The 115,343-nt window shown below is 69.8% G+C and carries 91 protein-coding genes, 2 tRNA genes and 1 pseudogene; 38 read left to right on the top strand and 56 right to left on the bottom strand.

The features are described from left to right. The 9 genes from ACWEKM_RS05840 to crcB (ACWEKM_RS05880) all read right to left on the bottom strand — a co-directional run. Positions 1-3,443: Rne/Rng family ribonuclease (locus ACWEKM_RS05840; RefSeq protein ID WP_451619913.1), on the bottom strand; the 3,443-nt coding region annotated here is incomplete at its 3' end. Between the two features lie 262 nt (positions 3,444-3,705). Then, on the bottom strand, positions 3,706-4,506 hold the full coding sequence (locus tag ACWEKM_RS05845; RefSeq protein WP_451619914.1) for a TIGR03936 family radical SAM-associated protein: 801 nt from the start codon (positions 4,504-4,506) through the stop codon (positions 3,706-3,708). Positions 4,507-4,554: 48 nt separating this feature from the next. Beyond that, positions 4,555-5,670 (bottom strand): hypothetical protein, encoded by a 1,116-nt coding sequence (locus ACWEKM_RS05850; RefSeq protein ID WP_451619915.1) that lies wholly within the window; start codon positions 5,668-5,670, stop codon positions 4,555-4,557. 116 nt (positions 5,671-5,786) lie between these two features. Continuing rightward, positions 5,787-6,503 (bottom strand): DUF2637 domain-containing protein, encoded by a 717-nt coding sequence (locus tag ACWEKM_RS05855; protein WP_451619916.1) that lies wholly within the window; start codon positions 6,501-6,503, stop codon positions 5,787-5,789. Between the two features lie 24 nt (positions 6,504-6,527). Further along, the gene (locus ACWEKM_RS05860; RefSeq protein WP_451619917.1) at positions 6,528-6,707 is read right to left on the bottom strand and encodes a hypothetical protein; all 180 of its coding nucleotides are present in this window, start codon (positions 6,705-6,707) and stop codon (positions 6,528-6,530) included. Between the two features lie 226 nt (positions 6,708-6,933). Next, a complete protein-coding gene (locus tag ACWEKM_RS05865; protein ID WP_451619918.1) occupies positions 6,934-7,488 on the bottom strand; it encodes a hypothetical protein in 555 nt (184 codons plus the stop codon). A 216-nt stretch (positions 7,489-7,704) separates the two neighbouring features. Next, on the bottom strand, positions 7,705-8,127 hold the full coding sequence (locus ACWEKM_RS05870; protein ID WP_451619999.1) for a hypothetical protein: 423 nt from the start codon (positions 8,125-8,127) through the stop codon (positions 7,705-7,707). A gap of 288 nt (positions 8,128-8,415) precedes the next feature. Next, on the bottom strand, positions 8,416-8,790 hold the full coding sequence (crcB, locus tag ACWEKM_RS05875; RefSeq protein WP_451619919.1) for a fluoride efflux transporter CrcB: 375 nt from the start codon (positions 8,788-8,790) through the stop codon (positions 8,416-8,418). After that, positions 8,787-9,242, bottom strand: a complete 456-nt coding sequence (crcB, locus tag ACWEKM_RS05880) for a fluoride efflux transporter CrcB (RefSeq protein WP_451619920.1) — start codon at positions 9,240-9,242, stop codon at positions 8,787-8,789. The genes crcB (ACWEKM_RS05875) and crcB (ACWEKM_RS05880) overlap by 4 nt, the downstream gene beginning before the upstream one ends. Positions 9,243-9,438: 196 nt before the next feature. Between crcB (ACWEKM_RS05880) and ACWEKM_RS05885 the strand changes: the two genes are divergently transcribed. The 3 genes from ACWEKM_RS05885 to fmdA all read left to right on the top strand — a co-directional run bounded on the left by ACWEKM_RS05885 (position 9,439) and on the right by fmdA (position 11,703). Further along, positions 9,439-9,717, top strand: a complete 279-nt coding sequence (locus tag ACWEKM_RS05885; RefSeq protein ID WP_451619921.1) for an FmdB family zinc ribbon protein — start codon at positions 9,439-9,441, stop codon at positions 9,715-9,717. 68 nt (positions 9,718-9,785) lie between these two features. Further along, entirely contained in the window at positions 9,786-10,424 is a 639-nt protein-coding gene (locus ACWEKM_RS05890) for an AmiS/UreI family transporter (protein ID WP_451619922.1), read from the top strand. 28 nt (positions 10,425-10,452) lie between these two features. Further along, positions 10,453-11,703, top strand: a complete 1,251-nt coding sequence (fmdA, locus tag ACWEKM_RS05895) for a formamidase (protein ID WP_451619923.1) — start codon at positions 10,453-10,455, stop codon at positions 11,701-11,703. Between the two features lie 94 nt (positions 11,704-11,797). Here the strand turns inward: fmdA and ACWEKM_RS05900 are convergent, their stop codons facing one another. Both ACWEKM_RS05900 and ACWEKM_RS05905 read right to left on the bottom strand, forming a co-directional pair. Continuing rightward, positions 11,798-11,995: a DUF397 domain-containing protein gene (locus ACWEKM_RS05900; RefSeq protein ID WP_451619924.1), complete on the bottom strand. Its 198-nt coding sequence runs from the start codon at positions 11,993-11,995 to the stop codon at positions 11,798-11,800. Next, positions 11,992-12,864, bottom strand: a complete 873-nt coding sequence (locus tag ACWEKM_RS05905; protein WP_451619925.1) for a helix-turn-helix domain-containing protein — start codon at positions 12,862-12,864, stop codon at positions 11,992-11,994. Before ACWEKM_RS05905 ends, ACWEKM_RS05900 begins: the two co-directional genes overlap by 4 nt. Before the next feature lie 147 nt (positions 12,865-13,011). Here ACWEKM_RS05905 and ACWEKM_RS05910 point away from each other — a divergent pair, with 147 nt between their 5' ends. After that, the gene (locus tag ACWEKM_RS05910) at positions 13,012-13,482 is read left to right on the top strand and encodes an ATP-binding protein (RefSeq protein WP_451619926.1); all 471 of its coding nucleotides are present in this window, start codon (positions 13,012-13,014) and stop codon (positions 13,480-13,482) included. Positions 13,483-13,762: 280 nt separating this feature from the next. On the opposite strand, the gene ACWEKM_RS05915 is transcribed toward ACWEKM_RS05910, so the two are convergent. Together ACWEKM_RS05915 and ACWEKM_RS05920 are read right to left on the bottom strand one after the other, a co-directional pair. After that, positions 13,763-14,356, bottom strand: coding sequence for a DUF4291 domain-containing protein (locus tag ACWEKM_RS05915; protein WP_451619927.1), 594 nt, complete (start codon positions 14,354-14,356; stop codon positions 13,763-13,765). A 261-nt stretch (positions 14,357-14,617) separates the two neighbouring features. Next, positions 14,618-16,678: a restriction endonuclease gene (locus ACWEKM_RS05920; RefSeq protein ID WP_451619928.1), complete on the bottom strand. Its 2,061-nt coding sequence runs from the start codon at positions 16,676-16,678 to the stop codon at positions 14,618-14,620. A 618-nt stretch (positions 16,679-17,296) separates the two neighbouring features. On the opposite strand from ACWEKM_RS05920, the gene ACWEKM_RS05925 reads away from it, so the two are divergent. Then, on the top strand, positions 17,297-18,940 hold the full coding sequence (locus ACWEKM_RS05925; protein ID WP_451619929.1) for a recombinase family protein: 1,644 nt from the start codon (positions 17,297-17,299) through the stop codon (positions 18,938-18,940). Here ACWEKM_RS05925 and ACWEKM_RS05930 read toward each other — a convergent pair. Then, a complete protein-coding gene (locus tag ACWEKM_RS05930; RefSeq protein WP_451620000.1) occupies positions 18,876-20,078 on the bottom strand; it encodes a replication initiator in 1,203 nt (400 codons plus the stop codon). The genes ACWEKM_RS05925 and ACWEKM_RS05930 overlap by 65 nt on opposite strands. A gap of 41 nt (positions 20,079-20,119) precedes the next feature. Here ACWEKM_RS05930 and ACWEKM_RS05935 point away from each other — a divergent pair. Then, positions 20,120-20,707 (top strand): annotated as a pseudogene (locus ACWEKM_RS05935) (UTRA domain-containing protein); the annotation flags it as partial. A 406-nt stretch (positions 20,708-21,113) separates the two neighbouring features. Here ACWEKM_RS05935 and ACWEKM_RS05940 read toward each other — a convergent pair. Together ACWEKM_RS05940 and ACWEKM_RS05945 are read right to left on the bottom strand one after the other, a co-directional pair. After that, positions 21,114-21,410: a hypothetical protein gene (locus ACWEKM_RS05940; protein WP_451619930.1), complete on the bottom strand. Its 297-nt coding sequence runs from the start codon at positions 21,408-21,410 to the stop codon at positions 21,114-21,116. A gap of 311 nt (positions 21,411-21,721) precedes the next feature. Beyond that, positions 21,722-22,285 (bottom strand): ATP-binding protein, encoded by a 564-nt coding sequence (locus ACWEKM_RS05945; RefSeq protein WP_451619931.1) that lies wholly within the window; start codon positions 22,283-22,285, stop codon positions 21,722-21,724. A 267-nt stretch (positions 22,286-22,552) separates the two neighbouring features. On the opposite strand from ACWEKM_RS05945, the gene ACWEKM_RS05950 reads away from it, so the two are divergent. Together ACWEKM_RS05950 and ACWEKM_RS05955 are read left to right on the top strand one after the other, a co-directional pair. After that, positions 22,553-23,527, top strand: a complete 975-nt coding sequence (locus tag ACWEKM_RS05950) for a hypothetical protein (RefSeq protein ID WP_451619932.1) — start codon at positions 22,553-22,555, stop codon at positions 23,525-23,527. Between the two features lie 25 nt (positions 23,528-23,552). Further along, on the top strand, positions 23,553-23,906 hold the full coding sequence (locus tag ACWEKM_RS05955; protein WP_451619933.1) for a hypothetical protein: 354 nt from the start codon (positions 23,553-23,555) through the stop codon (positions 23,904-23,906). Positions 23,907-24,077: 171 nt separating this feature from the next. Here ACWEKM_RS05955 and ACWEKM_RS05960 read toward each other — a convergent pair whose 3' ends face one another. From ACWEKM_RS05960 to ACWEKM_RS06015, 12 genes are all read right to left on the bottom strand, one after another. Next, complete coding sequence (locus ACWEKM_RS05960; RefSeq protein ID WP_451619934.1) at positions 24,078-27,962, bottom strand: NACHT domain-containing protein; 3,885 nt, start codon at positions 27,960-27,962, stop codon at positions 24,078-24,080. A 724-nt stretch (positions 27,963-28,686) separates the two neighbouring features. After that, entirely contained in the window at positions 28,687-30,657 is a 1,971-nt protein-coding gene (locus tag ACWEKM_RS05965; protein ID WP_451619935.1) for a TIGR03960 family B12-binding radical SAM protein, read from the bottom strand. A 148-nt stretch (positions 30,658-30,805) separates the two neighbouring features. Further along, a complete protein-coding gene (locus ACWEKM_RS05970; RefSeq protein WP_451619936.1) occupies positions 30,806-32,320 on the bottom strand; it encodes a CYTH and CHAD domain-containing protein in 1,515 nt (504 codons plus the stop codon). A gap of 123 nt (positions 32,321-32,443) precedes the next feature. Then, complete coding sequence (gene rodA, locus ACWEKM_RS05975) at positions 32,444-33,643, bottom strand: rod shape-determining protein RodA (RefSeq protein ID WP_451619937.1); 1,200 nt, start codon at positions 33,641-33,643, stop codon at positions 32,444-32,446. Next, positions 33,640-35,886 carry a penicillin-binding protein 2 gene (mrdA, locus tag ACWEKM_RS05980; RefSeq protein WP_451619938.1) on the bottom strand — a complete coding sequence of 749 codons (2,247 nt, stop codon included), beginning with the start codon at positions 35,884-35,886 and terminating at the stop codon, positions 33,640-33,642. Before mrdA ends, rodA begins: the two co-directional genes overlap by 4 nt. Before the next feature lie 204 nt (positions 35,887-36,090). Next, positions 36,091-36,768: a rod shape-determining protein MreD gene (gene mreD, locus ACWEKM_RS05985; RefSeq protein ID WP_451619939.1), complete on the bottom strand. Its 678-nt coding sequence runs from the start codon at positions 36,766-36,768 to the stop codon at positions 36,091-36,093. A 14-nt stretch (positions 36,769-36,782) separates the two neighbouring features. Continuing rightward, entirely contained in the window at positions 36,783-37,820 is a 1,038-nt protein-coding gene (gene mreC / locus ACWEKM_RS05990) for a rod shape-determining protein MreC (RefSeq protein ID WP_451619940.1), read from the bottom strand. A 163-nt stretch (positions 37,821-37,983) separates the two neighbouring features. Beyond that, positions 37,984-39,003 (bottom strand): rod shape-determining protein, encoded by a 1,020-nt coding sequence (locus ACWEKM_RS05995; protein ID WP_004001297.1) that lies wholly within the window; start codon positions 39,001-39,003, stop codon positions 37,984-37,986. A gap of 578 nt (positions 39,004-39,581) precedes the next feature. Beyond that, the gene (gene ndk / locus ACWEKM_RS06000) at positions 39,582-39,995 is read right to left on the bottom strand and encodes a nucleoside-diphosphate kinase (protein WP_451619941.1); all 414 of its coding nucleotides are present in this window, start codon (positions 39,993-39,995) and stop codon (positions 39,582-39,584) included. Between the two features lie 69 nt (positions 39,996-40,064). Continuing rightward, positions 40,065-40,430 carry a DUF4233 domain-containing protein gene (locus ACWEKM_RS06005; RefSeq protein ID WP_451619942.1) on the bottom strand — a complete coding sequence of 122 codons (366 nt, stop codon included), beginning with the start codon at positions 40,428-40,430 and terminating at the stop codon, positions 40,065-40,067. Between the two features lie 7 nt (positions 40,431-40,437). After that, positions 40,438-41,961: a bifunctional tetrahydrofolate synthase/dihydrofolate synthase gene (gene folC, locus ACWEKM_RS06010; protein ID WP_451619943.1), complete on the bottom strand. Its 1,524-nt coding sequence runs from the start codon at positions 41,959-41,961 to the stop codon at positions 40,438-40,440. Positions 41,962-42,480: 519 nt separating this feature from the next. Next, the gene (locus ACWEKM_RS06015) at positions 42,481-45,132 is read right to left on the bottom strand and encodes a valine--tRNA ligase (protein WP_451619944.1); all 2,652 of its coding nucleotides are present in this window, start codon (positions 45,130-45,132) and stop codon (positions 42,481-42,483) included. A gap of 137 nt (positions 45,133-45,269) precedes the next feature. Here ACWEKM_RS06015 and ACWEKM_RS06020 point away from each other — a divergent pair, with 137 nt between their 5' ends. Continuing rightward, positions 45,270-46,286: a hypothetical protein gene (locus ACWEKM_RS06020; RefSeq protein ID WP_451619945.1), complete on the top strand. Its 1,017-nt coding sequence runs from the start codon at positions 45,270-45,272 to the stop codon at positions 46,284-46,286. Positions 46,287-46,391: 105 nt separating this feature from the next. Here ACWEKM_RS06020 and clpX read toward each other — a convergent pair whose 3' ends face one another. From clpX to ACWEKM_RS06045, 5 genes are all read right to left on the bottom strand, one after another. Further along, positions 46,392-47,678 carry an ATP-dependent Clp protease ATP-binding subunit ClpX gene (gene clpX, locus ACWEKM_RS06025; RefSeq protein WP_451619946.1) on the bottom strand — a complete coding sequence of 429 codons (1,287 nt, stop codon included), beginning with the start codon at positions 47,676-47,678 and terminating at the stop codon, positions 46,392-46,394. A gap of 199 nt (positions 47,679-47,877) precedes the next feature. Further along, entirely contained in the window at positions 47,878-48,543 is a 666-nt protein-coding gene (locus ACWEKM_RS06030; RefSeq protein ID WP_451619947.1) for an ATP-dependent Clp protease proteolytic subunit, read from the bottom strand. Between the two features lie 67 nt (positions 48,544-48,610). Then, positions 48,611-49,216 (bottom strand): ATP-dependent Clp protease proteolytic subunit, encoded by a 606-nt coding sequence (locus tag ACWEKM_RS06035; RefSeq protein WP_451620001.1) that lies wholly within the window; start codon positions 49,214-49,216, stop codon positions 48,611-48,613. Between the two features lie 620 nt (positions 49,217-49,836). Beyond that, on the bottom strand, positions 49,837-51,219 hold the full coding sequence (gene tig / locus ACWEKM_RS06040; RefSeq protein ID WP_451619948.1) for a trigger factor: 1,383 nt from the start codon (positions 51,217-51,219) through the stop codon (positions 49,837-49,839). Between the two features lie 178 nt (positions 51,220-51,397). Next, a tRNA-Pro gene (locus tag ACWEKM_RS06045) sits at positions 51,398-51,474 on the bottom strand. A 187-nt stretch (positions 51,475-51,661) separates the two neighbouring features. Between ACWEKM_RS06045 and ACWEKM_RS06050 the strand changes: the two genes are divergently transcribed. After that, positions 51,662-51,732: transfer RNA gene (locus ACWEKM_RS06050), tRNA-Gly, on the top strand. 325 nt (positions 51,733-52,057) lie between these two features. Here ACWEKM_RS06050 and ACWEKM_RS06055 read toward each other — a convergent pair. After that, positions 52,058-52,252 carry a hypothetical protein gene (locus ACWEKM_RS06055; RefSeq protein ID WP_451619949.1) on the bottom strand — a complete coding sequence of 65 codons (195 nt, stop codon included), beginning with the start codon at positions 52,250-52,252 and terminating at the stop codon, positions 52,058-52,060. A gap of 449 nt (positions 52,253-52,701) precedes the next feature. On the opposite strand from ACWEKM_RS06055, the gene ACWEKM_RS06060 reads away from it, so the two are divergent. Then, on the top strand, positions 52,702-53,823 hold the full coding sequence (locus tag ACWEKM_RS06060; RefSeq protein ID WP_451619950.1) for an acyltransferase family protein: 1,122 nt from the start codon (positions 52,702-52,704) through the stop codon (positions 53,821-53,823). Positions 53,824-54,341: 518 nt separating this feature from the next. Here ACWEKM_RS06060 and ACWEKM_RS06065 read toward each other — a convergent pair. After that, positions 54,342-54,818 carry an HD domain-containing protein gene (locus ACWEKM_RS06065; protein ID WP_451619951.1) on the bottom strand — a complete coding sequence of 159 codons (477 nt, stop codon included), beginning with the start codon at positions 54,816-54,818 and terminating at the stop codon, positions 54,342-54,344. A 26-nt stretch (positions 54,819-54,844) separates the two neighbouring features. Next, on the bottom strand, positions 54,845-56,023 hold the full coding sequence (locus ACWEKM_RS06070; RefSeq protein ID WP_451619952.1) for a PP2C family protein-serine/threonine phosphatase: 1,179 nt from the start codon (positions 56,021-56,023) through the stop codon (positions 54,845-54,847). A 162-nt stretch (positions 56,024-56,185) separates the two neighbouring features. On the opposite strand from ACWEKM_RS06070, the gene ACWEKM_RS06075 reads away from it, so the two are divergent. Further along, positions 56,186-57,442 carry a GNAT family N-acetyltransferase gene (locus tag ACWEKM_RS06075; RefSeq protein WP_451619953.1) on the top strand — a complete coding sequence of 419 codons (1,257 nt, stop codon included), beginning with the start codon at positions 56,186-56,188 and terminating at the stop codon, positions 57,440-57,442. A 70-nt stretch (positions 57,443-57,512) separates the two neighbouring features. Here ACWEKM_RS06075 and ACWEKM_RS06080 read toward each other — a convergent pair whose 3' ends face one another. The 3 genes from ACWEKM_RS06080 to ACWEKM_RS06090 all read right to left on the bottom strand — a co-directional run bounded on the left by ACWEKM_RS06080 (position 57,513) and on the right by ACWEKM_RS06090 (position 60,115). Next, positions 57,513-58,322 carry an Fpg/Nei family DNA glycosylase gene (locus ACWEKM_RS06080; RefSeq protein WP_451619954.1) on the bottom strand — a complete coding sequence of 270 codons (810 nt, stop codon included), beginning with the start codon at positions 58,320-58,322 and terminating at the stop codon, positions 57,513-57,515. Between the two features lie 46 nt (positions 58,323-58,368). After that, positions 58,369-58,857, bottom strand: a complete 489-nt coding sequence (locus tag ACWEKM_RS06085) for a ribose-5-phosphate isomerase (RefSeq protein ID WP_451619955.1) — start codon at positions 58,855-58,857, stop codon at positions 58,369-58,371. A 676-nt stretch (positions 58,858-59,533) separates the two neighbouring features. Beyond that, positions 59,534-60,115, bottom strand: coding sequence for a biotin transporter BioY (locus tag ACWEKM_RS06090; RefSeq protein ID WP_451619956.1), 582 nt, complete (start codon positions 60,113-60,115; stop codon positions 59,534-59,536). Between the two features lie 363 nt (positions 60,116-60,478). On the opposite strand from ACWEKM_RS06090, the gene ACWEKM_RS06095 reads away from it, so the two are divergent. Both ACWEKM_RS06095 and ACWEKM_RS06100 read left to right on the top strand, forming a co-directional pair. Then, a complete protein-coding gene (locus tag ACWEKM_RS06095; protein ID WP_451619957.1) occupies positions 60,479-61,864 on the top strand; it encodes an amino acid permease in 1,386 nt (461 codons plus the stop codon). Between the two features lie 106 nt (positions 61,865-61,970). Continuing rightward, positions 61,971-62,612 carry a superoxide dismutase gene (locus ACWEKM_RS06100; protein ID WP_451619958.1) on the top strand — a complete coding sequence of 214 codons (642 nt, stop codon included), beginning with the start codon at positions 61,971-61,973 and terminating at the stop codon, positions 62,610-62,612. 204 nt (positions 62,613-62,816) lie between these two features. Here ACWEKM_RS06100 and ACWEKM_RS06105 read toward each other — a convergent pair whose 3' ends face one another. Then, positions 62,817-63,461, bottom strand: a complete 645-nt coding sequence (locus ACWEKM_RS06105; RefSeq protein WP_451619959.1) for a mycothiol-dependent nitroreductase Rv2466c family protein — start codon at positions 63,459-63,461, stop codon at positions 62,817-62,819. A 181-nt stretch (positions 63,462-63,642) separates the two neighbouring features. Between ACWEKM_RS06105 and pepN (ACWEKM_RS06110) the strand changes: the two genes are divergently transcribed. Next, entirely contained in the window at positions 63,643-66,234 is a 2,592-nt protein-coding gene (gene pepN, locus ACWEKM_RS06110) for an aminopeptidase N (protein WP_451619960.1), read from the top strand. Positions 66,235-66,427: 193 nt separating this feature from the next. Next, positions 66,428-67,465 (top strand): hypothetical protein, encoded by a 1,038-nt coding sequence (locus ACWEKM_RS06115; protein ID WP_451619961.1) that lies wholly within the window; start codon positions 66,428-66,430, stop codon positions 67,463-67,465. A 172-nt stretch (positions 67,466-67,637) separates the two neighbouring features. Here the strand turns inward: ACWEKM_RS06115 and ACWEKM_RS06120 are convergent, their stop codons facing one another. The 7 genes from ACWEKM_RS06120 to ACWEKM_RS06150 all read right to left on the bottom strand — a co-directional run bounded on the left by ACWEKM_RS06120 (position 67,638) and on the right by ACWEKM_RS06150 (position 76,433). After that, positions 67,638-68,777 carry a serine hydrolase domain-containing protein gene (locus tag ACWEKM_RS06120; protein WP_451619962.1) on the bottom strand — a complete coding sequence of 380 codons (1,140 nt, stop codon included), beginning with the start codon at positions 68,775-68,777 and terminating at the stop codon, positions 67,638-67,640. Between the two features lie 106 nt (positions 68,778-68,883). Next, positions 68,884-70,632, bottom strand: a complete 1,749-nt coding sequence (locus tag ACWEKM_RS06125; RefSeq protein ID WP_451619963.1) for a TIGR03767 family metallophosphoesterase — start codon at positions 70,630-70,632, stop codon at positions 68,884-68,886. Between the two features lie 200 nt (positions 70,633-70,832). After that, positions 70,833-71,324, bottom strand: a complete 492-nt coding sequence (locus ACWEKM_RS06130) for an NUDIX hydrolase (RefSeq protein ID WP_451619964.1) — start codon at positions 71,322-71,324, stop codon at positions 70,833-70,835. 355 nt (positions 71,325-71,679) lie between these two features. After that, positions 71,680-73,515: a CocE/NonD family hydrolase gene (locus ACWEKM_RS06135; protein ID WP_451619965.1), complete on the bottom strand. Its 1,836-nt coding sequence runs from the start codon at positions 73,513-73,515 to the stop codon at positions 71,680-71,682. A 179-nt stretch (positions 73,516-73,694) separates the two neighbouring features. Then, entirely contained in the window at positions 73,695-74,777 is a 1,083-nt protein-coding gene (gene alr, locus ACWEKM_RS06140) for an alanine racemase (RefSeq protein ID WP_451619966.1), read from the bottom strand. A gap of 100 nt (positions 74,778-74,877) precedes the next feature. Next, positions 74,878-75,258 (bottom strand): RidA family protein, encoded by a 381-nt coding sequence (locus ACWEKM_RS06145; RefSeq protein ID WP_451619967.1) that lies wholly within the window; start codon positions 75,256-75,258, stop codon positions 74,878-74,880. A 113-nt stretch (positions 75,259-75,371) separates the two neighbouring features. Continuing rightward, positions 75,372-76,433 (bottom strand): C45 family autoproteolytic acyltransferase/hydolase, encoded by a 1,062-nt coding sequence (locus tag ACWEKM_RS06150; protein WP_451619968.1) that lies wholly within the window; start codon positions 76,431-76,433, stop codon positions 75,372-75,374. A gap of 305 nt (positions 76,434-76,738) precedes the next feature. Here ACWEKM_RS06150 and ACWEKM_RS06155 point away from each other — a divergent pair, with 305 nt between their 5' ends. Continuing rightward, positions 76,739-80,047: a S8 family serine peptidase gene (locus ACWEKM_RS06155; RefSeq protein ID WP_451619969.1), complete on the top strand. Its 3,309-nt coding sequence runs from the start codon at positions 76,739-76,741 to the stop codon at positions 80,045-80,047. A gap of 116 nt (positions 80,048-80,163) precedes the next feature. Here ACWEKM_RS06155 and ACWEKM_RS06160 read toward each other — a convergent pair whose 3' ends face one another. Beyond that, on the bottom strand, positions 80,164-80,904 hold the full coding sequence (locus tag ACWEKM_RS06160) for a hypothetical protein (protein WP_451619970.1): 741 nt from the start codon (positions 80,902-80,904) through the stop codon (positions 80,164-80,166). Position 80,905: 1 nt separating this feature from the next. After that, positions 80,906-81,442: a sigma-70 family RNA polymerase sigma factor gene (locus ACWEKM_RS06165; protein ID WP_451619971.1), complete on the bottom strand. Its 537-nt coding sequence runs from the start codon at positions 81,440-81,442 to the stop codon at positions 80,906-80,908. A 376-nt stretch (positions 81,443-81,818) separates the two neighbouring features. Here ACWEKM_RS06165 and ACWEKM_RS06170 point away from each other — a divergent pair, with 376 nt between their 5' ends. The 3 genes from ACWEKM_RS06170 to ACWEKM_RS06180 all read left to right on the top strand — a co-directional run bounded on the left by ACWEKM_RS06170 (position 81,819) and on the right by ACWEKM_RS06180 (position 86,656). Beyond that, positions 81,819-82,835: an aspartate-semialdehyde dehydrogenase gene (locus ACWEKM_RS06170; RefSeq protein ID WP_451619972.1), complete on the top strand. Its 1,017-nt coding sequence runs from the start codon at positions 81,819-81,821 to the stop codon at positions 82,833-82,835. A 562-nt stretch (positions 82,836-83,397) separates the two neighbouring features. After that, positions 83,398-85,980, top strand: coding sequence for an aminopeptidase N (gene pepN, locus ACWEKM_RS06175; RefSeq protein ID WP_451619973.1), 2,583 nt, complete (start codon positions 83,398-83,400; stop codon positions 85,978-85,980). 166 nt (positions 85,981-86,146) lie between these two features. Beyond that, positions 86,147-86,656, top strand: a complete 510-nt coding sequence (locus ACWEKM_RS06180) for a MarR family winged helix-turn-helix transcriptional regulator (RefSeq protein ID WP_451619974.1) — start codon at positions 86,147-86,149, stop codon at positions 86,654-86,656. 257 nt (positions 86,657-86,913) lie between these two features. Here the strand turns inward: ACWEKM_RS06180 and ACWEKM_RS06185 are convergent, their stop codons facing one another. The 3 genes from ACWEKM_RS06185 to ACWEKM_RS06195 form a co-directional block, all read right to left on the bottom strand. Beyond that, positions 86,914-87,165: a hypothetical protein gene (locus ACWEKM_RS06185; RefSeq protein ID WP_451619975.1), complete on the bottom strand. Its 252-nt coding sequence runs from the start codon at positions 87,163-87,165 to the stop codon at positions 86,914-86,916. Positions 87,166-87,284: 119 nt separating this feature from the next. Further along, on the bottom strand, positions 87,285-89,360 hold the full coding sequence (gene malQ, locus ACWEKM_RS06190; RefSeq protein ID WP_451619976.1) for a 4-alpha-glucanotransferase: 2,076 nt from the start codon (positions 89,358-89,360) through the stop codon (positions 87,285-87,287). Then, on the bottom strand, positions 89,361-89,570 hold the full coding sequence (locus ACWEKM_RS06195) for a hypothetical protein (protein ID WP_451619977.1): 210 nt from the start codon (positions 89,568-89,570) through the stop codon (positions 89,361-89,363). Between the two features lie 778 nt (positions 89,571-90,348). Here ACWEKM_RS06195 and ACWEKM_RS06200 point away from each other — a divergent pair. The 3 genes from ACWEKM_RS06200 to ACWEKM_RS06210 are packed head-to-tail and all read left to right on the top strand — an operon-like array spanning position 90,349 to position 92,656. After that, positions 90,349-91,341: a hypothetical protein gene (locus ACWEKM_RS06200; protein WP_451619978.1), complete on the top strand. Its 993-nt coding sequence runs from the start codon at positions 90,349-90,351 to the stop codon at positions 91,339-91,341. Continuing rightward, positions 91,338-91,916, top strand: coding sequence for a hypothetical protein (locus ACWEKM_RS06205; protein WP_451619979.1), 579 nt, complete (start codon positions 91,338-91,340; stop codon positions 91,914-91,916). Before ACWEKM_RS06200 ends, ACWEKM_RS06205 begins: the two co-directional genes overlap by 4 nt. Next, positions 91,913-92,656 (top strand): ATP-binding cassette domain-containing protein, encoded by a 744-nt coding sequence (locus ACWEKM_RS06210; protein ID WP_451619980.1) that lies wholly within the window; start codon positions 91,913-91,915, stop codon positions 92,654-92,656. The genes ACWEKM_RS06205 and ACWEKM_RS06210 overlap by 4 nt, the downstream gene beginning before the upstream one ends. A gap of 14 nt (positions 92,657-92,670) precedes the next feature. On the opposite strand, the gene ACWEKM_RS06215 is transcribed toward ACWEKM_RS06210, so the two are convergent. Both ACWEKM_RS06215 and ACWEKM_RS06220 read right to left on the bottom strand, forming a co-directional pair. Beyond that, positions 92,671-92,844, bottom strand: a complete 174-nt coding sequence (locus ACWEKM_RS06215; RefSeq protein ID WP_451619981.1) for a DUF397 domain-containing protein — start codon at positions 92,842-92,844, stop codon at positions 92,671-92,673. A 3-nt stretch (positions 92,845-92,847) separates the two neighbouring features. After that, a complete protein-coding gene (locus tag ACWEKM_RS06220; RefSeq protein ID WP_451619982.1) occupies positions 92,848-93,732 on the bottom strand; it encodes a helix-turn-helix domain-containing protein in 885 nt (294 codons plus the stop codon). Between the two features lie 140 nt (positions 93,733-93,872). On the opposite strand from ACWEKM_RS06220, the gene ACWEKM_RS06225 reads away from it, so the two are divergent. Continuing rightward, positions 93,873-94,331, top strand: a complete 459-nt coding sequence (locus ACWEKM_RS06225; protein ID WP_451619983.1) for an ATP-binding protein — start codon at positions 93,873-93,875, stop codon at positions 94,329-94,331. 5 nt (positions 94,332-94,336) lie between these two features. Next, positions 94,337-94,747: a hypothetical protein gene (locus tag ACWEKM_RS06230; RefSeq protein WP_451619984.1), complete on the top strand. Its 411-nt coding sequence runs from the start codon at positions 94,337-94,339 to the stop codon at positions 94,745-94,747. A gap of 337 nt (positions 94,748-95,084) precedes the next feature. Here ACWEKM_RS06230 and ACWEKM_RS06235 read toward each other — a convergent pair whose 3' ends face one another. Continuing rightward, entirely contained in the window at positions 95,085-95,621 is a 537-nt protein-coding gene (locus ACWEKM_RS06235; RefSeq protein WP_121888680.1) for an HNH endonuclease, read from the bottom strand. A 407-nt stretch (positions 95,622-96,028) separates the two neighbouring features. Between ACWEKM_RS06235 and ACWEKM_RS06240 the strand changes: the two genes are divergently transcribed. From ACWEKM_RS06240 to ACWEKM_RS06295, 12 genes are all read left to right on the top strand, one after another. Then, positions 96,029-97,123, top strand: a complete 1,095-nt coding sequence (locus ACWEKM_RS06240) for a mechanosensitive ion channel family protein (protein ID WP_451619985.1) — start codon at positions 96,029-96,031, stop codon at positions 97,121-97,123. A 171-nt stretch (positions 97,124-97,294) separates the two neighbouring features. After that, positions 97,295-97,915, top strand: a complete 621-nt coding sequence (locus ACWEKM_RS06245) for a Uma2 family endonuclease (protein ID WP_451619986.1) — start codon at positions 97,295-97,297, stop codon at positions 97,913-97,915. A gap of 267 nt (positions 97,916-98,182) precedes the next feature. Continuing rightward, positions 98,183-99,394: an ROK family transcriptional regulator gene (locus ACWEKM_RS06250; protein ID WP_451619987.1), complete on the top strand. Its 1,212-nt coding sequence runs from the start codon at positions 98,183-98,185 to the stop codon at positions 99,392-99,394. Positions 99,395-100,004: 610 nt separating this feature from the next. Beyond that, positions 100,005-101,321: a 6-phospho-beta-glucosidase gene (locus ACWEKM_RS06255; RefSeq protein ID WP_451619988.1), complete on the top strand. Its 1,317-nt coding sequence runs from the start codon at positions 100,005-100,007 to the stop codon at positions 101,319-101,321. Further along, on the top strand, positions 101,312-102,298 hold the full coding sequence (locus ACWEKM_RS06260) for an N-acetylglucosamine kinase (protein ID WP_451619989.1): 987 nt from the start codon (positions 101,312-101,314) through the stop codon (positions 102,296-102,298). The genes ACWEKM_RS06255 and ACWEKM_RS06260 overlap by 10 nt, the downstream gene beginning before the upstream one ends. A gap of 252 nt (positions 102,299-102,550) precedes the next feature. Next, positions 102,551-103,993 carry a hypothetical protein gene (locus ACWEKM_RS06265; protein WP_451619990.1) on the top strand — a complete coding sequence of 481 codons (1,443 nt, stop codon included), beginning with the start codon at positions 102,551-102,553 and terminating at the stop codon, positions 103,991-103,993. 13 nt (positions 103,994-104,006) lie between these two features. Continuing rightward, positions 104,007-105,050 (top strand): glutamate ABC transporter substrate-binding protein, encoded by a 1,044-nt coding sequence (locus ACWEKM_RS06270; protein ID WP_451619991.1) that lies wholly within the window; start codon positions 104,007-104,009, stop codon positions 105,048-105,050. Between the two features lie 209 nt (positions 105,051-105,259). Continuing rightward, complete coding sequence (locus ACWEKM_RS06275) at positions 105,260-106,591, top strand: hypothetical protein (RefSeq protein ID WP_451619992.1); 1,332 nt, start codon at positions 105,260-105,262, stop codon at positions 106,589-106,591. Next, complete coding sequence (locus tag ACWEKM_RS06280) at positions 106,588-109,269, top strand: tetratricopeptide repeat protein (protein ID WP_451619993.1); 2,682 nt, start codon at positions 106,588-106,590, stop codon at positions 109,267-109,269. The genes ACWEKM_RS06275 and ACWEKM_RS06280 overlap by 4 nt, the downstream gene beginning before the upstream one ends. A gap of 3 nt (positions 109,270-109,272) precedes the next feature. Continuing rightward, complete coding sequence (locus ACWEKM_RS06285) at positions 109,273-110,598, top strand: PP2C family serine/threonine-protein phosphatase (RefSeq protein WP_451619994.1); 1,326 nt, start codon at positions 109,273-109,275, stop codon at positions 110,596-110,598. A gap of 266 nt (positions 110,599-110,864) precedes the next feature. Next, positions 110,865-112,211, top strand: coding sequence for a vWA domain-containing protein (locus tag ACWEKM_RS06290; protein WP_451619995.1), 1,347 nt, complete (start codon positions 110,865-110,867; stop codon positions 112,209-112,211). A gap of 48 nt (positions 112,212-112,259) precedes the next feature. Continuing rightward, positions 112,260-113,630, top strand: coding sequence for an FHA domain-containing protein (locus ACWEKM_RS06295; RefSeq protein ID WP_451619996.1), 1,371 nt, complete (start codon positions 112,260-112,262; stop codon positions 113,628-113,630). A 70-nt stretch (positions 113,631-113,700) separates the two neighbouring features. On the opposite strand, the gene ACWEKM_RS06300 is transcribed toward ACWEKM_RS06295, so the two are convergent. Then, positions 113,701-114,696 carry a methyltransferase domain-containing protein gene (locus ACWEKM_RS06300; protein WP_451619997.1) on the bottom strand — a complete coding sequence of 332 codons (996 nt, stop codon included), beginning with the start codon at positions 114,694-114,696 and terminating at the stop codon, positions 113,701-113,703. A gap of 76 nt (positions 114,697-114,772) precedes the next feature. Between ACWEKM_RS06300 and ACWEKM_RS06305 the strand changes: the two genes are divergently transcribed. Continuing rightward, the gene (locus tag ACWEKM_RS06305; protein WP_451620002.1) at positions 114,773-115,186 is read left to right on the top strand and encodes a globin; all 414 of its coding nucleotides are present in this window, start codon (positions 114,773-114,775) and stop codon (positions 115,184-115,186) included. Positions 115,187-115,343: the final 157 nt, after the last annotated feature.

Here is a 115,343-nt window from a genome sequence, read left to right on the forward strand (position 1 = left end):
TCGCCCCTGGGCGCGCCCGCCGGAGCCGAGGCCCGGCGGCTCGCCCGACGCCGGGTGCGCCCGCGGCCGGACGCCGCGGCCTCCGCCTCGGCGACGCTGCTGTACAGCTCCTCGTCGGGCGCGAAGTCCGGCGCGGGGAGCGCGACCGGCACAGCGGTCTCCGCCGCGACCTCGGCCTCGCTCTCCGCCTCCTGCTCAGCGGTCACGGTCACCTCGGCGACCCCGGCCTCGGCCTCGTGCACATGCCCGTCGCCGCCGCGCCCGCGCTTCTTGCGCTTGCCGCCGCCGCCCACGGACGTCGGCTGCTCCACATGCACGATGACACCGCGGCCGTTGCAGTGGACGCAGGTCTCCGAGAAGGACTCCAGCAGGCCCTGGCCGACCCGCTTGCGGGTCATCTGCACCAGGCCCAGCGAGGTCACCTCGGCCACCTGGTGCTTCGTACGGTCCCGGCCCAGGCACTCCAGCAGCCGCCGCAGCACCAGGTCCCGGTTGGACTCCAGCACCATGTCGATGAAGTCGATGACGATGATGCCGCCGAGGTCGCGCAGCCGCAGCTGGCGCACGATCTCCTCCGCCGCCTCCAGGTTGTTCCTGGTGACGGTCTCCTCCAGGTTGCCGCCCTGACCGGTGAACTTGCCGGTGTTGACGTCGATGACGACCATCGCCTCGGTCCGGTCGATGACCAGCGAACCGCCGCTCGGCAGCCAGACCTTGCGGTCCAGCGCCTTGGCGAGCTGCTCGTCGATCCGGTACGTGGCGAAGACGTCGACCTCGCTGGTCCACCTCTGCAGCCGGTCGGCGAGGTCCGGCGCGACGTGCGCGACGTACCCGTGGACGGTCTGCCATGCCTCGTCACCACTGACGATGACCTTGGAGAAGTCCTCGTTGAAGATGTCGCGCACGACCCGGACGGTCATGTCCGGCTCGCCGTACAGCAGCGAAGGCGCGCTTGAACTGCCGCCGTTCTTCGCCTTCTTCTGGATGTCCTCCCACTGCGCCTGCAGCCGCTCGACGTCCCGGCGCAGCTCTTCCTCGCTCGCGCCCTCGGCGGCGGTGCGCACGATGACGCCCGCGTCCTCGGGGACGATCTTCTTGAGGATGGTCTTCAGCCGCGCCCGCTCGGTGTCGGGCAGCTTGCGGCTGATGCCGGTCATCGAGCCCTCGGGCACGTACACGAGGTAGCGGCCGGGCAGGGAGACCTGGCTGGTCAGACGGGCGCCCTTGTGTCCGATCGGGTCCTTCGTCACCTGGACGAGCACGGACTGCCCGGACTTCAGCGCGGACTCGATGCGGCGCGGGCCGTTCGCGAGCCCGAGCGCCTCGAAGTTGACCTCGCCGGCGTAGAGCACGGCGTTGCGGCCCTTGCCGATGTCGATGAACGCGGCCTCCATCGACGGCAGCACGTTCTGCACCTTGCCGAGGTACACATTTCCGACGTACGAGGTCGACTGCTCCTTGTTGACGTAGTGCTCGACGAGCACGCCGTCCTCCAGGACGCCGATCTGCGTGCGGTCGCCGTTCTGCCGGACGACCATCACGCGCTCCACGGCCTCACGGCGGGCCAGGAACTCGGCCTCGGTGATGATCGGGACGCGACGACGGCCCTGCTCGCGGCCCTCGCGGCGGCGCTGCTTCTTGGCTTCGAGACGCGTGGAGCCCTTGATGGACTGCACCTCGTCGGACGGCTCGGAGGGCTTGCGGGGCTCACGGACCTTGACGACCGTACGCTCCGGGTCGCCCTCGTCGGGCTCGGTGTCGACCGAGGTGTCGCCCGCGCGGCGGCGCCGCCGGCGACGGCGCCGACTGCTGGAGCTGGACCCGGTGCTGTCCTCGGCGTGGACGTCCTCGGCGTCCTCTTCCTCCTGCTCGGCCGTGTCCTCGGCGTCCTGCGACGCCTGCTCGGCGGCGAGTTCGTCGGACTCGGCGTCCGTGTCCTCGCCGCCTTCGCCGTCGGCGGCGTCACCGCGACGACGGCGACGGCCGCCGCGACGGCGACGGCGCCGCGAACCGGACTCCTCCGTCTCGTCGCCGTCGGCGTCGTCGGCCGACTCCTCCGGCTCCTCGGCGGTGTCCTCGACGTGGGTATCGGCACGGGTCTCGGCGTGGGTCTCGACGGCCTGGGCCTCGTCGCCGTAGCCGGTGCCCCGACGCCGCCGACGACGCCGGGTGCCGATCTCGGCCTGCTCCTCGGCGAGTTCCTCGGGCTCCTCCGCCTCGGCGGCGTCCGCGGCTGCTTCGGCGGCGGCCCGCTCCGGGGTCTGGAACCTCGGCTCGGTGAACACGGGCGCCTGGAACACGGCGACGGCGGGCCGCGCGGGCCGACGCGGCGCCTCGGCCTCGGCGTCCTCGGCGGACTCTCGGGCGGACGCCTGTGCGGTCGGCCGCGCAGGCTCGGAGAACCCGGAGGCGGCCTGCCGCACGACGCGACGACGGGTACGGCGCGGGGCGGACTCCTCGGCGGCGGCCCGCGGCACCTCGACGGACTCGACGGCCCTGGTCGCGACCGCGACGGACCCCGCGGCCTCGGCACCGCTCTCGGAGACGGCGCCGCGGTCGGCGGCGCCGGTCCCGGCGACCGCTCCGGCCCCGATGGCGGGACCGCCCTCGGCGTCCGGGACGGTCTCGGGGGCGAGGCCGGTCTCGGCGGCGGGAGCGCCCGCAGGCGCGGACACCCGGCGCGTGGCCCGACGACGGACGCGCCGCACCCCGGTCTCCTCGTCCCCGGCCGGCGCCTCGACGGCGACGGGGGGCGCCGCGGTGACCGGGACCTCGGCGGCCTCGGTGACGGGCACGGCGGCCTCGGCGGCGACCGAAGCACCGGCAGGCGCGGACGCGCGCCGCGAGACACGACGACGCGGACGAGACGCGGGCGCGGGCTCAGGGCTCTCGACGCTGGTCTCGGGGCTCTCGGCGCCGGTCTCGGACGCGGGCGCCCCGACGGTCTCGACGGCCGCGGGAACGACGGTCTCGGCAACAGCGGCCTCGTCGCCGGCCGGAGCACCGGCGGGCGCGGAGGCGCGGCGGGTCGCACGACGACGCGGACGAGCGGCGGGCGCGGGCTCCTCCTCGATGGCCGACGCCGCGGAATCGACCGCGGGCGCCTCGGCAACCGCGGACTCGCTCGCCGTCCGAGCCACTTCAGTCACTTCAGCTTCTTCGGTCCCTTGGATCTCTTCAGTCCCTTGGATCTCTTGGTTCTCTTCGGTCTCTTCGGTCTCTTCGGCCTTGTCCGTCGCAACGGTCACGGGCACCTCGGCGCCCGCCTTCGTCTCGTCGGCGACATCGGTGACCACGGTCTCGTCGGTCACCTCAGCCGCGGCCTCGACCCCGGCAGGCGGACCCGCCGGGCGAGAGGCGGCACGGCGACGCCTGCGCGGCGGCAGGGTGTCGCTGGGGGTATTGGGTTCGGAACCCTCGATGGGTTCGATCGGTTCGAGCATGCGGGCGTTTCTCCCGTCAGGCTCCCGGGCGCCGCGCCTGGTCCGGCGTCGATCCGCTCGATCGACCACCGCTGACGTCCGCGGCCCGCTCGATGCGCGGTGGCCGCCGTCCGGGGCGCGGGCGCCGCACGGGAGCTCTCTGTGTCCTGTCTCGCCGGTTCCGTACGCCATGTTGCGCACGGCCTGGCGAAAGTCTTCTGGTCGGTGCGCTGCCCGACCCAGGTGGCTCCCGAGTACGAGGGCGGCGCTTCGACGCCCGTCCCTACGCGGGACCTTCCGGCACCGGCGCCGTCGCGGCGGCAGCGGCGGCGGCCGGTTGCGGCTCGGTCGCTGCTGCCTCGCGGTCGGGCGCGAGCGGGTCGGTCACCGTGCCGGTCTCTTCATCGAACGGCCCCTGCGCCAGCCTGGTCACCGCTGCGGGGACCGGCGGCGCCAGGTCGGCCACGGCGCGGAGACCGGACAGGACGTCGTCGGGTCGTACGGCAGGCGTCACGTGCCGAACAACCAGCCGCAGTATCGCACAGGGCTGGTCGGTCGGCCTATCGGGCTGCGAACTGTGCGTTTCCGCGCTCGCCAAACACTCCAGATGCGCCACGGCGGCGCGGGCGTCGAACGTGCGCACGCCGTTCTTGGTCGTGCGCTGCACCTCGACGGTACCGGCCTCGGTGAATGCCTTCACCGCGCGTGCCGCCTCGGCCGGGTCGACGCCGTCCAGCCGCAGCTCCCACACGGAGGCCGTCAGCCGGTCGGCGAGCCCCGACGTCCGCGCCTGGACCGCGTCGACGATGTCGAGCCCGCCGGGCAGCGACTCGTCGAGCAGAACACGCAGTGTGTCCGGGTCGCGAGCGTCGGTGAGCGCGATCTCCAGGTACTCCGCCTCACTGCCCGTGCCGGTGGGTGCGGCATTGGCGTACGACACCTTCGGATGCGGCGTGAACCCCGCCGAGTACGCCATCGGCACCTCGGCACGGCGCAGCGCACGCTCGAAGGCGCGCTGGAAGTCACGGTGGCTGGTGAACCGGAGGCGGCCGCGCTTGGTGTAGCGCAGTCGGATGCGCTGCACCGCCGGTGCGGGCGGCGGGCCTTCGGGCTGTCGCTTGCCCAGTGTCGTTCAGTCCTTAGTGAGTGCGGTCGTACTGCTACCAAGAGTACGTGTCGCGGGGTCCGCGAGTTCCCGTCGGTCGACCGGCTCCGGCTGCCGCGGCCCGCCGAACAGGGCCCTGCGGAGATCGGCGCGCACCTGCCGTACCGACTCGCGCGCGCCGGCCAGCGCCTGCCGGGCCACCCGTCCCGCGGCGCGCGCGACCTCGGCGGCGGGCCGCAGGACCGCGTCCCTGACGAGATGCCCGATGGGGGTGAGGACGGTCCGGTACGCCCAGCGAACCGGCTCCACCACGATCCACCGGAAGAGGGTCGCGAGGAACCGCCCGACGGCGCGGGAGACGTACCCGGCGACGCGCCAGGCGTGCCCGAGCGCCGCCCAGGTCTCCCGGGCGACGACGGCGAGGACCCGGCCAGCCGGCACGAGCACCCAGCGCCACAGGGCGAGGGCGGGCAGCACGAGGAGGATGCGGGCCGTCCAGTACAGGACGGCTCCGATGCCGGTGACGAGGGCGCCGACGAGCCAGGCCAGGGCCCGTCCGACGGGCGCGAGGACCCGGGCGTACAGCCATCGCGCGGGGGCGACGAGCAGGTGGCGCAGCAGCCAGGCGACGACGGCGAACACCCCGGTGCCCAGGGCGGCGAGCAGGATTCCGGCGCCCTTCAGGAGCCGGCCGATGCCGCGGCCGACCGGGGCGAGCACGCGCGCGTACAGCCATGCCAGCCCGGCCCCGACCGCCCGCGCGAGCCCGACGAGGGCGTGCCCGGCGGGCGTCAGCACAAACCGGTACAGCCAGCCCAGCGGTACGACGACGAGGATGTGCCCGAGCAGGGCGAGCGCCTTGCCCGCGGGCACGACGACGTACTGCCACAGCGCGACCAGGGGCCGGACGAGGAGGGTCCGGCCGAGCCACAGCAGCGCCCGCCCGAGCGGCCGCAGCACGGAGTCGGTGAGCAGCCGCCCGGCCGCGACCAGCACGTCCCACGCGATCCGCACCGGCACCACCAGCACGAGCACGACGATCCGCACGGGAATCCGGATCGCGACGACGAGACACCCCTGCGGGGCCTGCGGCTCGGGCGGTGGCGGGGACGGCGGTGGAGGTGGCGGCTTTTCGAGATCCATACCGGCGTAGACGCGCCGAACGCCCTTACGGATGCACCGGGCGACCGGGCCCGGTGGGCGTGGTGGGCGTGATGCGTCTGCCGCCGATCACGGCTTCATGTCGTCGGCCCGCGCTGTCACTTCTTGGAGTTGCGCTGTGCGTGCGCACCGTGCCGTGGGCGGAACCGGGTGGAGATCTGGCCGACCAGTTCCCAGAAGCACACCAGGGCGGTGATCGGCGGAATTCCGAGCATCACGTACGACAGCAGCGAACGCGAGGAGTGGCTGACGCACAGCGCCACCGCCATGGCCGAGGCCGCCAGGATGACCCCCCAGGACCGTCGTGCGCTGCGGCGCTGCACCGTCGCCCGCAGGATGGACAGGGCCGCCACGAACCAGGGTCCGTACACCATGAACGGCCACCACTGCGCGAGGTTCGAGGGCAGGACGGACAGGGCGATGGTGCGCAGTTGCCCGTAGGAGTAGGAGACGGACCAGCCCAGCATGGACGCGGCGCACAGTGTGATCGCCGCGATCAGGAGCGTCACATGGGTGACCCGCTGGCCGCCGTCCAGGAAGTGGGATTCCGTGCGCAGTCGCCGTCGGCCGCTTCTGCGGGACAGGCGCCGGGGCGCCCGGGGCGCGGGGTCCGCGACGGCCGCGGTGGACAGCATCCGGGCCAGTTCGTCGTCCAGGTCCCAGCCATGGGCGGTGGCCTCCGGTGCGGTGGGGTGCCAGCTCTGCTGCGTCGGCCGGGACACCGTGTCGTAGGCGGGCTGGGTGAGCGTGTCGGGGTCGGTTCTCAGGGCGTAGTGAAGGTTGTAGCGACCGGCCTCGTCGTAATTCCCGTCCATCCGATAATTCCTCCGCGCTCCCGCTCAGCACGTTCCGTCGAGGGCGCTCAGATATTCGCTTTCCATTTTCCTGATCTTGTCCAGGAAATCATCGAGCAGGTCCGAGCAGTGGTTGGGGCCAGACCCGCCGCCGACCGACCCGCATTCGTCGAGGACCGACGGGTGGTTCATGGCTCCGCATCCCTCTTTCCAGATCACGGTCACTTAACGAGCACAACGGGGGGCCAGGTGTCGGACATTCGGGGGATTGAATCGCCCTCAAGGGGTATCCGGGCGCCTGATGACAACATTTAATACGCGAAGGTATGACCGCGCGGCCGGGTGTCCGGCCGCGCATGTCGGGTTACGTCGACGGGTGTCCGACCGTGCGTGTCGGGTTACGTCGGCGGGTGTTCTCGGCGCGGGCGAGGAGCAGCCGCTCCGCGAGCCGTCAGCGGGCGGGCTGGGCCCGGCCGCCGTCGGAGAGCAACTCGTCGAAGAGCGCCCGGTAGTGCACCATGGCGCCGCGCAGTTGCTCGGTCGTGGCCTGCTGACGGGTGCTGAGCGTCTCGATCTCATGGGCGGACCGGTAGTGCTCAAGAGTGCTGCCGTGTTCCACCGAGAGGTCCTTCATCTGCTGCTCGAACCCCTCGGTCGGGTAGCCGCGTTCGTGCATCAGGGACGTCACCAGCCGGTCCGCGTCGTGCACGGCGTCCCGCGGCCGGTCCACGAACTCCTCCTGAACGCCCCGCCATTCCCCTACGTACCGGTCGCGGGCGGCGGCGGGCAACGGCTTGATCTCCAGGGCGTCGTGTCGCTTCTCCCGCTCCCTGAGTTCGCGTTCACCGGCCATTCGGCCCCCCGATCCCTCGACCGTCCGCTCGTACTCGGGGCCGAAACGCTCACGGAGACGTTGTCGCCTCATCATGAGCGAGGCCGTCACAGCGGCCAGCGCGACGACCAGCACCGCCAGGATGACGATCGCCACAAGCGCGCCTGTTGACATCGGACGCACCTCCTTCGGGGCGTCTCTCGGCGTCTCTCCCGGAATCGGACAACCCCCGGTTTCCCCGTTTCGTCCGATTCAAGCGTCGCGTTTCCGAGCGAGCGCCCAGCCCCGGTGATCAGTCCAGACCCGCCCCAGTGATCGGTTCCGTCCAGAAGGGGCGTCAGCCGTCAGCCGGCAGCCGTCAGCCGTCCGCCGTCCGCCGTCCGCCGTCCGTCAGAGCCTGCCGTCGATGTCGCAGGCGCGGCACGGCGGGCGGCCGCAGGTGCACTGCATGAGGGCCTCGACGACCCCGCGGTCGTGGTACAGGCACTCGTCCTGGCAGGTGTGGCGCGGGATGAACCCCGCCTCGATCTCACCGGGCCACGGCTCATGGCCGTCCCGGCAGCGCGCGAACCGCTCCGGGTCTGTGGAGTGCAGGTCGCGCATGTGCGACCGCGCCTCGTCCTCCAGCCGGCGCACCCGCTCCACCAGGTCCTTCAGTTCGGCGGCGATGCTGGAGTAGCGGTCGGCGCCGGTCCGCACATGGGCCGCCCGCAGCGCCATCGCCGCGTTGCCCAAGAACCGGCCGGCGTCCTGAAGGTCGGTCACGTGATGCAACTGAATGCCGTTCACGCCTCGTACCCATACGGCGTCCATGCTGCTCACTGATCCACCTTCCCGATGTGCACCCCGATCAGCGCGAGACACTGTTGTGCGGTACCGGAAGCCTCCGCACAGAAAAAATGCAACTTATCCAAGAAAGCTAAAGGCACAGACCGCGCACGTCCAGCAAATTCTTGGTGAATCGGCTCACAGCAGGCATCGGCTTACCGCGGTCGGGAGATCTTGATCTCCTCAGCCAAGAACTTGATCTTCCCGGTCAAGAATTGGATCTTCCGGGTCAAGAACTTGATCTCCCCGGTTATCGGGACCTGGATCTTCCCGTTATCGGAATACGGCCTCGGCGAGGGCCAGGCCGAGGTAGACGGACCCGAGTCCCGCGAGGATCGAGACGATCACATTGGCCGCCGCGAGAAACCGCGATCCGGCCTCGGCCAGTCGCAGCGTCTCGTACGAGAACGTGGAGTAGGTGGTCAGGCCGCCGCACAGGCCGGTCCCCACCAGGAGTTGCACATTCTGCGGTACGGCGGTGGCCAGGGCGGCCCCGGTCAGCGCCCCCAGGATCGCCGACCCGACCGCGTTGGCGGCGAAGGTGCCCCAGGGGAAGGCCGTGTCGTGGCGGGCCTCCACGGCCCGGTCGATCAGGTAGCGCAAGGCGGCGCCGACGGCGCCGCCGAGCGCGACGAGCAGGAACCTCATCGGCGTGGTCGCCTCCTCGTCAGGGCGAACCTCGTCAGAGCGAACCGGCGGGCGGCGACCGCACCGATCCGCACGGCGACGAGCGCGAGGACGACGGTCGCCGCCAGATAGGCCAGCGCGAGGCCGCCCCGGTCCTCGCGCACCAGCCGTTCGATGTCGGCGCAGTACGTGGAGAAGGTCGTGTAGCCGCCGAGGACCCCGGTGCCGAAGAACGGGCGCAGCAACGGGTGCGCGGTCCACCCCTCGGTGATCGCCACCAGGAAGACACCGATGACGAGGCATCCGGTGGCGTTCACGCCCAGCGTCGTCCAGGGGAAATCGGCCGCACCGGTCGGCCACAGCAGCGCCGCCGCGTACCGGGAGCAGGCGCCGATCGCCCCGCCCACGGCGATCACGGTCAGTACCCGCGCATGTCCGTGAGGGGCGTCCCGGCGCTGACGAGCCTCTGCCACTGCGGACCTTTCCGGCGGCCGATCGGGCGCGGCGCGAAAGTCCCGGCGCGCGGCCGCCGTGCTCGTGAATCGTACGTGCACCGGCCGCCGGGAGCCCGGCCGCCTCGGATTTGGCACTCGGATTTGGCACTCGGATTTGACACACGGAAGGTGCCGGACGTCTCCTGGAAGAGGGAATTACTCCCGGAGGCTGCGGATGGCGACCTACGAGTATCTGTGCAGCCGGTGCGGGCCTTTCGATGTGAAGCTGGCCATCGGAACGGCACCCATAGCCCATGGCTGCCCTGTCTGCGCAGGCGATGCGAGACGTGTGTTCTCCTCCCCCGGTCTTCCGCGGACCTCGAATGCGGCGGCTGCCCTTCGTGTCCGCGAGGAGCGGTCCCGTGAGGCCCCGGCGGTGGTCTCCGAAATCCCGCCGGGCAGGGGGGTGCGGCAGCCTCCGCACCCCGCGCTCTCGCGGTTGCCGCGTCCCTGATGAGGGAGGTGGTCGACGAGCCGAACGTCTCATTTCGTTCCCCACGAGGGCTGAGGAGGTGCCTCCCCGTGGCGAATGTGGGACTGCTCTTCGTCGGTGCGGTGCTCTTCATGAACGGGCTGATGTTGCTCGGAAAGGTCGAGGCCCGCTCGGGGGCGGTGTTCAACCTTTTCGTGGGCGCGCTCCAGGTGCTGACGCCGACCTACCTGATCTTCGTCGCCGACAACGACCCGAAGAAGATACTGGCGGCGTCCGGAATCTATCTGTTCGGCTTCACCTACCTCTATGTGGGCATCGGCCTCCTGGCCGGCCTCGACACCACCGGCGTGGGCTATTACTCGCTCTTCGTGGCCGTCGCGGCCCTCGGGTACTCGTTCGTCAATTTCCGCCTCGTGAAGGACTACCCGTTCGGAGCCATCTGGCTCTACTGGGCGTTTCTGTGGTTCCTGTTCTTCTTGCTGCTCGGCCTCAAGATGGACGGGCTCACCACCTACACGGGCTGGGTCACGGCGATCGAGGGCTGGGTCACGGGCGTGATTCCCGCCGGTCTGCTGCTGGCCGGCTACTGGAAGCACCCCGACGAGGCCGCCATCGCCCTGGGGATCTTCGCGGTCGTGGTGTTCGGGGCGCTGTGGCCGCTCACCCGGAATTCCCGACACCGTCCGACGTCCGCCGCTCCGACGGCCGAGCTGAGCGCACCTACGTGACCGGACCAGAAGCAATGAGGAAGTCGTCATGCCTGAAGTTCTCTTCACAGTGGACCAGAGCAAATCCATGCGCGACCAGGACGTGCCGGGACACAACAGGTGGCATCCGGATGTCCCCAACGTCACCATGGTCAAGCCAGGAGCGGAGTTCCGCGTGGAGACCCGTGACTGGACCGACTGCCAGATCGGCGACAACGACTCCGCCAACGACGTACGCGACATCGACCTGACCATTCCCCACATGCTCAGCGGGCCGATAGGCGTGGAGGGCGCCGAACCCGGCGACCTGCTCGTCGTCGACATCCTCGACCTCGGTCCCGTGCCGCAGCAGAAGGGGAACGCGGCGGGCCAGGGCTGGGGCTACACCGGGATCTTCGCCAAGGCCAACGGCGGAGGCTTCCTGACGGATTACTTCCCGGACTCCTACAAGGCCATCTGGAACTTCCACGGCCAGCAGGCGGTCTCCCGCCATCTGCCCGGCATCCGTTACACCGGGATCACTCACCCCGGGCTGTTCGGAACGGCGCCGTCGGCCGAGATGCTCGCCCGCTGGAACGCCCGCGAGAAGGCACTGATCGACACCGATCCGAACCGGGTGCCGCCGCTCGCCGTCCCTCCGGACGCCAGCAACGCGCTCGCCGGCAAGGCCACCGGAGACCTCGCCACCCGTATCGCGGCAGAAGGCGCACGCACGGTGCCGGCCCGTGAGAACGGCGGCAACCAGGACATCAAGAACATGACCCGTGGCTCACGGGCCTTCTTCCCCGTATATGTCAAGGACGCCAAGCTCTCCGCAGGCGACCTGCACTTCAGCCAGGGCGACGGAGAGATCAGCTTCTGCGGCGCCATCGAGATGGGCGGTTTCGTCGACTTCCATGTCGACCTGATCAAGGGCGGCATGGAGGCATACGGCATCGCCACCAACCCGGTGTTCATGCCCGGCAACGTCGAGCCGCGGTACACGGAGTTCATCAGTTTCATCGGGGTCTCCGTGGACCACGACACGGACACCAACTTCTACATGGACGCGACGCTGGCCTACCGGCGGGCCTGCCTCAACGCCGTCGAGTACTTCAAGAAGTTCGGCTACAGCGGCGAGCAGGCATACCTGCTGCTCGGCTCCGCGCCCATCGAGGGACGCATCAGCGGCATCGTCGACATCCCCAACGCATGCTGCTCGCTCTACGTACCCACCGCCATGTTCGACTTCGACGTCCGGCCCACCGCCGCGGGCCCGACGAAGGCCGACCGCGGCCAGTGCGCCCTGACCAGCGCCTGACCCCCGCACGACGGCCCCGCAGGCCCGACCTGCGGGACCGTCGCCGATCTGACCTAGGGCTGCCCCCGGCACAGGACCGGGGCAGCCCTCTCGCTCACTGAGCGGCGAAGCCGACAAACGCGGTCCAAGCCTCAGCATCGACGGCGAGGCCACAACGGGCTATGTCCTTGGAGTCACGAACGTGGACGATATGAGGGGATATGGCGACCTCGATGCACTCCCCGCCCGAGCCCGTGCTGTAACTGCTCTTGAACCACGCCAACGCAGACGCGGTGGACTTCTCGGCGTTCATTGTTCTCCCAGCAACTCTTCGACGAAGGCCAGTGACGCGCGTGGGGTGACTGCTTGGGCCCTGAGAATGCCGTACTGCTCCTCAAGCTCCCGGACTGCCTTGCGCTCTGTATGCAAACGACTGTCCTTGTACCCCTCCACGTAAGCGATCCTCCGTCCGTCACGCGTCTCGATCAAGGTGAAGGGCCCCTCAAGTCCAGCATGCTCCTCCAAGTCCACTGGCATCACTTGGATTTCGACATTGCGACACTGGCCGTAGAGCAGGACATGCTCCAACTGACCCCGCATGACAGCCCGACCCCCGAGTGGCCTCCTCAGCACTGACTCCTCGATGACGAAGCTGATGGTGGGCTGTGGCATGCGAGCGAAGATCTCCTGCCTGGCGAGGCGGGCCGCCACACGCTCCTCAATGACGTCCTGCGCCAGCAACGGCCGCCACATGGTGAACACCGCGCGCGCGTACTCCTCGGCCTGGAGCAGCCCCGGCACAGCCTTCGTCGCGTACACATGCAGCTCAACCGCCTCCCCCTCCAACCGAGCCGCGTCCCGGAAGAACGCCGGGTACTGGGCCCGAGCCACCTCCTCCTTCATCTCCAGAAGGACCCCGCCCGCGTCCAGCACCTCGTCCGCCTGGTCGATGAACCTCGGTGGCGGAACCCGGCGTCCCTGCTCGTACGCGGCGATGGTCGAGACCGAATAGCCCGTCAGCGAGCCGAATTCGGGCCGCTCCAGGCCCGCCCGCACCCGGAACCGCTTCAACTGACGCCCGAAGACCCGCAGGACACCGGAGCCGACGTCCGGTTCAGGATGCCGCTCGTCGCCGTCACCACTCGCGGACGCCTCGTCCACCAGCCCCGTCGGTTCACTCATCCTCGTACCACCTCCCTCGGCCAACGCGCCCCCGCGCAGGCCGTCACGCTCTGTCCCGCCTACACCCGCACACCGGCCACCTACAGCGACTCTCCGTGTGCGTGCCGTATCTGGTCACGCTAGGACCGCACCGGCAGCGTGGGCCACATGAACAGCCGAATCTCCACCCCCCGGGTTCACACCCCCGGCGCCGAGGCCGACACCCGCCGCCCCCGCCACGAGTTCGCGATGGCCTTCACCTCCTCCCCTCGCGGCGCACGCCTCGCCCGCAGGCTGGTCTCCCAACGAATGGACACGTGGGGCCACCCGTACGGCGGCCGGGTCAACGACACCCTCACGCTGATCACCGCCGAGCTGGCCGCCAACGCCGTACGGCACGGGCACGTCGCCGGACGGGACTTCCACGTCCGGCTCACTCACGGCACCGATGTCCTGCGGGTCGAGGTCACCGACACCCGAACCGAACGCGTCCCGGTGCTCTCCGATCTGGAACCGTCCGGCGACGCGGAGTCCGGCCGGGGTCTGCTGATCGTCGCGGGGCTGGCGACCCACTGGGCGGTCGCCCCGCGCGTGGGTGCGCCGGGCAAGACGGCCTGGGCGGAATTGCGCCTGACGTGAGGCGGGCGGGACCCGGCCATCGGGAACCGTGTTCACGCCAACGGCCGGGCGGGACTGGCCCATTGCACCGCTGGTGTCAGTGCCGGGCGCCGGTGTGGCTGTCGGGCATGTCGGTCTCGTACCCCCCTATACCGGATCTCCGTCGTCGACGAGGACCAAGGTGTTGCGCGCGGTACCAGGATTCCCCGAGGACGGGAAAGGTCTGTGAAGGGGACTTGACTTGGACCAAGCCCCCATTCCCCTCATGAGCGGCGGCCAGCCGTTGGGCGAGTGCGCCCGGTCACGACTTCAGGGGGGCCATCAGTTCGTCCTCGGCCGGGTAGGGCCGCTCCCTGGGCAGCAGTCGGGTCGCGGGTTCCAGGTCGCCCCTGCTGACGAGCGCGTGGATTTCGCGGGCGAGCGGAGTGACGTCGCTGATGGAGACCGTCCACTCGTCCGCGTAGCGGCGTACGGCCTCACCGGAGAGCCCGAGTTGCAGTGAGCGGTAAGGCAGGGGCCGGAGGTGCAGATCACGCTCGGGGTCCCACTGGACACGGGCCGGTGCACGCTTCAACTGGCGCTGCCAGGTGCTTCGGTCGGGATGCAGCCCAGGTACGTAGCTCGACAGACACGCGTTGCGCAGCGCCCACTCGAAGCCCTCGCGAGTGATCTCGACGGCAAGGACCGTCTCCTGCCCCATCTTCGTGCCCCAGCCGCAGCGGTACATCATCCACAGGAACGACGGCTTGATCCACGTCATTCGGTCCCGCTTCCACGCGGCGGGGAACCGGCCCTGGCGAACCGCAGGCAGGCCGATCTCCGGGGAGTACGCCTGGTACACGATGATCGTGGATGCTGTGTGTAGCGCGCGGATCCTGCGTTGCGGTTCTTCCATGGCGTACAGGGTGAGGCCGACCGGCTCCCGCCGACCATCGATTTTCGACTGTGCCGGGGCGGCGCGTTCAGGTCGCGGCCTCGCTCGCCCCTGACAGCGCATCGCCAATACGCCCAGAGCCTCACTCACGTCTGTGAGCGTGTCCGCTGGGGGCCGGCGCAGCATTCTTGACCGCCAGGGGAAGCAACTTCCGGCCGGTCGGGCCGATTTGGATCTGAGTGTCCATCTGAGGGCACGCCCAGCGCTACGAAGCCAGTGGCATTACTCCACTTCGATGCCGTAGTCCTGGACGAGTTGCTCCAGACCTCCGGTGTACCCCTTCCCACCAAGCACGAAGTCCCAGTCACCATTTGGTCTGTGTCGGAAGGAACCGAGCACCAACGCCGTTTCACCGGAGCGGCCGTCGGAGACCTCAAGACGGCCGAGTTCAGTCCGCGCCGGGTCGAGCAAGCGGATACAGGCATCGGTGAAACCTGACAGATCGGCGTCCGGGTTCATCTCCGGATCAACAGCTGCCACCAGAACGAACCGATCAGCGTCCTCGGGCAACGTGTCGAAGGAGACGCGTATGGCCGCCTTGTCCGGCATCGCAGCCGGCACCGCACGCACCGAGCCGTCTGGGGTCTGGAGGTTGTTGAAGAAGACGAAGTACTCCTCACTGAGGACTCGGTTGCCACGGCAGACCAGTGCGCAGACGTCCAGCGCGACGCTGCCGGACCACGTCATGCCCAGCACGTTGTAGTCATCGGGCGGAGTCGCGGGACCGGAAGGCGTCGGCTGCGCGGGGGCCGGTCGCCCGCCCTCTGCCAACCGTCCACGGAGCCCGTGCCGGTGCAGCAGGTCGACGAGTTCGGTGCCCGGGATCAGCTCCAGTGGCTTGCCGCGGGCGAAGGTGTGCGAGCCGGGGCCGAAGCCCGAAGTGGTCACCAGAACGCCCTTGTTGGCGCCGATGTCCTGGACCGTGCCGTACAGGTCACGTACCGCGGTGGGTGGCACGGTGTTGCGGTAGCGCTTCACCTGGACGATGATCTTGCCGCCCCGGATGGGAGTCGGGTCCAGCGCGTCGACATCCACGCCACCGTCGTTCGATCGCTGTGTCGTCACCGCCTGCATCCCCATGGCGCGGAAAAGGTCGGCGACGAGGGACTCGAAGGCGATCGGATCCATGTCGTACAGGTCCGGCTCCTCTTCACCTCCGCCATGGGCGACGACATGGTTGCCGACGTCCTGGGGCTGTCGGCTGGGGCGTACGGAGGTGAGTTGGTCGGGCCGGGTCGTGAGCTGTCCCCGTAGCGCCCCCGTCAGGCAGCTGGTCGCGTCCACCTGCTCCAGATGCAGGTCGGTGAAGGCCGCTCGCTGGGCCATGACGGTCGCCAGGAAGATGTGCGCCCGCCTGCCTGTCGCAGGATCATGGGCATCCACGAAGCCGTTCAGCGCGACCGAGTCGAGGATGCCGTACTCGTCCGCCGCGAAGAGCTGGTGCAGGACCAACAGCACGCTCTGTGCCAGCACCTCCCGGTACAGCGCACGGCGCTGCGTCACGGGACGCGCCGTTTCCTTGTCCTGGTCCTGGGCCGACACGTACCTCACCGATTTCGCTTCCGGAACAACGTCGTACCCGGGCAGCTCCCAGTCCAGTACCAACTGCCGCGCCGCCGAATCGAAGGCCGCCGCCACCTGCCGGGGAAAGCCGTCGGGCCAGGCAGCGGACGAGTACAGGGCAGCCGAGAAGTACTCGACCACAGAATCGGGGTCGCCCCGCCGGACACCCGCGGTGGCCTCGGTGATGCCGGCGTTGTGCCGACGGACCTCGGCTCGTTGCGCCTCGGCCCTCTGGTCGTAGTCGCGCTGGGCGGCGGCTAACTGCTGCTGTCGCTGCGCCTCTACAGCCTGTGCCGCGTGCCAGTCGCGCTCAAAGCGGGATCGCGCCTCAGCCTGCGCCTGGGCACGCCGGTTGGCCGTCCAGCCGCCCTGCGCCTGGTACTGGTTCGGATCCGGCATGCGCACGGGCCATGCGAGCTGGCCGGGGTCGAACGGCGGAATGTCTTCCACACGCATCAGGGATGACGCCCTGAAGGCCGACGCCTGGCATCCCGCGGTCAGAAGCCCCTGCAAGGTAGCGACCTGCGCATCCAGCTCTTCGGTACGCCGCCTGGCCTCCGCCTGCCGATACTCCCGGTGCCCCTGAGCGACACGTCGTTGATAGTCCCGTGCTTGTCGGGCTTCCTCTCGGCGTCGCCTTTGCTCGGCTTCGATCTGCCGCTGGTACTGGCGCTGCGCTTCAGCCCAAGTGTTGACGAAACCAGCAGAGCGACGACTCATGCGCTCAGGCCCTCCCCAGGACGTCGGCAGCGCCGACCGAACTCTGGTTGCCCCCGCAACCAGTTGTGACAAACCGACTTTATCCAGCAATCGCCGTCCTGGATATCAACTTGCCAAGGGCAACTGGAATCAGCAGTGCGCGCAGGTCACCTGCATGCGTACAGGGAGATGAGACCGTGTACCGCGCGGACGGCAGATCCACTACAGACACCACAGAGCCCCCTCCGTATCGAAGGGGGCTCCAAGAGGTCTCCGGCAAGCCTCACCGTGTCGCGGAGCCTCAGAGCTCAGACCCACTCCACTTCCGAGTGGATGTCCAAGACGCCTCCAGGACTCGGCAGACGCGTATGAGCCCTCACCGGCTGCACGGGCCGCCGACGGCCAGAAGCACCGACAGCAGCCAAGGCGGCAGCCACCTCGTCCTCACCAGCCCCCGCCAGGGCATCAGCAATCCGCCCCAGCGCCTCACTCACGTCAGTGCGCGTGTCCGCTGGGGGCCGGCGCAGCGTTCTTGACCGCCAGGGGAAGCAACTTCCGGCCGGTCGGGCCGATTTGGATCTGGGTGTCCATCTGCGGGCATATGGACACAGGTGTAAAACCAACTCTAGCCTTCCTGACATGGGGAAATCACGCAGCCGCACCGCGGCTGAGCAGAAGGCATACGACGTCGAGGCAGAGTGGACCGCCACCGATCTGGCCCTGTTGGAGCAGCTGAAGAGGGCTGAAGCGTTGCTGCCCGAGGACGCTCCGAGGGCGCTGTTATCCGTCCGCCTCTCCGTACTCACGGAGGACACCACATCGCCCGTCCGCCAGGAACTCGATCTCCGGATGCTGGCAAGGGAGAGGGGCTGCCGGGTCGTTGGCGTCGCCAGCGACCTGAACGTCAGCGCGACGAAGGTTCCGCCGTGGAAGCGCAAGCAACTCGGCGACTGGCTCAACAACCGCGTGCCCGAGTTCGACGTGCTGATGTTCTGGAAGCTCGACCGGTTCGTACGTCGGCTCTCGGACCTGGCCACCGTGATCGACTGGTGCCTGAAGTACGAGAAGAACCTGATCTCCAAGAACGACAGTATCGACCTGACCACCACGGCCGGGAAGATCATGGTCACCATCATCGGCGGCATCGCGGAGATCGAGGCCGCGAACACCAGCACCCGCGTGGCCAGCCTCTGGGACTACGCGAAGACCCAACAAGACTGGCTCATCGGCAAGCCCGCCTACGGCTACATGACGGACGTGGACGAGAACGGGAAAGTCGTTCTGGTCCACGACCCTACGGCGTACCGCGCTCTGCACTGGGCGCACCATATGGCGATCCGTGGAGTGTCCGCCAGGCGGATGGTCATGGTGCTCGTTCGGTCCGGGATGTGCGGCCCCGGCCTCACCGTCGCCACTCTGTTGCGCAGGCTCAGGAATCCCGCTCTCCTGGGCTACCGGGTGGAGGAGCTGAAGAACGGAGGGCAACGCCGATCGAAACTGATCCTGGGCACTGACGGCAAGCCCATCAAGGTCGCCGAACCCGTCTTCACCGAGGACGAGTTCAACAGTCTCGGTGCAGCTCTCGACCAGCGCATGAAGAACCAGCCAGCCCGCCAGCCAGGCGGCGCAACCAAGTTCCTGGGCGTGCTCCTCTGCGCCGACTGTGACAGCAACATGATCGTGCAGGTGACGAGGAACAACTTCGGGGTCTACCCGTATCTCCGCTGCCAGAAGTGCAAGAGCGGTGGACGTGGCGCGCCCAACCCCATGGGGGTCTACGAACAGCTTGTTGCAGACGTGCTGTCTGTCCTCGGAGACGAGCCGGTACAGACGCGGGAGTACGCCAAGGGGGCCGAGGCGCGCAGGGAGGTTGAGCGACTAGAAGGCTCGATCGCCTACTACATGAAGGAGCTGGAGCCCGGAGGCCGCTTCGCCAAGACACGATTCACGAAGGAACAGGCCGAGAAGACCTTGGACAAGCTGATTGCCGACCTGGAAGCGATCGACCCCGAGACGACCCAAGACCGTTGGGTGAACGTCCACAACGGCAAGACATTCCGCGAACGTTGGGAAGAGGGCGGGATGGAAGCCATGGGCGCGGACCTGCTTCGGGTGGGCGTAAAGTGCAAGATCACGCGTACCAAGGTGAAGGGCGTCCGCGCTCCGCACATCCACATGAAGGTCATGATCCCCAAGGACGTGCGAGAACGTCTGATCATCAAGGAAGACGGCTTCGCAGCCGCCGCGTCTCTGCGAGGTCTTCGGCGACCCCTGCGGCGATGAGAGCAGCGCCCGGGGTATGGCCGTACCCGGCGTAGCGCCAGTGCCGTTCGGTGACTGTGTCGGGAGTCTCGGTGTGGCCCATGTGGTGGGCGCGTTCGGCGCGGAGTGCTGCGTAGGTAGGGGAGTAGGCGCGGGATTTGGTGAGGATGTGGCCCCGGTAGCCGAGGGTGTGAGTCCAGTCCCGGAGGCGGAGGGGTGCGTACTCGGGGAGGCCGCCGAGGCGCCAGCAGGCCCGCATGAGGGTGCGAACGTGTCCGCTGACGGGTGCCGACTCGATGTCGTCCCAGGTGGTGACTGGGTGGTCAGTGCCGGCGCCTGTCTCGCTGGCTCCCTTGGTGACGTACTTGGCCACGTACGCGGCGACCGCGTCATCATCGGGTCCGTCGCCGTTGGCGCGCAGGGGCCGGGCGTCGACCTGGGCGCCCCAGCACAACGCCAGCTCACCCACGGCCGCGCTGTAGGGCGTGTGGACCAGGACCCGCCGGGCGGAGATGCACACCGCCTCGATGAGCAGCTCCGCACTGGCCCAGGCCGGGGGTTCATCATCAGGTCCGCCCGGACCGTCGAGGCGGACGACGGCATGTACGTGGACCGCTGCCCGTTTCTGGTACTCGGCGACGCGGGCGAAGGAGAGCCGGGCGTACCGTGCGAACTGTGACTGCACGAGGCCGACCGAGGAGGCCAGGCGCCGCCGGACGTCGATGACGAACCGGTCCCACAGCTTGGAGGCGTGCGCGTGCCACAGCACGTGGGCGGAGTAGTCGTAGCAGTCGGCACACAGAGGCTGGCCGATGGCCGGAGCGTCCGGGGAGTGAACGGCACGGCAGCCGATCGAGCGTCCGTGCTCGCAAGTTCCGCCGTCGCGGCGGGGGCGGCAGATTTCCCCAGCCCAGTGCACGGGGCCGAAGGACGGGGCGGTCAGGGTGACGAAGAGCCGGGGCCGGTACCGGACCGTGGCGGGGACCTTCTTGCCGCCGAGCAGGCCCGCGCGGACCAGATGGAAGGTGTCTCCCGCATGGAGGTGGGAGCAGGCGGGGCAGATGGTCGCGCGGCGGTTGCGGCAGCGGACCAGAAGCCGTTCACCGGGTTCGGTGCGGGTGTCGTAGTGGTGGAGGATCTCGCCGGTTGTGCCGTCCAGGGTGGTGGTGGAGCCAGAGAGGTGGACGGGGTGGGCGCATCGTACGCCATGGCAAGGGCAGCTTCGTACGCTCCGACGGGCAGCCGTCGATGACGATCGAGCGCCGGATCAGCCGGACCGCCGATGGCAAGTTCGTCATGCCCAACGGCGACGTCTGGCAGGAAACCGAGGAGCCCAGCGCCTACCGCACGCACACCACGAAGGCCACCGGCCGGCTCCTCCAACTCGCCGAGGAAGAAGCCCTGTTCGGCTGTGCCCGGTTGCTTCTCGATCCCAGCACGGGGACGCGTGCGATGCACCGCACCCTGATCCCGTTCACCGTGGCAGACGCGGTTCCGGCACTCGCCGAGGACCCCTACAAGCGGTCGGGGGCCCTCTACCGGCAGCTCACCGAGGACGGCCACAGGCTCACCTGGTCCGAGACGGTGCGCGCCCGCATGCCCCTGCCCGACGAGCGCACCACGCTCCAGCTCCCCGACGCGACCCCGATCCTGCACCTGGCCCGCGTCACCCACGACACCGACGACCGGCCCCTGATCCTCGAAGAACTCCGCATCGGTGCCGACCGCGCCGAACTCGCCTACCGGATCACCGCCGACAAACAGCCCGCGCGACGCGCCCGCCCCTGAGCAGGGTCGAGGATCGGTCGAAACAGCCTTCACTTCCTCAAGGGCGCGCCTGCGGCGCGCCGGGGCGCCCGGCCGCCCCGGCCGGGCGTGCGGCGTGACCGCCGGTCCCGTCCGGTCGGCAGACGCCCCCGCCCACAGCACGCCCAAGGAGTCGAGGCGTCGACCGGCCACCTTGGGCCGAGGCGTGGTGGGCTGGGGGTCGACGGCCTCCGAGACTTTAGGCAGCTCCCATGGGGCGAGCCTCGAAGAACAGGGGGCCGATCGGGCTATTGCGGGCAGGTCCAAGGACTGCCCGATCCGCTGGCGAGCGTAAGGCCCCCTGTTCACTCGCCCCATGGCAGCTACCGCCCAAAGTCTCTGCGGCGGCGACGTGCCCACGTGCGCCGCTCACCAGCGGAAACGCCCCTCACGCCGCACCACCATCGCCATCTGCGTGCGACTCCAGGAGCTGAGCGAGCCGCTCCACTGCACCAGGCCAACCCGCGAATCGGACGACCCCGCGCCCGTCGTCGTACGTCGAGCCGACGGCCCGTAGCTCTGACAGCTCGAAGCCCGCACTCAGAAACGCGCGGTTGAGCCGGTCGGCACTCTCCCTCGCGTCCCGCCAACCGGCGAGATAGTCGACACCAGACACCCAGAGCCCGAAGTCCGTGCACGTCGCGTCGAGCCCGTCACCGATCCATTCATCACTCGTGCCAGTCACCGCGTCACTCCCGCTCTGGTAACAGATCGTCAACTGTCTTTGGCCCAGGGCGGATGCACAGCACAGCGACCCCGGTACCATCAGGCACCGGGGATCGCTGTGTCCCCTCCCGGACCACCCCGGTTGCTGCCAGGCGCGGGGGTGGTCCGGTCTCGGTATGAGGTTGTGAGGCGTGGCCCCTGGGGCCGGGTGGGGATCCCGGCGGACAGTCCCGAGGAGCCACGCCCCGATCACAGGAGGATCTGCCCTCCGGCCCCTGACTGCCGCCCCATCAGCACGGATGGATCACAGGAGCGGCAGCCGGGAGATCATCAGGACGAGCCGAGTCGAACCCCGTCGTCAAGATCGAAGCGGCACCAGACCGTCTTGCCTCCGCCTTGTTTCGGTGTCCACCACACCGCGGCCGCCATCCGCTGAGTGAGTATCAGTCCACGGCCGCTGTCGGCCAGGACCGCCTCTGAGAACTCCGTCATTAACTCCGGCGAGTAGAAGTCGCCCATGGGCAGCAGCGGGGGTGTCGAGTCCTCATCCGCAACCCCGATGAACAGCCACTTCGGGTAGAGCTTGAAGGTCACATCGATGCGCCGAGTGCCGCCGGCATGGGCGCGGCGGTGGTCCGGCACCACGTGGTTCACGACGTTGCCGACCAGTTCCGACACGGCCAGCCGTGCGTCATACATGACGTCGTCCGGAACCACACCGCGAAGGAACACGGACGTCGTGTCCCGCGCGACGCGCCCCGTGCTGCTGCACTCGGCGAAGACCGTCAGCGTCAGGAAGTGCCCGGAGGACGGATCCGGCACCACGAACCAATGGGCGTACGCGTCTAACTCGCTGGCCAGGTCTTCCGGCCGCCGTGCTCTCCTCGCGCCCATGACACAGATCACCGACCCTGATCACGTCCGCCGAGGCTCTCCCGGCAGGGTGACCCAAGGGTGCACGCGATGTCCCAGCCGTCGCTCCCCCCACTTGGGGACCCCCCTCTTGGGGACCCCCGGGCCAATCGGGCACTCCCTGAGACCACTTGGGCCCCTCCGCTCGGGAAAGCCCCTGGGTAGACTCGCCAGAAGGACAGGGCACGAAGGTCGAAAGAGAACAACGAACCAGTAGAGACGTTTGGTCAATCACGATGGGGAAGTGAGATGACCGCAGCCGCACCGACACCGGCCGCTCTGCCGCCTCACGTTCTGGAACGCGCAGACGTGCGGTCGGCGATCGCCAACCACGACTTCGGCGAGGTCTTCAGACTCGCCAAGATCCACGGAAACGTCAGCTACGCCAAGATCTCCGAAGCCGTCGGCTACAAGCGCAAGCACATCGGCAAGATGGCCCGACCCGAGACCGACGGTACGGGCGTCCGCCCGCGCATCACGCAGTTCCACAAGGTCCTGGAAGTCGTGGACGGCCTACGCATCCCCGGCCACCTCGCAGGACTCTCCCCACGCCCATGGGAGCTGGAACAGTCCGCCAAGACCACCCAGCCGGACGACCCGAGCACCCTGATCGCACAGGGCGGGGCAGGCATATGGGACATCGCCGAGATGCTGCGCCGCACCGAGATGTCCAGCATCAACAGCGCCGCCCTGGAGTCGATCGAAGAAGGCATCGACCAACTCGCCCGCGCCTACCCCTACGTCAACGCCGACTACCTTCACGAGCGCACCCGCAACGGACTGAACTACGTCACCAAGCAGCTCGAAGGCCGAGTGACCCTGCGCCAGCACCGGGAACTACTCGTCGACGCCGGATGGTTGTTCCTGCTGAACGCGTGCGTCCAGTACGACCGAGGCCAGCGCGAGGCCGCCAACCTCAGCAAGGTCGCCGCACTCCGGATCGGCGAGGAAGCCGGGCACGGCGAGATCAAGGCGTGGGCCTGGGAGATCGAAGCCTGGTTCGCTCTTACCCAGAGCCGTTGGCAGGACATGCTCAACGCCGTCGAGGCCGGACACATGGCCGACCAGACACACTCCGTCGGCGTCCAGCTCTATGCCCACAAGGCTCGCGCCGCCGCCCGCATGGGAGACGCCCTGCCTGGTCCGCGACTCCCTCGACGCCGGCCGCGCCCGCCTGGACCGACTTCCCAGGCCCGACCATCCCGAACACCACTTCATCATTGACCCCGACAAGTGGGACTTCTACGAGATGGACGCCTACCGTCTCCTCGGAGACGACGAGCGCGCCGCCGCCCACGCCCGATCGGTCATCCGCATCAGCACCGGCCCTGACGGAACCGAGATCTCCCCCATGCGCGCTGCCGAAGCCCGCCTCACACTCGGAGTCGCCGCCGCCCGCATGGGCGAGATCGAAGAAGCCATCGGCATGGGCACCACAGCTCTGGAAGCCGACCGCAAGTCCCTCCCGTCCCTGCTTTTAGTCGCCGATGAGTTGGACAAGGAACTACGCGCCAGGTATCCGCGCGAAGCCGCCACGCGTGACTTCCACGAGCAGGTCATGACCATCAAGCGAGGTGCCGCCAGGCCCGAGCTCCCGTTCTAACCACGCCCCAAAGCCAGGGCCCGGCTCGGGAGTCCCGGAGCAAGCCGACGGCGTAGACGGGCGAGGATCTGAAGCGCCGCAGCCAGTGCGGCAGCCACCGCTTCTTCGCTCGTCCTCGTCGCGGAAGCCCTGCTGGGGCAACCTACTCAGCCGCTACCCCTACCGTGTAATTTAGCTGGGGCGCATGCGCGAAAAGGAGATAGTCGTTGGGGCGGATGACTGGAATTTGGCAATTTTATCGTATAGATCAGAAAGCAGTTCTTCATTCTCCTTGCCAGCCGCCCAATCCAAGATCTTCACTGCAAAGTCGATACTGGGCTCCGCGTAATCGAGAAGGAATCCATGAATAATCGGCTCCACATTTCCCTCGCCCGCAGCCTCTACCTCTCTTAGCAAAGACAAACGGCGCTCCACATCTGCAGCATCCGCAGGAGGCGCAGCAAGTATAGCGGCCAACCCGATGGTTAGCTTGAGATCATCCATAGGATCTGGCCTTTCGGCCAATTCCTCCCAAGCGCGCACTATCTTGCGCCGCACGTCGCCATCAAAGCTGCTACGCCCTGCCTGTGAAACGATCAGCTTTCCGAGGCCCACTCGCTCAAAGTCATCTGCCCAGTAGCGCACCACTTCTTGATCAAGGGGAGGAACCCACGCCCGGCCGATCTTGTAGGATCTACCGACCACATCGATCAGGTCAAACCAACTCGGGTGCCACGGTATTGAGTCGAGCCATCCAAATGCGACTCCAGCGTCGCACTGTGCGAGCTCCACTAGCTTCCGCACTTGCGCAACAGTAATCGTGTCGCGCAAGGCGCCAGTTGGATCTACCACCGTGCGAAGCACACGGCTTGCCATCCGTGATCCTTCGTTATGATGAGACCGCTCGCAGCAGATAGCCACGATCTCATCTACGGAGTTGACGAGGGCTCCCTTAGATCGACGTATCGCGGTTGTGCGCCCATACACGAATCGGGCCGGGCGTATGGGGAGAAACGGCGCGCGGCTTCGGAGCCAATCCTCGAATCCGCACTTTAGGGAAGTCGCATCCATGCCCGTCCACGACTCTTCGACCGTTAGCCAGTCGTCGAAGTCACCGACATGTCCCTGCCCGATATCGCTGAGCGAGATGGATCCCTCGTGTACACCGGCCAAGGCGTAGTAGAAGATCCAAGGGAAATGGAAAGCGATTCGTTTTACGTAATCAGCATGAGGCAGGGAAGCCCGGACAGCGAGAGAAAGGGATTCCCGGTTGGGCATGCAACAAAAGTTGGCTACCGCTGCAACCCAGTGGTTCTGGGGAAAGCCTGCTTCGTTCAGTTGGCGGAAACCATCGAACCCCTTATTGAGTGACGAGAGATTCACCCTTACATTCCGCTCGTCACCCCGGCGGTCAAACAAGGGTATTTCAACGACACCCTTTCGATTCAAGCGGCCGGAAAAAAGCTGACAAAAAACTCCGAACCACGAAGGAGCTGAAAACTCATCGCTGGGTGCGAGTAGATACGTAGTCGACACCGTAAGACGACTCGCAACGCGGGTGATTTGAGACGAGGACTCTTCGAGTTCCATAACGTCAGCCATGGACTGCACCAGTGATGGAACCGAATACTCAATCCCAGTCATCAAAGATTGCAGCTTGTAATTAACATCCGCGCTAGAGCTCAGGTCCCGTAGTACATGCGCGGCCCAAGTGTCTCCGTGATCGGCTCGCACTCCCACAAACTGGAGCGCGGAGCCTCCGAGAGGCTTTCCAGCCCTCAACTCGGATTCGATACAGTCCCGCACGATTGCTTTTCCGCGATCATTTATACAAGATGCAAACATGGCGACATGTTCACCCGGAGGAAGTAGAAAGAGCTTCAAAGCTTCCTCTACTAGAGTCACCTCGTAGCGCGGTGCCCGAACCATGCCGTCATTTAGGATTTCGACGGCTAGACGGGAACCCATGAAGGTGCGACGCTGGAGATTCCCGAAGGTATCTGAGTGAGTATTGAGCTCGGAAACAAGCATGACCACTGTATCTCTGAGCGTACGCCGATTGGCGAAAATATTACCCAGGGCAAACAGCAGGACATTCCGCCAGTGAGAGTTCAGAGACATAGCACGGAGTCGATCTGAAATCTGCTCTTCAGTGCACTTTAGCAGCGCGTCCGCAGCCCAGAACTCTTGAAGGGAGCGAATTTCAAAACTCACTTCCCCTTCGCGTGTGGGGACGAGGAAAACAAGCCTCTCGGTCGCGGACCTACTGATGGTGGCAGCTAGTTGCGAGAGTTCTTCTCCATCATGTCCTTCTTCTCTCAATCTCTCGATAATGATCTCATTGAGCTCGGACAGCATGAGTCGAGATTCAGTCTCTCCTGACCTTTCGCTCCTCTCTTGCAGTAGTAGACCAACATCAGCATGGATGGAGTTGATATCCGACCAGTGGTCTCGCAGAAGATTGGTTGCTGCCCCCTCTTTCTCAAGTTCGCGTTCATAGATAACGCGATAGTACTCGGCGAAGAGCGTGTACCGGTCCTTTGGAGCCTTACCTACTCGATCCAGCAGGACCGCCATGATTGTCACTTGGAGAGGTGTGCCCATAAGGTGGGCCGTCGACGTCTCAGCCCCAGCTTGCTGCAGCCGGCGCATCAGCCTACCTACCTTGTCACTGCCTGCACCGTGACGAGCAATTGCCAGTTTATGACCGTACGAAAGAGCATGGTTCGTCTCAAGCGGCAGAAGTGTAAAATGTTGAAAATTATCTGGCGAGAATTCATCTGTGTAGCCCTGCGGGCGTGTGGTCGCAATGATGACTAGATCGGCACCTGACTCATCTGCCTCAATTTGAAAATCATTAATACGGTCTATTATCTCACCTCTGTTGCTGCTACCCGGAACCTCATCAAGGCCATCAAGGATCAGAAGCCATGGAAATTCGCGCAACCAGTCCCGCATGTGTCGAGAAGAAACGTTGGCAGTGGAGCCTTCGCTCACCCTGATCGCAATATAGTCGAGCACACTACTGCATCGCCCTTGAGCCAGCTCGTCGGCGAATCGGGTCAACGGGATTTTGAAAGGCCAGCGGCGAGCCCTTGGTACTAGCTCTTCTTTTTCTGCCTGTCCGGTGATCTTAGCTACTGCGGTTTTTACGTCCGCGTTCCTCATGGACGGTGTATCCCGTACCAAGTAGGCACGGTAGAGTTGGCACATGAACTGACTTACGGTGCTCTTCCCCTGGCCTGGTCCACCGACAAGAACGAATTTGCTCGGGATTGACTCAGTGTCGTTGTCCGTCCACCTGCTATTAGCATGGTTGACGTCACAGGCAGAAATTAGAGTCTCCAAACAGCGCGCCTTGAATGTATGCCGATGTTCGCCGGAGAGCCCGATAGGTAGATCCACAAAGACATCAGCAAGGGGAGTTGTTCGGTCATCTGCCGCTCCGGCCTGATCAAGGCTCGCATACCTGTCTTTCAGTAGCTGACGAGCCAAGAAATTCCGAATTGCAGTGCCAACTTCGATTTTTTCTTGCTGTAGATTTTCATAGAGAGCCGACAAAATGTCGCCAGGTAGAATCCAGGCGGAGTAGGCCGTGCGAATGCCGGTGTGCTTTTCCAGGAAGCGACAGATATTTTCCGAATGCCAAACAGCCCAACCCTTAACTCCCAGCCGGGCGCATTGCGTCTCCATTTCCTTTGTTACTCTGTCGATGCCGCCGGTGCCAGGTGTAGCAGACAGAGAGACATTGCTGGCAAAGATGACATAATCGGGCCTCGGTGAGCGCTTCTCTGATTGTCGCCACTCCGAAAACTCGGTGCGGATCTGCTGGATCAGCCAAGTTGCCTCTTCCCTGGGGGCAGCAGGCACCTCCTTGTACTTAGCCTGGAGGACGCCGTATCCATCCCATATTTGCTCGCCCGCCGGGCCTTTCACTTCGCCTTCGAATGTCGCTTCACGTCCCCCGTCCGGCCCCGCGCCAAACATAGTCACAAACGGCCCGATCTCCGCCAAAGCGATGGATTGAATCAGGTTTTCGAATTCGCGGGGCCCCAAGCGGGAGAGATCAAAGCGCATCTACCCAGTGTGGTGCAGCGAGGCTGTATCCGCTGGCGGAATAGAAAGATCCGGTTGTGGCCGCTACTCAGGTCATTGGGTGTCGTGACGCTGGCCGTGGCGGGTGCGCCAACCAGCGGCGTGCTGAGTCGGGTGAGCCAATCCATGCCCGCCCCATCTGCGTGTCCCACGCTTCTGGCTGTCCGGTTAGGACCCTGCCAGACTCTATCCTTCAGGCTCTACGTTCTGGGGGGGGACGGGACGAGCGAGCTATTCGTAGAGTTGGCTCACTCGGGGCGCCGGATGTGCGCTGTAGGCTGCCGAACCGTTGCTGGCCGCCTGGATACCTAGTTCTGGCTGGGAGCAGGCGCGATGCCTGCCGGCAGGAGGCCCCAGTCTGTCCAGCCCGCAGTACCCGTTCGGGTTTTTGCTGTCCGAAAGGTACTGCTGTTGGTGCAGCTCAGCCCTGTAGAAGTCACTACGTTCCCCCGTCGGCAGGCAGCAGCCACCCCGACAGCGCAAGCAGTCGTAGACAGCCGCCTCGGGAACACGAGCCCCTCAGACCCACTCCACCTCGGAGTGGATCCTCGAAGAGCCTCCAGGGGACGGCAGTGGCGTTCTCGGCGCATCCTGCGTGGTCCCCTGCCGCTTGCCGTGAGCGCCGAGCGCGTTCAGCACGGCGGTCCTGTCTTCCTCACTGCTGTCCGCCAGGACGTCAACGATCCGCCGCAACGCCTCACTCACGTCAGTGAGCATGTCCGCTGGTCGCAGCGTCCTTCTTGACCGTCAGCGGCAGCAGCTTCTTCCCGCTGTTACTTACTTGTGGCCAAGTATCCATCTGCGGGCACACCCCGCAGTCGAAGCAGGGTGTCCAGCGGCAGTCCTCGACCTCCGTTTCGTCGAGGGCGTCCTGCCAGTCCTCCCAGAGCCAGTCCTTGTCGAGGCCCGAGTCGAGGTGGTCCCAGGGCAGGACCTCCTCGTAGGTGCGCTCGCGGGTGGTGTACCAGTCGACGTCGACGCCGAACGGGGCGAGGGCCTTGTCGGCGCAGGCCATCCAGCGGTCGTAGGAGAAGTGCTCGCGCCAGCCGTCGAAGCGGCCGCCGTCCTCGTAGACCGCGCGGATCACCGCGCCGATGCGGCGGTCGCCGCGGGAGAGCAGGCCCTCGATGATGCCGGGCTTGCCGTCGTGGTAGCGGAAGCCGATCGAGCGGCCGTACTTCTTGTCGCCGCGGATCTTGTCCCGCAGTTTCCCGAGGCGGGCGTCCGTCTCCTCGGCCGACAGTTGTGGCGCCCACTGGAAGGGGGTGTGCGGCTTGGGGACGAAGCCGCCGATCGAGACCGTGCAGCGGATGTCGTTGGAGCCGGAGACCTCGCGGCCCTTCTGGATGACATGGGTCGCCATGTCGGCGATCTGGAGGACGTCCTCGTCGGTCTCCGTGGGCAGGCCACACATGAAGTACAGCTTGACCTGGCGCCAGCCGTTGCCGTAGGCCGTCGCCACCGTACGAATGAGGTCCTCCTCCGAGACCATCTTGTTGATGACCTTGCGGATGCGTTCCGAGCCGCCCTCCGGGGCGAAGGTGAGGCCCGAGCGGCGGCCGTTGCGGGTCAGCTCGTTCGCCAGGTCGATGTTGAAGGCGTCCACGCGGGTGGAGGGCAGGGACAGGCCGATCTTGTCGTCCTCGTAGCGGTCGGCCAGGCCCCGCGCGATGTCGCCGATCTCGGAGTGGTCGGCCGACGACAGCGACAGCAGGCCGACCTCCTCGAAGCCGGTCGCCTTCAGGCCCTTGTCGACCATCTCGCCGATGCCGGTGATGGAGCGCTCGCGCACCGGGCGGGTGATCATGCCCGCCTGGCAGAAGCGGCAGCCGCGCGTGCAGCCGCGGAAGATCTCCACCGACATGCGCTCGTGGACCGTCTCCGCGAGCGGCACCAGCGGCTGCTTGGGGTAGGGCCACTCGTCGAGGTCCATCACCGTGTGCTTGGAGACGCGCCACGGGACGCCTGACTTGTTGGGGACCACTCGGGCGATCCGGCCGTCGGGGAGGTATTCGACGTCGTAGAACGCTGGGACGTACACCCCGCCGGTCTTCGCGAGGCGGAAGAGGACCTCTTCGCGGCCGCCGGGGCGGCCCTCGGCCTTCCATGCGCGGATGATCCGGGTCATGTCGAGCACGGCCTGCTCGCCGTCGCCGATGACGGCCGCGTCGATGAAGTCGGCGATCGGCTCCGGGTTGAAGGCCGCGTGGCCGCCTGCCAGCACGATCGGGTCGTCGATCGTGCGCTCGCGCGACTCCAGCGGGATGCCGGCCAGTTCCAGGGCGGTGAGCATGTTCGTGTAGCCCAGCTCCGTGGAGAAGGACAGGCCGAACACGTCGAAGGCGCGGACCGGGCGGTGGCCGTCCACCGTGAACTGCGGCACGCCGTGCTCGCGCATCAGCGCCTCCAGGTCCGGCCACACGCTGTAGGTGCGCTCGGCGAGGACGCCGTCCTGTTCGTTGAGCACCTCGTAGAGGATCATGACGCCCTGGTTGGGCAGGCCGACCTCGTACGCGTCCGGGTACATGAGCGCCCAGCGGACGTCACAGGACTCCCACGGCTTGACCGTGGAGTTGAGCTCTCCGCCGACGTACTGGATCGGCTTCTGCACATGCGGGAGCAGAGCTTCGAGCTGTGGGAAGACGGATTCCGTGGCCTCGGCGGCTTCGGCAGGCATCTCGCGAACCTTCGTGAGCTGACAGACAGGGGTGACCATCAAGCCTAACCCGCTCGATGGCCTCCCTCGTACGCTCAGCCGGGCGCCCAAGCGACGGCCGCCCGCCAGGCTTCGTCAGCCAGGCGCCCAAGATGACGGCCAGGCTTCGTCAGCCGGGTGCCCGGGTGGCGGCCGCCTGCCAGGCTTCGGGCAGCTCGGCCTCCACCGCCGCCGCCCGTTGCTCCTCGCGCCCGTACAGCACCCCGTAGGTGAACGCGTTCTCGCCCGCCGCGTGTGCGACGGGGGACAGTTCGCGCAGCGCCTGGCGGGCCATGACGCTGTCCTGGTGGTCGCCGAGCAGGGTCTGCAGGGACTTCATGGCCTTGGTGAGGTCGGCGGCCGGGTCGCCGAGCGCCGGGGTGGCCGCCTCCGCCGCGTACCGGGTCCGCTTGGACTTCTTGCGGGCCTCGTGCAGCGCCACATCGCGGTCGTGGCCGGGCGGGAGGCCGATCGCCTGCTCGATCAGCGCCGAGACCTTGGCGAACTCCTTGCGTACGGCCTTGGCGATCGCCTTCTTCGGTTTCCCGGCCGCGGCCGGCCGCAGCGGGGGGTCGGTGATCAGGGCGTCGAGGGTGTCGAGCAGGGTCAGATAGCGCTCGGAGTCCAGGACGTCGGCGAGCCGACGGCGCGAGCCGCCGCGACGGACGTTCGCCCAGGTGCGCAGCCGGGCGCGGACGGGGCCGGAGACCAGGGTGCGGGACAGTTCGCCGAGGCCCGCGGTGAGGCGTTCGGTGAGCACCTCGCGGTCGCGGTCCACGCCCAGCTCGGCCGCGAGCCACTTCAGCTCGTCGCCGACGGGGTCGGTGACGGTGCGGTCGAGGACCGTGCCGTAGGAGCGGAAGGCGCTGCGCATCCGGCGGGTGGCGACCCGCATGCGGTGCACGGAGTCGTATTCGTCGCGTCGTACGGCCGGGTCCAGTTCGACGATCGCGTCGCGCTGGGCGCGGACGTAGGCGAGTACATGGTCGCCGGCGGTGACGGGTTCGGCGGGTGCCGCGGGCCGCTCGGGGCGGCCCGTGCCGTCCGGCGGGGCGGTCTCGGCGAGGGCGCGGGCCAGCTTGGAGGGCGACGCGGACGGTCGTACGCCCGCCTTGCGCAGCCGCTTGTCCACCTTGTCGAGGAAGCCCGGGTCGGCTCCTTCGGCGAGTTCCACCTCGATCTCGGTCCACTGGGCGGTGCCGCCGTCGCCGGTGAGCCGTTCGGCGGTGACGGCGTCCACGCTGACCTCGGCGAGCAGTCTTCCGTCGGCGTCGACGAGGTGGCGCAGGTCGCGGGCGGAGCGCAGCCGGATCAGGGGGAGCAGCGCGGCGTCCCGGATCCGGGAGCGGGTCAGGGCGGCGAGGGTGCGCGGGACGCGGTCGGAGAGCGGGGCCCGGATCTCGTCGCGGACGCCGGGAGAGACGGGGAGTTTGAGGTGCCAGCCGGCGTCGGTGCCGCCGGTGCGGCGGCGCAGGGTGACGGCGTGGGCGGCCAGGCGCTCGTCGGCGGTGTCGTAGTAGGTGGCGTCGAGTTCCACGACGCCGCGGTCCAGGACGTTCGCCACCGCGCCGATGCCGGTCAGGTCGGGCAGGCCGCTCTCGTCGGATTCGTACTTGCGCTCGATCTCGCGTTTCGCATCCGCCATGAATTGAATCTAATGGCAGCCGGGCCGGTACGGCAGGGTCAGGTCGAGGTGAATGGCGGGAAAACTCCCGCCATCACCCGAGTGAACCGTATTGGCCGGCCTTCAGACCGTGTTGGTCGGCGTTCAGGCGGACATCGGGCGCTGTACCCGGATCGACTGCAACAGGCCCACCGCCACCCACACCGCGAACATCGATGTGCCGCCGTACGAGACGAACGGCAGGGGCAGGCCGGTGACCGGCATGATGCCGAGGGTCATGCCGATGTTCTCGAAGGACTGGAAGGCGAACCAGGCGACGATCCCGGCGGCGACGATGGTGCCGTACAGCTCGGTCGTCTCGCGGGCGATCCGGCAGGCCCGCCACAGGACCACGCCGAGCAGGACGATGATCAGGCCCGCGCCGAGAAAGCCCAGCTCCTCGCCGGCGACCGTGAAGACGAAGTCCGTCTGCTGTTCCGGGACGAACTGGCCGGTGGTCTGCGAGCCGTGGAACAGCCCGGCGCCGGTGAGTCCGCCCGAGCCGATGGCGATGCGGGCCTGGTTGGTGTTGTAGCCGACGCCGGCCGGGTCGAGGCTCGGGTTGGCGAAGGCGGCGAACCGGTTGATCTGGTACTCGTCCAGGATGTGCAGCTGCCACACGGCGACCGCGCCGAGGGCGCCCGCGGCGAGCAGGCCGAAGATCCAGCGGTTGGAGGAGCCGGAGGCGAGCAGCACGCCCAGGACGATGATGACCATGACCATGACCGAGCCGAGGTCGGGCATGAGCAGCACGACCATGATCGGTACGGCGGCCAGCCCCAGGGCCTGTAGGACGGTGCGGTGGTCGGGGTGCTTCTTGTCGCCCGCGTCGACCCGGGCGGCGAGCAGCATCGCCATGCCCAGGATGATCGTGATCTTGACGAACTCGGACGGCTGGAGCGAGAAGCCGCCGCCGAGCACGATCCACGAGTGGGCGCCGTTGACCGTGGAGCCGAGCGGGGTGAGCACCAGCAGCACGCCGAGGAGCGAGAGGCCGTAGAGGATCGGTACGGCGTTGCGCAGGGCGCGGTGGCCGAGCCAGACGGTGCCGATCATCAGGGCCAGCCCGATGCCGGTGTTCATGAGATGGCGGATGAGGAAGTAGTACTGGTCGCCCTGGTTGATCTCGGTGCGGTTGCGGGTCGCGGAGTAGACCAGCAGGGAGCCCAGCAGGGACAGGGCGAGGCAGGCGAGCAGTATCGGCCAGTCGAGTCGGCGGACCATCGAGTCGCGGGCGAAGACGCGGGTCCAGCCGGCCCGCTCGGGCCCGTACCCGGAGACGGAGAAGCTGTTCACGCCGGTCATGTGAGCATCCTCCGGCCGCCGCGGCGGCGTGGCCGTCTGCGGGTGTTGCTGTTGCCCGTGCCGGGCGGGGCGGTCGCCGCGGGCGGTGTGCCGTCCGCGGGCGCCGACGGCGACGGGGAGGTCAGCACGTCCTTGACCGGGTCGTCGGAGATCTTCGGGGAGGTGATCGTGCCGTCCGTGCGCACCTTCGGCAGGCTCTTCTCCGGGGTGGGCAGCAGTGCCTTCTTGTTGTCGATGGAGCCGTCCGCCTGGACGCCGTACAGCGCGTTGTAGATATTGCGCACGGCCTCACCGGAGGCACCGGAACCCGTACCGGCCTGGGCGATGGTCATGATGACCGTGTAGTCCTTGGAGTACGTGGCGAGCCAGGACGTGGTCTGCTTGCCGTAGACCTCGGCGGTACCGGTCTTGGCGTGCAGCGGGATCTTGTTCTGCGGCCAGCCGCCGAACTTCCAGGCGGCGGTACCGCGGGTGACCACGCCCGCGAGGGCGTCGTCCATGCCCTTGAGCGCGGCCTGGTCGATCGGTAGTTTGCCGTGCGCCTTGGGCTTGATCTCCTGGACGGACTTGCCGTCGGGGCTGATGATCGCCTTGCCGATGGTCGGCGTGTACATGGTGCCGCCATTGGCGAGGGCGCCGTAGATCACGGCCTCCTGGATCGGGGTGACGAGCGTGTCGCCCTGCCCGATGGAGTAGTTGATCTCGTCACCGGCGCGCATCTGGTTGCCTTCGAGGCAGTTCTCGTAGGCGATCTTCTCGACGTACGAGCCGTCCTTCTTGCCGCTCTTGCACCAGGCGTCCTTGTTGGCCTCCCAGTACGACTGCTTCCACTTGCGGTCGGGGACCCGGCCGGTGACCTCGTTGGGCAGGTCGACGCCGGTCTCCTTGCCGAGGCCGAACTGGTGGGCGGCCTTGAAGAAGTAGTCCTTGGGCCGGTCCTTCTTCGGGTTGATGCCGCCGTCCTTCTTCCACTCGTTGTGGGCGAGGCCGTAGAAGACGGTGTCGCAGGAGACCTCCAGCGCCCGGCCGAGCGAGATGGGGCCGAAGTTCTCGCCCTCGAAGTTCTTGAAGACCTGGTTGCCGACGGTGTACGAACTGGTGCACGGGTAGCCGCCGTTCCAGGTGTATCCGGCCTCGACCGCGGCGGCCGTGGAGACCACCTTGAAGGTCGAACCGGGCGCGGACTGACCCTGTATGGCCCGGTTGAGCAGCGGGTAGTCGGAGTCCTTCCCGGTGAGCGCCTTGTAGTCCTTGGCGGAGATGCCGCCGACCCACACGTTCGGGTCGTAGGTCGGCGCGGAGGCCATGGCGACGATCCGGCCGGTCTTCGCTTCCATGACGACGACGGCGCCGGAGTCCGCCTTGTAGTTCTCGCCGGTGATGTCGTCGAACTGCTGGCGGGCCGTCTTCATCGCCTTGTCCAGCTCGAACTCGGCGACGCGCTGCACCCGGGAGTCGACGCTGGTGACCAGGTTGGCACCGGGTTCGGCGGCGTCGGACTCGGCCTGGCCGATGACCCGGCCGAGGTTGTCGACCTCATAGCGGGTGACACCGGCCTTGCCGCGCAACTCCTTGTCGTACTGGCGCTCCAGACCGCTGCGGCCGACCATGTCGGAGCGCAGATACGGCGAGTCGCTGTCCTTGGCCTGCTGGATCTCGTCGTCGGTGACCGGTGAGAGATAGCCGAGCACCTGGGCGGTGTTGGCCTTGCCGGGGCCGGGGTAGCGGCGCACGGCCTCCGGCTCGGCGGTGATGCCGGGGAAGTCCTCGGAGCGCTCGCGGATCTGCAGGGCCTGCTTGGGCGTGGCCTCGTCGGTGATCGGGATCGGCTGGTACGGCGAGCCGTTCCAGCACGGCTGCGGGGTCTTGGCGTCGCACAGCCGGACCTTCTGCGTGACCTCCTCGGGGGACATGCCGAGCACGCCGGCCAGCTTGGTGAGGACCGCCTTGCCGTCGTCCTTCTGCTTGAGCAGTTCGGTACGGGAGGCGGAGACCACCAGGCGGGTCTCGTTGTCGGCGAGCGGCACGCCGCGCGCGTCCAGGATCGCGCCGCGCACGGCGGGCGCCACGACCTGCTGGACGTGGTTGCCGGACGCCTCCTTCTGGTAGGCGGCGCCCTCACGGATCTGGAGGTACCACAGTCGGCCGCCGAGGGTGCCGAGCAGGGAGAGGACGAGGATCTGGATGACGACGAGCCGGATCTGAACCCGCGGGGTCCGCCCGGTCTCCGGAATATTAGTCATGGGCGAAGCCCATTCGGCTGAGGGTGGTGGTGGGCGACGGGTGGGAATTAGTCATGGGCGAAGCCCATTCGGATGAGGGCGGTGGTGGGCGACGGGTGGGCATTGGTCACTGCTGTTGCCCCCTCTCAGTGGTGCCTGTGTCATATCCGATGAAGCTGTGTGCCCGTCTGAAACTGTGTGCGCCCGTCCCGAACTGCCGTGTCGTCACAGCCGCTTGACCCCCTTGATGCGGCCGACGCGCGCGGCGCGGACGCGGGCCTTGGTCTTCAGACCGCCGAGGCCGCCGCGCCTACCGCCGATGCGCAGCCCGGTGCCGGAGGAGAGCCAGCCGGAGGAGATGTCGGTGCCCTTGGCCACGGAACCGGTCTCGGCGAGCGGGTCGCCCTCGACACGGCGGACGAGGGCCATGATCCCGGGCACCACGAACGGCGCCAGCAGCAGGTCGTACAGGGCGGCGGTGAACAGCAGGCCGCCGAGGCCGACATGGCGGGCGGCGGTGTCGCCGACGAGGGCGCCGACGCCCGCGTACAGCAGGGTCGAACCGATCGCGGCGGCGACCACCACGAGCATGGAACCGGTGGCCGACTTGAGCCGGCCGTAGTCGGGCTTGGCGAGCCCGGCGAGGTAGCCGATGACGCACAGCACCAGGGCGTAACGGCCGGCGGCGTGGTCGGCGGGCGGCGCGAGATCGGCGAGCAGGCCGGCGCCGAAGCCGACGAGGGCGCCGCCGACATGGCCGTACACCAGGGCCAGGCCGAGGACGGTGAGCAGCAGCAGATCGGGGACGGCGCCCGGCAGGTGCAGCCGGGCGAGGACGCTCACCTGGAGCACCAGGGCGATGACGACCAAGGCGGTGGAGAGCAGGATCCGGTTGACGCGCATGGGGGATTCAGCTCCTACTGCTGCTGATCGGTCGTGTCGGTCTGCGGCTGATCGGTCGTGTCGGTCTGCGGCTGATCGGTGCCGTCGCTCTGCGGCTGATAGGAGCCGTCGCTCTGCTGCTGATCCATGGTGCCGGCCGCGTTCGTGGACGGGGTGACCGTGACGGTCACCGTCGGGGTCGGGGTCGGCTTGGGCTTGGCCGGAAGCACCTCGTCGCGCGGGTCCTTCTTCGGGGCCTGGACGACGACGCCGACGACATCGAGCTTGGTGAAGCCGACGTACGGCGTGACGTACAGGGTGCGGGTCAGACCACCGTTGGAGGGGTCGACACGGGAGACGACGCCGACCGGCACGCCGGGCACGAAGGGCCGGTCGGCCTGCGACCCGAAGGTGACGAGCCGGTCCCCCTTCTTCACCTCCGCCTTGCCGTTGAGGAGTTCGACGCGCAGCGGGCGGTCGCCCTGCCCGGAGGCGAAGCCGAGTTCGTCGCTGCCCTCCAGGCGGGTGCCGACGGTGAAGTCGGGGTCGCTGGCGAGCAGCACGGTGGCGGTGTCGGGTCCGACGGTGGTGACCCGCCCGACGAGCCCGTCGCCGTTGAGGACGGTCATGTCGCGCTTGATGCCGTCGCCCGCGCCGACGTCGATGGTGATGGTCCAGGAGAAGCCCTGGGCCGCTCCTATGGCGATGACCTGGGCGCCCTTGATGCCGTACTGGCCCTCGCCTGCGATCTTCAGCATCTTGTCGAGTTGTTGGAGGCGGCTGCGGTTGCGGTCGTCGCTGCCGAGCTTCGCCTTGAGGGCCGCGTTCTCCTTCTCCAGCAGGGCGAGCCGGTCGTGGCGTTCGCCGGAGTCGCGGATGGCGGAGACCGCGTTGCCGACGGGATCGACCGCCGAGGACACCCCGTTCTCGATCGGGCCGAAGACCGTGGCGGCGGCCTGCCGGGCACCGTCGACCGGGGAGTTCCGGCCGCCGCGGATGTCCACCGTGATCAGCGCGAACGCGATGGCGATCAGCAGCACCAGGAGCAGCCGGCTCTCTTTCGTGTCCCTCACGTGCGGCGGCCGTGCCCTTCCTCATAGGAATTCGGGTGGCCCCCTCGGAGCGCGCACCCTAAGCGCAAACCCTGGGGGCCCATTTGCGGGAGTTTATGCCTCTATACCAGCGATCCGCCGTACGAGAGGGGCTCATCTCGTACGGCGGAATCGAAGCGTTGTGTCATCTGCGCGGCTGGGCGTCCAGAACCTGCTGGAGCGCCTCGAACTCCTCGACGCACTTGCCGGAGCCCAACGCCACGCTGTCCAGCGGATCCTCGGCGATGTGGATCGGCATGCCGGTCTCCCGGCGCAGCCGCTCGTCGAGGCCGCGCAGCAGGGCGCCGCCGCCGGTCAGCACGATTCCACGGTCCATGATGTCGCCGGACAGCTCCGGCGGACACTTGTCGAGGGTCGTCTTGACGGCGTCGACAATCGCGTTGACGGGCTCCTCGATCGCCTTGCGCACCTCGGCGGCGGAGATGACGACCGTCTTGGGCAGCCCGGAGACAAGGTCCCGGCCGCGGATCTCGGTGTGCTCGTCGGAGTCGAGGTCGTACGCCGAACCAATCGTGATCTTGATCTGTTCGGCCGTCCGCTCACCGAGGAGGAGGGAGTACTCCTTCTTGATGTGCTGGATGATCGCGTTGTCCAGTTCGTCGCCCGCGACGCGGATGGACTGGGCGGTGACGATACCGCCGAGCGAGATGACCGCGACCTCTGTGGTGCCGCCGCCGATGTCCACCACCATGTTGCCCGTGGCCTCGTGGACCGGCAGCCCGGAGCCGATGGCGGCGGCCATGGGCTCCTCGATGATGTGCACCTGGCGGGCGCCGGCCTGGGACGACGCCTCGATGACGGCGCGGCGCTCGACGCCGGTGATGCCGGAGGGCACACAGACGACGACACGCGGCCGGGCGAGATACCGCCGCTTGTGAATCTTCAGGATGAAGTAGCGGAGCATCCGCTCGGTGATCTCGAAGTCGGCGATGACACCGTCCTTCAGCGGGCGCACGGCCACGATGTTGCCCGGCGTCCGTCCGATCATCTTCTTCGCTTCGGCGCCGACCGCGAGGATGCCACCGGTGTTGGTGTTGATCGCGACCACGGACGGCTCGTTGAGTACGATCCCGCGACCCCTGACGTACACCAGCGTGTTGGCGGTCCCGAGGTCGACAGCCATGTCACGGCCGATGAACGACATTGAGTTCCCCATCAGGATTCGTCTGGCCTTCCTGGGAGCTTTTGAGTGCTGTTCAGGTTGGCGAAGTGGGTGCTGTGGCGTGAAGGCTTCCATCGTAGACGCGCCTGCACGAACACTGCGCGAGGGTCTTCGCCATTGTCATCATGTGCGCGGCCGCCTCGCTTGTGGAGACGGGCCAACGGAGGCACTCGTTCCCCCGATCGCCACGCATATGCCGAGCGGCGGCCGAAAATGTACCCCCCTCGCAGCTCAGCCGTACACTCCCGCTGACGCCCCCTCAGAAAAATCCGCAGAACATCCTCGCGCGACGACGAGGACAGACCGACAGACCCGCCGGCCGCCTTGGGCCCTTCCAGCGCTGAGTGGCGCCTCGCCCGGGCATCGGGCCGACGGGCGGGTCCGGCCGACCGGTGCGCGGTCGCGGCGGCCCGGGTCCGTCAAGGACCCGGAGCGGGCAACCGGCCACGCGCGCGGGGCCCGAAAGGCCCGCTCCCGTCCTCGGCGACACCCCCGCGGTCCGGCGCCTCGTGCCCGGAATGGGGCGGGGCAAGAGCGCCCAGCCGTGCCGCGCCGCGGGGTCAGACCCGGTTCGGGAAGAAGATCTTGATCTCGCGGTCGGCGGACTCCTCCGAGTCCGACGCGTGGATCAGGTTCTCGCGGACGATCACTCCGTAGTCGCCGCGGATCGAGCCGGGCGCCGCCGCGATCGGGTCGGTGGGACCCGCCAGGGCGCGCAGCCCCTCGATCACCCGCTCGCCCTCGACGATCAGCGCCACCACGGGACCGGACGCCATGAACTCGACCAACGGCTCGTAGAACGGCTTGCCCTGGTGCTCGCCGTAGTGCTGCTCCAGCGTGTCCTGGTCCAGGGTGCGCAGCTCCAGCGCGGTGATCCGCCAGCCGGCCTTCCGTTCGATACGGCTGATGATCTCGCCGGTCAGGCCGCGCCGGACGGCGTCGGGCTTGAGGAGGACGAGAGTGCGCTGAGACACGGAAGGCTCCTTCGTATTCGTACGGGCATATGCGGTGGGATGAGGTTACAGGGCGTGTCCAGGCCCTTGTTACGCAGCGTCAGCCCCGGCGGCCCCGGATCGCGCGGCCTGCGCCGCGAATCTCTCCTTCGCCTCGTCGATCTTCCGCCCGAAGTGCACGGACGCCCACCACAGCGCCGCGAACATCACGCCGAGGAAGAACATCGTCGGTACGACGAACCCGGAGGCGATCAGCGCGATCTGCAGCGCCCAGCCGAGCGCCACGCCGCCGGGCCGGGTCACCACGCCGCACAGCAGCACGCACAGGACCATCGCGATCCCGCTGACCGTCCACACCGTCGACGTCGTCAGGTCCGGGTCCTTCATCGCGACGAGCCCGGCGAAGCCGATGATGAAGAACTCGCCGATCAGGGTCGAGGAGCACAGCGTACGCATCGGTTTGTCAGCCCTTTCCGAGCAGCAGTCGAGCCTCGCCCACGGTGATGACCGAGCCCGTGACCAGCACGCCGCCGCCCGCGAACTCGCCCTCCTCCTCGGCCAGGGTGATCGCGGCCTCCAGGGCGTCCGGCAGCCGCGGCTCCACCTGGACCCGCTCCTCGCCGAACACCTCCACGGCGACCGCCGCCAGCTCGTCCGCATCCATCGCGCGGTGGCTGGAGTTCTGGGTGACGACGACCTCGGCGAAGATCGGCTCGAATGCCTCCAGCAGCCCGCGGACGTTCTTGTCGCCGCTCGCGCCCACCACGCCGATCAGCCGGCTGAAGTCGAACGCCTCCGCCACCGCCTCGGCCGTGGCCCGCGCGCCCGCCGGGTTGTGCGCCGCGTCCAGGACGACGGTCGGCGAGCGCCGTACGACCTCCAGCCGGCCCGGCGAGGAGACGGCCGCGAATGCCTTTCGGACGGTGTCGATGTCGAGCGGGTCGGATCGCTGCGCGCCGACGCCGAAGAACGCCTCCACCGCGGCCAGCGCGACGGCCGCGTTGTGCGCCTGGTGGGCGCCGTGGAGCGGAAGGTAGACCTCCGAGTACTCGCCGCCGAGCCCGCGCAGTGTCAGCTGCTGGCCGCCGACCGCGACCTGCCGGGCCAGCACGCCGAACTCCAGGCCCTCCCGGGCCACCGTCGCATCGACCTCCACGGCCTTCTTCAGCAGCACCTGAGCCGCGTCCACCGGCTGCTGCGCCATGATCACGCTCGCGCCCTGCTTGATGATCCCGGCCTTCTCGGCGGCGATCTCCGCGTGGGTGACGCCGAGCCGGTCGGTATGGTCCAGGTCGATGGGCGTGACCACGGCGACATCCCCGTCGATCACGTTCGTCGCGTCCCAGCTGCCGCCCATGCCGACCTCGACGACGGCCACGTCGACCGGCGCGTCCGCGAAGGCGGCGTATGCCATGCCGGTGAGCACCTCGAAGAAGGAGAGCCGGTACTCCTGCTGGGCGTCGACCATCTCGATGTACGGCTTGATGTCCTGGTACGTCTCGATGAACCGCTCGGCGGAGATCGGGGCGCCGTCCAGGCTGATCCGCTCGGTGATCGACTGGACGTGCGGCGAGGTGTAGCGGCCGGTGCGCAGCTCGAAGGCGCCGAGCAGCGCCTCGATCATGCGGGCCGTGGACGTCTTGCCGTTGGTTCCCGTGATGTGGATCGACGGATACGCCCGCTGCGGCTCGCCCAGCACGTCCACGAGCGCGGCGATCCGGGTGACGGAGGGCTCCAGCTTGGTCTCGCCCCAGCGGGTGGCCAGCTCCGCCTCGACCTCGCGCAGGGCCTTGTCGACCTCGGGGTCCGCCGGCCGCGCGGGCGCCTCGGCCTGGGCCGGGCCGCCCTGGGTGCGCAGGGTGCGGCTGCCGGCCTCGATCACCGCGAGGTCGGGGTCGCGGGTGGTCTCGGCCTCGATGATCTCGTCGAAACCGTCGAAACCGTTGAAGGGGTCGGGCCGGTCGTTCTCGTGCGGGACGTCGCTCACAGGGTCAGTCTACGGACGGGGGCGCTGCGCTGGCTTCGGCGGTTGGGGGTGGCTGGGCATGGCGTTCGGCCGCGGGCACGTTGTGGCTTGTCGCGCAGGTTCGGGGGGCTGGGCATAGCGTTCGGCCGCGGGTACGTCGTGGTTTCTCGCGCAGTTCCCCGCGCCCCCATCAGGGCGCTTGCAGCCGCCGAATGTGGCATTCGTGCCCGGCGCTTGCAGCGCAGGCTCGGGGGGGCTGGGCATGGCGTCCGGCCGCGGGCACGTCGTGGCTTGGCGCGCAGTTCCCCGCGCCCCCATCAGGGCGCTTGCAGCCGCCGAATGTGGCATTCGTGCCCGGCGCTTGCAGCGCAGGCTCGGGGGGGCTAGGCATGGCGTCCGGCCGCGGGCACGTTGTGGCTTGGCGTGCAGTTCCCCGCGTCCCCATCAGGGGGACCGCAGCCGCCGAACGTGGCTGGCCCCCGGGGGGCCGCTGGGCGGGGCCGGGGGCCTTCAGACTTCAGGGGGGTGAAGGGCGGTTCCTTATGGCTGCGGGAGGTTGGTCAGCTGGGACTGGATTCGGGTGATGTCCTCGTCCGCCTTGGTGAGGCGGGTGCGGATCTTCTCGACCACGTGGTCCGGGGCCTTGGCCAGGAACGCCTCGTTGCCCAGCTTGGCCTGGGCCTGCTGGCGTTCCTTCTCCGCGGCGGCCAGGTCCTTGGCGAGGCGCTTGCGCTCGGCGGCCACGTCGATCGTGCCGGACAGGTCCAGCGCGACCTCGGCGCCCGCGACCGGCAGGGTCGCCGTGGCCGTGAAGTCGTCGCCCTCCGGCTGGAGGCGGAGGAGCTGGCGGATCGCCGCCTCGTGCGGTGCCAGCGCCGTACTGTCCAGGGTCAGCCGGGCCGGGACCCGCTGGCCCGGCTGGAGGCCCTGGTCGGCGCGGAACCGGCGGACCTCGGTGATCACGGACTGGAGGGACTCGATCTCCCGCTCGGCGTCCGCGTCCCGGAAGCCGCCCGGTGTGTCGGCGCCGGGCACGGACACGGCCGTGGGCCAGTCGGCGATGACAACCGACTCGCCGCCGGTGAGGGTGGTCCACAGGGTCTCGGTGACGAACGGGACGACCGGGTGCAGCAGCCGGAGCGTGACGTCCAGGACCTCGCCGAGGACCCGCTTGCTGACCTCGGCCGGCTCGCCGCCCGCCTGGAAGGTGGTCTTGGACAGCTCGACGTACCAGTCGAAGACCTCGTCCCAGGCGAAGTGGAACAGCGCGTCGGAGAGCTTGGCGAACTGGAAGTCGTCGTAGTACGCGTCGACTTCGGCGACGACCGAGTTCAGGCGGGAGAGGATCCAGCGGTCCGTCGCGGACATCCGCGACGCGTCCGGCAGCGGGCCCTCGACGGTGGCGCCGTTCATCAGCGCGAAGCGCGTGGCGTTCCAGATCTTGTTGGCGAAGTTGCGCGAGCCCTGGACCCAGTCCTCGCCGATCGGCACGTCGACGCCGGGGTTGGCGCCGCGCGCGAGGGTGAAGCGGAGCGCGTCGGAGCCGTACTTGTCCATCCAGTCCAGCGGGTTGACCGCGTTGCCGAAGGACTTCGACATCTTCTTGCCGAACTGGTCGCGGACCATGCCGTGCAGGGCGATGGTGTGGAACGGCGGGGTGCCGTCCATCGCGTACAGGCCGAACATCATCATCCGGGCGACCCAGAAGAAGAGGATGTCGTAGCCGGTGACCAGGACGGAGTTCGGGTAGAACTTCGCGAGCGATTCGGTCTGTTCGGGCCAGCCCAGCGTGGAGAACGGCCACAGGCCGGAGGAGAACCAGGTGTCGAGGACGTCCGTGTCCTGCGTCCAGCCCTCACCGGTGGGCGGCTGCTCGTCGGGGCCGACGCAGACGACCTCGCCGTCCGGGCCGTACCAGACCGGGATCCGGTGGCCCCACCACAACTGCCGTGAGATGCACCAGTCGTGGAGGTTGTCGACCCAGTCGAAGTACCGCTTCTCCATTTCCTGCGGGTGGATGGTGACCTTGCCCTCGCGGACGGCGTCACCGGCGGCCTTCGCCAGCGGGCCGACCTTGACCCACCACTGCATGGACAGGCGCGGCTCGATGGTGGTCTTGCAGCGCGAGCAGTGGCCGACGCTGTGCAGGTACGGCCGCTTCTCGGCGACGATCCGGCCCTCGGCGCGCAGGGCGCCGACGATGGCGGAGCGGGCCTCAAGCCGGTCCAGGCCCTGGAAGGGGCCGGGGACCGTGATGACGGCGTGCTCGTCCATCACGGCGATGGCGGGCAGGTCGTGGCGCCGGCCGATCTCGAAGTCGTTAGGGTCGTGGGCCGGGGTGACCTTGACGGCGCCGGTGCCGAACTCCGGGTCGACGTGCTCGTCGGCGACGACGGGGATGGAGCGGTTGGTCAGCGGCAGCTTGATGAGCTTGCCGACCAGGTGCTGGTAACGCGCGTCCTCGGGGTGGACGGCGACCGCGGTGTCGCCGAGCATCGTCTCGGCGCGGGTCGTGGCGACGACGATGGTGTCGTCCCCCTCCCCGTACTTCATGGAGACCAGTTCGCCGTCGTCGTCCTGGTACTCGACCTCGATGTCGGAGATCGCGGTCAGACACCGGGGACACCAGTTGATGATGCGCTCGGCGCGGTAGATCAGTTCGTCGTCGTAGAGCCGCTTGAAGATGGTCTGGACGGCCTGCGAGAGGCCCTCGTCCATGGTGAAGCGCTCACGGGTCCAGGCGACACCGTCGCCCAGGCGCCGCATCTGGCCGCTGATCTGCCCGCCGGACTCGGCCCTCCACTGCCAGACGCGCTCGACGAACGCCGCACGGCCGAGGTCGTGCCGGGACTTTCCTTCCTTCCCCAGCTCGCGCTCGACGACGTTCTGCGTGGCGATGCCGGCGTGGTCCATGCCGGGCTGCCACAGCGTCTCGTAGCCCTGCATGCGCTTGCGGCGGGTCAGGGCGTCGATGAGGGTGTGCTCGAAGGCATGCCCGAGGTGCAGGCTGCCGGTGACGTTCGGCGGCGGGATGACGACGGTGTACGGAGGCTTGTCGCTCTTCGCGTCGGCCTCGAAGTAACCCCGCTCTACCCAGCGCTCGTACAGCGGCCCCTCTACGTCGGCCGGCGCGTACTGGGTCGGCAGTTCGGTGTCGGGCGCTGGTGGCTGCTGCTGAGCGTTCTCGGTCACGGGGGTCAGTTTAGAGGTGTCACGACGCAGTCCCGAAACGCGTTTGTTCTGTAACGGTGCGACCCCCGATGCGGTGCGGTTCCTGTGCCTGCGCGAGGATGTCAGGAACATATAAGCATCTGGAGGGGAACCCAGAAATGAGTCACAACCAGCCGGGCCCGTACGGCGGGCAGCCCCAGCAGCCTGGACCGTACGGCCAGCCGGGCCCCTACGGCCAGCCGCCGCAGGCACCCCAGCCCGGCTATGGCTTCCCCCAGCAGCCGCCGGCGCAGCCGCAGCCCGGTTACGGCTACCCCCAGCAGCCGCCTCCGGCCCAGCCCGGCTACCCCCATCCGCAGCAGGGCGGCGTTCCCCCGCAGCAGAACCCGTACGGCCAGCAGCCCCAACAGCCCTACGGACAACAGCCCCAGCAGCCCTACGGACAGCAGCCCTACGGCGCCCCGCAGCCCCCGGCCCCCGGCGGCGGCAAGAAGAAGACGGGCCTGATCATCGGCACGGTGGCCGTGGTGGCGGCCGTCGCGGTCGGCGCCTACTTCGTGATCGGCGGGGGCGGCGGCGCGGACATCGCGGACGACGGCCCGCACAAGCTGACCACACCGGCGACGGTGATCGACGGGACGTACAAGAAGTCGGACAGCGCCGGGTCGTCGGACTCGATGTCGGACTCGGACCGTTCGGACTTCGAGAAGTGGGGCGTGAAGAACGCCACGGATGTGAGCGCGGGGTACGAGAACGGAACCGGCCTGTCCGCGAAGAGCATCTCCTTCTCCGGTGTGTACGGCACGATCGACGACCCGGAGGCCGTGGTCGACGCCATGTTCGCCAAGATCAAGACGGAGTCGGAGAACGACAAGAGCAGCTCCAAGAGCAAGGGCAAACTCCTGGGCAGCCCCGAGACGGTCAGTCCCTCGGGCTTCTCGGGGGCCGTCATGAAGTGCCAGGTCGCCGAGTTCGAGAACACGGGTTCCTCGACATCGAGCGCGGGCGCCGCCAAGACCATGAAGATGCCGTTCTGCATCTGGGGTGACCACAGCACCGTCGCCTATGTGACGGCGTTCAGCCTCGCCGCCCTGGCCGCGGGCGACGGCGGCTCGGTCAACGACACCGCGGATCTTGCCGCCAAGCTCCGCAACGACGTGCGCGTCAAGATCTGACGCCGCCGCTCCCCCGGTTCACCCAGCGCACGAAAGCCCCGGTCTCGGCCGGGGCTTTCCGTTGTGCGGGCTCGGGCTCGCGCTTCTGCGGGCTCGGGCTTCGCGCTACGCCGTCTTCTGTTCGCCCGGGCCTCGGCCGCGGGCGTCGCGGGGGATCAGGGTCGGGTTGACGTTCGACAGGACGACGTCCGCCGTGATGACCACGCGGGCCACGTCCTTGCGGGACGGCACCTCGTACATCACCGCCTGGAGGACCTCCTCCATGATGGCGCGCAGGCCGCGGGCGCCGGTCTGCCGCAGGATCGCCTGGTCGGCGATGGCCTCCAGCGCCTCACGCTCGAAGTCCAGTTCCACACCGTCGAGTTCGAAGAGTCGCTGGTACTGCTTCACCAGGGCGTTACGCGGCTCGACCAGGATCTGCAGCAGGGCCTTGCGGTCGAGGTTGTGGACCGAGGTGATGACCGGGAGACGGCCGATGAACTCGGGGATCATGCCGAACTTGACCAGGTCCTCCGGCATGACGTCCTCGAAGACGTCCTTGGACGCCAGCTCCCGCTTGGAGCGGATCGTCGCGCCGAAGCCGATGCCCTTGGCGCCCGCCCGGGCCTCGATGATCTTCTCCAGGCCGGCGAAGGCACCGCCTACGATGAACAGGACGTTCGTCGTGTCGATCTGGATGAACTCCTGGTGCGGGTGCTTGCGGCCGCCCTGCGGCGGGACCGAGGCCGTGGTGCCCTCCAGGATCTTCAGCAGGGCCTGCTGGACGCCCTCGCCCGAGACGTCACGGGTGATCGAGGGGTTTTCACTCTTCCGCGCGACCTTGTCGATCTCGTCGATGTAGATGATCCCGGTCTCGGCCTTCTTGACGTCGTAGTCCGCCGCCTGGATCAGTTTGAGCAGGATGTTCTCGACGTCCTCGCCGACATAGCCCGCCTCCGTCAGCGCCGTGGCGTCGGCGATCGCGAAGGGGACGTTCAGCATGCGTGCGAGGGTCTGCGCGAGGAGGGTCTTGCCGGAGCCCGTGGGGCCCAGCAGGAGGATGTTGGACTTCGCCAACTCGATGGCGTCGTCGCGGCCCTGGGCGCCGCCGGTCTCGCCCGCCTGGACCCGTTTGTAGTGGTTGTACACCGCGACGGACAGGGCCTTCTTCGCGGCCTCCTGGCCGACCACATAGCCCTCGAGGAACTCGTAGATCTCGCGGGGCTTCGGCAGTTCCTCCCAGCGCACCTCGCTGGTCTCCGCCAGCTCCTCCTCGATGATCTCGTTGCAGAGGTCGATGCACTCGTCGCAGATGTACACACCGGGCCCTGCGATGAGCTTCTTGACCTGCTTCTGGCTCTTGCCGCAGAACGAGCACTTGAGCAGATCGCCGCCGTCACCGATGCGTGCCACGGTGTGCTTCCCCTTCGCCTGGGAGACGCCTGGACGTCACGAGTCCAGCGACTCCTGGTGCTGCCTTATGTCCGACGGTACCTTGCCGAGCCCCCCGTTCGGGCCCCCCTTGGCACGGTTCACTTTGACGTGCACCGTGCCAAGAGCGGCGCAGGACGCCCCTTCGCGCTCTTCGCACTGGGGAGACCCGCTCTCCGCGTCAGCGGACGTTCTCGTTGTTCATCTTGCGGGTGGAGATGATCTGGTCCACCAGGCCGTACTGGAGTGCTTCCTCGGCCGTGAGGATCTTGTCGCGCTCGATGTCCTCGCGCACCTTCTCGATCGGCTGGTTGGAGTGCTTGGCCAGCATCTCCTCCAGCTGCGTACGCATGCGCGTGAACTCGTTGGCGATGATCTCCAGGTCGGAGAGCTGACCGCGGCCAGTGCTGCCGGCGGGCTGGTGGATCAGCACGCGGGAGTTCGGCAGCGCCATGCGCTTGCCCGGCGTACCGGCGGCGAGCAGGATGGCGGCCGCGGAGGCGGCCTGGCCCATGCACACCGTCTGGATGTCGGGCTTCACGAACTGCATCGTGTCGTAGATCGCCGTCAGGGCGGTCATGTCGCCACCGGGGCTGTTGATGTAGATCGAGATGTCCCGGTCGGGGTCCATCGACTCCAGGCACAGCAGCTGTGCCATGACGTCGTTGGCCGAGGCGTCGTCGATCTGGACGCCGAGGAAGATCACGCGCTCCTCGAAGAGCTTCGCGTACGGGTCGTACTCGCGGATGCCCTGGGAGGTGCGCTCCACGAAGCGCGGGATGACGTAGCGGCTGTCGGGCCGGGGCCCGTCGTACTGGCCGCTGGCGGCGCCGGGGAAGTTGTTCATGAGGTTCACCGTCCTGGTGGCGTTCTGGGGGCTGGAGTCTCGGCGGTGCGTGGCGTGGCCGGGCCGGTCAGGCACCCGTGCCGCCGCCTCCCGGAACACCGGAGGCATGCGTGATGATCTCGTCGATGAGACCGTACTCCTTGGCCTCCGCCGGGGTGAACCAGCGGTCGCGGTCGCCGTCCCGGATGATCGTCTCCACGGACTGGCCGGAGTGCAGCGCGGTCAGCTCGGACATCGTCTTCTTGGTGCGCAGCAGGTACTGGGCCTGGATCTTGATGTCCGAGACCGTACCGCCGAGGCCCGCGGAGCCCTGGTGCATCATGATGTCGGTGTGCGGCAGGGCGAAGCGCTTGCCGGCGGTGCCGCCGGTGAGCAGGAACTGGCCCATCGAGGCCGCCATGCCCATCCCGATCGTGACCACGTCGTTCGGGATGTACTGCATGGTGTCGTAGATCGCCATGCCGGCCGTCACCGAACCACCGGGGCTGTTGATGTAGAGATAGACGTCCTTGCCCGGATCGGCGGCGAGGAGCAGCAGCTGTGCCGTGATCTTGTTGGCGATGTCGTCGTCCACCTGCTGGCCGAGGAAGATGATCCGCTCGCCGAGCAGCCGGTTGTATACCTGGTCACCGAGGCCGCCACCGATGGAGGGCTCGCCGGCGGCGGAGGGCATCAGATTCGTCACGTATCCACCTGCTCGTCTTACGACGGCGCCGGGCCGTCTCACGTGTTCCTGCGTAATCCTGCGTAATCCTGCCGGGGGCTTCGGGAGGTTTCGGGAGACTCCCCTGCCCTCGTATTCATGGACCCTAACGCGCGGGTCCCTTCGGGGAATCCCGCGGAAGGGGGTGTTCGCCGGGGGCGTAGCGGGTGGGGCTCCGCCGGTGGGCCGTGGGGGGGCTGTATGGGGGGTGCAGGTCGGTGGTCCGTGCGGGTGCGTCGGGGCTGGGCGCGCAGTTCCCCGCGCCCCTGGGTGGGCCGGCCCCGGCGCGTGACCGCACTGGCACCGTCCGCTGCGGCCTCGGGTCGGCCGCCCAGGCACGGGACCGCGCGGGCCCCGGGGGCGCTGAAGGCCCGAGCGCCGGGGGGCGGGTCGGTGGTCCGTGCGGGTGCGTCGGGGCTGGGCGCGCAGTTCCCCGCGCCCCTGGGGGGCTGGCCCTGGGGCGTGAGGGCAATGGCACCGTCCGCTGCCCGGCTGGTGGCCGTTCCGGCGGCGGTCGGGGGTGTGAGGGGGCTGGGATGGGTGGGGCCCCTGGGGATGGTTCCCAGGGGCCCCTGTGCGCCGGTGTGGGGTCAGGACTCGGGCTTCTCCTCGGCGGCGGCCTCGGCCGTCTCCGTGGCCTCGGCCTGGGCCTCGTCCTCGTCCTCGTCGTCCAGGTCGATGATCTCGCCGTTGGTGTCCTTCACCGTGGCGGCCTCGACCACGACGGCCAGGGCCTTGCCGCGGGCGACCTCGCCGACCAGCAGCGGCACCTGGCCGCCCTCGACGACGGCCTGGGCGAACTGGTCGGGGGACATGCCGGAAGAGGCCGCACGCCGCATGAGGTGCTCGGTCAGCTCCTCCTGGTTGACGTTGAGCTTCTCCACCTTGACCAGCTCGTCGAGGACGAACTGGGTCTTGATGCCCTTGACCGCGGCCTCGCGGGTCTCGGTCTCGAACTCCTCGGCGGTCTTGCCCTGGAGCTCCAGGTACTTGTCGAGGGTGAGGCCCATCTGGCCGAGCTGGTGGTGCTCCAGGTTGTGCTTGCGGGTGTTGATCTCGTCGTCGAGCAGCTTCTCGGGGACCGGGACCTCGACCAGCTCCAGCAGCTTGTCCAGCACGCGCTCCTGGGCCTGCGTGGCCTGGTCGTACTGCTTCATGTTCGCGAGGCGCTTGCGACTGTCGGCCCGCAGCTCCTCCAGGGTGTCGAACTCGGAGGCGAGCTGAGCGAAGTCGTCGTCCAGCTCGGGCAGTTCACGGGCGGCGACCTCGGTGACCTTGACGGTGACCTCGGCCTCCTTGCCCGCCGCGGAACCGCCCTTCAGCTCGGAGGCGAAGGTGGCCTCGCCACCGGCCTCCAGGCCCTTGACGGCGTCGTCGATGCCGTCAAGCAGCTCGCCGGAGCCGATGGTGTAGGAGACGCCCTGCGCGACGCCGTCCTCCAGGACCTCGCCGTCGACCTTGGCCTCCAGGTCGACGGTGATGACGTCGCCGTCCTCGGCGGCGCGCTCGACCGGGGTGGTGGAGGCGAACCGCTCACGGAGCTGCTCGACCGACTTGTCGATGTCCTCGTCGGTGACCTCGATGGGGTCGACCTCGACCTCGATGCCGGAGTAGTCCGGGATCTCCAGGGCCGGGCGGATGTCGACCTCGGCGGTGAAGTTCAGCGTCTCGCCGTCCTTCAGCTCCGTGATGTCGACCTCGGGCTGGCCCAGCGGGTTCAGCTCGGCCTCGTTGACCGCGTCCGTGTAGAACTTGGGGAGCGCGTCGTTGACGGCCTCCTCCAGCACGGCGCCACGGCCGAACCGCTGGTCGATGATACGGGCCGGGATCTTGCCCTTGCGGAAGCCCTTCACCGTGACCTGCTGGTTGATCTTCTTGTACGCCGCGTCGAGGCTGTCCTTGAGCTCCTCGAAGGGCACCTCGACAGTGAGCCGAACCCGGGTCGGGTTCAGGGTCTCCACGGCGCTCTTCACGGTTCGGTCTCCTTGTGGCTGACTTCTTGGGTTCTGCCGAGCCAGACAGGTCCGGCGGATTTCGCCGCCCGGAGGAGTTCGTAGGCCGAGTGGGCCGGGACACACGGGCGCGCAGCTTGCATAGTAACCGCAGCCGGTCAGCGCCCCAAAAAGCGCTCACGAGGGACCCCTCGATCGGTGGTCGGGGTGGCGGGATTTGAACCCACGGCCTTCCGCTCCCAAAGCGGACGCGCTACCAAGCTGCGCCACACCCCGTCTGGTGCGACACGTAGGGTACATGCCCGGGCCCGGATGCGTCGGCCCGGTTTACCGGATGACTCTCCCGCGGCGGCCCGCAGGCATACCCACAGGGATACCCGCAGACCAACGCGTTGGCCTACGTGGTGTGCGACCCGCTACGATGCCTCCTGTGCCGCGGTCACCGACCAGCGGCACACCAGGTGCGGGCGTAGCTCAATGGTAGAGCCCTAGTCTTCCAAACTAGCTACGCGGGTTCGATTCCCGTCGCCCGCTCTTATGGCTCAGGGCCAGGTCAGAGGGTCAATCCCCGACCTGGCCCTGATCGTTTCGGCCGACGCCCGGACCGCCGTGCACACCCCGGGTCCGCGGGCAGCGCCCTGTCGGGTGCGTACGGGTGCGTACGGCTCGGCGGACGGTCAGGGGGTCAGCCGATGTAGTCCCAGCGCTGCTCTGCCGTCGGCCGTGCCGCCGCTGCCCGCCGGAGACAGACACCGCCGGGTCGCCCGGTTCAGCCGGTACCAGTGAATGGCTGGGCATGAACGGGCATGAACCCGCCCCTCGGACGCCTCGGGGCGCGTCGGCGGAAAACGTCCCCCGATCAGAAGTTGATCGAGTTGATCGTCTCGGCTATCGAGTCGAGGAAGCGCTGGATGGACGGGGCCATGCCCGTCGAGGCCAGGAAGAAGCCGAAGAGCATGGCGACTATGGCGGGACCGACCTTGATGTTCCCCCCTCGGATCAACACCACAAGGATGATCGCCAACATCAGCACCACGGACAGTGAAATAGCCACACTGATCACACCCTCGGTCGGTCCGCTCTCCCGGCCCGGGGATGCTGCCCCGCACCCCCGCCAGAACCATCGTGCCACCAACCCGGCCGGGCTATGCGACACGTGACGCATCATCGGCCACCACGCCACCCCGGAGTGCGGCCCGCACAGCAATTCGAGGGCGTACCCGGACGGGCGTCAACCGGTAATTACAGAACGTCGTTTCACGGCCCACACATCACGTTCGCCGGTAATTCGAATTGCCGCCGCCCATCGGCACGGAGAGGGCCTTATGCACCAATGAGTCCGGATGAATCGGCACATTGAGGGCGATCTACGGCCGTCGATGTGCTCATCATCACGCGCCCGAGCGGGGCGTGTTCGGTAAATCCGCGGGTACCCGAAGCCCTTAACCAGGAAACAACAGGGGGGTTTTACGGAAACCCACGGAGAACGCTAGGGTGCCTCAGATGTTTGCTGCCGCCTCGTCCCCCGGCCAGAACCGAAGGTCACTCCTCCCGGCGCAGTCGCCACGGGACGGAGCGCCCGACGCGCGCACCCCGGAGCCGAGACCGGGCAAGCAGCGCGACGCCTTCTTCGACAACGCCAAGTACCTGGCGATCGTCCTGGTGGCCATCGGGCACGCGTGGGAGCCGTTGAAGGGCGACAGCCGTGTGCTCCAGGGCGTTTACATGGTCGTGTACGCCTTCCACATGCCGGCGTTCATCATCATCTCCGGCTTCTTCTCGCGCAGTTTCGACATGCGCCCGGACCGGCTCAGGCGCCTCGTCACCGGCGTCGCCGTGCCGTATGTCGTCTTCGAGACGGCGTACCCGCTCTTCAAGCGGTACGTCGACCACTCCCCCGGCCAGGAGATCAGCCTCCTCGATCCCTGGTACCTCACCTGGTTCCTGTGTGCGCTGTTCATCTGGCGGCTGACGACGCCGATCTGGAAGGCGATCCGTTGGCCGCTGCCGGTGGCGTTCGGCATCGCGATGCTGGCGACCGTCTCGCCGAGCATCGGTGACGACCTCGATCTGCAGCGTGTCCTGCAGTTCCTGCCGTACTTCGTGCTCGGCCTGTGTATGAAGCCGGAGCACTTCCAACTGGTGCGCCGCCGTTGGGTGCGCCTCGCCGCGGTGCCGGTGTTCGCGGTGGCGCTCGCCTTCGGCTGGTGGGCGGTGCCGCGGATGCAGGCCGCGTGGTTCTATCACCGGGACTCTGCGCAGGAACTGGGCGTGCCGTGGTGGTGCGGTCCGCTCATGGTGCTCGCGATGTTCGGCTGCTCGCTGTTGCTGACCGCCTGCTTCTTCGCGTTGGTGCCGCGCCGGAAGACATGGTTCACCGCGCTCGGCGCGGGCACGCTGTACGGCTATCTGCTGCACGGCTTCGTGGTGAAGTTCGCCGACTACCAGGGCTGGTTCGACCATGGCTGGCTGCACCGTCCGCTCGGCGAGGTCCTGGTGAGCCTGCTTGCGGGGGCCGTGGTCACGCTGCTGTGCACCCGGCCCGTGCAGCGGGTGTTCCGTTTCGCGATCGAACCGAGGATGGAGTGGGCGTTCCGCCGGGGGCGCTCCGCTGGGTGGGCGTGACATACGGCCTGCGGCTGCGGGGCCTCGGTTAGCTGCGGGTGCGTTGTTGTTGATCGCGCAGTTCCCCGCGCCCCTTTGCGTGTTGTCGCCGGGCGAGCCGATGAGGTAATGGCCGATGCCCGTGGCCGCGGTGTGGGCGGGTGCGGGTGCGTTGTCGTTAATTGCGCAGTTCCCCGCGCCCCTATGGGCGTTGTCGCCAGGCGGGCCATCAAGGTGCTGTCGGACGTGCGTGGCCGCGGTGTGGGCAGGTGCGGGTACGTCGGGGCTGGTGGCGCCGTTCCCCGCGCCCCTATGGGGCGTTGTCGCCAGGCGGGCCATCTAGGTGCTGTCGGACGTGCGTGGCCGCGGTGTGGGCAGGTGCGGGTGCGTCGGGGCTGGTCGCGCCGTTCCCCGCGCCCCTATGGGGCGTTGTCGCCAGGCGGGCCATCAAGGTGCGTCGGATGTCCGTGGCGGCTGCGGGTGCGTGGTGGGCTGGGTGTGGCTGCTCCGAGGCGTATATCGGTGGGTCCTGGGGGTGGTCAGGGGGTCAGGCCGAGGAGTTTGCGCATGTGTGTGTACTTCTGGGTCAGGCGTGTGCGGGTGGCGGGGGGCAGGACTGCCAGGCGGGCGGGGGCGGTGTTGTGGGACAGGTCGGCCTCCTTCACCAGTAGGGCGCCGGGGGTGTCGAGGATGCGGCGTGCGTATGACTCCGGTTCCTCACCGGCCCGTTTGGTGACGGCTAGCACCATGGCCTTGGTGCGCGCGCTCAGCGCGGCTTCGGCCAGCCACTCCCGCGACAGTGCGGCGTCCTCGACGGCGTCGTGCAGCCAGGCCGCCGCGATCTGGTCGGGGTCGCCACCGCGGGCGCGCACGCCCTCCGCGACGGCGTGCAGGTGCTCGGCGTAGGGCCGTCCCGCCTTGTCCGTCTGTCCCTCGTGGGCGGCGCGGGCGATCGCCTCCACCTCGGCCAGGGTGAGCGGGGGCAGTGGGGGCAGTGGGGGTGGTGTCTCGGGCATGCCCCCCAGTGTCCCGTGCGAGGGTGTCAGCGGGTTAAGGGGGCCGACGGGCCCTCGCGGCAGATCAGCAGCAGGGCCCGGTCGTCGTTGACGTCCTTGGCCACCGCCTCGATGAGGTGCCAGGCGGCCCCGTGGAAGCCGCCGGCCACATAGCGGTCGGCCTCGCCGGTGAGCCGGTCCATGCCCTCGCCGATGTCCCGGTCGGAGGTCTCCACCAGACCGTCCGTGAACAGCATCAACACATCCCCGGGGCGGAGCGCGCCCTTCATGGGGTCGAACTGGGCGCCGTCGTACACGCCGAGCAGGGGTCCCTCGGCGGCCTTCTCCTCCCAGCGCCCGCTGCCCGCGCTGAGTTGCAGGCCCGGCGGATGACCTGCCGAGTACAGCTCGTAGTCCCCGGAGTCGAGGTCCAGGACCAGATGGATCGAGGTGGCGAAGCCCTCGTCCCAGTCCTGGCGGAGCAGATAGCCGTTGGCGGCCGGAAGGAAGGCGTGCGGGGGCAGCGAGCCCAGCAGGCCGCCGAACGCGCCGGACAGCAGCAGCGCCCGTGACCCCGCGTCCATGCCCTTGCCGGACACGTCCGTGAGTACGACCTCCAGTGTGCGCCCGCCGTTGGTGCGGGCCGCGACCACGAAGTCGCCGGAGAAGGACTGGCCGCCGGCGGGCCGCAGCGCCATCTCCCGGTGCCAGCCCTGCGGCAGCTTCGGCAGCTTGCTCTGTACCCGGATCCGCTCGCGCAGGTCGAACAGCATGGTGCCGCCGCGCCGCCAGGGCACCCCGACCCGGCTGCGGAACTGGGCGGTGAGCAGCCCGAAGAAGCCGCAGGCCGCGACCACGAGGACGACGCCGGGGGTGACCCGGGACGGGCCTTCGGTGTACGGCCCGAGCCGTACCGACTCCACGATCAGCGCCGTGGCCGCCGCCGCGTACAGGCCGAGCAGACTCGCGGGGCGCAGCAGCAGCCCGCCCGCGACGATCGGCAGCACCAGGGAACCCGGGGAGAACCAGACCGAGTTGGCGAGGGTCATGGCCGCGAGCATCGGGACGGTCAGCAGCAGTCCGGCCAGCGCGATCCAGTCCGAACCGTCGCCGCGGAAGTAGTCGACGGCGCTTCGGCGCAGGCCGACGCGGGCCCGGTGCCACTGCATCCGCCACCGGGCCGTGAAGGTCTCCGCCTTCCCGCGCCGTTCTCTTGCTGCTGCCATCAGTTCGGGACCCTATCCATCGGACCGGCCCCTTGGCACGGGAGGTCTTACTTGTCCCCCGTCCGAGGCCCGACATCACAGTGAACTTCACGAAACGCCGTCCCGCTGCCGCCTGGGGGAAATTCATTCGCTCGCCCGGCAACGCCCTGATACGCATGGGCCATGGCGACTGACCTTGCACAGGACGACCGCGGGTTCGAGCTGAGGGCGGCGCGGCGCGACGAGTTGGACGGCTGGTACGACAACTTTCTCCGGGCCTTCGGCGGCGTGCCCGAAGCGGCCGAAGTGCGTCAGCTGTCCCTGGAGCTGATCGAGCCGGAGCGCACCGTCGGCGCCTGGGACGGTGACGCGTGCGTGGGCACGGCCGGGGCGTTCGGCTTCCGGCTGACCGTGCCCGGCGGGGCGCCGGTGCGGGCCGCGGGCGTCACCATGGTCGGCGTGGCCGCCACCCACCGGCGGCGCGGGGTGCTCACGTCGATGATGCGGCGGCAGTTGGACGACGTACGGTCCTGGGGCTGGCCGCTGGCGGTGCTGACGGCGTCGGAGCCGGCCATCTACGGTCGGTTCGGGTACGGCGCGGCGACGTTCCAGGTCGACGCGGAGATCGACACCAGCCGGGTGCGGCTCGCGGTGCCGCCCGGCACCGACGACGTACGGCTGAGGTACGCCGCGCCGGCCGACGTGCTCGACGCGTGCGAGGCGCTGTACGCCCGGCAGGTGCCGCTGCGCCCCGGGATGCCGGCGCGGCTGCCGGGGTGGGAGCGGGTCGCGCTGCTCGACCCGGAGAGCGAACGAGGCGGCGCCTCGCCGCTGCAGTGCGTGCTGGCCGAACGGGACGGGGAACCGGTCGGTTACGCGCGGTTCCGGGTCAGGCCGGACTGGGACCAGGCGGGGGCCAAGGGCACCGTGGTGCTGGAGGATCTGGAGGCGCTGGATGTGGCGGCGCGGGCGGCGGTGTGGCGGTTCCTGTTCGACATCGACCTGACCTCGACGCTGCGGCTGCGGGGGCGCCCGGTGGACGAGGCGTGGCAGCACCTGGTGTCGGACATCCGCCGCTGCCGGGTGACGCTGCGGGACTCGCTGTATGCGCGGCTGGTGGATGTGGGGGCGGCGCTGGCGGCACGGACGTACCAGACGCCGGTGGATGTCGTGTTCGCGGTCGAGGACGGCTTCTGCCCCTGGAACACCGGGCGTTGGCGGCTGACCGGGGACACGAAGGGCGCGTCGTGCGCACCCACCGAGGAGCCGGCCGAACTGGCGCTGTCGGTGCGGGAGTTGGGGGCCGCGTATCTGGGCGGTGTGCCGCTGGCGTCACTGGCGGCGGCCGGACGGGTGCGGGAGCTGCGGCAGGGTGCGCTGGCGGAGGCGTCGCTGGCGTTCGGCTCGCCGGTCGCGCCGTGGCTGTCGCACGGGTTCTGAGTCGCACCATGGCTGCCGCACGGGTTGTGAAGGGTCCGGGCGGCGGCTGGGCCCCGGTGCCGCGGCGGGGTCAGTTCCGCTGGCAGGCCGGGCACCAGAAGAGGTTGCGGGCGGCGAGAGGGGCGGTGCGGATCCCGGTGCCGCAGAGGTGGCACGGCTGCTCGGCACGGCGGTAGACGTACACCTCGCCGCCGTGGTCGTCGACGCGCGGCGGGCGGCCCATGGCCTCGGGGGTGTGCTCGGGGCGGACGGTGTCGATGCGGTTGTGCCGGACGCCCTCGCGCATCAGCGCGACGAGATCCGCCCAGATCGCGTCCCACTCGGCGGGGATGAGGTCCCGGCCCGCGCGGTACGGGTCGATGCCGTGCCGGAAGAGGACCTCGGCGCGGTAGACGTTGCCGACGCCCGCGATGACCTTCTGGTCCATGAGGAGGGCGGCGATCGTGGTACGGCTGCGCCGGATGCGGGCGTAGGCGGCGGCCGGGTCGGGGTCGTCGCGCAGCGGGTCCGGGCCGAGGCGCCCGTGGATCGCCCGCTTCTCGGCGTCGGTGATCAGGGCGCAGGTGGTGGGGCCGCGCAGATCGACGTACGAGGTGGCGTTGGCGAGGCGGAGGCGGACCGTGTCGGTGGGCGGCGGCGCGGGGGCGTCCCCGAAGGCCACCTTGCCGAAGAGGCCCAGGTGGATATGGACCCAGTCGCTGTCGCGGAAGCCCAGGAAGAGGTGCTTTCCGTGGGCTTCCGTGCGGCTCGGTTCCGCCCCGTCGAGCAGGGCGGCCGCGTCGGAGAACTTGCCCTGGGGGCTGCTCACGCGCGCGGGCAGCCCGCAGAAGCGGGCGGCGTAGTCCTGCGCCAGCCGGTGGATCGTGTGCCCCTCCGGCACGGTGCGGCGTCCTCTCCCCTGGCCCGGGTCGGCGCCCGGGGGTGACTCAGTCCTGCTGCGGGTGGTGGGCCGGGATCGGGGGCAGGGCGCCCGTCGTCTCGTAGTCCGACAGCATGTCGATGCGGCGGATGTGCCGCTCGTCACCGGAGAACGGGGCGCCCAGGAAGGTCTCGACGAACTTCGTCGCCTCCTCCGTCGTGTGCATGCGCGCGCCCACGGCCACGACGTTGGCGTTGTTGTGCTGACGGCCCAGGGAGGCGGTCCCCTCGCTCCAGGCGAGGGCCGCGCGGACGCCCTTGACCTTGTTCGCTGCGATCTGCTCGCCGTTGCCGGAGCCGCCGATCACGATGCCGAGGGCGTCGGGGTCCGCGGCCGTCCGCTGCGCGGCGCGGAGGCAGAAGGGCGGGTAGTCGTCCTGGGCGTCGTAGATGTGGGGGCCGCAGTCGACGGGGTCGTGACCCGCTTTTTTGAGCCATTCGACGAGGTGGTTCTTGAGTTCGAAGCCCGCATGGTCCGAGCCGAGATACACGCGCATGGCAAGCAGTGTGACACGGGGGCGGACGAGCGGCAGCTTCGGGTGCCGCCCGAGGAAACCCCCCGTACGGGACCCCCTCACGCGGCGCAAAGGAACTCCCCCTGAAATCCCCTGACTTCGCGGCCGACCCGCCCTGCTACCGAAGACCCCGGTGACCGGGCTCCAGTCAGGGCTCGAGAACCGCCCGCTGTCGCCGGCCGACCGCGCGTGCGACGCCGCGGAAACCGGTCGTGAGGATGTGGCTGTGCCCGTATCCGACTTGGGCCGCCGGGCCGGCGCCGCGTCGATCGGGTTCGTGCCCGGAACGGACAAGGGGCCGGTCGGCCGGCCCCCGGGCGTCGGCACGGCCGTGTGCCGCGCAGAGCAGACATGACGCAGGCTCGCCGGGCGACGGATCGGGGTCGTCGCCGGGCGAGCCTGTGGCATCGGCGGTCGCGCGGGTCAGCGGTTGTCGGTCGGCGGTCGCGCGGTCAGCGGTCGCGCGGTCAGCGGTCGCGCGATCAGCGGTCGCGCGATCAGCGGTCGCGCGATCAGCGGTCGCGCGATCAGCGGTCGCGCGATCAGCGGTCGCGCGGTCAGCGCTTGTCGGTCAGCGGTCGCGCGGTCAGCGGTCGCGCGGTCAGCGCTTGTCGGTCAGCGGTCGCGCGGTCAGCGCTTGTCGGTCAGCGCATGCCGGTCAGCGGTTGTCGAGCAGTTTCCAGGTGGTGGGGAGGACGCCCATGGCCAGGGCTGCCTTCAGGGCGTCGCCGATCAGGAACGGGGTGAGCCCGGCGGCGATGGCCGCCGAGGCGGACATGCCCGTGGCGAGCGCCAGGTAGGGGACGCCGACGGCGTAGATGATCGCCTCGCCCAGGATCATCGTGCCCGCGGTGCGCAGCACCGAGCGGTCGGCGCCGCGCCGGGCCAGCGCGCCCACGGCGGCGGCGGCCAGCAGCATGCCGAAGACGTATCCGAGGGACGGGGCCGCCGTGCCCGAGGCGCCCTCCGCGAACCACGGCACGCCGGCGATGCCCGCGAGCGCGTACAGGACGAGGGAGAGGAAGCCGCGTCCGGCGCCGAGCGTGGTGCCGACGAGCAGGGCGGCGAAGGTCTGGCCGGTCACCGGGACCGGGGAGCCCGGCACGGGCACCGAGAGCTGGGCCGCAAGGCCGGTGAGCGCGGCTCCGCCGAGCACGAGGGCCACGTCACGCACGCGGGACGAGGGCAGCAGGTCGGCGAGGACGGCGCCGGAACGGGCGCCGGCGGTGGCGGTGCTCATGGGGACTCCGCGGGTATGGGCAGACGGGACACCGCGACGCTATACCGCCTGGTCGGGGGCGTTCACCGTCAGCGCTCGACAAAGGCGGCAACCGCGGGCTGGTCGGCTCCATACAAGGCGTGCGGGTTACACCCGGTACGGCGTGAGAACGGTCACTGAGGGCGCGATGCCCGGCTCACTGCGCCACCCGGCCCCGGGCCCGACCCCGGGCTCACTACCGCGCCTCATCGCCCACCGCGTACACGGGCGGGCACGTTCGGTGAGCGGAATGTCCGGATAGTGGGCGATGAATCCCGCCGAGCGGAGCATCCGCCGAGACTGTGGGCGTTTTTGCCCATCTCCCGGACCGGACGAGCCGCACCCATGCCCCCTGCCCCAGTCGAGACGCCGCCGCGGGACCAGCGGGCCGGCGCCGCCCTCTCCCACGGCCTCAAGCAGCGCCATCTGTCGATGATCGCCCTCGGCGGGGTGATCGGCGCGGGCCTGTTCGTCGGCTCCGGCGCCGGCATCGCCGCCGCGGGTCCGTCGATCGTCGTCGCGTACGCCGTCTCCGGTCTTCTGGTGATGCTGGTGATGCGGATGCTCGGCGAGATGTCGGCCGCGTACCCCTCGTCGGGTTCCTTCTCCACGCACGCCGAGCGGGCGTTCGGCCCCTGGGCGGGGTTCACCGCGGGCTGGTCCTTCTGGATCCTGCTGTGCACCGCGGTCGGCCTGGAGGGCATCGGCGCCGCGCACATCGTCGCCGGATGGCTGCCGGGGACCCCCGAGTGGGCCTGGGTGGCGCTGTTCATGGCGGTGGTCTGCGGCGCGAATCTGACCGCCGTGCGGAACTTCGGCGAGTTCGAGTTCTGGTTCGCCGCGCTCAAGGTCGGCGCGATCACCCTGTTCCTGGTCCTGGGTGTGCTGGCGGTGGCCGGTGTGCTGCCCGGCGCGGACTCCCCCGGTGTCTCCCACCTGACCGACTTCCTGCCCAATGGCGGCGAGGGTCTGGTCGTCGGCCTGCTCGCGTCGGTGTTCGCGTACGGCGGCCTGGAGACGGTGACCATCGCGGCGGCCGAGTCGGAGAACCCGGTGCGGGGCGTGGCGAGCGCCGTGCGCACGGCGATGTGGCGCATCGCGCTGTTCTACGTCGGCTCGATGGCGGTCGTCGTCACCCTGGTCCCGTGGGACACGGCGGACGTCGTGACGAAGGGCCCGTACGTCGCCGCGCTGGACCGGCTGGGCATCCCCGGAGCGGGCCCGTTGATGAATGTGGTCGTGCTGGTGGCGCTGCTGTCCGCGATGAACGCCAATGTCTACGGCTCCTCGCGGATCGCCTACTCGCTGGTCCGGCGCGGACAGGGTCCGCGGGCGCTGGCGCGGCTGTCCGGCGGGGTGCCGCGGACCGCCGTGCTCGCCTCCTGTCTCTTCGGCTTCGGATGCGTGCTGCTCAGCTACTGGCGGCCGAACGATGTCTTCCCCTGGCTGCTGAACATGATCGGCGCGATCATCCTGGTCGTCTGGATCTTCATCGCGGTCTCCCAGCTGCGGCTGCGCCGGCGTATCGAGCGGGAGGAGCCGGGGCGGCTGGTGGTGCGGATGTGGGCGTTCCCGGTGCTGACCTGGGTGGCGCTCGCGGGCATGGCGGCGATCCTGGTCCTGATGGCGCGGGAGCCCGGCACGCGCGTGCAGTTGTACTCGACCGGCGCGCTGACCCTGGTCCTGGCGGGCGCGGGCTACGCCTGGCAGCGGGCGCGGGCCCGCAACTGACCGCCCCCTGCCGCCGAACGGCCCCCGTGGTACACCCACGGGGGTCTTTTTGTTGCTAGCGTGCAGTTGCAAGCTCTTTGCAATAAGAGGTTCGGAGGGATCGCCCATGCCCGTCTACACGCTTCCTGAACTGCCCTACGACTACTCCGCGCTCGCCCCGGTGATCAGCCCCGAGATCATCGAACTGCACCACGACAAGCACCACGCGGCCTATGTGAAGGGCGCCAACGACACGCTGGAGCAGCTCGCCGAGGCACGCGACACGGAGCGGTGGGGCGCGCTGAACGGTCTGGAGAAGAACCTGGCCTTCCATCTCTCCGGGCACATCCTGCACTCGATCTACTGGCACAACATGACCGGCGACGGCGGCGGCGAACCGCTGGCCGCGGACGGGGTGGGCGAGCTGGCGGACGCGATCACCGAGTCGTTCGGCTCGTTCGCCCATTTCAAGGCCCAGCTGTCCAAGGCCGCGGCCACCACCCAGGGATCCGGCTGGGGCGTGCTGGCGTACGAACCGCTGAGCGGACGCCTGATCGTCGAGCAGGTCTACGACCACCAGGGCAACGTGGGCCAGGGCGCGACCCCCATCCTGGTCTTCGACGCCTGGGAGCACGCCTTCTACCTCCAGTACCGGAACCAGAAGGCGGACTTCGTCGAGGCGATGTGGCAGGTCGTCAACTGGCAGGATGTGGCCCGCCGTCATGAGGCCGCCAAGTCCCGCGCGGACGTGCTGCTGATGGCGCCCTGACGGCGCGCCCCGGACCGTCCTGCCTCGTGATCGTCTTCTCACCCTTCACGCGGCGGGCGGAGTACGGGACCGGCCCCGCGAGGACGTGACTCGCGGGGCCGGTTCTGTTCACAGGGCCGGTTCTGTTCGCGGGCCCTTTCGACGGTTCTCTTCGCGGGGCCGGTCGACGGTCCCGCTCCGGAGCCCGGGTGACTCAGAGGTGTTTCAGAGGTTGCTGAAGTCGGGGCCCTTGGTGCGGGTCCGCTTGAGCTCGTAGAAGCCGGGCACGGAGGCGACGGCGAGGGTGCCGTCCCACAGCCGGAGCGCCTCCTCGCCCTTGGGGGTGGGGGTCACCACGGGGCCGAAGAAGGCCATCTCCTCGCCGTCGGGGCCGGGTACGGCGATGATCGGGGTGCCGACCTCCTGGCCCACCTTGTCGATGCCCTCCCGGTGGGAGGCGCGCAGTTCGGCGTCGTAGCTGTCCTTGTCCGCGTACTCGATCAGGTCGGCGGGCAGGTCCGCGTCGGCGAGGGCGGCGGCGATGCTGTCGCGGTTCACCCCGAGGCCCTCGTTGTGGAAGCGGGTGCCGAGGGCGGTGTACAGCCTGCCGACCGCCTCGTCGCCATGCAGCTGCTGGGCGGCGACGACCACCCGGACCGGACCCCATGTCTTGCCGCCGGGGCGCATGTTCTCGGCGTATTTCTCGGACAGTTCGTCCAGCCGGTTCTCGTTGAGCACGGCCAGGCTCATCACATGCCAGCGGACCTCGATGTCCCGGACCTTCGCCACCTCCAGCACCCAGCGGGAGGTCATCCAGGCCCAGGGGCACACTGGGTCGAACCAGAAGTCGACGGGGGTCTTCTCGGCCATATCACTCCTCGGGAGAACGCAGCTAACGGGCCAACGCGTCCGCTCGTCGTGTCATTCCCCTGCTGACCTGTCAGGGGCGCATGGCAGGATCGGTCCTGTTCGGCGTCGGCCGGACCCCGCCATACCGAGAACGCCGTCGTACCGAGAACCCCGTCATACCGACCAACGAGGGAGTGCCGCCGTGCCCGGTGAGAATCTGTCCCGCGACGAGGCCCGGGAGCGGGCCGCCCTGCTGTCCGTCGACGGGTACGAGGTGTCCCTGGACCTGCGGTCGGCCGTCGGCGACGGGGACGGGGACGGTGCGGGTGAGCCGCGCACCTTCCGCTCGGTCACCACGATCCGCTTCCGCTGCAACGAGCCGGGCGCGTCCAGCTTCGCGGATCTGATCGCGCCGAGCGTGACCGCGCTCTCGCTCAACGGCAGGGACCTCGACCCCAGTGAGGTCTTCGACGGCTCCCGAATCGCGCTGGAGGACCTGGCCGCCGAGAACGAGCTGGTCGTGGACGCGCGATGCGCCTACTCCCGCACCGGCGAGGGCCTGCACCGCTTCGTCGACCCGGAGGACGGCGAGGTGTATCTGTACACCCAGTACGAGCCGGCCGACTCCCGCCGGGTGTTCGCGAACTTCGAGCAGCCCGACCTCAAGGCCCCGTTCCGTTTCGAGGTGCGGGCGCCACAGGGCTGGACGGTGTGGAGCAACGGAGCCGGTGAACGCGCCGACGGGGTCTGGCGGTTCGCCGAGACCAAGCCGATCTCGACGTACATCACCTGCGTGGTGGCGGGCCCCTACCACTATGTGACCGACTCCTACGAGCGGACCTTCGAGGACGGTACGCGGCTGGAGATCCCGCTGGGCGCGATGTGCCGCAAGGGCCTCGCCCCGCACTTCGACGCGGACGACGTCTTCCTGGTCACCAAGCAGGGCCTGGACTTCTTCCACGACCACTTCGACTACCCGTACCCGTTCGGGAAGTACGACCAGGCGTTCGTGCCCGAGTACAACCTGGGCGCGATGGAGAACCCGGGTCTGGTGACCTTCCGCGAGGAGTACATCTTCCGCAGCAAGGTGACACAGGCGTCCTACGAGGCACGGGCCAACGTCATCCTGCACGAGATGGCGCACATGTGGTTCGGTGACCTGGTCACCATGGAGTGGTGGGACGACCTGTGGCTCAAGGAGTCCTTCGCCGACTTCATGGGCACGTTCGCGAACGTCGGCGCGACCCGTTTCACCGACGCCTGGATCACCTTCGCCAACCGCCGCAAGGCATGGGCGTACCGGGCCGACCAGCTGCCCTCCACGCATCCGATCACGGCGGACATCCGCGACCTCCAGGACGCCAAGCTCAACTTCGACGGCATCACCTACGCCAAGGGCGCCTCGGTGCTCAAGCAGCTCGTCGCGTACGTCGGCGAGGACGCCTTCCTGGAAGGCGCCCGGCGCTACTTCAAGCGGAACGCGTACGGCAACACCCGGCTCGGTGACCTGCTGTCGGTGCTGGAGGAGACCAGCGGCCGGGACATGGCGGCCTGGGCGCGGTCCTGGCTGCAGACGGCCGGGGTGAACTCGCTGACCCCGCAGGTGCTGCTGGACGCCGAGGGCCGGGTGAGCGAACTGGCCGTGCTCCAGGAGGCACCCGAGGCGCATCCCCGGCTGCGTCCGCACCGGGTGGCGGTGGGCCTGTACGGCCGTACCCCGGCCGGGGACCTGGAGCGGTACGCGCGCGTGGAGACGGACGTCGACGGTCCGCGCACCGTCGTGACCGAGCTGGCCGGCGCCGCCGCCCCGGAGCTGGTCCTGGTCAACGACGACGATCTGACGTACTGCAAGACGCGGCTCGACGCCACGTCGCTGGCCACGCTCCGGGACCACCTGGGCGCGCTGACTGACCCGTTGGCCCGCGCCCAGTGCTGGTCGGCGCTGTGGAACCTGACCCGGGACGCGCTGCTGCCGGCCCGGGACTTCATCGAGCTGGTGCTGCGCTTCGCGGGCCGCGAGAGCGAGATCGGCGTGGTGCAGATGCTGCACGCGTGGACGAGTTCGGCGCTGGTCCACTACGCGGCGCCCGAGTGGCGGGCGACGGGCGAGCGGCTGGTCGCCGACGGCGCCCTCGACGAGCTGCGGCGGGCCGAGCCGGGCAGCGAGCACCAGCTGGCCTGGGCGCGGTTCTTCGCGACGGTGGCGTCGGGCGAGGCGGACCTCGGGCTGCTGCGGGAGCTGCTGGACGGCACCACGAAGATCGACGGCCTGGAGGTGGACCAGGAGTTGCGCTGGGCGTTCCTTGGGCCGCTCACCGCCCACGGGGCCGCCGACGAGACCGCGCTCGCGGCGGAGCTGGCCCGCGACGACACGGCGTCCGGCAAGCGGCACCAGGTCCGCTGTCTGGCGGCCCGGCCCGCCGCCGCGGTCAAGGCGCAGGCGTGGGCGCAGGTGGTGGAGTCGGACGCGCTGTCCAACGCGCTGGTCGAGGCGACCATCGCGGGGTTCGCGCAGCCCTCGCAGCGGGAGCTGACGGCGCCGTACGCCGAGAAGTACTTCGCGGCGATCGAGCGGGTGTGGCGGCAGCGGTCGATCCAGATCGGCATGGACGTGGTCCAGGGCCTGTTCCCGGCCTACCAGGACGCGCCGCGGACGCTGGCGGCGGCGGACGCCTGGCTGGAGTCCCACCAGGAGTCCGCTCCCGCCCTGCGCAGACTGGTGCTGGAGGCGCGCGACGACCTGGCGCGGGCGCTGCGCGGGCAGACCCGCGACGCCGCCACCTCTGGCCAATGATTGGTCCGTCCGTCACCGTTACGGAATTCGGTCAATAGCAGCCGTAACCCCTGGGCCACACCCGAACGGACCAGGGGTTTTCCCTGCCTACTCGGCATCCGAACAACCGTCCTTTAGTGCCGCCTTGTCCGTATTTGTCGACGGCTGTGTAACAGCGGTTACGGGGCCGTCCGGAGGCGGGAATCCGGAGGTCATGACCCACAACACCCCGCTGTCCCCGCGCCCCCTCCACCGCCTCAGCGACATCCACCGCCGGGTGCTGACCGCGGCCCAGCTGCGCAAGCACGGCATCTCGACGGCCGAGCTGAACGAGCGGTGCCGCCCCGGCGGCCCCTGGCGGCAGCTGCTGCCGGGGGTGGTCCTGCTGCGCTCCGGGCCACCGACGAGCGAGGAGCGCCTGCACGCGACGCTGCTGTACGCGGGGCGCGTCTCGGTGCCGGGCGTGCCGCCGCAGCCCCGGCCCGAGGAGCCGCACACCCCCGTGTACACGGACGCGATGATCACCGGTCTGGTCGCGCTGACCCTGCACGGCTTCGCCTCGACGCCCCCGCTGTCGTCCCTGGAGCGCATCGACGTACTGGTGCCGCGCGCCCGGCGGCTGCGCTCGACGGACGCGGTACGCCTCGTCCGCACGCCGATCATGCCCGCCCCGCAGCAGGTGACCGGTCTGCCGGTGGCACCCGTGCCGCGTGCCGTGGCGGACGCGGTGGCGGACCTCTCGGACGCGGGCGCCGTGCGGCTGCTGCTGTCCGAGGCGGTCCGGGCCGGCCACTGCGAGCCGACCGCCGTGGTCCGGGAGCTGAACCGGGCGAAGCTGCTCGGCCGGCCGCATGTGGTGGACGCGGTGGACTCGCTCCTTGCCGAGGGCCGGGCCCTCGCGGAGGACCACCTGTACCGGATGGTGCGGGAGCACGGCCTGCCGGACCCGGTGTGGAACGTGGACCTGCGGCTGCCCGGCGGCCCGCACCTGGGCGGCCTTGACGTGTACTGGCCGGACCAGGCGGTGGCGGTGGAACTGGACACCCGGGCCCCGCGCCAGGACGAGGACGCCCTCTGGTCGGAGTACGCGCGCAAGCGCGAGCTCCTGGAGCGCCTCGGCATCACGGTCGTCCACATCTCCCCGAGGAAGCTGAGGGAGTCGCTGGAGCAGCAGGCGGCGGTGGTCCGCACCGCGCTGATGGCGTCCGGCGACCGCGCCCCGGCCGCGCATGTCGTGGTCCTGCCCCGGTAGTGCGCGGGGCGCAGACCTTGCGGACCGTCCTCGTGAGCAGCGGGTCAGCCGGTCCGACGCGGTGCGGACCTGGCGCACGGGTCAACGTGTCACGGCACCGTTCAAACGTGCCACGGCACCGTTCAAGCGCCGTCCAACAGAATTCCCCCTCGATCTACTCGATCTACTCGATCTAACAGAATTCCCCCTCGATCACGGCGTCCATGTCCCCGGTCCAGTCCCCGTTGAAGTTGAGCGCCAGCGTGTGCCGGCCGTCGGCCGTCGTCACCGCCGAGGAGCTGGAGCCGTGGATGCCTCCGTCGTGCCCCCAGACATGGACGCCGCAGGACAGGGTGCGGTCCATGAGGCCGAGGCCGTAGCCCATGTTCGGCGCCTCGTCGGCCGCGACCGTGGTCTTCATCTCCTTCAGCTGCCGCGCGGGCAGCAGGTCGCCGCGGAGCAGCGCCCGGTAGAACCGGGTCAGGTCGGCCGAGTCGGAGATCATCTCGCCCGCGGACGACGCGATGGACGGGTTCAGCCGCGTGACGTCGTACGACGGTCCCGTCGCGGTCTCGGCCAACTTCGAGTAGGCGCGGCTGCTCGGCCGTGGAAGGCCGGCCCGGGTGCCCGGCACCGAGGTGCCCGTGAGCTTCAGCGGACGGATGATCCGCCGGTCGATCTCCTCGGCGTACGGGCGGCCCGTCACCTGCTCGATCACCATGCCCGCCAGGACATAGTTGGTGTTCGAGTAGGTCCAGGAGGTGCCGGGCGCGAAGTCCGGCCGATGGCGCATGGCGATCGCCACCAGCTCGCGCGGGGACACGGTGTCGTAGCGGTGCCGGAAGAAGCCGTCCTTGAGGAAGTAGGCACGGTCGAAGTCGTCGTCGGCCGTGTAGTTGTAGATGCCGCTGTTGTGGTTGAGGAGCATGCGGAGCGTGATCGCGCGACCGTCGTGGCCGTGGCCGCGCACCACCCCGGGCAGCCACCTGTCCACCGGGTCGTCCAGTGACACCTGGCCCTCGGCCGCCAGTTGGAGCAGGACGGTGGCGACGAAGGTCTTGGTGATGCTGCCGACGCGGTAGCGGTCGGCCGCGGAACGCGGGGCGCCGGTGCGGGTGTCCCCCACGCCGGCCGTCGCCGCCCAGGTGCCGTGGGCGTCCCGGACGGTCGCGGTGACGCCGGGCACACCGTCGGCGACCGCGGCCTCGATGGCCCGGCGGGTGGCCGCGTGGCCGTCGGCGCCCTCGGCGGGCTCCGCCGCAAGCGCCGGTCCCGCCAGGGCCAGCGACAGCACCACGACCGTCGCTCCCATCACTGCCGTACGTACGGACATGTCGTTCCCCCTGCCTGTTGGGCTCGTTCGAGCCGGGTTGCGGGGAGGGACACCGAGGCGGCAGCGGGGGTTGTCTCGTTGTGGGCCGGTTGAGCGCGATCCGGCCTCAGCGCTTGGTCAGCACCAGCTCCGTGTTGCGGTCGGCCGCGGAGCCCGCAAGTGTCTTGTTGGCGCCGGGGGCGTTGAAGGCCAGCTCTCGATAGAGGGCGGCCAGGCCGGTCTGGGACAGGTCGGTGTGGTCGGCGCGGTGCGGTGCGGCGGATTCGACGAGCGTGGTGAACAGCGACAGCGTGCCGTCCTTGTTGTCCACCAGCTCTATCACGCGGGCGAGTTGGGGGTGGTCGACGTGGGAGGCGGTGGAGATCTCCCAGAAGGAGCGGTGGCCGGCCGCGGCATGCGGGGTGATGACGTTGCGGTGGATGTGGCCGTTCACCCAGGCCAGCACGTTTGCGTGGCGCGCGAGGACGGAGAGCACCGCGGCGCCGTCGTGCCGGTGCTCGCCGGGGTGGGCCGGGTCGGGGCGGGCGTTGTCCATCGACTGGCTGGTGTGATGGCTGAAGACGATCGCATACGCGTCCCCGTTGTCCCGCAGGGTCCGGTCCAGCCAGTTCAACTGGGCGGTGCCGATGGAGCCTGCGTAGTGGCCGCCCGGGTCGGTGGTGTCCAGGCTGATGCCGATCACGTCGTCGGCGATCCGGAACGAGTAGTACTGGGTGCCCGCGTCCACGTTGGCCGACGCGTACCCGTGGCCGACCGGCCCGGATCCGGTGTACGCCGGGTCGAGATGGGCCTTGAGGTACTCGGCCGGGGTGTACGGGGCGCGCTTCTCGTCGGGTGTGACCGAACGCAGATCGCGGGCGTGCGCCTTCAACAGGTCCCGGAAGCCCGCGCCCTGCGGTTCGGTGGCGTTCTTGATGGTGTCCTGGAACTTCTTCGCCTCGGCCGCTTCCAGGCTCATCAGTTTCTTGCCGCCGACCGCGAACTCGGTCAGATAGGGGTCGCCGTGGGAGCCGTAACAGCCGAGCGGCAGGGCGTCGTGGTTGCCGACCGTGGAGTACCAGGGCAGATTCAGGCCGGGGCTGCGGACCTCCCGGACCGCGGCCGCCAGGTAGCCCCTCAGCTGCGGGAAGCCGAACGCCTTGTCCCGGTCGTGGAGCACCGAGTCGGGCTGCCAGAACATCTTGAGCCCGCTGTTCTGGACGCCCTCGTAGTGCCGTGGATCACCGGAGTCGGGGGTGATGGTCCCGCCGCTCATGACCTTCATGAACCACTCCAGTTCGGAGCGGGCGTTGTTGTCGGTGTTGTCGCCGGTGGTCATGACGAAGTGCAGCGGCGACCCGGTGACCGGCGCGCCCCGCAGCGCGTTGACCCGCTCGACCAGCGAGACGGCCCCGGGCACGGTCAGCGCCTCGTGCGGGCGCCAGGCGTGCGGGTCGGTGGAGCGCAGGAACTCCAGCCGCAGCGGATGCTGGACGTCCATCAGATGCAGATCGGTCAGCTGCACGAACGCGGCGAGGGGGGTACGGCGGTCCGCGCGGCCGGACTTGGCCGCGGCCAGTTCGTCGCGCACCACCCGCGGCCAGCCGGGCCCGTCGCCGAGCCGCCGGTAGCCGGAGCCGCCCTGCGGGGCGGCGACGGAGTCGACGGTCGTGCCCCTGGTGTACGGGGCGAGTGGCGGCGCGGGCGCCTTCCGGGAGGAGGCGAGGGGCGCCTCGGCGGCGGTGGCGGCCTGACTGTCGGTGGGGCGCAGGGCGTAGCCGACGCCCGCGGACAGGGACACCGCTCCGACGGCGGCGAGGACGGTACGGCGGTTGACCCCCAGCGCGGAGCTGGCGACAGAGCGTATGCGCGACATGGCGCGATCTCCCCGAGTGCGAACGCGTCGGCAGTGGTCGCGGGTGATCGCCATCGCGAACAACCCGCTCGCTCTGGATCGTTGGCACCGGGGGTGACCTGCGCGTGAACGAGGCGGCAACGTGCGGCGCCGATCACCGTACGTGGATCACCGTGTACGGTGCGCGGCCATGCGGCGGATTTCGGGCGGCCCAGGGACGGTCACTCCGTGTTCATCTGCGGGGGTAGGGGACGGTCGCCTGGCGCCGCCTGGGGCCGTCCCCCCGCCGGGCGCTCGCGCCACAGCCGCAGCGCGGCGTCGATGAGCGGCACCCGGTGCAGACCGGCCACCGCGGACAGGTCCTGCCAGGCGGCCAGGTCGGTGGAGCCGTTCACCTCGTTGCGCAGTTCGCCGCCGGTGATCCGCCCCTCGTAGACGAGCCGTACGCCGTGGTGGTCGACGCCGCGGCCGAAGCGGCGCGGTGCCGTCCGGCGCAGCGAGTCCACGCCGAGCAGGCCGGTCACCTCGATGCGGTAGCCGGTCTCCTCGCGCACCTCGCGGCGCACGGTGTCATAGGGGTCCTCGCCGTGCTCCATGCCGCCGCCGGGCAGCACCCACTCGGGCGGGCCCGCGAGGGCCGGCGAGCGGGCGAGCAGGATCTGTCCGTCGCGGACGCACACGGCGTAGGCCGCCACCCTCAGTCTCTTGCGCACAGGCCGACGTTAGCCGTGGCAGGCCCGGACCGGGAACGGGTTTACGGGCCGGGCGACCGGGCGACGACATCCCGCCGCCGTACGCATTGCCGCCCTCGGAACAATCGGTTTTCCCTGTCAAGTCATTGAGTTCAGTTCGCACATTACGGCGGCATCGGCATCGGTGGCGAGACGTCGCCGCCCGCGATAGTCACGGCGTCCCGGGGCGCCGTGCCGCAGCGCGCCCCGGGACGGGACTACGTGGTTCGAAGGCAGGCAAACACGCGCTCTGTCCGAGGTTCGCTCCACTCGTCAACGGCAACGCGTGTCACGCCACGCCTGTTCATCTCTTCCCACGCCCCTCGGCGTTCCGAGTTCAGGCTCGAACAATGGGCAGGTCGAGGTAGCAACCGGCGAGGCCACGATGAAACTTGAGGAGGGGCGGCGCGCCATCGGCGGGCACATGTGCGAACCTGGTCTTGTTGCTCCCGGCAAGACATACCCTCAGACGGTGCCCCTTCGGGAGACGAGCGGAGATGGGCTGCAAGGCGAACTCCAAGGTGGCGGGCTCGCCCGGAGTGAGTGGTTCCGCGTCGCGTTCCAAACAGCTGTGCTGGGGCCCGAGCGCATCGAAGGGCGAATCGACCCACACCTTCCGGTGCAGGGCGCGCATCTGACCCTCGGTGAGATAGCAGGACACCCCGTCCGGCCTTACGGCTTCGAGGTACACGAAGAAGTTTCCGTCCTCGCGGGTGGAGGTGATGTTCAGGTGGACGACCGGATGCCCGGTGATCTCGAGGTCGTGCGTCAGCGGCTCGCTGGTGTACGCAAGCCGGGCGGCGTCGAACTGTCGCCGATCTCCATAATTCACTCTTGTGCTGCTGGTGCTGGTCCATCGGTCGTTGGGGACATCCCCCAGCTCGGGGTCGACCTGGAACGAGTCGAAGCCTGTCTTGCCGGGCGAGGAACTCAGGCGGAATCCGCTTGCCATGTACCAGCGGCGGCGGGTGGCCGGGGGCGGCCACGAGCGGGTCCATTTCCACGCGCCCTCCCCGAGGGTGTAGTAGTGGAGGACCTTGCCCTGCTCGTGGGCGGCCTGGCCGTTGAGGCACAAGTCCGCGAAGTGCATGACATTCGCCTTCTGCGTCGGCGGCGCCGGAAGGATCGCCTCGTTGTCGGGCTGGAGGGGGTCATACGGCTTGTCGTAGCCATGGGGCCACGGGCCGATGATCACGCTCATCGGGTTGGACATGTGCACGAAGCGGCGGGCCGCCCCTTCCGGCGTGGCGGCGTCGAACCAGCCGGCCCAGTATTGGGTTGGGGTACCTGACCGAGAAGCCTTGTCCGCAAATTCCTGAATGTACCCCTCAAGCAGGGAGGCTCCTCCCCAGGTTGTGGGCCGATCGTCGCGGAACGTGATCTGCTTCAAACCGTCCCAGAGAGGGGCTGCCGTGTGCTCGCGCACGGCAGCCGCGAGGTCCGCCTCACCGTCCGCCCCGACGGGACGAACTCCCGGGGAGCCGATGTTGTGGTCCTGGTCGTAGATCCCTTTGCTCCAGGCCGGCCAAGTGACGGTATTGGGGACCCCGTTGGGGAAGATGGTTTCATAGCCGTCGTAGTCGTCGGACTCCGGAATGATGCCTTTCAGTGCCGGATTGTTGTGCACCGCCATGAACTCCGCCATGTTGCCGGGGGAGGAATGGCCGTAGCCGACCACACTGCCCGTGGACCAGGGCTGCGCGGCGATCCAGTCCAGAACTTCACTGAAGTCCTTTACTTGCGCGAGTGAACGCTCGTGGAGCGACACCCCGAATGAAGCGCCGGTGCCGCGACAGTCTCCCACCACCACGGCATACCCGTGCGGAACGAACAGGTCAGCCACTGAGTTCGACGGCTGACCCTTTCTGCCGCGCCAGTAGCGCGTCATCACGAGAATGGTTCCGCGCTTGGTGTCGGCGTCGTCACCCGCCGGGCGGACGACATCCAAGGCGATCTTCACGCCGTCGCCCATCGTCACATACACCGATTCCAGTGGGCCGACCTTGTGGGGCCGCGTAGCTTCGCCGCGCAGATCGAATCGGAAAATGGAATCTGGCGTGGGTGTCGCCGTGTTCGATGCGTCTGCCGCATATGCGTAGGTTCTCGGCACAAGGAGCGTGCCGGACGCGGCGACCGCGCTGCCTTGAAGTAGCCAGCGGCGAGAGATGCTCATGCAGTTCTCCTCATTTCAGATCGGGGCTCGCCGTGACGGCATGGCCCCTGCTGTGCCGATGGGACTCGCTGCACTCCAGAACTGTCGATTCGGTGGCAATGCGTGGTAATGCCCACCCCGGCCGGCGTGTGAAATGCCATGCCGGGCCGGAATTTCCGGGAATGAGGGCGCCGGTTGGACTAGCTGTTGACGTAACGTCGGTGAACGCGCGGACGATACATTCCGGTGACGATCTCGTAGTCGATAGTGCCCGCCGCATCCGCCCAGTCATGAGCAGTTGGCACTCCCTGCGCGCCGCCGAAGAGGACAACTTCGTTGCCGATCAGCGGACGGTCGTCACCGCAGTCGACGACGAGCTGGTCCATGCACACGCGTCCGACCACGTTCCTCGACTTGCCATCGAGCCACACCGCCATACGGCCCGAGAGCGCGCGGGGTACGCCGTCTGCATAGCCCACCGGGACCAGGGCCAGTGTGGTCTCGCGCTCGGCGGTCCAGGTACTCCCGTAGGAGACGGATTCACCCGGTGGGATCGTCTTGGTCAGTACGACGCTGGACCGGAATGTCATTGCGGGCCGCAGGGTGACGGTGTGTTCGCCTCCGATCGGGTCGAGTCCGTAGACCGCGATGCCGACCCGGACGACATCGAAGTGGAGGTCGGGCCGGGAGAGGGTTGCCGCCGAATTGGCGATGTGCCGTTTCGGGTTGAGGCCGGTGGCACGGGCTACTTGGTATGCCTCTTCGAACCGCCGGGCCTGGAGGTCGGTGGCGGGGTGGCCGGTCTCGTCCGCGCAGGCCAGGTGGGACCAGATGGCTACAATTTCCACCGCTGGTTCCGCCGCGGCCGCTTTCGTGAGCTGGGGCCACTGTTCGGGCGGGCATCCGTTGCGCCACAGTCCGGTGTCGGCCTTGAGATGGATGCGCGCGGTGCGGCCCGCCCGGCGCGCGGCTTGCGCGATGACCGTGAGTTCGCTGAGTGAGCTCACGGATACGTCGATGTCCTCGGCGATCGCTCGGTCGAAGTCGGCGGTGGAGGTCTCCAGCCAGCTGAACAGGCGTGCGGAGACACCGTGTTCGCGCAGTTCGAAGGCGCTGGCCAGGTCGCACGTGCCCAGCCAAGTGGCGCCTGCGGCCAGGGCCGCCTCGGCCACCGGCAGCAGCCCGTGGCCGTATGCGTCCGCCTTCACGACGGCCATGGTTGCTGCCCCGCTTCTCTGGGCGAGTGCGGAGAGCAGGGCGACGTTGTGCCGGATTGCGGCCAAGTCGACGACTGTCTCGGCGCGAGGAGGCCGATCATCGGTCTGCGGCGTGCTGTGGAGGGTCTTCCGCCTTGTTCTCATGGACGTCAGTGCCTGTTCCGTCTCATCGCTGTCGTCGATGGGCGACAGCGTCGAACTCGACCTTGGTCGCGCCACGGAGCCTGCTCACTTCGACGGTCGTTCGGGCCGGTGCGCCGGCGCGGCACACCACCTCGGTGTAGACCTCATTGAGCGTCGGCAGCTGATCGATGTCCGCGACGTAGCCGTTGATCTTCACTACCGTCGACCAGTCCGCGCCCGCCGCTTCGAGACAGGTTTCGAGATTGCGCAATGCAGTGCGGACCTGGGTTGCGAAGTCGTCTGCCACAGTGCCGTCGGACTCGATCGGCAGGGCGCCGCTCGTCCAGACCATCCCGCCGAATGCGACCGCAGCCGAGTAGGGGGCGCCCTGCGGGGTGGAGTCCAGTTGGATGAGCTCGCGCACGAGCCCGGGTTCAGTCGTCATCGTTCAATTGCCCTTTCGTATCGGCTCAGGTGCCGCCGTACGCCCCGACCCTGCTGGTCCGTTGTCGGATCGAGGGTGTCGGCACGGTGTGTTCAGAGCTGGTATGTGCGGAAGTCCGCAGTGCACGGGTTGCCGATTGCCACGGAAGCGCGGCGTTCCTCGCAGTCGAAGACCACGGACGCGGCAGTGACCGACGGCTGCTGGTCGTTCACGTGACAGCAGACCGAGTACGGGTCACCGCGGTGGTCGGCAAGCAGCGCGGCGATCTCGTCGAGAGAGTCGGCTTGGAGGCGTTCCAGGAGTTCGCCGGCGCGCGTGTGCCGGGCACGCGAAGAGACGGGCACGTTCGGCAGGTCTTCTTCGTATGCGATGCGGCTGTTCACCGCGTGATTGGCGTGTACCCATCCCCGACCGGTCTGGGGGAGGTGGACGGGCTGCGGTTCGTCGGCGGAGACCTCGATCAGGTCGGCTCCCGCAGGGTCGCCCACCAGGTAGGTCCGGCCACCGACGCCACCGTGCTCGGCCAGCTTGCCAAGCCCGTCGGCCCTGTTGCGTTCGGCCAGGATCATGCGCCGCATGACCTTGCTGGGAACGCCGAGGCGCAGGCGGCGGGTGAACAGGTCGGCGTTGACGAGGGCCACGCCGGCCTCGTTCATGCCGTTCCATCCGATGCCGCCGGGCGAGGCCAGGACGAGAGTTCTCAGGGTGTCCGGTCCATGGTGCAGGTGGGGCCGCAGAGCACGGTGCATCTGGGTGCGCAGGGCGCTCGACGAGGAGAGGTTGGAGTCCCAGTTCTGCGCGACGATCGGACCGCGGCCGGGGCGGGAGATGCCGACGACGGTGCATCCGCCGGCGCCCAGGGCGGCCTGCTTCGCGAAGTCGAGGGCCTCGAAGACGTTGATCTGGACGACATCGGCGCGTCGGCAGTCGGCTCCCTCTGCGATGCCCGCCAGTTCCTCGGCGATCGCCGGCGCGGCGGTCTGTGTGGCCTGCCACCACGGGGCGACGTCCTCTTCGGTGACGCCGTTCAGAGCATCAACAGCGACCCGTTCCGACAGACCAGCGTCGACGGCGAATGCGGGCGAGATGAAGACAGGATCCCCCGGACGGAGCCCGAACCGCTCGACCGCCCGCAGCAGATCCCTGACACCCACAATCCCCTCTTCGGGAGGCCGCCCCCAACGCTCGGGATCGGGAACCCACACCACACGCCACTCGCCACTCGTCCACGAGCGCACTCTCCTGACGCTTGAACACCTCAAGGCATCAGGGAATGCCCAACAGATCACTCTTTGGACTCCTAAGTCCCCCGTGGCGTATGGCGGATGTACGCCATCCCTTGCTCACGCGACGGTCAACTCTCCCCAAAGTTCTCACCGTTGGGTCAAGCTGAGCGATCGTGCGGCACCGACATCCGGGCTGCCGTGCGCAACGTTCCTTATACCTACAAGGGATGCCGATGACCCTCACCCCCAAGAGCGACCCGATACCGGGCGCGAGACGCGTGGCCCGCATCGCCGTGGCCGCGGGTCTGGTGGCCGCGCTCTCCGCGGCCGGCCCGATACCCCTGGCCGTCGCCGCGACCACCACCGCGGCGACGGCCGACCCCGGTGTCAAGGCGGACCACGACAAGTTGGGTTCGGACGACGCCGACCTGCTCGCCGAGGCCAAGGCGGCCGGCGAGAAGAACGTCACGATGATGATCGCCACCGCGCCCGGCCGGACCGCGCGGGTCGCCGAGCAGCTGGACGCGGTCAAGGGCGGCTCCGTCGGCCGCACTTACGACAAGCTGGGTTACGTCCGCGCCACCGTCCCGACCGGCAAGGCGGACGCGGCCATCGCCGCTGCCGCCGAGCTGTCCTCGGTGCACGCCATCGACCTGCGCCAGGAGATCCCGCTCGACGACCCGTCGCCGGCCGCGGACACCGCCAAGGGTGCCAGGCTCGCCGCGACGGCGCAGACCTGGTCGGCGCCGGGCCGCAGCACCCCCGCCGCGAACCCGTACAACCCGTCCTTCGAGACGGGCGCCGTCGACTTCGTGAGGAAGCACCCGAAGGCGGACGGCCGCGGCGTCACCATCGGCATCCTCGACTCCGGTGTCGACCTCGGCCACCCGGCGTTGCAGAAGACCAGCACCGGCGAGCGGAAGATCGTCGACTGGGTGACGGCCACCGACCCGATCGTCGACGACGACCGGACCTGGCGCCCGATGGTCACCGCCGTCTCCGGGCCGTCGTTCACCTACGACGACCAGAACTGGCGGGCCCCGGCGGGCTCCTACCAGATCAGTGTCTTCGAGGAGTCCGCCACCGCGGGAGGTGACGCGGCGGGCGACGCGAACCGCGACGGCGACACCACCGACTCCTGGGGTGTGCTCTACGACCCCGCGGCGGGCACGGTCCGCGTCGACCTGAACAACAACAACGACTTCGGCGACGACACCCCGATGAAGCCGTACAAGGACGGCTACCAGATCGGGTACTTCGGCACTGACGACCCGCGGACCGACGTGGTCGAGCGGCAGCCCTTCGTCGTGCAGCTCCGCAAGGACGTGCCGATGGACCCCTACGGCGGGTCCTGGGTCGGCAAGAAGGCCGACTTCGTCAACATCGGCGTCATCGAGTCGGAGCACGGCACACACGTCGCCGGTATCACCTCCGCCAACGGCCTGTTCGGCGGGAGGATGAACGGCGCCGCCCCCGGCGTGAAGCTGGTCTCCTCCCGTGCCTGCACCTGGAGCGGCGGCTGCACCAACGTGGCGCTCACCGAGGGCATGATCGACCTCGTGGCCGACCGCGGCGTCGACATCGTCAACATGTCGATCGGCGGCCTGCCGGCGCTCAACGACGGCAACAACGCGCGCGCCGAGCTGTACACGCGGCTCATCGACACCTACGGCGTGCAACTCGTCATCTCCGCGGGCAACTCCGGCCCCGGCGCCAACACGATCGGCGACCCGGGCCTGGCCGACAAGGTGATCTCGGTCGGCGCGAGCATCTCCAAGGAGACCTGGGCGGCCGACTACGGCTCCCGGGTGGAGAAGACGTACGCGATGATGCCCTTCTCCTCCCGCGGCCCGCGCGAGGACGGCGGCTTCACCCCGACCCTGACCGCACCCGGCGCCGCGATCAACACCACCCAGACCTGGCTGCCGGGTGGCCCGGTCGCCGAGGCGGGCTACTCCCTACCGGCCGGCTACTCCATGCTCCAGGGCACCTCGATGGCCTCCCCGCAGGCGGCCGGCGCGAGCGCCCTGCTGCTGAGCGCCGCCCAGCAGCGGCACATCGACCTCGACCCGGCCACCCTGCGCACCGCCCTGACCTCGACCGCCGACCACATCAAGGGTGTGCAGGCGTACGAGGAAGGCGCGGGCCTGATCAACATCGTCGACGCCTGGCAGGCCGTCCGGAAGGGCGCGAGCGCCCATGACTACACGGTCAAGGCCCCGGTCGACACCGCGATCGACTCCGCGCTGAAGACGCCGGGCTTCGGCACCGGCCTGTACGACCGCGAGGGCGGGCTGAAGGCCGGGCAGCAGAAGACGTACGACGTCACGATCACCCGTACCTCCGGCGCGGACCGGGCGATCCGGCACAGGCTGCGCGTCGCGAACAACGCCGGTGACACCTTCCGGATCGTCGGCCCGGACACGGTGCGGCTGCCGCTGAACCGGCCGGTGACCGTCAAGGTCCGGGCCGCCCCGAAGTCCGCGGGCCTCAAGAGCGCGATCCTGGAGGTCGACGACCCGTGGACGGAGGGCGTCGACCGGCAGATCCTCACCACGGTCGTGGTCGCGGCGCCGGTCAACCACACCTACTCCGCGTCGGGTTCGGTGCAGCGCAACAGCACACGGTCGTACTTCCTCACGGTCCCCGAGGGTGCCAAGTCCCTGGAGGTCGCGATCGGCGGGCTGCGGGGCACGAGTCAGACCCGGTTCATCGCCGTCCACCCGTACGGCGTTCCGGTCGACAACACCTCGACGCCGTACTGCTACAACAACTACCTGGACGGCAACGGCTGCCGGCCCGACGTGCGCTCGTACACCGATCCGCAGGCCGGGGTCTGGGAGATCGAGGTCGAGGCGCGCCGCACCTCGCCGCTGCTCGACAACCCGTACCAGCTGGACGTCACCGTCCTCGGCGCGACCTTCGACCCGGCGACCGTGACCCTGCCCGAGGCCAAGGTCGGCGTCCCGGCCCCCGCCTCCTGGAAGGTGACCAACGGCTTCGCCGCCCTGGACGGCTCGCTGGTCGGCGGTCCGCTCGGCTCCTCGAAGACCGACCGGCCCACCGTCAAGGAGGGCGAGAGCCGACTCACCGAGGTGACCGTGCCGGAGGGCACCCAGTCCCTGGACATCGCCATCGGCAAGGTCTCCGACCCCGCCGCCGACCTGGACCTGGCCGTGTACGACGCCGAGGGCAAGCAGGTCGCCCAGTCCGCGAACGGCGACTCGGAGGAGACGGTCTCCATCGCCGACCCGGCCGCGGGCACCTACACCGTCGAGGTCACCGGCTACTCGGTGCCGACGGGCTCCACCGACTACGACTACCGGGATGTGTTCTTCTCCTCCACCCTCGGCACCGTCACGGTCGACGAGTCGGCGCCGGTGAGGCTCGGCACGGGCGCCTCGGCCACGGTGACCGGACAGGTCACGGCGGCCGCACCGGCCCCGGAGGGGCGCGAGTTCTTCGGTCGGGTGCAGCTGGTGAACGCGCGCGGCACGGTCGCGGGCGTCGGCAGCGTGCAGATCGAGAAGGTCACGCCGTGACGCCGTGACGTCATGACACCGGGAACACCGGAGCACCGTGGGCACGGTGACGCGGTGACGGAGTGAGCAGAGGGGCGGGCGGCCCAAGCGGTGGGCGCCCGCCCCTTCGCCGTGTCTCATGGGCACTCGGGGGCGGGCGAGAGCGCCAGTTCCCGTTCGACGGTCCCGCGTCGCTCCGCGATCTCCCGCGCGTCCGTCACCCACAGGTCGGGCGAGCCCGCCCCGCGGGGGACGGTCAGCAGGACATGCTCGCCGGGGCGCGGGCGCGCCGCGACGGCCTCGTCCGTCACCACGGTGACCTCGGCCGCGCCCCGCTCGGGCCGGTAGTAGCGGGTCACGCGCAGGGTGACCCGCTCCGACCCGGTGCCGGGCACCGCCTCGACGCCGACCACATCGCCCTCGACCACGAGCCGGGCGCACACCGCCGGGTACGCCGGGCGGCTGTCGGCGCGGCTCTCGGCCTTGGCCGCGCTGTCGTCGGCGCCCACCGAGACGCCGCCGGTGCCGGGCTGGGCCAGCAGCCAGCCCAGCCCGGACAGGACGGTCACCACGCAGGCCACGGCCAGGGCGCCGAAGGCGAGCGCCGGGAAGCGGCGCCGGGGGCGGGCCGGGCGTGGAGCCCGCCGCGGTGCGGGCCGCGCCGCCGGGGCGGGGGCCCCCGGGGCGGGCGCCGCGAGCGCGTCCCCGATGACCTTCAACTGCTCCCGCAGCAGCGCGACATCGGCCTGCGCGGCGCGATACTCCGCGGCGGCCCGGAGGTCCGTCGGGTCCGGCCCGGTCGCCTCCGGGCCCGCCTCGCCGGTGATCGCGGCCAGCAGCGCGTCAGTACCGTCGTACGGATTCTGCTCGGCGGTCACGTCACACCACCTCGTCCTCGTGCAGCCGGGCGCGCAGGGCGCGGACCGCCGTGTGCAGCCTGCTCTTGACCGTGCCCTCGGGGATGCCGAGTTCCTCGGAAATCCCGCGGACCGGGAGGTCGGCGTAGAACCGCAGGACGAGGACCTGGCGCTGGGCGTCGGGCAGGTCGTCCAGGCCCTGGGCGACGGCGAGGGAGAGCAGGCTGGTCTCTTCGCCGGAGGGGTGGTCCGCCTGTCGGAGCGAGGCCAGCCGTTCGCCGAGCCGGTCCTGGCGGCGCTTGGCCCGGTGCCAGTCCATGGCCAGGTTGGAGGCCACGACCGCCGCCCACGCGGACACGTCGCGTGGCGCCTCCTCGCCCTTCGCGGCCCGTTCCAGCAGCCGCAGGCGGACCTGCTGCACCCCGTCCAGCAGGTCCGCCTGCGGTACGCCGCCCAGTGCGAGCACCGCCCGCACCCGGCGTTCCTGGGCCGCGTCCAGCGGATCGTCGCCCCCGTCGGCGATCGGCTCCGGGCCGCGCCGGGCCCTTCTGCGCAGCACAAGCCACCCCCTCAGCACGTTTCTCCTACGACGCCGCGATCCGCCGAAACGTTCGGGGGAATTCTCCGGGCGGGCGGAGGCGTACGTCACACCGCCGTATGGCCGGGCCGGCAGCGGGCAGCCGGGAGACAGCACAGCTTGCGGCGTGGAGGCCACGGCGGGGGAATTTCTCCAGCTCAACTGGGGTACGGACGGAACGCGCCGACCCGGCCGCCGGGCGCCGACGTCCCGGTTCCTCGCCGTGCCCGGCAAAGAATTGGACATGCGGACCGGGCCGGGCCGCATGATGGAAACGCCGCCGCCTCCGCCATCGGGCCAGGCAATGCGGGCAGCACACACGCAGCACAGACGGACAGCACACGTAGAGGGAGTCGCCGTGAGGGTCGGAATCGTCGGAGCCACCGGTCAGGTCGGCACGGTCATGCGCAGGATCCTCACCGAGCGGAACTTCCCGGTGGACGAGCTGCGCCTGTTCGCGTCCGCCCGTTCCGCCGGGACGGTCCTCGACGGCGTCCCGGTGGAGGACGCGGCGACCGCCGACTACACCGGCCTGGACATCGTGCTGTTCTCCGCGGGCGGCGCCACCTCCCGGGCGCTGGCCGAGAAGGTCGCCGCCCAGGGCCCCGTCGTGATCGACAACTCCTCGGCCTGGCGCCGGGACCCGGAGGTACCCCTGGTGGTCTCCGAGGTGAACCCGCACGCGATCGCGGACCGCCCCAAGGGCATCATCGCCAACCCGAACTGCACGACGATGGCCGCGATGCCGGTCCTGGGGCCGCTGCACCGGGAGGCGGGCCTTGAGGCGCTGGTCGTCGCCACTTACCAGGCGGTCTCCGGCTCGGGCCTGGCGGGCGTGGCGGAGCTGCACGGCCAGGCCCAGAAGGTGGTCGCCGAGGCGGACCGGCTCACTCACGACGGCTCGGCCGTCGTCTTCCCGGAGCCGCAGGTCTACCGGCGCCCCATCGCCTTCAACGTGCTCCCCTTCGCCGGGAACCTCGTCGACGACGGTCTGAACGAGACCGACGAGGAGCAGAAGCTGCGCAACGAGTCCCGCCGGATCCTGGAGATCCCCGGCCTGAAGGTCTCCGGCACCTGTGTGCGCGTCCCGGTCTTCTCCGGCCACTCCCTCCAGGTCAACGCCCGCTTTACGCGTCCGCTGTCCCCGGAGCGGGCCACGGAGCTGCTCGCCGAGGCGCCGGGCGTGGTCCTCACCGACATCCCGACCCCGCTCCAGGCGGCCGGTCAGGACCCGTCGTACGTCGGCCGCATCCGCCGCGACGAGACGGTGGACCACGGCCTGGCCCTGTTCGTCTCCAACGACAACCTGCGCAAGGGCGCGGCCCTGAACGCCGTCCAGATCGCGGAACTGGTCGCGGCCGAGCTGACGCGCTGACCCCGCACGACCATGAAGGAGCGCCCACCAACCGGTGGGCGCTCCTTCGTCTGGATGCGGCGGATTGCGGGCAGGCTCACGCTGATCTTCACACCACCACGTTGACGCCCTCTCCTGCCCGAGGGCAGGAGATTCCGGTCAGTACCGCTTGGCGGTACCACCTCGGGTTCCTGTTTCACGGGCCACTGCCGTCCGGTGAGGGACGGTCTTACACGGCCTCCGCAGGCCTGACTTCCCGCCCGTCCGGCGGTAGGCCCGGCAACTCCGTTGCCGCGCCAGGCGATTCTAGCCGTGCCGCTGCGGCCCTTCGGGCCGCTACGGGCAGGATGCCCTACACCTCCATCCTGAAGGGTGGAGCACTGGGCAAGTGTTCGGTAGCGAGGTACGACCAGGGCGGCTACCCGCCGTACTACCGTTCGGGCGCTGACCCCTGCGTACCGGGCGTCGTCATGCCCCCGGGCTCACGCGCGGCCGCCCCGGTCACCGGCGGATATGGACATCGCGCTCCGTGGACGACCCGTGGAAGGATGGCGTAACGCACACATAACGAGGAGATGACCGCGTGCCTGGCACAAACCTGACTCGCGAAGAGGCTCAGCAGCGGGCGAAGCTGCTCACCGTTGACTCGTACGAGGTCGATCTCGACCTCTCCGGCGCGCAGAGTGGGGGAGGGACCTACCGGTCCGTGACCACGGTGCGCTTCGACGTCGCGGAGGCAGGCGCCGAGTCCTTCATCGACCTGGTGGCCCCCACCGTCCACGAGGTGACGCTCAACGGCGACCCGCTCGATGCGGCCGAGGTCTTCGCGGATTCCCGGATCGCGCTGCCCGGCCTGTCGGCCGGCCGCAACGTCCTGCGGGTCGTGGCGGACTGCGCGTACACGAACACCGGCGAGGGGCTGCACCGCTTCGTCGATCCGGTCGACCAGCAGGCGTACCTGTACACCCAGTTCGAGGTGCCGGACGCCCGCCGGGTCTTCGCCTCCTTCGAGCAGCCGGACCTGAAGGCGACCTTCCAGTTCACCGTGAAGGCGCCGACGGGCTGGACCGTCATCTCCAACTCCCCGACACCCGAGCCCGAGGACGACCTCTGGGTCTTCGCGCCGACGCCGCGCATCTCGACGTACATCACCGCGCTGATCGTCGGCCCGTACCACTCCGTGCACAGCGTGTACGAGAAGGACGGCCGGCGCGTGCCCCTCGGCATCTACTGCCGTCCCTCGCTCGCCGAGTTCCTCGACTCGGACGCCATCTTCGAGGTGACCCGGCAGGGCTTCGAGTGGTTCGAGGAGAAGTTCGACTACGCGTACCCGTTCGAGAAGTACGACCAGCTCTTCGTGCCGGAGTTCAACGCCGGCGCGATGGAGAACGCGGGTGCGGTCACCATCCGGGACCAGTACGTCTTCCGGTCCAAGGTGACCGACGCGGCCTACGAGATGCGGGCCGAGACCATCCTGCACGAGCTGGCCCACATGTGGTTCGGCGACCTGGTCACCATGGAGTGGTGGAACGACCTGTGGCTGAACGAGTCGTTCGCCACCTACACCTCCATCGCCTGCCAGGCATACGCACCCGAGTCCCGGTGGCCGCACTCGTGGACCACCTTCGCCAACTCCATGAAGACCTGGGCCTACCGGCAGGACCAGCTGCCCTCCACACACCCGATCATGGCGGAGATCCGCGACCTGGACGATGTGCTCGTCAACTTCGACGGCATCACGTACGCCAAGGGCGCCAGCGTGCTCAAGCAACTGGTCGCGTACGTCGGCATGGACGAGTTCTTCAGGGGCGTGCGGGCCTACTTCAAGCGCCACGCGTACGGCAATACGCGCCTGTCCGACCTGCTGGGCGCCCTGGAGGAGACCTCCGGCCGTGATCTGAAGACCTGGTCGAAGAAGTGGCTGGAGACGGCCGGCATCAACGTCCTGCGCCCGGAGATCGAGACGGACGCCCACGGCGTCATCACCTCCTTCGCGATCCGCCAGGAGGCCCCGGCGCTGCCCGCCGGTGCCAAGGGAGAGCCGATCCTGCGTCCGCACCGCGTCGCGGTCGGCCTGTACGACCTCGACGAGGCGAGCGGCAAGCTGGTGCGCGACGAGCGGATCGAGCTGGACGTGGACGGCGAGCTGACGGCCTTGCCGCAACTGACCGGGCGGCGCCGTCCGGACGTGATCCTGCTCAACGACGACGACCTGTCGTACGCGAAGGTCCGGCTGGACGAGGCGTCCCTCGCCTTCGTCACCGAGCACCTCGGCGACTTCACGTCCTCGCTGCCCCGCGCCCTGTGCTGGGCGTCGGCCTGGGACATGACCCGGGACGCGGAGCTGGCCACCCGTGACTATCTGTCCCTGGTGCTGTCCGGCATCGGCAAGGAGTCCGACATCGGCGTGGTGCAGTCGCTGCAACGGCAGGTGAAGCTGGCGATCGAGATGTATGCCGACCCCGCCGCCCGCGAGGCGCTGCTCACCCGCTGGACGGATGCCACGCTGGCGCATCTGCGCTCCGCCGAGCCGGGCGGCGACCACCAGCTGGCCTGGGCGCGGGCGTTCGCGGCGACCGCCCGTACGCCGGAGCAGCTGGACCTGCTGGAGGGCCTGCTGGACGGCACGCACACGGTCGGGGGCCTGGCCGTGGACACGGACCTGCGCTGGGCGTTCGTGGAGCGGCTGGCGGCGGTCGGCCGGTTCGACGAGACGGAGATCGCGGGCGAGTACGAGCGGGACAGGACCGCGGCCGGTGAGCGGCACGCGGCCACCGCGCGGGCGGCCCGTCCGACGCCGGAGGCCAAGGCGGAGGCGTGGGCGTCGGTCATCGAGTCCGACAAGCTCCCGAACGCCGTCCAGGAGGCCGTGATCGGCGGCTTCGTGCAGAGCGACCAGCGCGAGCTGCTGGCGCCCTACGCGGAGCGGTACTTCGCGGTCGTCAAGGACATCTGGGACGCCCGCTCGCACGAGATCGCCCAGCAGATCGCGGTCGGCTTCTACCCGGCGATCCAGGTGTCCGAGGAGACCCTTCTCCGGACGGACACCTGGCTCGGCTCGGCCGAGCCCAACGCGGCTCTGCGGCGCCTCGTCTCGGAGTCCCGTGCGGGTGTGCAGCGGGCCCTGAAGGCCCAGGCGGCGGACGCGGCGGCGGCAACCGCGTAACCGCAACCGTCACCGGGCCGGACAACCGGGGGGCGCCGCACGCGACGCCCCCCGGTTCCGGACTCACCACCTCGCCCGCCGTTGCTCGCAAGTGACTTAGCCCTAAGCCACTTAACATGAAGTCACCTTCTTGCGGTCTACCCGGGGCCCGGCCGATAATTCCGTAATGACTGCGCAGCTCAATGACCCGGTCGACGCGATCATCGATCAGTGGGCACGGGTACGGCCCGACCTCGACACCGCGGGGATGGAGGTCTTCGGCCGGATCTTCCGGCTCTCCCGCGCGATGGGCGACCGGATGGAGAAGGCATACGCGCGGTTCGGGATCTCGCGCGGCGAGTTCGACGTACTGGCCACCCTGCGCCGCTCCGGCGAGCCCCACACCCTCTCGCCCCGCCGGCTCTCGGCCACCCTCATGCTCACCACCGGCGGGATGACCGGCCGCCTCGACAAGCTGGAGCGGGCCGGGTTGCTGCGCCGCTCCCCCGACCCGTACGACCGGCGCGGGTTGCAGGTGACGCTCACGGACAAGGGGCTGCGACTGGTCGACGAGGCGGTCGGCGCGGGTCTGGCGGAGCAGACGGACGCCCTGTCCGCCCTCGACCCCGAACGGGCCGCCCAACTGACCGACCTGCTGCGCGAGTTGCTCGCGGCCACCGTGCGGGACCGGACCTGAGCGCTCCGCTGGATGTGCCGCGATGGGAAGTGCCGCGATGTGCCGTCGGTCGTCTGCGGCACCATCGTGGCCGGTCGCGCAGTTCCCCGCGCCCCTTCAGGGCGCTGTCGAACCGCAACGGACTTCGCCGAACCTGCTCAGCCCCGGCGGCGCACAGGGGTGTGCGCGGACATGCCGGGGGCGCCGACCTCACCCCGTACGGCGACTGCTCGTACGTAGGGGACGCCGGCGCCCCGGGCGCGCGGATCGGGGTCGGCTCAGGCCCTCGCCTTGGCCTTCGTCACCCGGTGCTTCGACTTGTCCAGGACCATCACCAGCCCCGTGATGACCGCGAACAGCACGAGCGGGGCGAGCACATAGAGGCCCAGCGTCTCGATGACGCTCAGGCCCTTGCCGGGGTCGTCGCCGTCGTCACGGGTGAGCGCGAGCGCGGGGGATGACATGAGCAGCATCATCAGCGTCGTACCGGCGGCCAGGGCGCCGGCGCGCAGGGCGTTCTTCTTGTCCACGGTGCAAAAGTAGCGAACGCCCGAACGCGCCATGCGCCCGGGGTGCCATAGCACGAGGGAGAGCGGGGCAGCGCCAGGGAGAACGGGGCAGCGGCGGGCGGATGAACCCGGGGCCGGGCTCATGCACCCGTGCGCAGGGTCGCCAGCAGGGTGTGCAGTCGGGGTGAGGCGGTCAGTTCCTCCAGGGTCACCGGGCGGCCGTCCGCGTCCGCGATGGGCAACCGCCAGTTCGGGTACTGGTCCCAGGTGCCCGGGAGGTTCTGCGGGCGGCGGTCGCCGATGCCGTCCGGGAGCCAGACGCCGACCAGCCGGGCCGGGGTGCGCAGCAGGAAGCGGTGGACCGCCTGGATCCGCGCCTCCTCGGCGGCCGGCGAGCGGTCGCCCGGCGCCCCTGGGAGCAGCCCGAGGCGGGCGAGCAGGTCCAGCCACTCCCCCGTGTCCGCGGCGGCGGCCGCCCGCTCCTGCGCGGCCGGGTGGGCCAGCAGGCCGAGGCGGTCGCGGAGTTCGACGTGCTCGCCGGTGAGCCGGGCCGCCGTGGGCGGCAGGTCGTGGGTGGTGGCGGTGGCCAGGCAGTCGGCGCGCCAGCGGTCGGGCGGGAGGGGGCGGCCGTCGCCCGCCCAGTCCCGTTCGAACCACAGCACCGACGTGCCGAGCACGCCGTGCCGCTGGAGCGTCTCGCGCACGCCGGGCTCCACGGTGCCCAGGTCCTCGCCGATCACCACGGCCCCGGCCCGGGACGCCTCCAGGACAAGCAGGGCGAGCAGGGCCTCGGCGTCGTACCGGACGTACGTACCCTGCGTCGGCGGCTGCCCCTGCGGCACCCACCACAGCCGGAACAGGCCCATCACATGGTCGATGCGGACCGCGCCCGCGTAGCGGAAGAGGGCGCGCAGGAGATGGCGGTAGGGGGCGTGGCCGCAGCTCGCGAGGCGGTCCGGGCGCCAGGGCGGCAGGCCCCAGTCCTGGCCGAGGGCGTTGAAGGCGTCCGGCGGGGCGCCCACCGACATCCCGGCGGCGACGTACTCCTGCTGGGCCCAGGCGTCGGCGCCCCGGGGGTGCACACCGACCGCGAGGTCGTGCACGATCCCGACCGGCATGCCCGCCTCGCGGGCGGCGCGCTGGGCGGCGCCGAGCTGGGTGTCGGTGAGCCAGGCCAGCCAGGAATGCAGGTCGACGCGGTCGGCCAGTTCGGTGCGGGCGCGGGCGGTGCCGGACGAGCGGGGGTCACGCAGCTCGGGCGGCCAGGTGTGCCAGTCCGAGCCGTGCACCTCGGCGAGCGCGCACCAGGTGGCGTGGTCCTCCAGGGCCCGGCCCTGCTGGGCGAGGAAGTCGGCGTAGGCGGCCTGCCGGCCCGGCGCCGGGGGCACCTCCCGGACCAGTTCCAGCGCCTCACGCTTGAGCCGCCACACCGCGTCCCGGTCGATGAGCGCGCCCTGGTCGAGCACGGTGGCGCGCAGCCGGGCGGCCCGCGCGAGGAGTCCGCGGACGCGGTCACGGTCCTCGACATACGCGAACTCGGGTACGTCCTCCACCCGCAGGTGTACCGGGTCCGGGAAGCAACGGGAGGACGGCCGGTACGGGGAGGGGTCGGTCGGGCTGCCGGGTACGGCCGTGTGCAACGGGTTGACCTGCACGAATCCTGCGCCGACCGTACGTCCTGCCCAGCCGGCCAGCTCGCCCAGGTCCCCGAGGTCGCCCATGCCCCAGGACCGCCGGGACAGCAGCGAGTAGAGCTGGACGAGGAGTCCGTAGGAGCGGGTGGTGGGGGTGGGCAGCCGGTCGGGGGCGACGATCAGATGGGCCTCGGCGGTCCGGCCGTCGGGGGCGGCGGCGGTCAGCAGATGCACCCCGAGCGGCAGGCCCCGCGTGTCTCCCCGCGCCTCCCCGTCCTCCGTCCGCACCTCCAGACAGGTGCCGACGGGCAGGCCGAGGGCGATCTCGCCGTCGCCCGCCCAGTGGACGACCGTCGGCGGCAGCAGCCGTTCGGCGAGGTCGCGCTCACGGTCGGCGAGGGCGGTACGGACGGCTGCCGGGCCGCCGGCGTCGACGCCCAGGGCGCCGAGGGCGGCGATCACGGCACCGGCGGAGGCCGCGACGGTGCGGTCCGGGGACGGACTGTAGAAGGTGGCGACGCCGTGCAACTCCGCGAGCCGGGACAGCTCCCCGTCAAGGGGAGCGTCGCGGGCTTCGCTCATCTACAGCCCCGGCTCGCTGGTCAGCGGGGCCGCATCGGCGAGCGGCGGCTCACTGGTGAGCGGCTCGGCGTCGGGCAGCGGAGGCTCACTGGTCAGCGGCGCCTCGGCGCAGGCACCCTCGGCACTGAAAACACACAACTCGGACTCCCCCTCGCTCTCCCCCGAGGGTTTGAACTGGGCCGGGATCGGATGGTGAACCGCTGCGGCCACGGTGGCCTCCTCGTCAGGTAGGGCATGCGGCGGACACCGAAGCCCTACCCAGCGAACGAGATGGCAGACGTACGGGATGCGGAAACACTCCTCCCGTAGCCTTCTGTCCAGATATGCACCTCAAGATTGCAGCACCGGATAAGCGCGCCCAATTCGGACACAAGCCGAACCCTCACCGGCGCACCGCCAAGCCAAGAAAAACCCTCCCCAGGTAAACAACAGTTGACCTCTCGTTGACATCGTTGGTACTTTCTTCGCCTCAAATCAGGTCGAGGACCCTTGGGGCATTCGGGGAGAACTTGGGGGATGTTCGCTTCGCGAGTTCCTACCCTGCTCTTTCGCGCGAGGAAAGAGCAGGGAAAATGAAGCACAGTACGCACTGGCCGGTGACCGTGGACACCACCAAGGCCGACGGCTGAGAATCCAGGGCCCGAGGGGTGCTGCTTCGGGAGCACCCCTCGTCCCTCCGATGAGCGGTCAGTGAGACCCCATGAAATTCAGTACCAGCCTGCGCGGCGGAAGTGTGCGATGGGCTGCCCCCGTCATTCTCCTCTTGACGGCCCTTTACTATGTGGCGGGAGAAACAGCACCGCTCGCAAGCTATTACCATTACGCACCGAGTATTGTCGCGGAGCCGCTGCAGACTCTCTACGCACTGGCCTATGCGACAGCGGCGGCCCTGGCCTGCTGGGAAAGCGGAAGCCTGCGGAGTGCCCGGATATGGGCGCTGGCGCCCGCTCGTTCGCGTTACCGGATCGCGGCCAATGCCCTCGCACCCGTGATCGCGCTCTCCTGGCTCGTCCTGCTGCTCCCCCCGGCGGTCTCACTGGCGCGCTCGGCGACCGCCCCCAGCCTCGACAGCATGCGTCTGCCGCTCGCGGGCATGGTGCTGTGCGTCGCGCACGCCGTGCTCGGATTCGCCGTCGGCTGCTGGATCCCACGGGTCATCGCCACGCCGATCCTGGCCGTGGCCGACTGGGTCACGGTCGCCTTCACCAGGGCGGTGCAGCCCTACTGGCCTCGCCATGTCTCCGGGCAGTTCGGCTCGATCGGTTTCGGAGAGGTGCCGGACCTCGTCACGGTGGGGGTGCCCGTCCTGCTGGCGGGTGGCGTCGCCGTAGGACTGATGATCCTTTGGCTGCCGTACGGCTGGCGCGCGCTGCGGGTGATGGTCGCGGCCACGGTCGCCGTGGCCGGTGTCCTCGGGGCCTACCGCACCAGCGTCGGCTGGCCGCACACACCGCCCCTGACCGCAGGGCACGTGGAGATGGAGTGCGCGGGCAGTGCGCCGCGTATGTGCGTGCCGGAGTTCAACGCGCCCTATCTGCCGCGGGCCCAGCGCGACACCGCGAAGGCGCTGAGCGCGCTTCGTGACGCCGGGGCGATCTCGTCCTCACCCCGCCTGATCACCGACAGCTACGTCGACGGGCGGGTGCAGAAGCCCTCCACCGACGCCGTGTGGCGCATGATCCTCACCCAGGCGGTGCCGAGCGGTGATGCGGCGTACCAGGTCGTGATGCGGTCCCTGCACTTCCGCTGCAAGAACGTCAGCACCCGCACCGCCCACTCGGTCTGGCTGTGGGCAGCCGAGAAGGCCGGCCAGGAGGAGCAGTACCTCAAGCGCCGTAAGCAGGAGCGCCGGGATCCTGTCGCCCGGAAGCTGGAGCAACTGGTCCGGGCCGACGTGACCCGCGTCCTGGCCGAGCCACGGGCCGAACAAGCCGAGTGGATCAGACAGGCGCTCGACAGCTGTGAGGCGAAGACTCCGTGACGTGGTGGTTCAAGGCCCGCCGGGGCCACCTCCTGCTGCCCCTAGCCGTGCTCGTCTTCGGCGCGGGGCTGTACGCGGTGCAGAGCAACACGGTGTTGCTGCCGTCCCTCACCGGCAGCCCCCGTATCGCGCTCTCCCTCTTCATCCCCGTCCCCCTGCTGGCCTTCCTGATGGCCGCCCTGGAATCCCGGCTCCCCGCGGCCGAGGTCTCCGGAGTCCGGTCCATGACACGGCTCGACAACGCCCTCGTCGCCGTGGTCGTGGCCGCGGCGGTGCTGTGTGCTGTGCTCATCGCCGCCGTGCAGGGCTCGGCGCAGGCCACGACCGCCGGCCGTAACGCGGTGTTCCTGACCGGACTGATGCTGCTCGGCCGGGCCTGGGCCGGTCAGACGGCCGTGATGGTCCCGGTGGGCTGGCTGGTCACCGTCGTGCTCATCGGGTTCCGGGGGAACCTGCCGTACCTCTGGACCGTCATCGCGCTCCCCGCGGACAGCCTGTTCGCGGCGGCCACCTCCCTGGCGGCGTTCGCAGTCGGCCTTGCCGCCCAGATCCGCTCGTCGAGGAGGACAGCGTGACACTCGAACTCAGCAACTGCACCTACGGCTACCGACGCTGGAAGCAGCCGGTACTGCGGAACTTCTCGTACTCCCTGCCGGACGGTCTCACCGTCCTGCTCGGCCCCAACGGCGCCGGCAAGTCCACCCTGCTGAAGCTCGCGGCTTCGGTGACCCGGCCTCAGAAGGGGCAGGTGAGCCTGGACGGCGAGCCCGCAGGCACCTCGGCATACCGGCGGACGGTGGCCTGGATGCCACAGGACATCGTGCCCATGCCCACACTGACGGCGCGCGAGTACGTCGCCTACATCGGCTGGCTCAAGGGCATGAACCGCACCGACGCCTGGAAGCAGGCCCGCAAGGCCCTGGTACGCGTGGAACTGACCGACAAGGCCGACACCCGCACCAGTCGGCTCTCCGGCGGCCAGCTCAGGCGCGTCGGCGTCGCCGGAGCACTCGTCCACGGGGCCCGAGTCCTGCTGCTGGACGAGCCCACCGCCGGCATGGACCCGTATCAGCGCCGTGTCTTCCGCGACATCCTGCGTGGACTGACCGGTGACGTCCGGGTCCTGCTGTCGACCCACGACGTCGCCGACCTCGCGGAGGAGGCCGACCACGTCACCGTCGTGTACGACGGGACGGTCCTCCACCATGGGAACACCGGCACGTTCCTGACCCACACCCCGCCCGGCACCCTGGAAGGACGCGCCGCCGAAGCCGCGTACACCGCCCTGCTCAGGAGCCGGGGAGTCACGGCCTGACCCCGACCCGCCGCTCAGCCCAGGGAGGCCGTGAACTCCCTCCAGGCTTTCGGGGCGAGGAGGAGTATCGGGCCGCCGGGGGTTTTTGAGTCACGGACGGCGACGGCGTGGGGGATGTTGCGGGCGACTTCGACGCAATTCCCCCCGGTGTTGCTGTAGCTGGACTTCACGAAGTCGAACTCAGACATGGGTCAGAACTCCTGGCGAATGGTGTCGATCAGCCGGGCAGAGTCGCGCTGGGCGAGGCTGAGCCGGGCCGTACGCTCGAAGAAGGTGCTGTACGCCCCGCTCTCGGCCTCGTCCTCCACCCACACAGTAGACATGATGGTGTCCGCGTGAACCACGTCCACAGCCTCGCTCTCGGCGAACGAGATGACGGTGAACGGGCCTGTGATGCACGGGTGTCCGCCCGCGCGGAAGGGCAGCACTTGCAGACGGACGTTGGGGAGTTCGGCGACCTTCAGCAGGTGCTCCAACTGCGCACGCATCGTGACCGGGCCGCCGATCAACTGTCGTAGAGCCGCCTCCCAGACGATGGCGTACACCTCAAGCGGGCGCTCGCCGTGCAGGCGTTCCTGTCGGCGCATACGGATATCGACCAGGCGCTCGATCTCGTCAGGATCGTCCCACACCCCCGCGCCTTCACTGACCGCGAGTGAACGTGCGTACTCGGCGGTCTGGAACAGACCAGGAATCAGGGAGAGTTCCCACGTTCGTACGCGACTCGCGGCATCCTCCAGCGCGATGTACTCAGAGAACGTGCCCGGGTGGGGTGAGTCCTGCCACCACCCCTTTGCCTTGCGGCGCTCGCGGTCCAACTTGGCCAGGCCCAGTAGCCGGGCCGCAGCCTCGCGGTCGTCCAGGCCATAGAACTCACAGAGCGCGCGGATGTCCGGGTCCCGCATGGGCACCCAGCCCTGCTCCATCTTCACGATCTTCGAGTTGGTCGCGTTGATGGCATCACCGGCCTGCCGCTGCGTCTTGCCTGCGGCTTCCCGAAGGCGCAACAACTCGCTGCCGAGCCTGCGGCCCAGGACAGTTGAGGTCCGGTTACCCAGTGGTGAGGTACGAGTCACAGCCCAAGTCTGTCCTGTGAGGGCCCACCAAGTCACCCGATGGAGACAATTATCTCCGCCTTCCTTGCATCCGGAACCCGGGGCACCCTACGGTCGGTATTCAATCGCCCACAGAGTGACGCCACTTGGAGGTGCACCGCATGCCCGACGCAAGCCCCGCCCCCGACCCCCTCCTCCACGAAGACCAGCTCGACTACACCCCCTTCCCCCGCAGCGTCTCCCTGGCCCGGCGCCGCGCCGCGCGCCTCGTCAGCGACTGGGGTCACGCACCGCTCGCCGGAGACGTCGCCCTCGTCGTCAGTGAGTTGATGACCAACGCCCTGCTCCATGGCAGCCTTCGTGAACGGCTCATCCGCGTCCGGCTGGTCACCACGCGCACCGCACTCCGCGTCGAGGTCAGCGACCCGCGCGGTGAACGGCTGCCCTGCGTGCGTGACGTGACCGGCGAGGATCAGTTCGGGAGGGGGTTACTGCTGGTCGGAGCACTCGCGGACGACTGGGGCGTGGGGCCGCGGGCCGGTGTGGGCAAGACCGTCTGGGCGGAGTGGAGCCTCCTCCTCACCCTCTGTACAGATCCGCTCGCGCGGCCGGAGGAGTGACGGGAATGGCGCTAGCGTGGGCCCGTGCCGGAAAGGTGCTCGACGAGCGGAAGGGGCGGCCGATGACGATGCCGTACGCGGACGAGGGGGCTCCGCTCATTCCCATGCCGGAACTGAAGCTCCCCGCCCTCCGGCAGGCCGTGGCCACGGTCGCGCCGTCCCGCCTCCCCGAGTTCTTCGAGGACCTCCAGAAGGCGTTCGTACGGGCCGGGGACGAGGACAGCGTCGTACCGATCCGGATGTTCTACCGGCAGTGGGGTGTGGTGATCGAGATCGAGCGGCACCCGCAGACCGCCCGCCGACTGCGCGCCGCCGAGCAGGCCGTCAACAGCCCCGACCCGGCCGTACGTGAACAGGCCATCCGTGATGCCGGCGAGATCGTGCGCGCCGCGCATCGCGAGGTCGCCGGTGGCTGACTGACACTGGGAGCTGTTCCAGGACGATCTGCTGGACGGACTTCCGGACGCGGCCCGCGCCGAGACGGAGCGACTGGCGAACGAGATCGCCGTACGCGAGTCCATGGTCTTCCTGGAAGTCGGCCGCCTACACCGGTCCCGGCCCCGGTGTGCGCGACGAGAGCCGAGGCTTGCTGATGCTCACCTACCTGACCGACGTACAAGGTGAACGGATCGTGATCGTCCAGATCAGCTGGTTCGACTGAAGCACCCATTGGTTCAGCTGAAGCACCCCGTCCACGCCGAAGCACCCCGCGGCTGGACGGGCAGCCACGGGGTATGCGAAGGCCCGGATCCGTCAGGCGGAAATGCCGTCGATCCGGGCCAAGGCGTCGTCCGCGCCGTACGGCTGCAAATAGGGCAGCCAGCGCGGGTCCCTATGGCCGGTGCCGATGATGCGCCAGGCCAGGCCGGTGGGCGGAGCGGGTTTGTGGCGCAGCCGCCAGCCGATCTCGACCAGGTGACGGTCTGCCTTGACGTGGTTGCAGCGGCGGCAGGAGGCCACCACGTTGTCCCAGACGTGCTTGCCCCCGCGGCTGCGCGGGATGACGTGGTCGACGCTGGTTGCGACGCCACCGCAGTACATGCACCGGCCTCCGTCCCGGGCGAACAGCGCCCGACGGGTCAGAGGAACGGGCCCCCGGTAGGGAACCCGAACGAATCGCTTGAGCCGGACCACGCTGGGTGCGGGCACTGTGACGGTTGCGCTGTGCATGAAGGCGCCGGACTCCTCAAGGCAGACTGCCTTGTTTTCGAGGACGAGCACGAGCGCGCGGCGGAGCGGTACGACACCGAGCGGCTCGTACGACGCGTTGAGGACCAGGACATGCGGCACGGATGCCTCCTTGTACGCCGGCGACGCGTGGCTCGCGCCGGGACGATCTGCAGTCAGTCTCCCCTCATGCCTGGTGAAAGCGCCACCATGTCCCGGTAACGGGCTGGGAGTGTTTTCGACCACACCTGGATTCATCCCCCCGATCACGGCCTGTTCAAGCCCACGTGAGCCCGGTCTCTCCCGCGCACAAGGCGCGGCCCACACACAATGCCCCGTTAGTGTGTTGGTTCTGCCCGTCCGGTGAGCATTCCGTGATCTCGGCGATCTCGGCGATCTTCGGTGTCTCGGCGATCTTCGGTGTCGCGGCCGTCTCGGCGTCGTCTCGGCGATCTCGACGTCCTGGACCACTACCCCGACGATCCCGACCGCCGGGCCGGAGGCAGACCCTGCACCTGGAGGTACCCGCCGTGTCCTTGTCCGCCGCCCTGACGGCCGCCGCCGCGTCACCGTCGCCGTCTCCCTCGGAGTCGACGACGGTGACGGTGCCCACGCTCCAGGACGCCCAGGAGAGCGCGACCAACGCCGCCAGCTGGGTCGAGCAGAACTGGTCGACCTGGCTCGCCATCGGGCTCAGGGTCCTGCTCATCCTGGTGGTGGCGGCGGTACTGAGAGTGGTGGTGCGCCGGGCGATCACCAAGCTGATCGACCGTATGAACCGGACGGTCCAGGCGGTCGACGGGACGGCGCTGAGCGGGCTGCTGGTCAACGTCGAGCGCCGCCGCCAGCGCTCGCAGGCGATCGGCTCGGTACTCAGGTCGGTGGCGTCGTTCCTGATCCTCGGCACGGCGGCGCTGATGATCCTGTCCACGTTCCAGATCAACCTGGCCCCGCTCCTCGCCTCGGCCGGTGTCGCGGGTGTGGCGATCGGTTTCGGCGCCCGCAACCTGGTGACGGACTTCCTCTCCGGTGTCTTCATGATCCTGGAGGACCAGTACGGCGTCGGCGACCAGATCGACGCGGGCGTCGCCACCGGCGAGGTCATCGAGGTCGGCTTGCGGGTGACCAAGCTGCGCGGCGCCGAGGGCGAGATCTGGTACGTCCGCAACGGCGAGGTCAAGCGCATCGGCAACCTCTCGCAGGGCTGGGCGACGGCCGGGGTGGACGTGACGGTGCGGCCCACCGAGGACCTGGACCGGGTGAAGGCCACGCTGGCCGAGGTGGCCGAGCAGATGGGCAAGGAGGAGCCCTGGAACGAGCTGCTCTGGGGCCCGATCGAGGTGCTCGGCCTGGACAGCGTCCTGGTCGATTCGATGACGATCCGGGTCTCCGCCAAAACGATGCCGGGCAAGTCGCTGTCCGTCGAGCGTGAACTGCGCTGGCGGATCAAGCGGGCCTTCGACGCTGCGGACATCCGGATCGTGGGCGGGGAGCCCACGGCGACGGAGGCCCCGGCACCCGACCCGACGGCGTCCGTGGCGCCCCCGTCGGCGTTCGGCAACGCCGGGTCCCCCCAGTCCGAGGCGGCGACCCCGATCGCACCCCAGCGCCCGCCGACGAAGTAGGGCGGCCGGAGGCGGATCGGTAGGGCGGCCGGAGGCGGATCGGTGCGGCACACTCGTTCGAGTGACGGCGGGCGCCGTTCCTCCACCGCGGGCCGTTCGGACCCTTCATCGTTCTGCCGGGGCACCCAGCGCGGGCTTAGCCTGGCACCAGCGGGACAAGGAGAACCAGCGATGAGCGCCGAACCGATCATGGAGCCGGTCATGACGCAGGTGGACCCCATCGACCTGTTGAGCGCGATCGAAGAGGCATCGCGGGTGCCGATTCGACCGGAGTACGTCGAGGGGACGGTCATCGTGCCGCCGCAGCCGAACGACAACCACAACCACGGTGCCTTCGAGCTGTGCTACCAGCTCCGTACGGCCGGATTCGACCTCGTGGGCATGGGCAACGGTTATCGTGCCGCACACCAGGACGGCAGCACGATGGCGCTGGTCGTTCCGGACTTCTACGTGCGCCGACGCAAGGCATCCGAACTCGACGAGTCGTACCGGAGAGCCCACAAGGGCTGGTACCCCATCGACATGCTCGCTCTCGTCGGCGAGGTGACGTCGAGCAACCACTGGGCGGACACCAGCCCCAAGCTCCGTACCTACGCCGCCGCGGGTGTTCCGGTCTACGTCCTGATCAACCGGGACACCGCCACGGTTCACTGCCACACGGGCCCGGTTCTCCCGGGTGAGGGCCCGGCCAAGGCGTACTACAGCGAGGAGGACAAGGTCGACCTGGGCGCGCCCCTCCCCCTTCCCGCCCCCTACCCCACCCTGGACACCACTCCGTTCCTCGCGGACTGAGCGCACCCGGTCCGCTCACTCCGTTCACCCCGCTTCGGGCGGAGCCCGCGGGTAACGGGTGGGGCGCCGCCATGGCCCTCGCTCGACGCCCGCCGTAGCCCTGCCCTCTCCTGACACCCCCTTCCTCTTGACGCCCCCTTCGTGGCCGCTTACGTTCTCCTGCCATCAGGAAACTTTCCTAACAGTGGTCCCGGTGGACAGGACGAGTGGACATGACACCCGGGCCGCTGGAAGGCTGGACGGCTGGAAGGGCAGGTGTCGACACAGATGGCAGGATCCGCCGGCCCGCCGGGCACCCCGCGCGTCCTGCGAGCCATGAACGATCGCGCCGCTCTGGATCTGCTGCTGGAGCACGGCCCGCTGTCCCGCACCCGGATCGGCAGGCTCACCGGCCTGTCCAAGCCGACCGCCTCCCAGCTGCTGGCCCGGCTGGAGGCGGCCGGGCTGGTGCTGGCCACCGGCACCAGCGAGGGCCGCCCGGGCCCCAACGCCCAGCTGTACGCGGTCAACCCGACCGCCGCGTACGCCGCCGGACTCGACGTCACCACGGGCCACATCCGCGCCGCCGTCGCCGACATCACCGGACACACCGTCGGCGCGTACGAGCTGCCCACCCCCGGCGGACGTCCGGCGCGGCCCGTCGTACGCCAGGTGACCGACGCGCTGGACGGCGCCGTGCAGGCCGCCGGGCTGGCCCGCGACGATCTGCGCCGGCTCGTCATCGGCACCCCGGGCGCCTTCGACCCGGTCACCGGCCGGCTGCGCTACGCCTCCCATCTGCCCGGCTGGCACACCCCGGCGCTGCTCGACGAACTCGCCGCGGCCCTGCCGATGCCGGTCGAGTACGAGAACGACGTCAACCTCGTCGCCATCGCCGAGCAGCGGGTCGGCGCGGCCCGCGGGCACGGCGACTTCGTGCTCCTGTGGAACCAGGTGGGCCTGGGCGCCGCCCTGGTCCTCGGCGGCCGGCTGCACCGCGGCTGGACCGGCGGCGCCGGCGAGGTCGGCTTCCTGCCGGTGCCGGGCACGCCCCTGCTGCGCCAGGTCGCCAAGGCCGACAGCGGCGGCTACCAGGAACTCGCCGGTTCCCAGGCGCTGCCCCGGCTGGCCCGGGAGCTGGGCATCACGGACGTGCCGGGCGGACCGTACGCGGAGGTCGCCGCCCGGCTCGTGGCCCGTGCCGCCGACCGGGCCGACGGGCCCTACCGGGAGCTGCTGCGGACGTACGCCACCCGGCTCGCCACCGGACTCGCCTCGCTCGTCGCCGTCCTCGACCCCGAACTCGTCGTCCTCAGCGGCACCGTGCTGGCCTCGGGCGGCGAGGTGCTGCGCGCCCTCGTCCAGGCCGAACTGGAGGAGCTGGCCGCGTCCCGCCCGCGCCTCGTCGTCGGCGAAGTCCGGGAACACCCCGTGCTGCGCGGCGCGTTGGAGAGCGCGCTCGCCACCACCCGCGACGAGGTCTTCGACACCTCACGCTGAGCCCCGCACCACTCTGTCCCGCACTGCCCGCACCGCCCGCACCGCCCTTTCCCGCACCGTCCTTCCCGTACCGCCCTTTCCCGCACCGCCCTTCCCGCACCGCCCTTCCCGCACCGCCCTTTCCCGCACCGCCCTTCCCGTACCGCGCGGCCCCAGGGAGACCCCGCCATGCCCCGACCACGCTCCTCGCTCTCGTCCGCTTCGCGCTGTCGATGGCGTTCACCGCGTTCCCGATGCGGCGCCGGGGCGGTCTCGTCCAGGCAGGTGACCGACCATGACCCAGATACATGACCCAGATATCGGCCAAATCCCCGGGGACGCCCGCGTCCGTCTCCGGCCACCCGACGCACCGAGTCCCGCTTCCATGGCCGCAATCCATCGCTGATGCCGGGGATCTCGCGCTGGTGCCGGGGATATGGGCGCTGCCGCCGCCCCCGCAGGTCGTCATCGTCCCGGCGCCCACCACACCGGCCGGAACCTCACCACGGCCGTGACCTTCCCGGTCATGGCCCCGTCATCCTCGTGTTCTTCTCTATCCAGAAGGCGTTCTTCGTCGCCCAGAAGGCGTTCGTCGCAGGTGTCACACTCACCGGAGTGAAGGGTTGATGGCATGAAACTCACCGTGGTCGGCGGAGGCTCGACCTACACGCCCGAACTGATCGACGGATTCGCGCGGTTGAGGGACACCCTGCCCGTCGCGGAACTGGTCCTGGTGGACCCGGCGGCCGAGCGCCTGGAACTGGTCGGCGGACTGGCCCGACGTATCTTCGCCAAGCAGGGGCACCCCGGCCGGATCGTCACCACCGCCGACCTGGACGCGGGCGTCGAGGGCGCCGACGCGGTCCTGCTCCAGCTGCGCGTCGGCGGCCAGGCCGCCCGGCAGCAGGACGAGACCTGGCCGCTGGAGTGCGGCTGCATCGGCCAGGAGACGACCGGCGCCGGCGGCCTCGCCAAGGCGCTGCGCACGGTGCCGGTGGTCCTGGACATCGCCGAACGCGTCCGCCGCCGCACCCCGAACGCCTGGATCATCGACTTCACCAACCCGGTCGGCATCGTCACCCGCGCGCTGCTCCAGGCCGGGCACCGGGCCGTCGGGCTGTGCAACGTGGCGATCGGCCTCCAGCGGAAGTTCGCGGCCCTGCTCGACGCCGCCCCGCGGGACATCCACCTCGACCACGTGGGCCTCAACCACCTCACCTGGGAGACCGGCGTGCGGCTCGGCGGCCCCGAGGGCGACGATGTGCTGCCGCGGCTGCTCGCCCGGCACGGCGACACCATCGCCACCGATCTGCGCCTGCCCCGGCCGCTGCTCGACCGCCTCGGCGTGGTCCCCTCGTACTACCTGCGGTACTACTACACGCACGACACGGTGGTACGGGAGCTGCGCACCAAACCCTCCCGGGCGGCCGAGGTCGCCGAGCTGGAACGGCGGCTGCTGGAGATGTACGGCGACCCGGCCCTGGACGAGAAGCCGGCGCTGCTCGCCAAGCGCGGCGGCGCCTACTACTCGGAGGCCGCGGTCGACCTGGCGGCGGCGCTGCTGGGCAATCATTCCAGCGGGCCCGCAGGGCCCTCGTTCGAGGGTGGTGGTGGGCGACGGGCGGGAAGCCCGTACCAGGTGGTGAACACCCACAACCGGGGGACGCTGCCCTTCCTCCCGGACGACGCGGTGATCGAGGTGCAGGCCGCGGTCGGCCCGAAGGGCCCGGTGCCGCTGCCGGTGCCGACGCTCGACCCGCTGTACGCGGGGCTGGTGGCGAACATGACCGCGTACGAGGACCTGGCTCTCCGGGCGGCGCTGCACGGCGGCCGGGACCGGGTGTTCGCGGCGCTGCTGTCGCACCCTCTGATCGGCCAGTACGAGTACGCCGAAGACCTCACCGACCGGCTGATCGCGCACAACCGGGAGCACTTCGCGTGGGCCTGACCGCGAGCGTCCTCGCCATCGACGCGGGCAACAGCAAGACCGATGTCGCGGTGGTGGCGGCGGACGGGACCGTCCTCGCCACCGCCCGCGGCGGCGGGTTCCGGCCGCCCGCGGTGGGCGTGAGCACGGCCGTCGACGCGGTGGCGGAGGCGGTCGCGCGGGCCTACGCCGCGGCCGGCGTCACCTCCGTGACGCATGTCTCCGCGTGTCTGGCGAACGCCGATCTGCGCGTGGAGGAGGAGCAGTTGGCCGCCGCGCTGCACGCGCGCGCGTGGGGCGGCACGGTGGAGGTGCGCAATGACACCTTCGCGATCCTGCGGGCGGGCGTGGCCGAGCCGCGCGGCGTGGCGGTGGTCTGCGGCGCGGGCATCAACTGCGTCGGCATGCGGCCCGACGGCCACACCGCCCGCTTCCCGGCGATCGGCCGCATCTCCGGTGACTGGGGCGGCGGCTGGAGCCTCGCGGAGGAGGCCCTGTGGCACGCGGCACGCGCGGAGGACGGGCGCGGCGCGCCGACCCGGCTCGCCCGGACCCTGCCCGCCCACTTCGGCCTGGACTCCATGTACGCCCTCATCGAGGCGCTGCACCTGCAACACGTCGCGTACGGTCGCCGGTACGAGCTGACCCCGGTGCTGTTCGCGACGGCGGCCAAGGGGGACGCCGTCGCCCGGTCGATCGTGGACCGGCTGGCCGACGAGGTGGTGACCATGGCGACGGTGGCGCTGACCCGGCTCGACCTGCTGGACGAGGAGGTCCCGGTGCTGCTGGGCGGCGGCGTCCTCACCGCCGGTCACCCCCAACTCGACGACGGGGTCCGGAACTTGCTGGCGGCGCGCGCGCCGAGGGCGGCGGCCCGGGTGGTGACGGCGAGACCGGTGCTGGGGGCGGCGCTGCTGGGGCTGGACCGATTGCACGCGAACCCCGGAGCCCAGCAGCGCACGCGAGCACACTGGGAGCCGTCAACGTCTCGGCCGTGAACGGACCGAGCTTGTTGGCTCGGGTCAGCCACACCGATTCATGCGCGCCGCGGCGTGATCGGGGGCGGCGGGTCCGGAGGGCGTGGAACCGAACCGATTCCCCCCGCGTATTCATGGGCAAGGGGCGGTGAAGAACTCGGCGCCACGCCGTAGGCAACCGCTGTGATCCGATCAAGATCCAGTGAAGGCCGGTGCGGATATCGGTCCCTGCGGCGATACTTGGCGGCGACGATGACCATGGGGGAGGTCGAGGTGACACATCCGCCGGAGAGCAGTGCGGCGCCACCGGGGGCGGGCCCGGCGCCCGGCCTGCCCACCATGCCCGCCATGCCGCCGCGGCCGGCGTCGCCCGCACCGCCCGCGGGTCCCGCCTCGTCGGCGCGGCGCACCGCCTTCGCCGAGGGCGTGGACCGGCTGCGCGGCGCCGCGACCACCGAACCGGGCCGTCTGCGCATCATCGGTGCCGTACTCGCCCTGCTGGTCGTCGCGTTCGGCGCGGTCACCGCCTGGCAGACCTACGACCGCGCGTCCGCCGCGGACGACGTGCTGAACCGCAGCCAGCCGCTCAGCTCGGACGCGGCCGACATCTACCGCTCGCTCGCCGACGCCAACACGGCCGCTTCCAGCGGATTCCTGGCGGGCGGCCAGGAGACCGCCGCCGCCGGCCGCCGGTACGAGAGCGACATCCGCACGGCGGCGGAGAAACTGGTCACGGCCGCCGCCAACTCGGAGCCGGAGTCCCCCTCCGGGCTGGCCATAGCCAAGCTCAACCGGCTGCTGCCGGAGTACAAGGGCCTGGTCGAGCGGGCGCGCGTCTACAACCGGCAGGGCTACCCGGTGGGCGGCGCCTATCTGCGGCTCGCCAACAGCAGGATGCAGGACCAGATGCTGCCCGCGGCCGAGAAGCTGTACACGTCGGAGAACGAGCGGCTGAAGGCCGACTACGGGGACGCGACGCCCTACCCGTGGGCGGCGATAGCCCTCGGCGTCGTTGCCCTGGGCGCGCTGGCCTGGGCCCAGCACCGCACGTACCGGCGCACGAACCGGGTCCTCAACCACGGCCTGGTGGCAGCCACCGGCGCCGCCACGATCGTCCTGCTCTGGCTGGTCGTCGGTCACTCCGTCGCCCGGGCCGGGCTCAACGGCTCCTACGACCACGGCGTCCGCTCGCTGAACGCGCTGCACGACGCCCGCATCGCCTCCCTGAAGGCCCGTGGCAACGAGAACCTGAGCCTGGTGGCCCGCGGCGCCGACACCGTCAAGGTCGGCAAGCAGACCTACGACAAGTACTCCTACGACTTCGACCGGAACATCGCCGCCCTCGGCAAGAGCCTGGCCGAGGCGAAGCGGCTCGCCGACGACACCGTGGGCGGCAAGCCGGTGGCCGCGGCCGAGGGTGACATGACGGTGTGGAAGCAGCGCCACGCCTCGGTCCGCACCGAGGACGAGAACGGCAACTATCAGGAGGCCCTGGACAAGGTGATCGGCGCCAAGGGGGCGACCGGCGAGTGCTTCGACGGCGTGGACGCCAACCTGAAGACGGCGCTGGCGCACGAGCGGGACGAGTTCAGGCAGTCGGCGCGCGACGGGCTGCGCGCGATGGGCTTCCTGCCCGCCGGTGCCGCGGTCCTCGCCGTCCTGGGCGCGGCGGGCGCGGTGCTCGGCATCGGGCGCCGGCTGTCGGAGTACCGGTGAGAGGGGCGTGACGATGAACGCACGCGGAGAGCGCGGGCGCCGGGCCTCGCTGCGGGGCTGGGGCGGCGTCGGCGCGATGGCGGCCGGCTGCGCCCTGGCGCTGGCGGCCGTCCTGCTGCTGCCGCTGACCCAGTCGTCCGGCGATCCGGACGACGGGTCGTCGGCCGGCGCCGGGCACATCGCCGCGGGCCGTCAGGCGCGGGTCGACGCCTGCGAGGACCCGGAGAAGCAGACGCTGTCCCCGTCGGGCGCGGACGGCCCCACCATCGACGCCATCAAGGCCCGCCAGGGCGCCAAGCGGAAGCTGATCGTCGGCGTCGACCAGAACAGCTACCGCTGGGGCTACCGCAACCCGAACACCGAGGGCGCGGAACTGGAGGGCTTCGACATCGACCTGGCGCACCGGATAGCCGAGGACCTCCTCGGCGACCGGAACGCGGTCCAGTTCAAGGCCATCCCGACCAACCAGCGCATCCCCGCCATCGAGGACGGCCGGGTCGACATGGTCGTCCGCACCATGACCATCGCCTGCGACCGGCTGTCCGATGTCGCCTTCTCCGCCCCGTACTTCAAGACCGGCCAGCAGGTGCTGGCGCCCAAGTCGTCGTCGATCACGGGATACGACGACTCGCTGGCGCACCGGCGGATCTGCACGGCGACCGGTTCGACGGCGTACACCAGGCTGTCCCAGGACAAGCAGAACGGCCGGCTGCCGTCCTCCACGGACACCTCCGTCACCGTGCCCAACCAGCTCGACTGTCTGGTGCAGCTCCAACTCGGCGCGGTGGACGCGGTGGTGACGGACGGCGCGCTCGCCGCGAGCCAGGCCGCCCAGGACCCCACGGTCGAACTGAAGGGCGCCGCGTTCACCACCGAGTACTACGGCGTGGCGATGAAGAAGGACGCCGACGATCTGGTACGCCGGGTCAACCGGATCCTGGTGGAGTACCGGGCGGACGGCTGGCAGCGGTCGTACGACGAGTGGCTGTCGGCGACCCTGGGGAAGAACGCGGCGCCGTCCAGGCCACCGGCGCCGGAATATCTGCGCACCGGCTGAACGGGCGTCGGCCCGCCGATCTTTGGGCAGACCTTCGACCGAGCACCCCGAACAACCCGACACCCCCAACGACCCGAGACCCCCAACAAGCCCGAAACCCCGAACGACCCACCACCCCGAACGACCCGACACCGCGAACAACCAACACCCCGAACGACCGATAGACCCCCGAACAGAGACCAGGACCACACAGCAGCGAGAGGTGATCGATGGGCGTCACGGACCCCGCCGGGCCGGTGATGGACCGGGACGAGGTGGACCGTGCGCTGGCGCGGCTCGGCGCGGAGCACGAGGCGATCGAGACCTCGCTGCTCGCGCTCCAGGACCACGCGGGCCGCAGACTGCTCGAAGGCGCCGAGCTGACCGGCACGACCAAGGAGCGCTGGTCGGCCGCGGAGGCGTCGATCACGCTGCTGTGGGCCTACTTCGACGCGTACACGGCCGCGCTGCGCACCGCCCGGGAAATCCGCGCCCGGCGGCGCTGGTCCAGCCGTGAGGACCTGGTGGAGCTGACCGAGCTGCTGCGCGGCGAGTCCGTCACGGTCGCGGACGGCGCCGTGGCGGGCGTGAACGTGCCGGCCCTGACCGGCGCCGGCCGGCTCAGCCAGAGCTTCACCCTGGCGGGCCTGGTGGACCGGATGAACGAGCTGTACGCGTCCTCGCTGGACATGGTCGTCGCCGCCGACGCGATCTGGTCGGCGCTGCCCGCCCGCATCGATCTGCTGGCCGCGGAGCTCCAGCGCACCCGCAAGCTGGCGCACTCGGTGGGGGTACGTCCGGGCGAGCACCCGGCGGGCGACGACCTGGAGCGCATCACCCGCACGCTGACCCGGCTGCGCGAGGACGTCGTCTGCGACCCGCTCGCCTTCTGGGTTCCGGCGCAGGGCAGTTCGGCGCCGGGCGGCGGCCGGCCGGACACGACGGTGTACGACCGGGAGGCGCGCGCCCTGGAGGACGTACGCCGCGAGATCGACGCCGTGCTGACGGTGCGCCAGGACGCGGAGGCCCGGCTGATCAGGCTGCGGGACGTGCTGTCCCGCGCGGACCGCACGCTCGCCGAGGCGCGCACCGCGCGCGGCGAGGTCCTCGCGAAGATCGCGGCGACGGAGGTGCCGGTGGTCAGCGGGCCGCCGACCGTGCTCCAGGAGCAGCTGGTGACGGCCGCCGAGTACCGCAGGCAGGCCCAGTGGCACCGGCTGTCCCCGCTCCTTGAGTCCCTGGAGCAGAAGGCGGAGGACGAACTGCTGCGCGCCCGCGACTCGCTCACCGCGGTGACCGCGCCGCTCGCGGTCCGCGCGGAGCTGCGCGGTCGGCTCGACGCGTACAAGGCGAAGGTCGCCCGGCATGGGCTGGCCGAGGACCCGCTGCTCGTCGAGCGGTACGACGCGGCACGGCGCATGCTGTGGAGCGCGCCGTGCGATCTGCGCGTCGCCGAGGAGGCGGTGCTGCGCTACCAGCGGGCCGCCGTCGAGCAACTCGCCGCGGCACGGGTGCCGGAGCAGGGCGGTCCGCAGGACCGGAGGGGGAGTGGCCAGCCATGAGTCAGCCGGGACAGACGTGCCAGCGGCCGTCCTGCGGGGGCACGTACGAGGACATGGGCGGCGGTGAGCTGTACTGCGACACCTGTGGCCTGGCCCCGGTCGTGTCGGCGACCGGGATGGTCGGCTCGCCGCCCACCGGGATCACCGCCCGGGGCCACGGCTCGGGCTCCGCAGGCAGCGCCGGTTCCCGCTCCGGCAGCCGCAGTTCGCGTACGTCGTCCCAGTCGTCCCAGTCGTCGAAGACATCGCAGTCGTCGAAGTCACGGCGCTCGGTGTCGGGACGGCTGTCGCGCTCCCTGTCGGGCAGGGCGACCAGTCGCTCGGTGTCGGTGCGCAGCTCCGGCTCGGCCGCCGGTCCGTCGGGGCGCAGCCGGCTGGGCGCGGGTCTGGTGACGGTGCCGCAGGTGCCACGGCCCGATCCGCGGACGATGGTGCTGGACCACCCCGAGGTGCCCGAGCGCAAGCGGTTCTGCTCGCGCTCGGACTGCGGGGCGCCGGTGGGGCGCTCCCGCGGCGACCGGCCGGGCCGCACGGAGGGCTTCTGCACCAAGTGCGGGCACCCGTACTCGTTCGTGCCCAAGCTGCGGACGGGCGACGTCGTGCACGGCCAGTACGAGGTCGTGGGCTGTCTGGCGCACGGCGGTCTGGGCTGGATCTATCTGGCGGTGGACCGCGCGGTCTCCGACCGCTGGGTGGTGCTCAAGGGCCTGCTCGACACGGGTGACCAGGACGCGATGGAGGCGGCGATCTCCGAGCGGCGCTTCCTCGCGGAGATCGAGCACGCCAACATCGTGCGGATCTACAACTTCGTGGAGCATCTCGACCAGCGCACCGGCTCCCTCGACGGCTATATCGTCATGGAGTACGTCGGCGGCAAGTCGCTCAAGGAGATCGCCAACGCCCGCCGCACGCCGGAGGGCAGACGCGATCCGCTGCCGGTGGAGCAGGCGTGCGCCTACGGCATCGAGGCCCTGGAGGCGCTCGGCCATCTGCACAGCCGCAACCTGCTGTACTGCGACTTCAAGGTGGACAACGCGATCCAGACCGAGGACCAGCTCAAGCTGATAGACATGGGCGCGGTGCGCCGGATGGACGACGACGAGTCGGCCATCTACGGCACGATCGGCTACCAGGCGCCGGAGGTCGCGGACGTGGGTCCCTCGGTCGCCTCCGACCTGTACACGGTCGGCCGGACGCTGGCCGTCCTGACCTTCGACTTCCAGGGCTACACGACGGTTTTCAGGGACTCCCTGCCCGACCCCGACACCGTCGATGTCTTCCGGCGGTACGAGTCCTTCTACCGGCTGCTGGTGCGCGCCACCGACCCGGACCCGGCCCGCCGGTTCGCCTCCGCGCAGGAGATGACCGAGCAGCTGACGGGCGTGCTGCGCGAGGTGGTGTCCCTCCAGACGGGCCGGGCGCGGCCCGCGCTGTCGACGCTGTTCGACCCCGAACTGAAGGTCACGGACACGGAGTTGTTCCCGCGGCTGACCGAGGATGTGTCGCGGCTGGGGGCGCGGGTGGTGATGGCCGGGCGGTGGGGCCGCAGGTCCGCGTCCGGCGCGCCGTCCGGCGGCGCCCCCGGGGCGCCCCTCCCGTCCGCCACCGGGACCCGGACGGCCCTCGGCACCGCCCCGACAACTCTCGCCCCCGCCGCGGGAGTTCTCGCCCCTTCTTCGGCGGCCCTCGGCGCCACCGCGGGTGCCACAGGCGTCACAAACGGCGCGGAGGGCATCGTCCGCCCCATCGCCGCCCCCGCCGCCGCCCTCGCCCTGCCGGTGCCGCACGTCGACCCGGGCGACCCCAACGCCGGCTTCCTGGCGGGCCTGCTGGCCTCAGCGCCGGGCGAGCTGATCACCGCGCTGGCCGCGGCGCCGCAGCAGACCGTGGAGACCCGGCTGCGCCAGGTCCGCGCCCACCTGCAGAACGGCGACTTCGAGACGGCGCTGACCGCGCTGGCACAGCTGGTCGACGAACGGCCCGACGACTGGCGGGTGGTCTGGCACCGTGGCGTGACCGCGCTGGTCACCGGCGACTTCGAGGGCGCCGCGCTGGCCTTCGACGCGATCTACGACGCCTTCCCGGGCGAGGCCGCGCCGAAGCTGGCGCTCGGCCTGTGCGCGGAGGTGCTCGGCCAGTTGGACAACGCCGCCGAGTACTACCGCCTGGTGTGGTCGACCGATCCGAGCTATGTGAGCGCCGCGTTCGGTCTGGCCCGCGTCCAGTTGGCCGCCGCGGACCGCGGTGGCGCGGTGCGGACGCTGGAGTCGGTGCCGGAGTCGTCCATCCACTACACGGCGGCGCGCGTGGCGGCCGTACGGGCACGGCTGCGGCAGCGCACGGCGAGCGCCGGGGACGTACCCTTCCTGGACGACCTGACCGCCGCCGCCGTCCAGGTGGAGGCCCTGGACGCGTACGGTCTCGACCCGGCGCGCCGGGAGCAGTTGTCGGCGGAAGTACTCGGCTGCGCGCTGGACTGGATACTCTCCGGGGGCCAGGCTTCAACCGGGCCCGCAGCCGGCGGGCGGGTGCTGCTGGGCAACGAACTGGACGAGCAGGGCCTCCGCTTGGGCCTGGAGCGCTCGTACCGCACGCTGGCCCGGCTCGCGCCCGGCGGCGAGGAGAGGATCGACCTGGTGGAACGGGCCAACCGTTACCGCCCTCGGACGTGGGTGTAGTTGATGTCGCACATGCCCCAGCAGGCCGCGCTGTCGAAGTGCCCGAGCTGCGCGGAGCCGCTTGAGTCGGGTGACCGTTTCTGCGGTGCGTGCGGGTACGACCTTTCGGTGGTGCCCGCCCCGCCGCAGGACCACCCGACGCTCACCATGGACGCCTCGGGCCGTTCCGATCCGGACGGCGTGGCCTGGCCCGTCGCCCCCGAGACGGACAGCTCCGGCACACCCGCGGCGGTCCATCTGCCGACCGATCTGCCGGGCACCGACTCGGGCGGCGCCCCGCTGCGCGCACCGGCGCCCGCCGGCGGGCCCGCGGGCCCGGGGGTGCGGTTCGACCGGCCGCAGGAGCCCGAGGAGTACCGGCTGCAGGCCCCGGATCCGCGGGTGGCCGTCGAGTCCACCGCGTCCGCGGAGGCCGCGAAGGTGTGCGTGGCCTGCCGGGCGGGCCGGGTCGACGACGACGGCTACTGCGAGAACTGCGGGCATGCCCAGCCGCGCGAACGTGACCACGTGGAGCGGGAGTCGGGTCCGATCGCCGCGGTCAGCGACCGCGGTCTGCGGCACCACCGCAACGAGGATGCCTTCGCCGTCGGCCACACCGCGCTGCCCGACGGCTCGCCGGCGTCGGTCGCGGTGGTCTGCGACGGGGTGTCCTCGGCGACCCGCCCCGACGAGGCGTCACTGGCCGCCTCGCAGGCGGCGGGCGAGGCGCTGCTCTCCGCCCTGCCGCGGGGCACGCATCCGCAGCAGGCGATGCACGAGGCGATCGTCGCGGCCTCGCAGGCCGTCAACGCGCTGGCGGACGAGCCCGGCGGTGACCGCGAGCACGCCCCCCATCAGAACGCCCCGGCCTGCACGATCGTCGGCGCGGTGGTCACCTCCGGGCTGCTGGTGGTCGGCTGGGTCGGCGACAGCCGCGCCTACTGGGTGCCGGTGGACCGCGGCGCGCCGTCGGCCCGGCTCACCGAGGACGACTCGTGGGCCGCGCAGATGGTCGCGGCCGGCCTGATGAGCGAGGCGGAGGCGTACGCCGACGAGCGCGCCCACGCGATCACCGGCTGGCTCGGCGCGGACGCCTACGAACTGGAGCCGCACACCGCATCCTTCAAACCGGACCGGCCGGGCGTCGTGGTGGTGTGCACGGACGGCCTGTGGAACTACGCCGAGACGGCCGAGGAGTTGACCGAGGCCATGCCCCTGGACGCCGCCGTGCGTCCCCTGCACAGCGCCCGGGTGCTGGTCGGCCACGCCCTGGACGGCGGGGGCCACGACAACGTAACAGTGGCCGTCGTGCCGTTCCCGGCCGCGCCGCAAGGGGCAGGATCGGCCTGAGAGCTGCGAACAGAATGGGAGTCCGATCAGCGTGCGGCGTCTGGTGCGTGCGATCGCAAGGCGCCGGAAGGTCCTCGTAGCGGAGCTACTAGGGCGTTTCGGCAACGCCGCGAGCGTGCGTGCCAGGCGTCGCGCGCCGGGCGCCCATTCTGTTCGGGGCTCTGCGAGGGGCCGCGGACGGTCGGGCCCCGGCGGAACGTGGGGACGGTCCGCAGCCGAGTCGCCGCCCACGAGACCCGTGGGTTCAAAGGGGGAGCAGAGTAGGCATGGCCAATTTCTCGAAGTCGAACGTGCCACAGTTCTCGATGGACGTGTACCAGAACGAGTACCTGCCCGAGGGCGGCCGTGAGGTCAACGCGATCGTGACCGTGACCGCGACCGGCGGCGGCACCATCGGCAGCGCGGTCGCTGCGCCCCACCTGTACGCGCCCGGACAGGGGCCGTCCGCCGCGGTGGCCCTGATGGTCGACTGCTCGGGTTCGATGGACTACCCGCCGACCAAGATGCGCAACGCCCGCGACGCCACGGCGGCCGCGATCGACACCCTGCGCGACGGCGTGCACTTCGCGGTGATCGGCGGCACGCACATCGCCAAGGAGGTCTACCCGGGCGACGGCCGGCTCGCCGTCGCCGACGCCACCACCCGGGACCGGGCCAAGCAGGCGCTGCGCAAGCTGAGCGCGGGCGGCGGCACGGCCATCGGCACCTGGCTGCGGCTCGCCGACCGCCTGCTGTCCTCGGTGGACGTCGCCATCCGGCACGGCATCCTGCTCACCGACGGCCGCAACGAGCACGAGTCGCCGCCGGACCTCAAGGCCGCGCTGGACGCGTGTGCCGGGCGATTCACCTGTGACGCGCGGGGCGTGGGCACCGACTGGGAAGTGAAAGAAGTCACATCGGTCGCCTCGGCCCTGCTCGGCAGCGCCGACATCGTCGCTGATCCGGCGGGCCTGGCCGCCGACTTCACGCGGATGATGGAGACGGCGATGGGCAAGGAGGTCGCGGACGTCGCCCTCAGAGTGTGGACGCCGGTCGGCACGACCATCCGGTTCGTCAAGCAAGTCGCCCCGACGGTCGAGGAGTTGACCGATCGCCGGACCGAGGCGGGGCCGCGCGCCGGGGACTACCCCACCGGTTCCTGGGGCGACGAGTCCCGTGACTACCATCTTTGCGTCGAGGTGCCCGCCGCGGCCGTCGGCCAGGAGATGCTCGCCGCGCGGGTCTCTCTGGTCATCCCGCAACCCGAAGGCAGCGCACAGAACTTGGGCGCCCAGGGCCTGGTGCGGGCCGTGTGGACCGACGACATGGCCGCGTCCACCTCGATCAACCCACAGGTCGCCCACTACACCGGTCAAGCAGAACTGGCACAAGTCATCCAACAGGGTCTCGATCTCCGCAAAGCAGGCGATATGGATGGCGCAACGGCCAAACTGGGCAGGGCGGTTCAGCTGGCCGGCGCCTCCGGGAACGCGGATACTGCGAAACTCCTTGCGAAGGTGGTGGACGTGATCGATGCGGCGACGGGTACTGTGCGACTGAAGGCGAGGGTCGAGGAGGCCGACGAGATGACCCTCGAAACACGGTCCACCAAGACTGTTCGTGTAAAGAAGTGACATAACAGGACCTCAGAGAGACCCTGACAGAGAGGGGGACGCGCCGACATGCCGACCTGCCCGAACGGACACCAGTCGGGTTCCGACGACTGGTGCGAGGTCTGCGGTCACCGCATGGCCGGTGCCGTACCTCCGCCTCCTCCGCCGCCGCCCACGGCCGGCGGTTACGGGTTCCCGCCGGCCGCTCCCGGACGGCCGCACCTGGCCGCCGTACCGGCCCCGGAGCCGGAACTGTGCCCGCAGTGCCGCACGCCGCGCGAGGGCGGCGCGCCGTTCTGCGAGGCGTGCCGGTGGAACTTCCTCACCAACACGGCCACCTCGTACACCCCGGCCGCCCCGCGCCCGCCCGCGCCGCCCCCCCGCTTCCAGCCGCCCGGCCAGTCCTACGGCGCCGATAACTCGTACGAGTACCAGGGCTCACGCCCGTCCCAGGTGAACCGCCCGGCCGAACCGATCCCGCCGGGCCCGCCGTTCGGCGGCGAGCCGTCCGGGCCGACGCCGTTCGGCGGCGAGCGGGGCCCCTCGGGGCCCGGCGGCCCTGGGCCCGGCGCTCCGACTCCCGGCGGCCCGGGGCCTGGTGTTCCGGCTCCCGGTGCTCCGGGGGGCTTCGGCCCCGGCCAGGGTGCCGGCGGTCCCGCGGGCTTCGGCGGCCCCGCCGGTCCACCCGCCCCGCCCACTGCGCCCGGCCCACCCGGGTTCGGCGCCGACCCCTCGCGGCCGGTCCCGCCGCCGCCCGGCCCGGCCCCGTCCGCCTTTCCCGGCGCCCCGCAGGCATTCCAGCAGCCCGCGCCGCCCGCCTTCCCGCAGGAGACCGGCCGCCCCCCGGCCGGCGGGCCCTCCTTCGGCGGCGGGGGCGACGACTGGGTGATCTCCCCGCCGTCGTCCACCGACCCGTCCGCACCCCCGGCCCCGCCCGGACCGGGCGCCGGCGGCCAGGGCGGCTACGGCTACCCGCAGCCCGGCCCCTCGCAGGCCCCGCCCGTTCCCGGCTTCCCGCAGGCACCGCAGCAGCCGGCGACCTGGACGGCGACGATCGGCCCGGACCGCGACTACTTCATGGCGATGATGCATCGTTCGGGCCCCGAGGCCGCGGGCCTGAACCTGCCCGCGTACTCGCCCGAGCAGCAGCGCGCTCTCGCCGGAAACCAGGTCACCATCGGCCGCCGCCGCCACTCCACCGGCGACACCCCCGACATCGATCTGTCGGTGCCGCCGGAGGACCCGGGCGTCTCGCACCAGCACGCGGTCCTGGTCCAGCAGCCGGACGGCAGTTGGGCGGTCGTCGACCAGAACTCGACGAACGGCACCACGGTCAACGGCTCGGAGGACCCGATCCAGCCCTTCGTGCCGGTGCCACTCCAGGACGGCGACCGGGTGCACGTGGGTGCCTGGACGACCATCACCGTCCGACGGGGCTGAGGGACCGGCATCCGGCGGAACCGAACCGGCCTCCGGCGGGGCTGACGGACCGGCCCGGGGGCAGTGGCGGTCAGACCGGCAGGGGCCACGTGTAGGGCCCCTCCGGGTCGTCCAGCCAGGCCCAGGCGCGGTCGCCGCTGACCGTGATGCCATACCGCTCGCGGCCCGGTGTGCCCTCGCGCCGCCACATCGCGTACGCCTCCTGCGGATCGAGGCTGCCGCGGCTGAGCGCCAGCAGGAACCGGAACAGCTCGTCGTCGCGGGCCAGGTGCGGGACCCCGCTCAGGGGCACCGGTCGCGGCTCGGGCCCGCCCGTGCCACGCAGCGGTACGAAGTAGGCCGGGGTGGCCAGGAATTGACCCTCGGCGTGCCGGGCGTCGCGCACGGTCAACGCGATCAGACCGCCCGCGAACGGCGTCAGGATCCGCCCACCGGGACGGCACTGGGCGAGCCAGGCGCGCGGGACGGAGGACAGCGCGCAGGTCGCGATGATCCGGTCGAAGGGAGCGCGAGCGGGCACCCCGCGCGCGCCGTCACCGGTGACCACGACCGGGCGGTATCCGGCGGCGGCCAGGTGCCGCCGGGCCGACTCGGTGATCTCCGGTTCCAGGTCGATGGTGGTGACCAGGTCGTCGTCGCCGAGCCGGTGGGCGAGCAGGGCCGCGTTGTACCCGGAGCCCGTGCCGATCTCCAGGACCCGGTGGCCGTCCTCGACCCGCAGGGCGACGAGCATCGCCGCCATCAGCGAGGGCTGGCTGCTGGAGGAGATCAACTGCCCGTCACGCATCCGCGTGGCGAGCGGTACGTCCTCGTAGGCGCCGCGCAGCCAGCGCTCCCGGTCCCGCGGGTCCGGGCTCCCAGCCCACCGGCGCTCGTAGCCGCCGCGGACGCCGACGTAGTAGTACGGCACGAACAGATGCCGGGGCACCGCCGCGAACGCCTCCCGCCAGACCGGTTCATCGGCCCAGGCCCCGCTCGCGTCGATCGCACACACCAAATCCGCCTGCGCCGAACCGGCCGGCTCGGCGAGATCCCGGTCACTCCACCCGAGTGCGTGCGCGCCCATACGTCCACTGTGCGGCGCGGGGCCGCGGGAGGCGAGGGTCCTAGGACCGGAGTCCTGGGTCACCGTGTCTGAGACGATGGGGGGCGTGAATGAGATTCGGCGCGGCACGCTTCAGGAGCAGACCTTCTACGAGCAGGTCGGCGGGGAGGAGACCTTCCGCCGACTGGTGCACCGCTTCTACGAGGGAGTCGCCGAGGACCCGCTCCTGCGGCCGATGTACCCGGAGGAGGATCTGGGCCCCGCCGAGGAGCGGCTGACCCTCTTCCTCATCCAGTACTGGGGCGGCCCGACCACCTACAGCCAGAACCGCGGCCACCCCCGTCTGCGCATGCGGCACGCCCCCTTCACCGTGGACCGGGCGGCGCACGACGCCTGGCTGAAGCACATGCGGGCGGCCGTCGACGAGTTGGACCTCTCCGAGGAACACGAGCGCACACTGTGGAACTACCTGACCTACGCGGCCGCCTCGATGGTGAACTCCCCGGGGTGATCCCCACCCGATCCACACGAGACGTTGCCTAGGGATCGGTTCGCGCGAGATGTTCCCCACGGGGTGATGTGCGCGGACCGAGCCGCATGGCAGGACCCACGGGGTGATGTGCACGCGCCGATCCGCACGGAGTGATTCGCCCGCGCCGATCCGCACA

Source organism: Streptomyces sp. NPDC004752 (assembly GCF_053601275.1).

Bases quoted from the DNA above. Each gene is read 5' to 3' on its own strand.
- ACWEKM_RS06155 (WP_451619969.1), top strand. From the start codon at position 76,739: ATGACCCTCACCCCCAAGAGCGACCCGATACCGGGCGCGAGACGCGTG.
- mreD (WP_451619939.1), bottom strand. From the start codon at position 36,768: ATGCGCGTCAACCGGATCCTGCTCTCCACCGCCTTGGTCGTCATCGCC.
- ACWEKM_RS06300 (WP_451619997.1), bottom strand. From the start codon at position 114,696: ATGGGCGCGCACGCACTCGGGTGGAGTGACCGGGATCTCGCCGAGCCG.
- ACWEKM_RS06020 (WP_451619945.1), top strand. From the start codon at position 45,270: ATGAGTCACAACCAGCCGGGCCCGTACGGCGGGCAGCCCCAGCAGCCT.
- ACWEKM_RS06125 (WP_451619963.1), bottom strand. From the start codon at position 70,632: ATGTCGCGCATACGCTCTGTCGCCAGCTCCGCGCTGGGGGTCAACCGC.
- ACWEKM_RS06105 (WP_451619959.1), bottom strand. From the start codon at position 63,461: ATGGCCGAGAAGACCCCCGTCGACTTCTGGTTCGACCCAGTGTGCCCC.
- ACWEKM_RS05925 (WP_451619929.1), top strand. From the start codon at position 17,297: ATGGGGAAATCACGCAGCCGCACCGCGGCTGAGCAGAAGGCATACGAC.
- ACWEKM_RS06005 (WP_451619942.1), bottom strand. From the start codon at position 40,430: ATGCGTACGCTGTGCTCCTCGACCCTGATCGGCGAGTTCTTCATCATC.
- malQ (WP_451619976.1), bottom strand. From the start codon at position 89,360: ATGAGCGAAGCCCGCGACGCTCCCCTTGACGGGGAGCTGTCCCGGCTC.
- ACWEKM_RS06030 (WP_451619947.1), bottom strand. From the start codon at position 48,543: ATGAACAACTTCCCCGGCGCCGCCAGCGGCCAGTACGACGGGCCCCGG.
- ACWEKM_RS06035 (WP_451620001.1), bottom strand. From the start codon at position 49,216: ATGCCCTCCGCCGCCGGCGAGCCCTCCATCGGTGGCGGCCTCGGTGAC.
- ACWEKM_RS05855 (WP_451619916.1), bottom strand. From the start codon at position 6,503: ATGGACGGGAATTACGACGAGGCCGGTCGCTACAACCTTCACTACGCC.
- ACWEKM_RS05995 (WP_004001297.1), bottom strand. From the start codon at position 39,003: ATGTCGTTCATCGGCCGTGACATGGCTGTCGACCTCGGGACCGCCAAC.
- mrdA (WP_451619938.1), bottom strand. From the start codon at position 35,886: ATGACTAATATTCCGGAGACCGGGCGGACCCCGCGGGTTCAGATCCGG.
- ACWEKM_RS06270 (WP_451619991.1), top strand. From the start codon at position 104,007: ATGAACGCACGCGGAGAGCGCGGGCGCCGGGCCTCGCTGCGGGGCTGG.
- ACWEKM_RS05885 (WP_451619921.1), top strand. From the start codon at position 9,439: ATGGCGACCTACGAGTATCTGTGCAGCCGGTGCGGGCCTTTCGATGTG.
- ACWEKM_RS06090 (WP_451619956.1), bottom strand. From the start codon at position 60,115: ATGAGCACCGCCACCGCCGGCGCCCGTTCCGGCGCCGTCCTCGCCGAC.
- ACWEKM_RS06305 (WP_451620002.1), top strand. From the start codon at position 114,773: ATGGGGGGCGTGAATGAGATTCGGCGCGGCACGCTTCAGGAGCAGACC.
- ACWEKM_RS05870 (WP_451619999.1), bottom strand. From the start codon at position 8,127: ATGGACGCCGTATGGGTACGAGGCGTGAACGGCATTCAGTTGCATCAC.
- ACWEKM_RS05950 (WP_451619932.1), top strand. From the start codon at position 22,553: ATGACCGCAGCCGCACCGACACCGGCCGCTCTGCCGCCTCACGTTCTG.
- ACWEKM_RS06280 (WP_451619993.1), top strand. From the start codon at position 106,588: ATGAGTCAGCCGGGACAGACGTGCCAGCGGCCGTCCTGCGGGGGCACG.
- ACWEKM_RS06135 (WP_451619965.1), bottom strand. From the start codon at position 73,515: ATGAGCATCTCTCGCCGCTGGCTACTTCAAGGCAGCGCGGTCGCCGCG.
- ACWEKM_RS05920 (WP_451619928.1), bottom strand. From the start codon at position 16,678: ATGAGTCGTCGCTCTGCTGGTTTCGTCAACACTTGGGCTGAAGCGCAG.
- ACWEKM_RS05965 (WP_451619935.1), bottom strand. From the start codon at position 30,657: ATGCCTGCCGAAGCCGCCGAGGCCACGGAATCCGTCTTCCCACAGCTC.
- fmdA (WP_451619923.1), top strand. From the start codon at position 10,453: ATGCCTGAAGTTCTCTTCACAGTGGACCAGAGCAAATCCATGCGCGAC.
- ACWEKM_RS06075 (WP_451619953.1), top strand. From the start codon at position 56,186: ATGGCGACTGACCTTGCACAGGACGACCGCGGGTTCGAGCTGAGGGCG.
- ACWEKM_RS06100 (WP_451619958.1), top strand. From the start codon at position 61,971: ATGCCCGTCTACACGCTTCCTGAACTGCCCTACGACTACTCCGCGCTC.
- ACWEKM_RS05905 (WP_451619925.1), bottom strand. From the start codon at position 12,864: ATGAGTGAACCGACGGGGCTGGTGGACGAGGCGTCCGCGAGTGGTGAC.
- ACWEKM_RS06230 (WP_451619984.1), top strand. From the start codon at position 94,337: ATGGCGCTAGCGTGGGCCCGTGCCGGAAAGGTGCTCGACGAGCGGAAG.
- ACWEKM_RS05915 (WP_451619927.1), bottom strand. From the start codon at position 14,356: ATGGAAGAACCGCAACGCAGGATCCGCGCGCTACACACAGCATCCACG.
- ACWEKM_RS05955 (WP_451619933.1), top strand. From the start codon at position 23,553: ATGGACGCCTACCGTCTCCTCGGAGACGACGAGCGCGCCGCCGCCCAC.
- ACWEKM_RS06120 (WP_451619962.1), bottom strand. From the start codon at position 68,777: ATGTCCGTACGTACGGCAGTGATGGGAGCGACGGTCGTGGTGCTGTCG.
- ACWEKM_RS05970 (WP_451619936.1), bottom strand. From the start codon at position 32,320: ATGGCGGATGCGAAACGCGAGATCGAGCGCAAGTACGAATCCGACGAG.
- ACWEKM_RS06245 (WP_451619986.1), top strand. From the start codon at position 97,295: ATGAGCGCCGAACCGATCATGGAGCCGGTCATGACGCAGGTGGACCCC.
- ACWEKM_RS06115 (WP_451619961.1), top strand. From the start codon at position 66,428: ATGACCCACAACACCCCGCTGTCCCCGCGCCCCCTCCACCGCCTCAGC.
- crcB (WP_451619919.1), bottom strand. From the start codon at position 8,790: ATGAGGTTCCTGCTCGTCGCGCTCGGCGGCGCCGTCGGCGCCGCCTTG.
- ACWEKM_RS06060 (WP_451619950.1), top strand. From the start codon at position 52,702: ATGTTTGCTGCCGCCTCGTCCCCCGGCCAGAACCGAAGGTCACTCCTC.
- ACWEKM_RS05900 (WP_451619924.1), bottom strand. From the start codon at position 11,995: ATGAACGCCGAGAAGTCCACCGCGTCTGCGTTGGCGTGGTTCAAGAGC.
- ACWEKM_RS06095 (WP_451619957.1), top strand. From the start codon at position 60,479: ATGCCCCCTGCCCCAGTCGAGACGCCGCCGCGGGACCAGCGGGCCGGC.
- ACWEKM_RS06250 (WP_451619987.1), top strand. From the start codon at position 98,183: ATGGCAGGATCCGCCGGCCCGCCGGGCACCCCGCGCGTCCTGCGAGCC.
- ACWEKM_RS06285 (WP_451619994.1), top strand. From the start codon at position 109,273: ATGTCGCACATGCCCCAGCAGGCCGCGCTGTCGAAGTGCCCGAGCTGC.
- ACWEKM_RS06225 (WP_451619983.1), top strand. From the start codon at position 93,873: ATGCCCGACGCAAGCCCCGCCCCCGACCCCCTCCTCCACGAAGACCAG.
- ACWEKM_RS05910 (WP_451619926.1), top strand. From the start codon at position 13,012: ATGAACAGCCGAATCTCCACCCCCCGGGTTCACACCCCCGGCGCCGAG.
- ACWEKM_RS05850 (WP_451619915.1), bottom strand. From the start codon at position 5,670: ATGGATCTCGAAAAGCCGCCACCTCCACCGCCGTCCCCGCCACCGCCC.
- ACWEKM_RS06070 (WP_451619952.1), bottom strand. From the start codon at position 56,023: ATGGCAGCAGCAAGAGAACGGCGCGGGAAGGCGGAGACCTTCACGGCC.
- ACWEKM_RS06255 (WP_451619988.1), top strand. From the start codon at position 100,005: ATGAAACTCACCGTGGTCGGCGGAGGCTCGACCTACACGCCCGAACTG.
- ACWEKM_RS05945 (WP_451619931.1), bottom strand. From the start codon at position 22,285: ATGGGCGCGAGGAGAGCACGGCGGCCGGAAGACCTGGCCAGCGAGTTA.
- ACWEKM_RS06290 (WP_451619995.1), top strand. From the start codon at position 110,865: ATGGCCAATTTCTCGAAGTCGAACGTGCCACAGTTCTCGATGGACGTG.
- rodA (WP_451619937.1), bottom strand. From the start codon at position 33,643: ATGACCGGCGTGAACAGCTTCTCCGTCTCCGGGTACGGGCCCGAGCGG.
- ACWEKM_RS06180 (WP_451619974.1), top strand. From the start codon at position 86,147: ATGACTGCGCAGCTCAATGACCCGGTCGACGCGATCATCGATCAGTGG.
- ACWEKM_RS06295 (WP_451619996.1), top strand. From the start codon at position 112,260: ATGCCGACCTGCCCGAACGGACACCAGTCGGGTTCCGACGACTGGTGC.
- ACWEKM_RS06085 (WP_451619955.1), bottom strand. From the start codon at position 58,857: ATGCGCGTGTATCTCGGCTCGGACCATGCGGGCTTCGAACTCAAGAAC.
- ACWEKM_RS06065 (WP_451619951.1), bottom strand. From the start codon at position 54,818: ATGCCCGAGACACCACCCCCACTGCCCCCACTGCCCCCGCTCACCCTG.
- ACWEKM_RS06275 (WP_451619992.1), top strand. From the start codon at position 105,260: ATGGGCGTCACGGACCCCGCCGGGCCGGTGATGGACCGGGACGAGGTG.
- ACWEKM_RS05960 (WP_451619934.1), bottom strand. From the start codon at position 27,962: ATGCGCTTTGATCTCTCCCGCTTGGGGCCCCGCGAATTCGAAAACCTG.
- ACWEKM_RS06215 (WP_451619981.1), bottom strand. From the start codon at position 92,844: ATGTCTGAGTTCGACTTCGTGAAGTCCAGCTACAGCAACACCGGGGGG.
- ACWEKM_RS05865 (WP_451619918.1), bottom strand. From the start codon at position 7,488: ATGTCAACAGGCGCGCTTGTGGCGATCGTCATCCTGGCGGTGCTGGTC.